The organism is Flavobacterium jumunjinense (assembly GCF_021650975.2).
GTDB lineage: Bacteria > Bacteroidota > Bacteroidia > Flavobacteriales > Flavobacteriaceae > Flavobacterium > Flavobacterium jumunjinense.
Window position 1 is genome coordinate 4150333 of sequence record NZ_CP091285.1, and the last position, 115343, is coordinate 4265675.

84 protein-coding genes, 7 tRNA genes, 3 rRNA genes and 1 CRISPR repeat array (2 of these 95 only partly in view) are annotated in these 115343 nt (G+C 31.2%); of the genes, 25 read left to right on the forward strand and 69 right to left on the reverse strand.

Annotated features, from left to right (window positions below; genetic code table 11):
• From L2Z92_RS21420 to L2Z92_RS18980, 28 genes are all read right to left on the reverse strand, one after another.
• Positions 1-2117, reverse strand: the 5' portion of a protein-coding gene (locus tag L2Z92_RS21420; protein WP_319800385.1) for an HYR domain-containing protein. 1588 nt of this gene lie to the left of the window's left edge; only the first 2117 of its 3705 coding nucleotides appear in the window; it begins with the start codon at positions 2115-2117; its stop codon lies off the left edge, out of view.
• 141 nt (positions 2118-2258) lie between these two features.
• A complete protein-coding gene (locus L2Z92_RS18850) occupies positions 2259-5375 on the reverse strand; it encodes an FG-GAP-like repeat-containing protein (RefSeq protein WP_236456243.1) in 3117 nt (1038 codons plus the stop codon).
• 201 nt (positions 5376-5576) lie between these two features.
• Positions 5577-6053, reverse strand: a complete 477-nt coding sequence (locus tag L2Z92_RS18855) for a hypothetical protein (RefSeq protein WP_236456244.1) — start codon at positions 6051-6053, stop codon at positions 5577-5579.
• A 348-nt stretch (positions 6054-6401) separates the two neighbouring features.
• A complete protein-coding gene (locus L2Z92_RS18860) occupies positions 6402-8084 on the reverse strand; it encodes an FG-GAP-like repeat-containing protein (protein WP_236456246.1) in 1683 nt (560 codons plus the stop codon).
• Positions 8085-8196: 112 nt separating this feature from the next.
• The gene (locus L2Z92_RS18865) at positions 8197-8844 is read right to left on the reverse strand and encodes a response regulator transcription factor (RefSeq protein ID WP_236456248.1); all 648 of its coding nucleotides are present in this window, start codon (positions 8842-8844) and stop codon (positions 8197-8199) included.
• A gap of 46 nt (positions 8845-8890) precedes the next feature.
• On the reverse strand, positions 8891-10906 hold the full coding sequence (locus tag L2Z92_RS18870) for a tetratricopeptide repeat-containing sensor histidine kinase (RefSeq protein ID WP_236456249.1): 2016 nt from the start codon (positions 10904-10906) through the stop codon (positions 8891-8893).
• A 557-nt stretch (positions 10907-11463) separates the two neighbouring features.
• The gene (locus L2Z92_RS18875; RefSeq protein ID WP_236456250.1) at positions 11464-12012 is read right to left on the reverse strand and encodes a 3'-5' exonuclease; all 549 of its coding nucleotides are present in this window, start codon (positions 12010-12012) and stop codon (positions 11464-11466) included.
• Positions 12009-12260, reverse strand: a complete 252-nt coding sequence (locus L2Z92_RS18880) for a hypothetical protein (RefSeq protein ID WP_236456251.1) — start codon at positions 12258-12260, stop codon at positions 12009-12011. Before L2Z92_RS18880 ends, L2Z92_RS18875 begins: the two co-directional genes overlap by 4 nt.
• Before the next feature lie 211 nt (positions 12261-12471).
• The gene (locus tag L2Z92_RS18885; RefSeq protein WP_236456252.1) at positions 12472-14715 is read right to left on the reverse strand and encodes a TerD family protein; all 2244 of its coding nucleotides are present in this window, start codon (positions 14713-14715) and stop codon (positions 12472-12474) included.
• A gap of 558 nt (positions 14716-15273) precedes the next feature.
• Positions 15274-16371, reverse strand: coding sequence for a slipin family protein (locus L2Z92_RS18890; RefSeq protein WP_236456253.1), 1098 nt, complete (start codon positions 16369-16371; stop codon positions 15274-15276).
• Positions 16372-17151: 780 nt separating this feature from the next.
• Positions 17152-17586: a hypothetical protein gene (locus tag L2Z92_RS18895; RefSeq protein ID WP_236456254.1), complete on the reverse strand. Its 435-nt coding sequence runs from the start codon at positions 17584-17586 to the stop codon at positions 17152-17154.
• A 379-nt stretch (positions 17587-17965) separates the two neighbouring features.
• Positions 17966-18361 carry a hypothetical protein gene (locus tag L2Z92_RS18900; RefSeq protein ID WP_236456255.1) on the reverse strand — a complete coding sequence of 132 codons (396 nt, stop codon included), beginning with the start codon at positions 18359-18361 and terminating at the stop codon, positions 17966-17968.
• Between the two features lie 292 nt (positions 18362-18653).
• Positions 18654-18971, reverse strand: a complete 318-nt coding sequence (locus L2Z92_RS18905; RefSeq protein ID WP_236456257.1) for a hypothetical protein — start codon at positions 18969-18971, stop codon at positions 18654-18656.
• A 152-nt stretch (positions 18972-19123) separates the two neighbouring features.
• Positions 19124-20134 (reverse strand): RNA ligase family protein, encoded by a 1011-nt coding sequence (locus L2Z92_RS18910; protein ID WP_236456259.1) that lies wholly within the window; start codon positions 20132-20134, stop codon positions 19124-19126.
• Positions 20135-20323: 189 nt separating this feature from the next.
• Positions 20324-20395 (reverse strand) — tRNA-Thr (locus L2Z92_RS18915).
• A 134-nt stretch (positions 20396-20529) separates the two neighbouring features.
• Positions 20530-20601, reverse strand: a tRNA-Pro gene (locus L2Z92_RS18920).
• A gap of 81 nt (positions 20602-20682) precedes the next feature.
• Positions 20683-20755, reverse strand: a tRNA-Gln gene (locus L2Z92_RS18925).
• 5 nt (positions 20756-20760) lie between these two features.
• Positions 20761-20832, reverse strand: a tRNA-Glu gene (locus L2Z92_RS18930).
• Between the two features lie 6 nt (positions 20833-20838).
• A tRNA-Leu gene (locus L2Z92_RS18935) sits at positions 20839-20912 on the reverse strand.
• Between the two features lie 1056 nt (positions 20913-21968).
• Positions 21969-22313: a hypothetical protein gene (locus L2Z92_RS18940; protein WP_236456260.1), complete on the reverse strand. Its 345-nt coding sequence runs from the start codon at positions 22311-22313 to the stop codon at positions 21969-21971.
• A gap of 37 nt (positions 22314-22350) precedes the next feature.
• Positions 22351-24859: a CRISPR direct-repeat array (repeat unit 36 nt; unit sequence ATCTACAATAGTAGAAATTTAGTTTGTCTTTAAAAC).
• Between the two features lie 30 nt (positions 24860-24889).
• Entirely contained in the window at positions 24890-28711 is a 3822-nt protein-coding gene (gene cas12a, locus L2Z92_RS18945; protein WP_236456262.1) for a type V CRISPR-associated protein Cas12a/Cpf1, read from the reverse strand.
• Positions 28712-29240: 529 nt separating this feature from the next.
• Positions 29241-29966: a hypothetical protein gene (locus L2Z92_RS18950; RefSeq protein ID WP_236456263.1), complete on the reverse strand. Its 726-nt coding sequence runs from the start codon at positions 29964-29966 to the stop codon at positions 29241-29243.
• Between the two features lie 1569 nt (positions 29967-31535).
• Positions 31536-36605 carry a DUF4132 domain-containing protein gene (locus L2Z92_RS18955; protein ID WP_236456264.1) on the reverse strand — a complete coding sequence of 1690 codons (5070 nt, stop codon included), beginning with the start codon at positions 36603-36605 and terminating at the stop codon, positions 31536-31538.
• A 48-nt stretch (positions 36606-36653) separates the two neighbouring features.
• Entirely contained in the window at positions 36654-37088 is a 435-nt protein-coding gene (locus L2Z92_RS18960) for a hypothetical protein (RefSeq protein WP_236456265.1), read from the reverse strand.
• 620 nt (positions 37089-37708) lie between these two features.
• The gene (locus L2Z92_RS18965) at positions 37709-38719 is read right to left on the reverse strand and encodes a hypothetical protein (protein ID WP_236456266.1); all 1011 of its coding nucleotides are present in this window, start codon (positions 38717-38719) and stop codon (positions 37709-37711) included.
• 318 nt (positions 38720-39037) lie between these two features.
• Positions 39038-41035 carry an MGH1-like glycoside hydrolase domain-containing protein gene (locus L2Z92_RS18970; RefSeq protein ID WP_236456267.1) on the reverse strand — a complete coding sequence of 666 codons (1998 nt, stop codon included), beginning with the start codon at positions 41033-41035 and terminating at the stop codon, positions 39038-39040.
• Between the two features lie 10 nt (positions 41036-41045).
• Entirely contained in the window at positions 41046-42008 is a 963-nt protein-coding gene (gene lhpI / locus L2Z92_RS18975) for a bifunctional Delta(1)-pyrroline-2-carboxylate/Delta(1)-piperideine-2-carboxylate reductase (protein ID WP_236456268.1), read from the reverse strand.
• Between the two features lie 129 nt (positions 42009-42137).
• Positions 42138-43196, reverse strand: a complete 1059-nt coding sequence (locus L2Z92_RS18980) for a nucleotidyltransferase domain-containing protein (RefSeq protein WP_236456269.1) — start codon at positions 43194-43196, stop codon at positions 42138-42140.
• A 251-nt stretch (positions 43197-43447) separates the two neighbouring features.
• Between L2Z92_RS18980 and L2Z92_RS18985 the strand changes: the two genes are divergently transcribed.
• A complete protein-coding gene (locus tag L2Z92_RS18985) occupies positions 43448-47218 on the forward strand; it encodes a PAS domain S-box protein (RefSeq protein ID WP_236456270.1) in 3771 nt (1256 codons plus the stop codon).
• Here the strand turns inward: L2Z92_RS18985 and L2Z92_RS18990 are convergent.
• From L2Z92_RS18990 to L2Z92_RS19005, 4 genes are all read right to left on the reverse strand, one after another.
• Positions 47215-47976, reverse strand: a complete 762-nt coding sequence (locus L2Z92_RS18990; protein ID WP_236456271.1) for a tRNA(His) guanylyltransferase Thg1 family protein — start codon at positions 47974-47976, stop codon at positions 47215-47217. The genes L2Z92_RS18985 and L2Z92_RS18990 overlap by 4 nt on opposite strands.
• Positions 47966-48400, reverse strand: coding sequence for an AAA family ATPase (locus L2Z92_RS18995; RefSeq protein ID WP_236456273.1), 435 nt, complete (start codon positions 48398-48400; stop codon positions 47966-47968). Before L2Z92_RS18995 ends, L2Z92_RS18990 begins: the two co-directional genes overlap by 11 nt.
• Before the next feature lie 12 nt (positions 48401-48412).
• A complete protein-coding gene (locus L2Z92_RS19000; protein WP_236456275.1) occupies positions 48413-49360 on the reverse strand; it encodes an MBL fold metallo-hydrolase in 948 nt (315 codons plus the stop codon).
• A 142-nt stretch (positions 49361-49502) separates the two neighbouring features.
• Entirely contained in the window at positions 49503-50432 is a 930-nt protein-coding gene (locus L2Z92_RS19005) for a hypothetical protein (RefSeq protein ID WP_236456277.1), read from the reverse strand.
• Positions 50433-50948: 516 nt separating this feature from the next.
• Between L2Z92_RS19005 and L2Z92_RS19010 the strand changes: the two genes are divergently transcribed.
• The 4 genes from L2Z92_RS19010 (at position 50949) to L2Z92_RS19025 (ending at position 59633) form a co-directional block, all read left to right on the forward strand.
• Positions 50949-52463, forward strand: coding sequence for a retron St85 family RNA-directed DNA polymerase (locus tag L2Z92_RS19010; RefSeq protein WP_236456278.1), 1515 nt, complete (start codon positions 50949-50951; stop codon positions 52461-52463).
• A gap of 19 nt (positions 52464-52482) precedes the next feature.
• A complete protein-coding gene (locus L2Z92_RS19015; protein WP_236456279.1) occupies positions 52483-55803 on the forward strand; it encodes a WGR domain-containing protein in 3321 nt (1106 codons plus the stop codon).
• 3 nt (positions 55804-55806) lie between these two features.
• Positions 55807-57444: an SWIM zinc finger family protein gene (locus tag L2Z92_RS19020; RefSeq protein WP_236456280.1), complete on the forward strand. Its 1638-nt coding sequence runs from the start codon at positions 55807-55809 to the stop codon at positions 57442-57444.
• A 311-nt stretch (positions 57445-57755) separates the two neighbouring features.
• Positions 57756-59633, forward strand: coding sequence for a peptidase U32 family protein (locus tag L2Z92_RS19025; protein WP_236456281.1), 1878 nt, complete (start codon positions 57756-57758; stop codon positions 59631-59633).
• A gap of 45 nt (positions 59634-59678) precedes the next feature.
• Here L2Z92_RS19025 and L2Z92_RS19030 read toward each other — a convergent pair whose 3' ends face one another.
• From L2Z92_RS19030 to L2Z92_RS19105, 17 genes are all read right to left on the reverse strand, one after another.
• The gene (locus tag L2Z92_RS19030; RefSeq protein ID WP_236456282.1) at positions 59679-60671 is read right to left on the reverse strand and encodes a glycosyltransferase family protein; all 993 of its coding nucleotides are present in this window, start codon (positions 60669-60671) and stop codon (positions 59679-59681) included.
• 289 nt (positions 60672-60960) lie between these two features.
• A complete protein-coding gene (locus tag L2Z92_RS19035; RefSeq protein WP_236456283.1) occupies positions 60961-61881 on the reverse strand; it encodes a hypothetical protein in 921 nt (306 codons plus the stop codon).
• Positions 61882-62135: 254 nt separating this feature from the next.
• Positions 62136-62540, reverse strand: coding sequence for a hypothetical protein (locus L2Z92_RS19040; protein ID WP_236456285.1), 405 nt, complete (start codon positions 62538-62540; stop codon positions 62136-62138).
• A 15-nt stretch (positions 62541-62555) separates the two neighbouring features.
• Positions 62556-63986, reverse strand: a complete 1431-nt coding sequence (locus tag L2Z92_RS19045) for a class I adenylate-forming enzyme family protein (protein WP_236456287.1) — start codon at positions 63984-63986, stop codon at positions 62556-62558.
• A gap of 17 nt (positions 63987-64003) precedes the next feature.
• Positions 64004-64837 carry an SDR family NAD(P)-dependent oxidoreductase gene (locus L2Z92_RS19050; RefSeq protein WP_236456289.1) on the reverse strand — a complete coding sequence of 278 codons (834 nt, stop codon included), beginning with the start codon at positions 64835-64837 and terminating at the stop codon, positions 64004-64006.
• Positions 64838-64912: 75 nt separating this feature from the next.
• Positions 64913-65245 (reverse strand): helix-turn-helix domain-containing protein, encoded by a 333-nt coding sequence (locus L2Z92_RS19055; protein WP_236456291.1) that lies wholly within the window; start codon positions 65243-65245, stop codon positions 64913-64915.
• Positions 65246-65593: 348 nt separating this feature from the next.
• Positions 65594-66742 (reverse strand): hypothetical protein, encoded by a 1149-nt coding sequence (locus tag L2Z92_RS19060; protein WP_236456293.1) that lies wholly within the window; start codon positions 66740-66742, stop codon positions 65594-65596.
• A gap of 182 nt (positions 66743-66924) precedes the next feature.
• Positions 66925-67023: a putative polyvalent protein kinase domain-containing protein gene (locus L2Z92_RS21550; protein WP_379678298.1), complete on the reverse strand. Its 99-nt coding sequence runs from the start codon at positions 67021-67023 to the stop codon at positions 66925-66927.
• 52 nt (positions 67024-67075) lie between these two features.
• Entirely contained in the window at positions 67076-67225 is a 150-nt protein-coding gene (locus L2Z92_RS19065; protein WP_236456294.1) for a hypothetical protein, read from the reverse strand.
• Positions 67226-67328: 103 nt separating this feature from the next.
• Entirely contained in the window at positions 67329-67490 is a 162-nt protein-coding gene (locus tag L2Z92_RS19070; RefSeq protein ID WP_236456295.1) for a hypothetical protein, read from the reverse strand.
• A gap of 6 nt (positions 67491-67496) precedes the next feature.
• Entirely contained in the window at positions 67497-68207 is a 711-nt protein-coding gene (locus tag L2Z92_RS19075; RefSeq protein ID WP_236456296.1) for a hypothetical protein, read from the reverse strand.
• Positions 68208-68228: 21 nt separating this feature from the next.
• Positions 68229-68693, reverse strand: coding sequence for a hypothetical protein (locus L2Z92_RS19080; protein WP_236456297.1), 465 nt, complete (start codon positions 68691-68693; stop codon positions 68229-68231).
• Between the two features lie 16 nt (positions 68694-68709).
• A complete protein-coding gene (locus tag L2Z92_RS19085) occupies positions 68710-70707 on the reverse strand; it encodes an ATP-dependent nuclease (protein WP_236456298.1) in 1998 nt (665 codons plus the stop codon).
• Positions 70708-70709: 2 nt separating this feature from the next.
• Positions 70710-71459: a nucleotidyltransferase domain-containing protein gene (locus tag L2Z92_RS19090; RefSeq protein WP_236456299.1), complete on the reverse strand. Its 750-nt coding sequence runs from the start codon at positions 71457-71459 to the stop codon at positions 70710-70712.
• Positions 71449-71874, reverse strand: a complete 426-nt coding sequence (locus L2Z92_RS19095; RefSeq protein WP_236456300.1) for a UPF0158 family protein — start codon at positions 71872-71874, stop codon at positions 71449-71451. The genes L2Z92_RS19090 and L2Z92_RS19095 overlap by 11 nt, the downstream gene beginning before the upstream one ends.
• Before the next feature lie 2 nt (positions 71875-71876).
• Positions 71877-72929 (reverse strand): helix-turn-helix transcriptional regulator, encoded by a 1053-nt coding sequence (locus tag L2Z92_RS19100; protein WP_236456302.1) that lies wholly within the window; start codon positions 72927-72929, stop codon positions 71877-71879.
• 22 nt (positions 72930-72951) lie between these two features.
• Positions 72952-73590: an HD domain-containing protein gene (locus L2Z92_RS19105; protein WP_236456304.1), complete on the reverse strand. Its 639-nt coding sequence runs from the start codon at positions 73588-73590 to the stop codon at positions 72952-72954.
• A gap of 201 nt (positions 73591-73791) precedes the next feature.
• Between L2Z92_RS19105 and L2Z92_RS19110 the strand changes: the two genes are divergently transcribed.
• Entirely contained in the window at positions 73792-74439 is a 648-nt protein-coding gene (locus tag L2Z92_RS19110; RefSeq protein WP_236456306.1) for a fascin domain-containing protein, read from the forward strand.
• 120 nt (positions 74440-74559) lie between these two features.
• Here L2Z92_RS19110 and dnaK read toward each other — a convergent pair whose 3' ends face one another.
• Entirely contained in the window at positions 74560-76452 is a 1893-nt protein-coding gene (gene dnaK / locus L2Z92_RS19115) for a molecular chaperone DnaK (protein ID WP_236456308.1), read from the reverse strand.
• Between the two features lie 189 nt (positions 76453-76641).
• Positions 76642-77535, reverse strand: coding sequence for a metalloprotease (locus tag L2Z92_RS19120; protein WP_236456310.1), 894 nt, complete (start codon positions 77533-77535; stop codon positions 76642-76644).
• Between the two features lie 268 nt (positions 77536-77803).
• Here L2Z92_RS19120 and L2Z92_RS19125 point away from each other — a divergent pair, with 268 nt between their 5' ends.
• Positions 77804-79225, forward strand: a complete 1422-nt coding sequence (locus L2Z92_RS19125; RefSeq protein WP_236456312.1) for an L-serine ammonia-lyase — start codon at positions 77804-77806, stop codon at positions 79223-79225.
• Between the two features lie 113 nt (positions 79226-79338).
• Here L2Z92_RS19125 and L2Z92_RS19130 read toward each other — a convergent pair whose 3' ends face one another.
• Positions 79339-79758, reverse strand: coding sequence for a hypothetical protein (locus L2Z92_RS19130; protein ID WP_236456314.1), 420 nt, complete (start codon positions 79756-79758; stop codon positions 79339-79341).
• 683 nt (positions 79759-80441) lie between these two features.
• On the opposite strand from L2Z92_RS19130, the gene L2Z92_RS21555 reads away from it, so the two are divergent.
• A protein-coding gene (locus L2Z92_RS21555; protein ID WP_407647538.1) for an IS3 family transposase occupies positions 80442-81799 on the forward strand; the annotation gives its coding sequence in 2 pieces (ribosomal slippage) (positions 80442-80922 and positions 80922-81799; 1359 coding nt in all).
• Between the two features lie 96 nt (positions 81800-81895).
• On the opposite strand, the gene L2Z92_RS19145 is transcribed toward L2Z92_RS21555, so the two are convergent.
• The 3 genes from L2Z92_RS19145 to L2Z92_RS19155 form a co-directional block, all read right to left on the reverse strand.
• On the reverse strand, positions 81896-82354 hold the full coding sequence (locus L2Z92_RS19145; RefSeq protein WP_236456315.1) for a nuclear transport factor 2 family protein: 459 nt from the start codon (positions 82352-82354) through the stop codon (positions 81896-81898).
• On the reverse strand, positions 82351-82992 hold the full coding sequence (locus L2Z92_RS19150; RefSeq protein WP_236456317.1) for an FAM151 family protein: 642 nt from the start codon (positions 82990-82992) through the stop codon (positions 82351-82353). The genes L2Z92_RS19145 and L2Z92_RS19150 overlap by 4 nt, the downstream gene beginning before the upstream one ends.
• Positions 82993-83089: 97 nt before the next feature.
• Complete coding sequence (locus L2Z92_RS19155; RefSeq protein ID WP_236456318.1) at positions 83090-84166, reverse strand: phosphoethanolamine transferase; 1077 nt, start codon at positions 84164-84166, stop codon at positions 83090-83092.
• A 634-nt stretch (positions 84167-84800) separates the two neighbouring features.
• Here L2Z92_RS19155 and panB point away from each other — a divergent pair.
• Both panB and L2Z92_RS19165 read left to right on the forward strand, forming a co-directional pair.
• Entirely contained in the window at positions 84801-85619 is an 819-nt protein-coding gene (gene panB, locus L2Z92_RS19160) for a 3-methyl-2-oxobutanoate hydroxymethyltransferase (protein WP_236456320.1), read from the forward strand.
• A 33-nt stretch (positions 85620-85652) separates the two neighbouring features.
• Entirely contained in the window at positions 85653-86351 is a 699-nt protein-coding gene (locus L2Z92_RS19165) for an RluA family pseudouridine synthase (protein WP_236456321.1), read from the forward strand.
• A gap of 87 nt (positions 86352-86438) precedes the next feature.
• On the opposite strand, the gene L2Z92_RS19170 is transcribed toward L2Z92_RS19165, so the two are convergent.
• Both L2Z92_RS19170 and L2Z92_RS19175 read right to left on the reverse strand, forming a co-directional pair.
• Positions 86439-88091, reverse strand: coding sequence for a hypothetical protein (locus L2Z92_RS19170; protein WP_236456322.1), 1653 nt, complete (start codon positions 88089-88091; stop codon positions 86439-86441).
• Positions 88092-88232: 141 nt separating this feature from the next.
• Complete coding sequence (locus L2Z92_RS19175; protein ID WP_236456323.1) at positions 88233-90209, reverse strand: alpha-ketoacid dehydrogenase subunit alpha/beta; 1977 nt, start codon at positions 90207-90209, stop codon at positions 88233-88235.
• 202 nt (positions 90210-90411) lie between these two features.
• On the opposite strand from L2Z92_RS19175, the gene L2Z92_RS19180 reads away from it, so the two are divergent.
• The 5 genes from L2Z92_RS19180 to L2Z92_RS19200 all read left to right on the forward strand — a co-directional run bounded on the left by L2Z92_RS19180 (position 90412) and on the right by L2Z92_RS19200 (position 93647).
• On the forward strand, positions 90412-91365 hold the full coding sequence (locus tag L2Z92_RS19180; RefSeq protein WP_236456324.1) for an isopenicillin N synthase family dioxygenase: 954 nt from the start codon (positions 90412-90414) through the stop codon (positions 91363-91365).
• Between the two features lie 148 nt (positions 91366-91513).
• The gene (locus L2Z92_RS19185) at positions 91514-91846 is read left to right on the forward strand and encodes a translation initiation factor (protein ID WP_236456325.1); all 333 of its coding nucleotides are present in this window, start codon (positions 91514-91516) and stop codon (positions 91844-91846) included.
• A gap of 80 nt (positions 91847-91926) precedes the next feature.
• A complete protein-coding gene (locus tag L2Z92_RS19190; protein ID WP_236456326.1) occupies positions 91927-92796 on the forward strand; it encodes a nucleoside phosphorylase in 870 nt (289 codons plus the stop codon).
• A gap of 9 nt (positions 92797-92805) precedes the next feature.
• Positions 92806-93192 carry a VOC family protein gene (locus tag L2Z92_RS19195; RefSeq protein WP_236456327.1) on the forward strand — a complete coding sequence of 129 codons (387 nt, stop codon included), beginning with the start codon at positions 92806-92808 and terminating at the stop codon, positions 93190-93192.
• 8 nt (positions 93193-93200) lie between these two features.
• On the forward strand, positions 93201-93647 hold the full coding sequence (locus L2Z92_RS19200) for a DinB family protein (protein ID WP_236456328.1): 447 nt from the start codon (positions 93201-93203) through the stop codon (positions 93645-93647).
• A gap of 221 nt (positions 93648-93868) precedes the next feature.
• Here L2Z92_RS19200 and rrf read toward each other — a convergent pair.
• The 5 genes from rrf to L2Z92_RS19225 all read right to left on the reverse strand — a co-directional run bounded on the left by rrf (position 93869) and on the right by L2Z92_RS19225 (position 98968).
• Positions 93869-93978, reverse strand: a 5S ribosomal RNA gene (gene rrf, locus L2Z92_RS19205).
• Between the two features lie 150 nt (positions 93979-94128).
• A 23S ribosomal RNA gene (locus L2Z92_RS19210) occupies positions 94129-97010 on the reverse strand.
• 111 nt (positions 97011-97121) lie between these two features.
• Positions 97122-97198 (reverse strand) — tRNA-Ala (locus L2Z92_RS19215).
• Positions 97199-97296: 98 nt separating this feature from the next.
• Positions 97297-97370 (reverse strand) — tRNA-Ile (locus L2Z92_RS19220).
• A gap of 82 nt (positions 97371-97452) precedes the next feature.
• A 16S ribosomal RNA gene (locus L2Z92_RS19225) occupies positions 97453-98968 on the reverse strand.
• Together the 16S, 23S and 5S rRNA genes with 2 tRNA genes alongside form the textbook arrangement of a ribosomal RNA operon.
• Before the next feature lie 765 nt (positions 98969-99733).
• On the opposite strand from L2Z92_RS19225, the gene L2Z92_RS19230 reads away from it, so the two are divergent.
• Entirely contained in the window at positions 99734-100837 is a 1104-nt protein-coding gene (locus L2Z92_RS19230) for an acyltransferase family protein (protein WP_236456330.1), read from the forward strand.
• Positions 100838-100910: 73 nt separating this feature from the next.
• Here the strand turns inward: L2Z92_RS19230 and L2Z92_RS19235 are convergent, their stop codons facing one another.
• Entirely contained in the window at positions 100911-102377 is a 1467-nt protein-coding gene (locus tag L2Z92_RS19235) for an aminoacyl-histidine dipeptidase (protein WP_236456332.1), read from the reverse strand.
• A gap of 92 nt (positions 102378-102469) precedes the next feature.
• On the opposite strand from L2Z92_RS19235, the gene L2Z92_RS19240 reads away from it, so the two are divergent.
• Positions 102470-103543 carry a DUF3810 domain-containing protein gene (locus L2Z92_RS19240; RefSeq protein WP_236456333.1) on the forward strand — a complete coding sequence of 358 codons (1074 nt, stop codon included), beginning with the start codon at positions 102470-102472 and terminating at the stop codon, positions 103541-103543.
• On the opposite strand, the gene L2Z92_RS19245 is transcribed toward L2Z92_RS19240, so the two are convergent.
• The 3 genes from L2Z92_RS19245 to L2Z92_RS19255 all read right to left on the reverse strand — a co-directional run bounded on the left by L2Z92_RS19245 (position 103544) and on the right by L2Z92_RS19255 (position 105860).
• Positions 103544-104125 (reverse strand): hypothetical protein, encoded by a 582-nt coding sequence (locus L2Z92_RS19245; RefSeq protein ID WP_236456334.1) that lies wholly within the window; start codon positions 104123-104125, stop codon positions 103544-103546. It abuts the gene before it with no gap.
• A complete protein-coding gene (locus L2Z92_RS19250) occupies positions 104126-104482 on the reverse strand; it encodes a hypothetical protein (RefSeq protein ID WP_236456335.1) in 357 nt (118 codons plus the stop codon).
• A gap of 73 nt (positions 104483-104555) precedes the next feature.
• Complete coding sequence (locus tag L2Z92_RS19255) at positions 104556-105860, reverse strand: NAD(P)/FAD-dependent oxidoreductase (protein ID WP_236456336.1); 1305 nt, start codon at positions 105858-105860, stop codon at positions 104556-104558.
• Between the two features lie 116 nt (positions 105861-105976).
• On the opposite strand from L2Z92_RS19255, the gene L2Z92_RS19260 reads away from it, so the two are divergent.
• From L2Z92_RS19260 to L2Z92_RS19270, 3 genes are read left to right on the forward strand one after another with little or no spacing between them, the layout of a single operon-like run.
• Complete coding sequence (locus tag L2Z92_RS19260) at positions 105977-106471, forward strand: RNA polymerase sigma factor (RefSeq protein ID WP_236456337.1); 495 nt, start codon at positions 105977-105979, stop codon at positions 106469-106471.
• A gap of 3 nt (positions 106472-106474) precedes the next feature.
• Positions 106475-107116: a hypothetical protein gene (locus L2Z92_RS19265; RefSeq protein WP_236456338.1), complete on the forward strand. Its 642-nt coding sequence runs from the start codon at positions 106475-106477 to the stop codon at positions 107114-107116.
• 12 nt (positions 107117-107128) lie between these two features.
• Positions 107129-108007: a TraB/GumN family protein gene (locus tag L2Z92_RS19270; RefSeq protein WP_236456339.1), complete on the forward strand. Its 879-nt coding sequence runs from the start codon at positions 107129-107131 to the stop codon at positions 108005-108007.
• Between the two features lie 44 nt (positions 108008-108051).
• Here L2Z92_RS19270 and L2Z92_RS19275 read toward each other — a convergent pair whose 3' ends face one another.
• Positions 108052-108855, reverse strand: coding sequence for a lysophospholipid acyltransferase family protein (locus tag L2Z92_RS19275; protein WP_236456340.1), 804 nt, complete (start codon positions 108853-108855; stop codon positions 108052-108054).
• Positions 108856-108950: 95 nt separating this feature from the next.
• Positions 108951-109595 carry an NUDIX hydrolase gene (locus L2Z92_RS19280; protein WP_236456341.1) on the reverse strand — a complete coding sequence of 215 codons (645 nt, stop codon included), beginning with the start codon at positions 109593-109595 and terminating at the stop codon, positions 108951-108953.
• Positions 109596-109662: 67 nt separating this feature from the next.
• Between L2Z92_RS19280 and L2Z92_RS19285 the strand changes: the two genes are divergently transcribed.
• The 5 genes from L2Z92_RS19285 (at position 109663) to L2Z92_RS19305 (ending at position 113128) form a co-directional block, all read left to right on the forward strand.
• The gene (locus tag L2Z92_RS19285) at positions 109663-110106 is read left to right on the forward strand and encodes a DUF4268 domain-containing protein (protein ID WP_236456342.1); all 444 of its coding nucleotides are present in this window, start codon (positions 109663-109665) and stop codon (positions 110104-110106) included.
• A gap of 196 nt (positions 110107-110302) precedes the next feature.
• Positions 110303-110791 carry a DinB family protein gene (locus L2Z92_RS19290; RefSeq protein WP_236456343.1) on the forward strand — a complete coding sequence of 163 codons (489 nt, stop codon included), beginning with the start codon at positions 110303-110305 and terminating at the stop codon, positions 110789-110791.
• Positions 110779-111453 (forward strand): NRDE family protein, encoded by a 675-nt coding sequence (locus L2Z92_RS19295; protein ID WP_236456344.1) that lies wholly within the window; start codon positions 110779-110781, stop codon positions 111451-111453. Before L2Z92_RS19290 ends, L2Z92_RS19295 begins: the two co-directional genes overlap by 13 nt.
• Entirely contained in the window at positions 111454-112497 is a 1044-nt protein-coding gene (locus L2Z92_RS19300; RefSeq protein WP_236456345.1) for a D-alanine--D-alanine ligase, read from the forward strand.
• A gap of 97 nt (positions 112498-112594) precedes the next feature.
• Entirely contained in the window at positions 112595-113128 is a 534-nt protein-coding gene (locus L2Z92_RS19305; RefSeq protein WP_236456346.1) for a GNAT family N-acetyltransferase, read from the forward strand.
• 76 nt (positions 113129-113204) lie between these two features.
• Here L2Z92_RS19305 and L2Z92_RS19310 read toward each other — a convergent pair whose 3' ends face one another.
• Positions 113205-115343: the 3' portion of a DUF6923 family protein gene (locus tag L2Z92_RS19310; protein WP_236456347.1), read on the reverse strand. It continues 456 nt past the right edge of the window; 2139 of the gene's 2595 nt are visible here — the last part of the coding sequence; its start codon lies off the right edge, out of view — the gene reads right to left on this strand; its stop codon occupies positions 113205-113207.

Consider the following 115343-nt stretch of genomic DNA (forward strand, 5'->3'; position numbering starts at 1 on the left):
GTGTCTCCAATTAGAAAAGCTGTTGGTGCATCATTACTTATTGTTGGTACTCCACAATTATCAGTGGCTGTAGCTAAACCTATGGAAGCCGTTGATGTACATTGTCCTAAATCTGTATTGATTGTAATTGATGTTGGACATGTTATCACTGGATTTTCTGCATCTACAACGGTGACTATTTGTGTACAACTTGCTGTATTTCCAGCACTATCTGTTGCTGTCCATGTTACTGTAGTGTCTCCAATTAGAAAAGCAGTTGGTGCATCATTACTTATTGTTGGTACTCCACAATTATCAGTGGCTGTAGCTACTCCTATTGAAGCCGTTGATGTACATTGTCCTAAATCTGTATTGAGTGTAATTGATGTTGGACATGTTATCACTGGGTTTTCTGCATCTACAACTGTTATTAATTGCGTACAAGTTGCTGTATTTCCTGCAGGATTAGTTGCAGTCCATGTTACTGTGGTATTTCCTATTGGATAAACTCCCGATGCATTATTCGTGTTTGTGAAATCGTTAGTCGCATATCCGTTACAAGAAACAGCTCCATAAGTCCAAGCTATACTTACATCACTATTGGTTAAAGTACCAGTATAACCGTTTCCAGTTGCATCATTTGCAGTAGTACTTCCAGAAGCTTCATCTAAACGATAGTAAGCAACTAAATTAGCATCAGTTTCTGAAACACAAGTGTTCATTGAAGCCACTATAGCTGCGTTATTTCTTTCTTGGTTCCAAATTCGTAATTCATCTATTTTACCATTAAAGAATTGAGCGCTATCGGTTCTAGAACCAATAGTCATACGATTATCATTTCCCCAACTACTTGTACCTCCACTAACTGTATTTTGCAGTTCGACCCCATTGATAAGAACAGTAATTGTTTTTGAAGTCGCATTCCATTTAAAAGCCAAATGTGTCCATTGATTCACAGGGATACTTGCTCGAGTATCTACACTATAAGTAATCGAATTATCTCTTATATATAAATAAGGCACCCCTGATAGGCTTACTAATATAGTTGCAAAATTATTTGAATCTAATTGTGCAAAAAATAATCTACTAGTAATAGTCGGAGACTCTCTAGTGACCCACATTTCAACGGTAAAACTGTTTGCACCAATATTATTGAATACGGTAGGAAGTGGCGCTGCAATATAGTCATTTGTTCCATCTAAATCTATAGCATTTCCATTAGTGAAGCCTTCAAAATCTGGAAGTAATACATTGGCTTCACATTGCCCAGCATCATTATTTACTGTAACACTTGCTGGGCAACCTAAAACCTTAATGTAAGCTGTTTTAGTAAGCGTTCTAGAGCAACCATCAAGATCTGATACCGTTAAACTCACTGTATAATCTCCTGAAGTGGTATAAGTATGAGTAGGGTTTTGGACACTAGAAGTATTACCATCTCCAAAATTCCAACTCCAACTGGTAATTGGAGCTCCGAAAGTGGTTAAATCTGTGAAAGTAACACTTGTATTGGGCTGTAATAATGTTTGATTGGCTTGAAAATTAGTATTAGGTCCAACGGCTTGTGCCGTATTCGTAAATACACCCGTATCGGTATTACCAAAACTATCCGTAACAGTTAAGGAAACAGTATAGCTACCTGGAGTATTGTAAATGTGTGAAGGGTTTTGGTCAGTAGAAGTAGTACCATCTCCAAAATTCCATAGCCAACTAACAATAGGTGCACCGTTAGCTACAGAAGCATCAATAAAATTGGCTGTTAAAGGCGCACAACCAAAATATCCAAATGTTGGTGCATCTATATCAGCTACTGGTTTAGATATTTTAATATAAGCCACTTTACTTTCAAAATCAGAAAGTCCAGTCATCGTATCTTCTATGGTTAACCTTACTGTATATTCACCATAAGAAGTATAACTGTGAATTGGATTTTGAGCTGTGGATGTACCACCATCTCCAAAATTCCATAGCCAAGTATCTGGAATAACAGATTGATCTGTAAAAAAAACAGTATGCGGTGTTGAATTTCCTACTACTGGGCTTGCAGTAAATGCGGCATCTAGTATAGTTTGTGCTTGCAACAGTACAATTCCCAAAAAGAAAAAGAACATTGTGGTTATAGTATTTTTTATACTCATAATTAACATTTTTAATTTCCCAAAACTACAACAATTACTTTAGTATGAAAATACGTAGGGTATGTAAATATTACGTAGAGTACGTAAAAAAAATAAGCATTGACTAGAATCAATGCTTATTTAAAAAAATTATTATTGGTATTATTTTTTACTTATTTTCTTCAGAATAGTTCCTTCAGTACTGTATAATTGAAGAAGATAAGTACCCGTATTTAAGGTACTCATATCTAAAACATAGGAAGTCATCGTATTATTTTCAAGAATATTCTTTTGTACCAAACGTCCAGAAAGATCATAAATTGCAATACTTTGTATACTGTTATCTGAATTTGATTGTATCGTTAGCTTATCTTTTACTGGATTAGGATAGATTGCAAAATGTTCTTCAAGAGAAAGATTAGCTGTACTTAAAGTCGAATCAAAAGCTTCATACCAAGAAATTCTATCGCTAAACTTCCCTACAACGATATCTAAATCACCATCATTGTCAATGTCTCCTCCAACAATACTTGAAACACTATTGGAATTGGATGTTATTAAAACCTTTGTGAATATTGGATCTGAAGCACCATCATTTTCATAATAATCGAAGGTATTTACATTGGCTACCAAAACATCAAGATCACCATCACCATCCACATCACCCACATTCACTGTTAGTAAATCACTTACAGTAGATGAAATTACTGTTTTTGTAAAAGTAGGATTCGTTGCGCCATCATTTTCGTACCAAGCAATAGTGTTATCTGCTGTAGAAGTAGACAAAACATCTAAATCGCCATCATTGTCAAGATCTCCTAAAGAAACTGCTTTTACTGTCATGGCATTTGTTGTAATGATATTATTAATAAAGGTCGGATTGGGCGCACCATTATTTTCATACCAAGATACTGTATTGCTATATCGTAAAGCAACTAACATATCTAGATCACCATCATTATCAAGATCTCCCACAGCAATATCATGTATACCACTAACAGTAGTACTAATGATATTCTGACTAAAACTAGGATCGGAAGCACCATCATTTTCAAACCAAGCCAAAGTTTGATCACTTTGAGAACCTGAAATAATGTCTAAATCACCATCATTATCTAAATCACCTACTGCTAAACGATAAGCCCAATCTGCTGTAGTTGTTATAATGATTTTTGTAAACATGGGGTCTGCATTACCATCATTTTCATACCAAGCTACTGTATCATCTTGAGAAGACGAAGAAACAACATCTAAGTCACCGTCATTATCTAAGTCAGCCACTACTACACTTGTTGCAGAATTAGCTGTTATCGTAATGGTGTTTTTTGTAAAAATAGGATTTACAGGATCTCCATTATTTTCAAACCAAGCAATAGTATCATCATTAACAGATGAAGACACAATATCTAAATCCCCATCATTGTCAATATCTGCTAGACTAATTTTTGTAACATAATCTAATGCTGTTGTTACCGTGTGATCCATGTATGAAAGTGGTGAAGGCATACTAGCTGTTTCTACTACAAAACTAAACATGGAGGGATTACGCAGAAAATAACCTTCTTCCGACGATAAGTTAGTAGTCAATACCACTGTAATAAGCTCTCCTGGTTTAAAATTATTTAAAGGGTTAAATACTAATGTGGAAGTACCCCCTCCAGTAAATGCACCTTCAATAATACCTGTTTGTGCACCTGTAATCAAAATAGAATTTAAATTAATTGTAGTAGCATCAAGAGTTGTAGTAAAATTTATTATAATAGGACTATCCACTGGAACACTAGTGGATTGAGCTACAGGAGAACTTGTTGTAATTTGAAGTTCTGTAGTGGCTTCATACCAAGCAACTGTATCATCATTAGTTGAGGCTACAAATATATCTAAATCACCATCTCCATCAACATCCCCCACACTGATACTATTAGCCCCATCAGCTGTTTTTGTAATTATTTGCTCCGTAAAACTGGGTGCTATTGCTCCGTCATTTTCAAACCAAGAAACGGTATCATCATAATTTGAAACTGCAAATATGTCTAAATCTCCATCTCCATCAATGTCATCAATAGAAACTCGTCTCGCTCCATCTGCTGCGTTGGTTAGTACAATTTTTGTAAATGTTGGATTAGAACCTCCATTATTTTCAAACCAAAAAATAGAGTCATCGTCTCTGGAAGAAGCTGCAATATCATAATCGCCATCACCATCTAAGTCACCAAATGAAATATCAGTAGCATTATTAACTGAAGTACTGATGATGCGTTCTGTAAACGTGGGATCTATTCCTCCATCATTTTCAAACCAAGAAATTGTATCATCATATCTAGAAGTAGAAAAGATATCTAAATCCCCATCACCTTCCATATCACCAATAGTCAATGTATAAGCTCCATTTGTGGCTGTGGTAATAACAATTCGAGTAAATGTTGGATCTGCTGCACCGTCATTTTCATACCAAGCTACAACATCATCAAATAAGGAAGCCGACAATATATCTAAATCGCCATCACCATCCATATCACCAACAGTAACACTTGTTGCAAAATCGGCAGTATTCGAAACGACTATCTTTGTAAAAGAGGGTGTAGTTGCCCCATCATTCTCATACCAAGCAATGGTATCATCTTCGGCTGAAGCGGATAAAATATCCAAATCACCATCATTATCTAAGTCGCCAACAAAAACAGCTGTAGCAAAATCTGCTGTGTTTGTTACTACATGTCTGGTAAAAGTAGGTTGGTCCGTTCCATCATTTTCATACCAAGCAATAGTATTAATAATTGAAGCAGCAGTTACTACATCTAAATCACCATCATTATCAATATCTGCAGTATAGAGATCTGTAGCATAATTTTCTAAAGTTGATATTTCTCTTTTTAAAAAGCCTAATGGAGCCGCAACAGCATTGGAAATAACTGTAAAATAAAAAACAGTAGGATTTGCTAAGGCTGTATTTCCTAAGGTAAGGTTACTAGTGACCACTATCGTAATCATTTCACCAGGTTTAAATGGAGTGTTTGGAGTAAAGGTTACAATTGCTGTTCCCTCACCAGAAAAAGATCCAGCAATCAAACCACTTTGTGAACCTGAAACAACAATAGTACTAGCATTTATTGTTGCTGCATCTGTAGTGCTGTCGAAAGTTAGTATAATATCCGTATTTGCTAAAATATGAGTAGCATTTCTCAAAGGAGCAGTGGCAATTAAATTTTGAGCAAAACCTTTTTGGTCATTCAAAAAAAGTATTGTCATTGCTACCAATAATAAGTAATATTTTTTCATCGCATTTGTGATTTAGTTTGTGCATACAATATTATAATAAACACAAACCAAAAACCATACGTACGAAGGGTAAATATTACGTAGCCTACGTACTTTACTAAATGATAAAAAAGACCTTAACTTCAATCATGAGTTAAGGTCTTTCTAAATAAAACCCTCTTTACAAGAAAATTTCATGTATAAGCATTAGAAAGAAATATACTATATTTTATTCCAACCACCATCACCTCCTGCTCCTGCAAATGCTAAAACACCTGTAGGAACTCCCCTAAAATCACCAATAGGCATTCCATCTTTTCTAAAAAAAACAGCTACTACAACACCTATTCCTATTTCTCCGCATGTTACTCCTACTGATGTTGTATTCTTCCATAGGTCATTCCAGTCTTTATAACCCGTACTAAGGTTTCCATCACATTTAATATCTGCTACTCCAAACCCATATACTCTATGATCCCAAACATAAGGATGGTCTTTAGAATCTTTTGGCGTACACATAAATCGTCCATCGATACCTAACATACTAAATTCAGTTTTTGCACCTATAGGATCTACTAACTTACCACTTTCAAGAATGTAATCCTCAATTTCACTATCTGACATTTTACTACTTAAAATCTTTTTAATTAAGCCATTAAAAGCTGTAGTCTGTTTTGGGTTTTGTTTTAAATCATTCATATCTATTTGTTTTAAATTACTTGTTTTCTTTACTAATTGTTTGTAAGAGATTAGGTAGTTAAATCAATTAATTGAGATAGAAATTGAATCTCAACTTGAACTCTTAAAATCACTTTAGTAATTTCCTTTATATATTCTAATTACATACTGCTGTAAAACAATGTTGTTCCGAAAAAAAATACTGCTTTAATCATAATGCAATATCAAATATTTATAAACACCATAAAATACGTAGACTAAGCAATTATATAGTAACCTACGTATACTAAGAAGTATAAAAAACAAAAAAGACCTTAAACACGATACGTGTTAAGGTCTTTTTAAGTAAGGAAACCAATTACTAATAACTTACATTTTAATCATTTTTTTAGTAAGCACTCCTTTATCTGTAATAACTTTAATAGTATAAGTAGCTGCACTTAATAGGGAACTATCAATACGAATAATTTCTAAATTATCTTTTATATTTTGTGCCTTTACCAATCTTCCCGTAAGATCATAGATGGCTATTTTTTGAATAACTAGTCCTTTTTTTACTTGAATATTTATTTGATTATTCGTAGGGTTGGGATAGAGAGACCATTCATTATTAAGTTCATTATCATGTAAGCTTAAGGTAGTACTCTCATTTTCATACCAAGCAATTTTATTGTCATTTCCAGAAGCAGATAAAACATCCGAATCTCCATCACCATCTAAATCGGCAGCATAAATATTTCTAACAGCATCAGCACTAGTCGTTATAACTTGTTGTGCACCAAAATTACCATTCCCATCATTTTCATACCAAGCCACTTTATCATCATTTGATGATGCCGATAGAACATCCATATCGCCATCCCCATCTAAATCTGTGGCATAAACATCATAAGCAAAAGGAGTAAGAGTAGCTGCGGTAATCAATTGTTTGGAACCAAAAGTTCCATTACCATTATTTTTATACCAAGCAACACCATCAAATCTTAAAGCGGCCAGCACATCCTGATATCCATCTCCATCTAAATCTGCAGCATATAAACCAGCTATAGCCAAATCACTAAGACTAATACTTTGAAAAGCTCCAAAGTTACCAAATCCATTATTTTTATACCATCCTACATAACCATTTGAAGAAGCAAGCACGTCAATTCCACCGTCATTATCTAAATCAGTAGTATGTATTGCTCCTGTACCTTGTAAACTTGTAAGAATTTCTTCTGTCCAAGAACTACCATTACTATTATTTTTATACCAATAAATGTGTCCTGTATTAATAGATGTTGAAACTACATCTAAATCACCATCACCATCCATATCTGAAACAGCTATTCTTCTTACTAAATTGGCATGAGTGGTTATGGTTTGTTGGGAACCAAAATTACCACTTCCGTCATTTTCATACCACGCAATGCGATCGTCTCCCGCTGAAGCCGAAATTACATCCATATCTCCATCATTATCTAAATCAGCAGCATAAACCTCCCAAGCTTCATCTACACTTGTGGTAATAATTTGTTGTGCCCCAAAGTTGCCTGAACCATCATTGGCATACCAAGCAATTTTATTATCGTCTATAGAAGCAGAAAGTACATCCAAATCTCCATCTCCGTCTAGATCGGCAGAAAATACAGTAAAAGCGTCTGAAGCATTAGTAGTAATTATATTTTGTCCATAATCAAAAGTTCCTGCACTATTGGTACTTACCGCAGTGGTAAAACTAGCTACTAACTTAGTGGTACTAGTACTCAAAGTGACGCTAATAAGCTCTCCTGGTTTGAAGTCGTCGTTTGGAATAAAGAGTATTGAAGTACTATATAATCCTATAAAATTCCCCAAAATTCTACCTGTTTGAGAACCCGAAACAACAATAGTTACAGCATTAAATTGTGCTGGGGTAATAATAGCATCAAAAGAAATAGATAGATTTGCATTTACAGGTACATTGATAGCATTCATAGTGGGATTGGTAGACACAATGTTTTGCGAATAAATACTAGTTGACAGTAACAGTATTAAAGCGAATGGAACGGATAAAAGGTAGTTTTTTTTCATTGTAATTTATTTTTTTTTTAAAATACAATGTTACTGTAAACCACAATAGTAAACCATACGTATTAGGCGCAAAAATTACGTAGTTTACTTAGTCTAATCTTTTTTCTTAAAATTATAAAGACATGATAATTTCTTTATAATCTGTTGTCCATTGCGTTAAAGTATCTAGAGAAGATTCTAATTCTAACTTAGCAATAATATTAGCACGATGTTTTTCTATGGTTCTTTTTGAGACTTTGAGTGTTTCACAAATTTCTGCTGAATTTTTACCTTGTGCTATCAAACGAATAATAGTTCTTTCCGATGGAGTTAACAATCCTACTTTTCTGAGTTCATTATCTACAGTATACTTGATATCTTCCTGAAAGGATTTGCTAAAATAAAATTCATCCAATAAAACAGCTTTTATACAGGCTTCAATTTCATCGAGATTATCTTCTTTCAACAAATACCCGTGCGTGCCTACTTTTTTCGCTTGTACTATAAATCCCTTTTCTTTATGATAAGTCATCACCACAAATTTGGTATCTAACTGTAGTCCTTGACAGTTCTTAATGACTTCAAAACCATTAAAAAAAGGCATTTCAATATCTAATAGCGCAATACTAGGTTTATGTAATGCTATTATTTCTACTGCTGCTGCACCATTATTAGCCGTAGCCACAATGTTATACCCTGCATTTTCAAGTTCTTCGGCTAGCCCTTTTAACATGATAGGGTGATCGTCTGCTATGATTAAAGAAATGTTCCTTTTATTCATTTTTTTCCTGTTGGATTTAAAAGTAAGGCAAAATACAACTTATCTATCAAATAGGAAAGGTTACTTGCATTATTGTTCCCTTTTTAAGTATCGAATTAATGGTTAGATTAGCCTTAAGTATTTTGCTTCTTTCTAATAAAGATTTCATACCTAAACTTTTAGAAAACTGCATTTGTTTTTCATAATCAAACCCTTTACCATTATCTTCTACAATAATCTCGATTGTTGATTTTCCCTTTCGAATGTCTATACTTACAGCAGTTGCTTCTGCATGTTTTACTATATTATTTAAAATTTCCTGTTGTATTCTATATAAATGTAAGGCTTCTTTATTGTCTAAGTAGGCATCAACATTTTCTATTTCAGTTGTAAAAAAAAGTTCGGTATTCGTATCAATTGTAGTGATTAAATCATTTATTCCTGCTGTAAAACCTAATCGTTCTAATACTACGGGATGCAATCCTTGTGAAATGGTTCTAACGTTTTGCAGCGTATCTTTGGCTAAAGCCTCCATACTAGCGTCATTGCTATTCTTTGATTTACGCGTTATGAGCATTAACTGCTGCCCCACACTATCGTGCAATTCCAAGGCTACTCTTGTACGCTCCTCTTCTTGTGCATTAATAATATCTTGGGTAAACTTTTCTTGAATTTTTTGTTTCTTTTTGGCAAAATTACGAGAACGAATTACGGTTACAAAGCCAAACAGCACAAGCAAACCAGAACCTCCAAAGAACATCCACTGATTCTTAATCTTATTTTTAGAATCTAATAAGGCAATATTCGCTTCTTGATTTTCAATGGTTAAATCTCTTTTCTCTGTTTCATATAAAGTTTGATAATATGCCAAAACTCTTGTCTTTTGAATGTTCCCTATAGAGTCTTTAATATGCGTATAATTTTTAAAATGATAAAGTGCTTTTTCTTTATCCCCTATTTGTTCATACACATCAAATAAGAATTTTTCAGCCAATTGTATTTCCTCAAATTGTTTGCCTTTCTGCTTTAATTTTAAATAGGTTTCGCCATAAGTAAGAGCTTGTTCATACTCTTTTTTAGCAAACAGAAGGCTTTTCTTAGCTTCTAAATAGGAAGCCTCATTATAGTTGGTTGTGTATTTTTCTGGGTTAGCTTCTAACTTCTTAACTATTTTTTCAGCTAATGCAATGCTGTCATTTTCTGCATAAGCAACGGCTAAAGCCGATGTAAAGATAGGATCAAAAAAAGTTTGATGTTGTGATGTTTCATTATTTTTAAGCGCTAATTTTAAATTGGCAATGCGTTCTTCTTGGAAACCCGCTTTATTATTATCGGCTGCCATATTGAAATAAATAACACCAATATTAGTATAGGGTTTAAATCTTTTGGCTAACTCAATTTGTTCTTCTCTTTCTTTTTTAGATTCTTTATAAAACCCGCTTTTACTGTATAAAATGGACACAGACCCTTTGGCATCAATCCATTTTAAAGTATCTTTTACTTTTTGAAAATAACTAATAGCATCTGCAAGTGATAAGGATGCTTTTCCAAATTCTCCATTATCCACATAAACAACTCCTTTTCTAAAGGCAATCAAACCTATAGTAGTAGCATTATATTGAGTAGCATAGAAATACGCTTTATCATACGCTTTAATAGAGGCTTCAAAATCTCCTGCATAATAATACATATTGGCTACATTAGTATAATAATTATCTAGTATTTTAGGGGATGATACTTTAGCCAATAAAGGCTTCATAGTAGCTATAATTTGTTTGCCTTCATCAAATTTCCCCGAGGAATGAGCTATATAATCAATCAGGTTAGAAGCTTGTCTTGTGGCTACATTTACCGAGTCTAGTTTTATGGCATACTTTATAGTAGTTCGTAATATAGAATCACACTCCAAATTGGTATCATAATAAATATACGTTGCTAAGCTATCTAATAGTTTAAGCCGTTTTGCTCCTTGCGCTTTTTGAATAGCGGTTTCTAATTGTTGCTTCTTTTGTAGGGCATTTTCTTCTTGAGCAAAAATACATATTGAAACTAGTAATAGCGATACTAAAAACTTTACTTTCATTTGTTTTGTTTTTGTAAAAATAAAAACTTTTTAAAAAGATGCTATCCTATTTGTAGCTTTTGTATTAAAATAATTTAAAAAGAGGGACTGAATGGTTGAAAGAGAATAGAGACAAACTATTTCAATAAATGACAATCTTAATAGCAATAATCTGTATTATTAATCCCCTCAACAAAGAACAATAAACAACTACTTCTTTATTTTATTTAGCAAATATTGATTAAAAAAGTTTTAGGAAATGATACCTATCTCCTATTTTGGTATTCTATGAGTCACTACATTACTAGGGTTTCACTTTGCCAATTTTCAAAAAACAGCAAAACCGTTTTGGCATAATCGGTTTTATAATGAACATCTATGGAAAAATCATATTGGATAAGGTTAAAAAACAAATATAAATATTTGATTCATTTATTAAACTATTCACTGCTAATACTACTACAATTAAAAAACCTTTACCAAAGAAAATCTAATAAAAGACAACTTCGGTAAAGGCACATCAAGAGTATTTTTATTATAGTAAAACTAATTACCAATCACTATTCACTAAGGACTAATTACTCATTCTCAAGACACCAATGCAATATCTTAGCAATATTCTTCGCATCGTCTACACCCCTGTGGTGTGTTCCTTCTAATGGAATATCTAAAATTTCCAACGCTCCGTTCATACCTACTTTTTTATTCAGTCCTTTCACTTCACTAAACAATTCTTTTACGTTAATGTGATGACTTCCCATAGGGTAACTAATTTTCCTGTAGGAGCATTGTTTTTTCAGCATGTTCAAATCGTACTGACCGTAACTTGCCCAAGTGTATTGATCGGGTTGGTATTCCTGTTCCAGCATTTCAATAGCATCTTCAAAAGACATTCCTTCCTTATCCAATAATTCTTGAGTAATTGTGGTCAGTTCGGTACAAAACGGACTTACCGTGGAATGTTCTGGTTTAATAAGGATTCCTTTATTTTTGGTAATCGCTCCAGAAAGAGTATCTAATTCGCAAATACCTATTTCTATTATTTCGTTGACTTGCCCCTTAGGCACTGGACCATTCCAGCAAGTCGCTTCTAAATCTATGATGATTATTTTTTCTGTTGTTTTCATTTTTTATTTTTCATTGCTATAAAGATGGAGTCAAACGCTATTGTATTTTTGTTCTTTCCATTCTTCACTTTCATTTCGTCTAATTTTACTTTAGCCATGTGTTTGTGTATGTCATCCAAAAAAGCATTTTTGGCTGGTTTACTCTTACTTTGGCTATTTAAACCTATTATAGTAAATACTAAACTTATTGCCTGTATTATATTTACTATTGCGTGTAACGTATTTTTATTTGTATTCTCTTTTTTCATTATTTCTAAGTTTTTGTTCTACCAGTTGTAATTTGAATTTACTATAAAAGAAAATGATGATTTTTTTCTTGATATGAAATATAAAATCAAAGCATAGCATCGCTACGTTTTTATTTTATATTGAAATAGCGAGGAAAAAAGGGCGTTTTATTCTAGTAAATTCAAATGATAAATGGTATAGAACCTCGAAATAAGAATTCCGAGGTTTTGTTTAATCTACTAACAACTGCGTTACAGCAGCTGCATTTATGGCCCATTTTGAGTCGTAAACTTCATCAGCATCTGGTGCCTCTACAATTTGCAAATTTTGAGCCTTTGCTTTTATAGTTAACAAACTACCAATATTCAATTTGCTCGATAATTTCGCTAATAGAGCTTGAACACCTTTGTAATCCAAACCTTGAACAACTTGACCTCCGAAAGTCATTTCTAACCAAACGATTTCTCTTTTAGCTACATCAAGTACACCAAATACTAAACCTTTAGCCACGTTTTGTGTCACTCGTACTTGGTGATCTACACAAGAAGGATCATAAGCCACACCAGATCGTTCTGAAATAGTCATCGGATATTTACTATTCATCCAACCTACAACTAAGTTGGGTGTAATACTTCCATTACTATAAGCATTACAAGTAAAGGTTACATATTTGGCTCCAGCATAAGCTAGTGCATTTATATCGATATTGATGTATTCGGCTGTACCAATTTGATTTGGAATATGAATTACATCACCACTATGTTTACAACCCGTTGCTTGCAATTGGCTATACGAACAAATCTCAGATTTATCTGCATAAGCAATATGACAACTCAAATCCATATCCAAATGCTGAGCAGGTAAACCTTGTCCCCATTGCATAAACAATCGCACAGTATTACCTTCTATTGGAAAACGAGTTCCCATTAAAGCTACTGGTAAATCCTGAATGGTTTCACTTCTATCGCCTATAGCTACTGGCATATTGAACAATTGCGGATCAATGTAAATTGTTTTGTTCTCATTCTTTTGAGCTGCAAATCGCTTCTCCATCGCTAACAAGCATAAATCTTCAATTTGATTTTGCATCGCTTTTAATTGGTCTTCGTTATACAACGATAACAATCTATTAGATCCAATTTTCTTATTTACACCACCTAAAGGTTTCACACTTCTTTGTATGTTGCTATCAAAGTAGTTTTGCGCATACATATTCAACGTAAACACCAATCTTGCAGGTACTTTATCAATAATAGCAGTAAAAGCAGCTATCGTTTCATCAGGTCCAAACCATAACATGTTAGAGAATAACGAACGAGCAAACAAACCGGGTCTTTCTTGTAATAAAGCAAAAGTTTTATTTGCATCAGAACGCAAACGATAATAATTTACTCTTCCTTGCCACACTTCATAGGTTTGGTTATAAAATACATCTAACAATGTTTTCAAAGCTTCAAATCCTTTTCGCTTACTATATTCTGGCAAACGCAAAGCTCTAATAAAACGCACCCACATTGCTCTTTTTGGATGCATCATTTCACATGCTTTTTCTGCTTCTAATGGCAAATCATTCAACCATCTTGCTACCATTAAACATTCCTTTCTTGAATATTTTAATTTCAAGTCTACTGTTGTGATTAATTTCGCTTTCGCACTATTATCAGCAGCAACAAAGAAATGTTGGTTATTACTAGCAATTCTATTGATGATTGTTTTTGGTTCAACAATCTGCAATAAATTGGTTTTCTTGTACCATAAGTAACGTAAAATATCCGTTGGAGAAGTAAAAAGAGCACTTGCCTTTTCTTCTTTATCCAAGTCGATCAACGTATCAATCACCAACATCATGGTTTCCTTAATTCCAATTTTCACTTCGCTTGGCAATGGCAAATGAGACAACAATGCTTTCAAACTATCCACTTGTGTAGCGTCTAAAGCCGTTTTAGAACTTAATAACGAATAATAAAAAGCATGTAACTCTTTCTCAGTCCAAAGCTCCAATACTTTCATTTTACTACCTTGTCCTTCTTGTTTAGCTGTATCAAACTCAAATGGAGTACCGCAATAAGGACAACCATTATAACGCTCTAATGGAAACGTATTCGCAGGAATAATATGTCCACATGCTAAAGTGGTTCCTTTATTAGTTTTAAAAACATTCGCAAAAAAAGTAGTAATATGATCATACAAAGACTCTCCTGTTGGAATCTCCCAGTTTTTTACCAATGGTGTCCAGTTTTTGTTAACACCTAGTACTTCTTTTATGATGTCTTGAATTTCTAACTTATATTTTGGATGTACTGCATTAATAGCTTGTAGAGCTTCTTCTGAAAAAGCAAATCCTAACTTGGCTACATTGGCTACTAAAACCGATGTTGGCCCTGTAATCGTTGTGGCATTTCCAGTGATAAACTCACTAGGAATATATAGTGCGTTTTGACGCAAGCTGATTTTTAATAATTCGTTTGTTTTCATTGTATTTATTTTTAAAAAATTAGATAATGGTGCTTCTAGTTCTTATCGTGAGTTTGAAGTAAGAAGCACTTGACCTTAATTCTAGAAGATAATGGACTAACTAGTTTGACAAATTTTAAGTTTGTGGTTGAAGTAAGTTAGTTTTGACCTTCTATAGTGGAGCAGATGGGATTCGAACCCATGACCTGGGCGTTATAAGTGCTGAAGTAAGTTTGAATTGACCAAAACGCTATTTGAAAATGTACCAACATTTTTGGACTCGAACCAAGACTTCCGAAGAAGTCTAACCTGTTTGAAGTATGTTGGTATTGTCCAACTAGTTCTGACGTTTTGATAATGTATAAACTAACCTGCTCTACCACTGAGCTACTGCCCCAAAAGATGAATCAACTGATAATCGCACAAGTGTGTTTCTTAGGAGGAAGTTTGAAGTAACTTATACTTGACCTTGTTGACTCATTTTTAGTATTTAAAAGAACGTTTTTATTTCTTTACAAAGATTTCATTATAAGTACGCAATTATTTTACGTAGTTTAAAAATCTTTTATTTTATTTTATTTACTTCACAAAAATCTCTTTCAATTGACCGATAATGTTGCCACTTCCAGAAATCGTAATTTCACCAATCTTATCAGCAATTTTCTCTACATATTCCATCTCTTTCAACTTCCAAAGCATTTCGTTTTCTTCCATCAATTTAGCCGTGTTCAACAAACTTCTTGTGGAAGCTGTTTCCTCACGTCTCATAATGCTATTGGCTTGTGCTTTCTTTTCAGCTACTAAAACCTGATTCATGATTTCTTTCATATCTCCTGGTAAAATAACATCACGAATTCCAACAGTAGCAACGTTTAAACCTAAAGTTGCTACTTTTGTTTTGGTTGCTTCCAAAATAACTTCGGCAATCGTATCTTTTTTACTCAACAACTCGTCTAAAGTAAAATCACCTACAAAAGCTCTCAAAGCCAACTGCATCGTTACATACAATTGTTTGTCATAGTCTTTATTGTTTACCAATGCTTTAATGGCATCAACCACCTGATACGTTACAAAGAAATTGATTCGCAAAGCCGCTTTGTCCTTGGTCAACAATTCTTGTCCAGAAATTTCCAATTGTTGTTGTCTCAAATCTATTTTCTTAATCTCAATGGGTGTAGTATTGTTCCAAAAGTAATACGTACCAGCTTCAACTGTTTTTTGATACTTCCCGTCAATAAACAACAATCCTTTTTCATTACTGTTCAATTGAAAACTTCTTATCATTCCTCTCACTCTCACCTCATCAAATAAATAGGTTGGTATTTCCCTATCAATTTCAACCGAAGTTAAATCAACAATTGTGTATTTGTAAGTATGCATACCTTTCCAAAAAGCATATTTTCCTTTTGTTAAAACATCTTTAAAATGAGTGTCTACATAGAAAAAAGCCACATGATAATCTGGAATTTCAATTACCTCAAGTAAACTTGCCAATGCTTCATTTTGCAAAAGTATATTCAAATCGATATTTGGTAAAAAAGGCAATGCTTTTTCATGTATTTCAACATTTTTAGCTCCCGTTATCCAATATTTCCCTTCTTCTAATACATTAATTAGTTTTCTGTTTTCAAATACTAATCCTACTTGATAAGCATCTATTGTAATTCTTTTTATCATATTTTCTATATTTTTAATCTGAATTTAATCGGATGTTATTTTCTCTTTTCTTTATTCTCTTCTCTCTTTTTAAATAAGAAAACGTTTTGCCTTTGTTCTCCAAAAAGGACGGAAAAAAGGAAGTTAAAAGAAGTACTAAAATGGTGTTGTATTATTTTTTACGAGCCATAAGAATAGTACGTAAGCAAATACAAAAGCAAATTAGTTGTTCCAATAACAAACTCAATCTTCAGGTCTTTTTGTGAGTGTTCCTCCTTCTTATTGCTAAAAAGGTTTTACTAACAAAGACAAGCTGTTTTCTTTGATTCATTCTTTTTAACGAGAGAATGTACTCAACCTATAATCGCATTGAATTGCGTGCGGGATTCGAACCCTTATTAATGTGCAAGAACCAAAATCTTGTGCGTCTACCATTTTCGCCATACTACATTGTAGCAACAGGATTCGAACCTGTAAAACATTTGGTGATTGTTTTTTTGGAAAACAACCGAAAACCTCCAAATCAAGTTGCATAGTAAACCATCATACGCAATTGCGAAACGAATACTACAATAGTGCTATACAGAAACACCCAACAGGACTTGTTTGATATTTTTAGTCTTTTAAAAAGAACGTTTTTATACCAGTTGTGATTTGTAATTTACCGTAAAAGAAAATGATGATTTTTTTCTTGATATGAAATAGAAAATCAAAGCATAGCATCGCTACGTTTTTATTTTATATTGAAATAGCGAGGAAAAAAGGGCATTTTATTCCAGTAAATTCAAGTGATAAATGGTATTATTCTAAATCATTTGGATCAATACTTGTTCCAATCGTGTCGCATTTTTGTTTTAATTCTTCTCTAGTTAGCAATCCAATTCTAAAGCATCGCAAAAGAAAAAAATAAGCAGCATCGACCAATTCTTTACGTAGACCTTTTTCCTGTTTATACACTGGCAAACTTGGTTTTCCATTACTAAACTCACATCTTCCATTACAAATAAAACAATATTTATGTATAACAGTTCCATGATCTTCTGTCCATTCTTTTTGAGCAGTATAGAGCTTATCAAATCGTTTTTTATGTTCGTCTATAGCTTTTAGCGATGTAACTACTTCATTAATCCAAAAATCAATGTTTGCATATTGTCCAACAACATGATGTGTATAGGCAGTTGTAAACTTTCTCAATTGTTTGGTTATCAAATCTGATTTTTCAAAAGTATAGATCATTTTAAGTCTAATTTTAAGTTTTAAATACTACCTAACATTTTATTTCTTTACAAAGATTTCATTACAAGTACGCAATTATTTTACGTAGCTTAAGAATCTTTTATTTTATTTAATTATCAACTACTTAAAACAAAATAGCCTTTACTTTTAAAGAACGGAAAAAGAGAAGTTAAAAGAAGTGTTGCAAGGGTTTTCTATTTCATTCACCCTATTGTACTGGCAAATAATACAAACAGAAAAGCAAAACAGCAGTTCCAGAAACGTACACCCTTTTCAGGTCTTTAGATAGTGTTTCTTTATTAAAAAGAAAGGTCTCTTTGCAAAGGCTAATTGTTTTTATAGTAATTTTAAAAGAACGTTTTATTACTAATTCTATAAACTAAATACCGTAAAGCATTTTTTTGTATTCATAATCAGTAATCTTTTCCTTAATAGTTACTTTAGCTAAATTCACTTTGATATAATGTGGTGTCCAACAATCAGATACTTCTGTAGCTATTTCATGTCCGTTAACACAGGTTTTATTCATTCCATCTAAACCAGAACTACCACAACAACCTGAGAAACGATTACAATCTTTATGATTTTTAAAAAAATAAGCATCAATTGCTATCACTATTTCTTTGCCACTGTTTTCATGATTAGTAATGGAGAACTTATTTTTCGCTATCATATCCACACCATCCTCAAATCGTAAAGCATTGGCATTCAATTCTGTTAAATCATCAGTCAATTTTGCATTACATGTTTTACAATAAAGTCGAATCGTTTTCATATCATTTTATTTTCTGATACAAAGATTTCAATAGTAGTACGCAACTATTCTACGTAGCTCAAAAAATGTATAAATTATTCTCAATACTGTACTATTGCAAACATTCCACAAGAAACTCACATAACACTTTATAGAACTACTAATGAGACCCTTTATAGGGTGACAAGATTGCGAATAAAAATCTGAGTAAATCAGCTAAATCTGCGTGCTTATTTAATAATAATAAAACTTTACACAATCTATAACCATTAACAATTAAATAATTAATCCACGTCTATAGCTTTGCATTTTTTTATTGTTTTAAGCGTTCTTGATGGGCTTTATCTCGTTGATCTATGGCTCCAAAGGGACTTCCTTTGAAATAGCCAATATTTACAAAACCATTCTCTTCTGTAATAAGGGACTCTTTCTTAGTAACAGCTCCTGTATATTTGGAACCATAATTTCCTTCTAATTGTCCCGTTGCAGGATTTAAGTCGCCCCATTTGGGTGTTTTTCCATTATAAATAGGTTCTACGAAATAAATAATTCCTGTTATCTTCGATTTCATTAAGAATCTTCCTGTTTCGTCGGTATTCGTTAAAAATCGTTTTAGTATATCTTGTCGCATTTTTTTATTTTTTAAATTGTTATTATTTTGTTGTTTTCTTAAACCACATAGACACATAAGATGCTTGATAAATTTTAATTCATCCAATTAAACAGAACTAGGAAACTTTTCCTAATACTATGTGCCTATGTGGTGCTTTCTTATAAAAATGTTCACACTTTAAACGTCATAAACTCTTCTTTAATTAAGCCTATCACTTGGTTATTGACTCTTTTATTAATTCTTTTTTGCTCTTCTTTTTCCAAAACCTCCAAAGCATTTGGGTGGTCTTTCTTAAAATCGGCAATCACATCTTGTGAAAACAATCCGACTAACTTCCCTATCATCTTTGGGTGAAACTCCCCCTCTTTACTCAACACATTATACAATCTATTCATTGTAATATAGTTTTGAATAGCCTCCCAAATGTTTTGTGCTTCTCCCGAAAAATAATCTTCTTTATGTTCTTTTTTAGGCTTGTTGTTCCTACCTACTTCTGCCCATTTATCGTTTTTATTCTTCAAAATCACACGTGATCCGTTTCCAAAATACTTAGGCACATTAGGTTTAATAATTACCCCTTCACAAATATTCATTTCCATTTTTGGCAAACCCAACCAATCTGGAATCAAGGAATTAAACTCATTTGGATAACGAAACGCTTCTTCTAAAGTCCCTTCAAACAAGGTCTTTGCATAAAAGAAACCTGTTTTTTCAAACACACTATTTGCCGAATCAACCGTTAAATAATGCGTACCATTTACTTTAATATCAAAAGCATAGAAATCGTTCTCCGGACAATAGTCTACTCCTTTTTGCACTTTAATAGCATTTTTTACTACAGGTACATCTTTGTGATTGTAATTCCCTCCAAACAATTCTCCAAAAATCACAATGAATTGGGTTTCTTGAAATTCCGATTGTACCGTTTTAAAAGCTTCCAATACGTTCTCTTTGTATCGTTTTGCTACTTCGTGAGCATTAAAAAAAGTTTCCTCTTCATCCACGAAATCAGTACGTTTTGCAATTTTAATCGTTACTCCATCTGTATAGAAAGAGAAGTTAGCACCGTGTACTTTTTCTTGTACGATATAGGTTTCTTTTTCAAAACCATGCATGATAATTTGTTCCAAAACTTGCTTTTGGTACGTATTTTCTATTGAATTATATTTTCTAAATTCCATTTTTTCTATTTTTTTACTTTTATTACCTTTTTTAATCACTTCAATAGTACTCCCAATCTACGTCACTTCGAGTGCGAAGCCTATCGAGAAGCATTTTCTAACAACAGTTCTCGATACTCTTTTTATAAAATTGCTATTTGCATTTCATAAAAACACTCGAACTAACGAACAGCTAAGTACTAATCACTTAAACACCAGAAGGAATCGAACCTCCATCTCCAGCATACATTGCTGTTGCTCTATCCTTTGAGCTATAGCATTTTGTTGATTCGTCAGGATTCGAACCCGAACAAAGAGAGTCAAAGTCTTACTATTCACTAATTACTATTTACTAAGCACTATTTACTAAGCACTATTTACTAATCACTATGCGCTAATCACTGGCTACTAAACAGTCTGGGAAGCAGGACTCGAACCTGCAACCTCTCGCATCCAAAGCGAGTAAACAACCATCGTTATCTTCCCAGCGGTTACTCAAAGTCAAGTCTTTTTGAGAGACAGTCAAAAAAACCATCCTTTGAGTGGGTGTTCCTTTCTAAGAACGTTTGTTGATTCGTCAGGATTCGAACCCGAACAAAGAGAGTCAAAGTCTCTTATGCTAACCATTTACATCACAAATCAGTTTGTACTCCGTACGAGAATCGAACTCGTATTTACTGCTCGAAAGGCAGTTGTCCTAACCGTTAGACGAACGGAGCATTTTGTACAGGAAGAGAGAATCGAACTCTCAAAATTCAGAGTCTAAGTCTAACGCGTTTACCCGTTTCGCCATTCCTGCATTTTCTTCCTAAGGACTTTTCACTAAGTACTAATCACTAAGTACTAACTACTAAACAACACAAAAAAAGCACCTCGTTAAAGGTGCTTCATGTATACAAATAAGATAGTAATATCCTATTGCCTATAGTGATGCACCTGCATGTTTCGTTTTACCGCGAAGTCAAAACTCGGGTTTAGTGAAAAGCTACGCTCTAGTGAAATTAAATTCATTTTTTGTTCTCCTTTATACTGTATATCTAGTGTTCTCATGTTTCTTAATTATAAATTGTTACTGATTAATTAATCAATTGTTTTTATTACTTCTTCAAAAATCAATCATTACTAATTAAACATAACTAATTGATTGTTCTCATTATTTCTGCTGCAAAGATAAAGTCAAAAAAAGTAAACTTCCAAATCTTTTTTAAAATTATTTTACTGATTATCAATTAGTTAAGCTCATTTTTAAACAAAGAAAAGCCTGTCCGTTTTACAACCGATATCCTTAAATCATCCAAATGACTGTCTCTCATTTGCTTAGCTTTCAAGTCTTATTTTGTTTTATTTTTATTAAGCATTAAACATTTTTTTCTTTTTTATTTTTTTAATTCTATTCTCTTCTCTCTTCTCTTTATTCTCTTCTCTTTATTCTCTATTCTCTTCTCTTTATTCTCTTCTCTTTATTCTCTTCTCTTTATTCTCTTCTCTTTATTCTCTTCTCTTTATTCTCTTCTCTTTATTCTCTTCTCTTTATTCTCTTCTCTTTATTCTCTTCTCTCTTCTCTTTATTCTCTATTCTCTATTCTCTATTCTCTATTCTCTATTCTCTATTCTCTTTCCTCTATTCTCTTCACTAAACAAAACAAAACAAAACAAAAAAAGCGCCCTCTTGTGAAGGACGCTTGTATCTATTGTGAAGTAAAAAGTACTTTTTCTGTATTCTAAAACTCATAAAACATTACAAACGACCTATTGCCCTTAGCAGGGAATCCCTCTACTAAACGGTAGTTACTATCCATAGATAGTATAGCAATATGTTGTCTTAATGTTTTCATTTCGAGGGCAAATATAGAAATTAAAATTGAAAAAAAGAAAAATTTGAAAACTCCAAATAATAATCTCCCTCCTCATTATAAATATTTAAGGCTGGTTGCAAACGATTTCCTTGCGCATTTTCGGTAGCAATCCAGTCATACACCTTTTGCATTTTCTTTTCAAAAGACTGCTGAATCGATACATTATTAGCCTGTGCATCTTCTAAAGATAGTATACCCTCTTTTGAAATTTTAAGCAACAATTTAATTTCTTCCTTTGTATCAAAAAAAGCCTTTAGCGCTAGTAACTCATGCACTTTATTACTAAAACCGATAAAAGAAGGAGCATAAAGAAAAAGGGAAATAAAAAATACTCTTTTAAACATGTTTGTTTTTTTGCCAAATTTATAAAAAGATACAGCAGTGCGTAAGAGTAGAAATTTAGTTTGTCTTTAAAACCTATGGCGCTCCTAGAGGTACTTATGCTCAATCTACAATAGTAGAAATTTAGTTTGTCTTTAAAACATTGAAGTTGCAATTTTTTCTGTTGCATCTACAATAGTAGAAATTTAGTTTGTCTTTAAAACACAGTTAAATAAGATCTACAATCATTACATATCTACAATAGTAGAAATTTAGTTTGTCTTTAAAACATGGATGAGCAAATCATTAAACAACCTATCTACAATAGTAGAAATTTAGTTTGTCTTTAAAACAAAACCAATGGTCGCAGATGTACACAATCTACAATAGTAGAAATTTAGTTTGTCTTTAAAACCATCAAATGAAAAGGTATTAGTTAATAATCTACAATAGTAGAAATTTAGTTTGTCTTTAAAACAAGTATCTGCTTGATAATAGCACTCTTATCTACAATAGTAGAAATTTAGTTTGTCTTTAAAACATTAATAACTGCATTTAAACTACTCTCAAATCTACAATAGTAGAAATTTAGTTTGTCTTTAAAACTTATCACTTAAAACACTTTCGGTTTCTTATCTACAATAGTAGAAATTTAGTTTGTCTTTAAAACCATCTGCTTTATATTGTATATGATTGTAATCTACAATAGTAGAAATTTAGTTTGTCTTTAAAACATTTGTTGTTTAGATATGTTTTTAAAGGAATCTACAATAGTAGAAATTTAGTTTGTCTTTAAAACTGCCTAAGTTTACCAGCATTGCACTTGATCTACAATAGTAGAAATTTAGTTTGTCTTTAAAACCAACAGGAAAAGAGAATTAAACATCTTTATCTACAATAGTAGAAATTTAGTTTGTCTTTAAAACAACAAAGTAGTGTTTATCAAGTTTTCTAGATCTACAATAGTAGAAATTTAGTTTGTCTTTAAAACGAAGAAGAGATACTACCAAATAAGGCATCTACAATAGTAGAAATTTAGTTTGTCTTTAAAACTCAAGGTGTTGAGAATTGTGTTTGGGAATCTACAATAGTAGAAATTTAGTTTGTCTTTAAAACATTACATTTATTATCCATCAGGTCCAATCTACAATAGTAGAAATTTAGTTTGTCTTTAAAACGAAAACTACAAAAAACACAGTATTAGATCTACAATAGTAGAAATTTAGTTTGTCTTTAAAACCAGCTGCATAAGAGCATATACCTAAGTATCTACAATAGTAGAAATTTAGTTTGTCTTTAAAACCTTTTAATTCTTTCAAGATTCTTTTTAAATCTACAATAGTAGAAATTTAGTTTGTCTTTAAAACAAAAAATAAGATTACACCCAGACTTTAAATCTACAATAGTAGAAATTTAGTTTGTCTTTAAAACTTTAAAACCCATCCGTTAAGGTACTGCTATCTACAATAGTAGAAATTTAGTTTGACTTTAAAACGCAAAGTGCAAGCTGGCTTAGGTTCTTATCTACAATAGTAGAAATTTAGTTTGTCTTTAAAACTTACATCGTCGTCAATATCTGCAATAATCTACAATAGTAGAAATTTAGTTTGTCTTTAAAACCAAAGTTACTATAAATGCGAGGTGTGTTATCTACAATAGTAGAAATTTAGTTTGTCTTTAAAACTTACCCATATAATCTCTTAAAACTTGATCTACAATAGTAGAAATTTAGTTTGTCTTTAAAACGAATACAAGCAAGAAGAGAGAGTAGTAAAAATCTACAATAGTAGAAATTTAGTTTGTCTTTAAAACCATTAATTGTAAGAATAACACCATTAATCTACAATAGTAGAAATTTAGTTTGTCTTTAAAACTTGCTATTAACCCTATGATTGCTGGTAATCTACAATAGTAGAAATTTAGTTTGTCTTTAAAACGTTATATGAAAACTGGTCCTGTCACTAATCTACAATAGTAGAAATTTAGTTTGTCTTTAAAACTCCAAAAACAAAGCATAAACTGGTTTGATCTACAATAGTAGAAATTTAGTTTGTCTTTAAAACAAAATGAACCTCACAGAGATGTCAATAAATCTACAATAGTAGAAATTTAGTTTGTCTTTAAAACCATACGTTGTTAATGATTCGGTTATGTATCTACAATAGTAGAAATTTAGTTTGTCTTTAAAACAAACAGTACTTTTTTATTAGTTGAAGAATCTACAATAGTAGAAATTTAGTTTGTCTTTAAAACGTAACTATAGATGGGGTGTCCTATGTATCTACAATAGTAGAAATTTAGTTTGTCTTTAAAACATAATCCAACACAAACACCAACGCCTACATCTACAATAGTAGAAATTTAGTTTGTCTTTAAAACAGTGCCTTTAATATTCAAAGCTTTTGCATCTACAATAGTAGAAATTTAGTTTGTCTTTAAAACAAGTGTGCCTTTATATATTATATTGTTATCTACAATAGTAGAAATTTAGTTTGTCTTTAAAACCTACTTATAATATTCCGAATGAAACAATATCTACAATAGTAGAAATTTAGTTTGTCTAGTTTCTTAATGATGCCAAGGAACGTTTATTTGTTCGCTATTTTTTTTGTACTTGTTGCACATACTGCAACCATTCTCTATTAGAAATAGCCAATTTCACTTTCTTTAAATCGTCTGCCGAGTTGGTTTTGTTAATTTGCTCCATAATCCACAATCCTTTTTTGGCAATATGATAGGCTCCGTTTGCATCGGCATCTATTGGTAAGCTTGCTGTTGCTTTTCTACTATCATAGAAGATTCCTTTTTCATTGGCTACTGGAGAAATGAGATAATCTATTTCGGTGTGGCTTTCACTGTTTCGCATTTGCAAGGTTAATTTTAACAAATGGTATAATTCTTCAAAAAAGGACTTTTCATTTTGCGCTATTAGCTGGGTTTTCAATTCTTTTGAAAGGTCTAAACCTACTTTTTCAAAAAAGGTTACAAACTGCTCTGTTAGCTGTATTGTTGTGCTTACAAAGTTGTTGTTTTGCTCTTTTTGTCGTTTGGTTTCAATTCTTTCTCCATGCGTACAAATTGTCCATTCTTGTCTTGTATCGGCTGCTTTTGGGTTAAAATCACTATAGTTTTTAACCACAAATTCAAAATACCCTTTGGTCTTATTATATAGAATACTTTCAAACTTACTAAAGAAAGTCTTTGCTTTTTCTACATTTTCATATTTGGTATAAAAGTAATTCACAAAACCAGTTGTAGGATCTATTTTACTGGTGTTCCAAGCAGGAACATAGAATAAAAATCCCGATTGTTTACCCATTTTCTGAAAACTTTCAAACTTATTGGTCAATTGCAAAGCGTTGTATAGTCCGCCTAGTTCATGCGGTTGTTTGTCTTTTAATACTAAATAATTCAGTTTATCAATCAACATTTTTTCTAGTTTTTGATAGATTTGTTTTTCCACTTTAAAACGCCCTCTTTTAAAACCGAAATTTAAATCTTCCATTACTACTATAGCATTATGCTCGATCATCATTTTTGTAATCTTGTGCACTACTTGACTAATATAGCCTTCTTTTAGTTCCTTAATGCTTTCTATACTGCCCCAATTTTTTCGAGCCTTGTCTCTCGCTATTTCTTTATTATCGAGCAAAGTATGATAGGGTGTGGCTTTTTTTTCGTCTTGTATTACATTTAAACTTTCTTGCAAAAGAATAGTCCCTTTTTGATCGATTAACGTTAAATAGACCAAATGACGTTCTCCACGATCCAGACCAATAATGTTAACCTCTGGATTGTCTTTTAAATAAGCTAAAACATCTTGGTTAATATAACTGTTTCCTGTGGCTTTAAAATTCATGGTTATAGGCACATGAAACTGAAACTTATCTACCGTGTAACGTTTGTCTTTTATTAAATCATAAGCAAAAGTATTTTTTGCCGTTGGAGTTAAAGGGTTCTTTGCAGCAATGGGTTGATGGGCTTTATGAGTAATAATATTTTTCTTTTTAATAGAGGCTTTTCTAAAAAATATTTCAGCCTGACCGTTCAATTTGTAAATCACATTTTCTAAATTTTGTGTTTCAAAAAGAGCTTTCCAATACAGCGTGTGCATATTCGGTTTTCCTTTAGCATAGGGAGAAAAATCTTTATTATAAATTTGAAATAGATACATTTTCCCCTCCTCTATTAGCGTATCTATTTGTGAAACACTCACCTTTTTAAAATTTATTTTATAGCCTTGATGTTCTACTTCTCTATAAAAACCACTTAAATCTTGATAGGTTTTGGTTTCCGAAAATTGAAAATCGAAATATTTCCAATCTTCATGTTTGTTTAACGAATCTTTAAAAAAATCTATTAATGCATGACAATCTTTAAGATTAAATGTTGCTCCTTTTTTATGTGTATTGTTTTTATAATTGTCTAAAATTTCTCTTGAAGGATTAAAGAAAGCTATATTCTTATTAGAAAAGAAAACTTTTGGCAACATTTTGTTTACGCCTGGTAATAGTTTATAAACCATTTTTTCATAGTTTTCATCATCTTCTGTAAGTTGCTGAAATGTTTTATTATGTTTTTTATCCATAATAGCTAAAAAATAGCTCCCATCCCTCTTAAGAATAGTTGTTAAATAATCTTTTTCTTTGTTCGCATCCCAACCATTTAGCAATTGTGCATTTTCAAAATTCAATTTAATTTTTTCTGTACTATACGGTTTTTGAGTCACATAATTACGCACCATATTATAAAGCGAAGTCACTACATTTAAAGCCTCATAATAGTTTTCAAAAACATCATAGAAAGCATTGTCTTTTTCGGTAATACTTTCCGATTTTAAGTGCAACGGTTTGACGAAGTGTACTACTTCTAAAATGGCATCTAAAAAGAATTTTATATTATCAATAAGTTTTTGGTCTTGTTTCAATTCGTCTTCGTAATCGTCTGCTTGTTCTAATATTCCTTGAATGCACTGGTATTTTGCTTTTATATTAGCAATAAAATTAAAAGTTTTGTCTGCCTCATTTTCTTTCTTTGCTATAAAATGGGTAGTAAAATAGTCGGCAATACAAGAAGGTGTATATTTTTGTTTCCAATCTAAATTTTCATCTAAGGTTTTAACATAATCGGCAACAACTTCTTGTAAAAAAGCAATAGAAAAATAGTCTTGTTTTACAAACTTGTTTTTCTCTTTGTCTAATTTTTCTTGTTTAGCTTCGTTTGCTTTTTGATATTCTGCTGTATATTTTGGGTTTACAACCGTTTCATAACGGTATTGCAAAGCAGCAGAAAAAACCGAAAAATCACCAAATAATTGTTGTGCAATCGTGGTTAAACTGGTATCGTTTTTAAGATAAATTTTGTTTACATCCTGATTACCCAAATTTTTTACAACTTGCTGTATCAATTCTAAAAGATTTTGACTCTCTTCTACTCCATCTTGTTTATAGCTCAACAAATTAATTTTATAAAACTCGAAAACGGCTTTTAAAACTTGTTTCCCTTCGGTAAAAGCATCTGGTAAAAAAGATAATGAAATGCGATCACTCAAAATTTGTTTGTATAGTTGTTTTAGTTTTGGTAATCGTTCATTTTTAGGTTTGGTTTGGTTATACAAATTAATAATTTCATTTAACCCTTGAATTTTCTGTTTGCCTTCTGTTGCTGTTCTACCCCCTATAATGTTGTTATATACAGTAATTCCTTTTTGAGTAAGCACTTCATTAAAATAATCTATTTCAAACAGTTCACTTATACTGTTCACATTCAAATAGGCTTCAAATTCTTTATATAACTTTTCAATTTTTGGTTGCAATTCTGCTATTTGACTACTCTTTTCAAATGCTTTACTGTTTTCTATAAATTTGGGTAAATTTTCATGTATTAAACGATAGGCAATAGCAGTAGAATTAGCCTCTGCCGAATACATATTTTTTCTATTTTGATGAAAACCAGTAAAATAGGTAGTAAATGATTTGAAACTTTCATCTAAATAAACTGCTAAGTTATTTTCGTTTTTCCATTTTTCTAATTCAATAGTAATAAGTTCTTTTTTATCTAAAACTGAAAAAATAGCTTTAGCTTCTCCTTCTGTAAAAGAAGAAACAATTTCTTTTCGCAAATTATCTTGAACTTTCTTAAATTCTGCTTTAAATTTATCTTCCTTTTTTGCTTCTGCACTTTGGGTATATAATGCTATATATTCGTTTAAATAACTTAACTTTTTGTTGTTTAAAGCCAAATCGATAAAATATTTATGAAACTCATCGATGGTCTCTTTCATTTTCTGATAACTTTCGGCTCTAATGCTATCATTTTTTAATAAACTTTTGTTTTCAATATTTTCTAAGGTACTACCAATTGGTTTTAACTCAAAACGTATTGTTTTACTTACTTGGTAAAGGTTGCTAAAGTTTTTCATAGTCATTCAATTCGTTTGCTATTTGTTTTTTTTATTGTCTGTCTAAATTAGATAATTTCAATGTTTCTATTAATTCCTAAAAATAATACATAGAAAGCATTTCACCACCAGTTTGCTAAACTAAAGTTTTTATTTTATAATAACTTACGGTTTTTCGCATTGAGGCTATTTTCCGTTTTTAGACCTAACATTTAAAAAAACACAAAACGTGCAAGTTCCAGAGGAACGATGCATTTTGTAGCAACGCGATTTTAATCCGTTGTTTTTTAATTAATGGAAAATTATTAATGGTTGATGATAGATGATTAATTATTAATGAAACTTGCTCTTACCCATAAACACAAAACGTGCAAGTTCCAGAGGAACGATGCATTTTGTAGCAACGCGATTTTAATCCGTTGTTTTTTAATTAATGGAAAATTATTAATGGTTGATGATAGATGATTAATTATTAATGAAACTTGCTCTTACCCATAAACACAAAACGTGCAAGTTCCAGAGGAACGAACCATTTTGTAGCAACGCGATTTTAATCCGTTGCTACATCCACAACCTTAACCACTTTACTACTATCGTCTGCTACAGGAACAAAAGCACCACCTGTATAGCTAAAAAAACCCAATTCAAGAATAGTAAATACAATCCCTGTACTTTTTGTAGCATGTGCTACTATGGGCAAATGCAAATAATCGGGCAAATGTTTTTTACCGTAAAAACAGATAGCACTACTCGTTAATTGTGCCTCTTGCGTAGTAAAATTAAAAGTAAAACAATGCACTTTAGCGCCTAAATAATTCGCTTTTTTAGGAAAGGTTAAAGAAGTTGCATTCACTTCTAAACAATCGCTAATAGAACAATGTAAATCTATAGCAGCATCAGGATTAAAATAATAACCTTCTAGCATTTTCTTAGCCTCAATAGTTTGTAGCGCTATTGCTAACGTGCGCTTACCCCTTTCAGACGTTGAATCGCAAGTCATTACAGTACGCATTTTCTTCGTTAAACTATTTACTACTGCCAGGTTATTTTGTTTTGGTAAAATGCCTTTTAAACACATTCTAATTACCTTACACAAAGAAGACACTTTTCCAAACTCGGTCGCATTTTCTCTACATCTTTCATATTTCTTTGCGCTTTTTAAGCCTTTAGTAGTAAAACCACTTATCGACCTAATAATCATTTGCCCTCTAGACTCATAAATAACATAGTTTCCTATTCTTTTTGGGTAGTTTCCCTCTACTTCTATTAATGCCATAACCTTATTTTTTAGTGTTTTTTTTCTTTCTTTTAGTCTTGTTCGGACTTTGTTCGGGTTTTGTTCGGGTTTTGCTCGGGGTTGTGGTACCCCTAATTTTATATCTTTTTGTTGTTTTTTTTCAAAAAAAGGGAGCTTTGCGAACGAAACCATAATCAATACAAAATCAAACCATAAAAACTATGCCATCTTTATAAAACAACGACTTGTTAAGGATTGATGGTTAATGATAAATAATTAATTCTTAATGGTTAATTATTAATCAACATTGAAAATCATTTTACAAACTCGTTAATACAATACAAACAAGTTTTAATTATCTATTTTATTGATATCAATAATGGATTATAATATACAAAACCCATGAAGGACATGTTTTTATACTGTATTACTGATGTTTGATAATGAATGACTAATTCTTGATTATTAATTAAAATTGAAACTTGTTTTACAAATATATCAACAAAATACAAACAAGTTTTTATTATCTATTTTCTAGGGGATAATGATTTTGTTTGTAATACGTCAGTGATTTTTAGGAAATGCGAAAAGCAATTTCATAAAAAAATTCTATTCCCCTCCTTTGGAGGGGTGTCCGAAGGACGGGGTGGTTAAAATTCCTCTCCGTCTCCTGTTTTGTTCTAATAACAAGGTTAAAACCCTGACCTACAATATATATCGAGCTCTGAAATTAATGGTGAATGATAGTGTTACAAATTAGTTTTTTGTTTGTATTACGTCAGTGATTTTTAGGAAATGAGAAAAGCAATTTCATAAAAAGCTTCTATTCCCCTCCTTTGGAGGGGTGTCCGAAGGACGGGGTGGTTAAAATCCCTCTCCGTCTCCTGTTTTGTTCTAATAACAAGGTTAAAACCCTGCCCTACATATATACCGAACTCTAAAATTAATGATGAATGATAGATGATAAATTATTAATAAAAATTGCTCTTACCCATAAAAACAAAACGTGTAAGTTCCAGAGGAACGACCCATTTTGTAGCAACGTGATTTTAATCCGTTGTTTTTAATCCGTTGTTTTTAATGATTGATAAATTATTAATGGTTCATTGTTAATAATTTTGTTTGTAAAATTCCAAATAGCATGCCTACAGCAAGACAAGTTTTGAGAATATTGGTTTACAATTAAATAAACACATAGATTTGCAATACAACCTTTAACCTACAACCATAAACTAAAAAACACACTTACCCCATACCTACTCCCTATTAACCCCATAGCAACCCCGTATATACCTTGTAGATGTGGTACCCCTAAGACAAAGCTCTTTTTGTAATTAAACCCAAATTACCTATTAGACTTTGTCATGAGAGAAATAGATCCAAAATAGTTGCGAAGTACGGAAGTTTTAACCCACAAATGTAGCATTAGCTACATTGAAGACGTAAAACGGAGTACTGAAGCAAATATAAAGCAGCTATTTTTCGTAATAGAATTCAAATGATAAATGGTATTTTTTATAACATGCATACTATTGAAAACGAAAATTAAGTAAACAAAAAAAGCCGACAAATAATCTTGTCGGCTTTAAGTAATAATTGACTTCTGAATTAGTTTACAGCTATCTTCTTATCTATTTGCGTAAGAATAGTTGGGTCTTGTATCTCATTGTCTTTGGCAAACAAGAGTACTTTCGACATTACTTCTGCCGATTTCGGATCATCATCGGCAAATGGAATGAATAGTCTACCTCTGTGTTGTGAATGAACAGGTAAAATGGATAAATATTTCCCTGGTGTTTGATGCACAACAGCACTACCCAAATGAACACTATAATTTGCCATAGTTCCAGTAATTAAAGCATGTGATTCTTTTACCTCAACATTATTAATTTTGAACAATCGTAGTGTTTCCCTTAATAAAACAGCACGCATTTCAATAGAAGAATGACTGGCTTCTGGATCTACTCCTCCAACATGGGCTACGCTCACTACAAGATCTATGTCGCGCATTACTTCTGAAAATATTCTTGGGTTAATGTCTTCAAAAGGAATGTTTTTATAATCTTTTAACGAATGAAACTCAATAGTTTCTAATGTTGGACTTTCTACTTCTGCTGGAGAAAACCAATCGGCCATAGCATATAGTTTTACTTGAAAACCTGCTGCATGAAATACTTTTTGCAAGCCTTCTTCATAATCTACTTTCCAGCCTTTGTTCTTTAAAAGAGCCAAAGTTTGTTTTGGATGTACTTGATGTCCTGCATAGCGACGAGAAATAGCTCTTTCAGCTAACTCATCGGGTGTTGGTACATATAACTCTCTAAAAACTTGTTTAAATGGCTGTACTAACTTGTTATCAAAACAATACGATTGGAAATCTGTCCAAACAGCATTGGCATGCAAATCATAACAATGTGCTATTCTAAATGTTGGGTTTTCTTCTAATGGAATAATTTCTCCTGTAGCAGCTACTAAATTACCCGAAGAAAAGAAACCTACTTGTGTATCATTGACTACAAATACTAGTTTTTCTAAATGTTTAGAAATTACTGGATGTTCAAATAGGTTTGTCATTTCGTCTAATGTAAAAGCATCACCCCTTACCATAGCTTCTTCGAGTCCTTTTCTTGAACGAGACCATTGCTCTCGCATGGTTTTTCTATAACTAGTTAGTTCTATTAGCTCTTTTTCTTTCTTTAATTTGGCAGGTATAGCTTTTAATTTTTTATCACCTTTGGTTACTTCTAAATCGGCTTTACCTTCTTGGTTAATAACTAAGCTAATGGTTACATCATCAAAAGAAATAGCAGTATCTTTTGATAATATTTGCTGTACTTGTTTGGTTTCCATTGCCCAAGTTAATCGCATTGGGTCCACATAGCCTGCATTTCGGGCTAAGTTTTCCATAGCAACGCTAAGAGCCAAAGCTTCACTAGTTTGTTTCATGGAACCAAACTCTTTACTCTCTTTTTTAAATTGTTGCAAGTATTCATAGCGCTGTAAAACGTCTTTTTCTGCATTGGTTTTACTAAGTGGAACTAATCCATAAACACGCAAATAATCTTGATCGCGTTTGTCTTTTACCTTTGCAGTTACTTCTCTAATTTTTAAACTTCCCGTTAAAGTATCAGAATATAAGCGCGCTCTACGATGTCCGTTTCCATCGGTTATAAACTTGGCTGCATCATATAATATTTCCCATTTGGCTTTTCCTAATTGTTTGTATGATGATACAAACCAGTCTTTATCAACAGCTCCGCTTTTAAAGTCTTGCAAGTCTATTGCAGAATATTTAGCTACTTCGCTTTCTAATTCAGAATTAACATCGCTATAACCCGATGTTTTAGTATGAGCATGTAACCACCAAATACCCTCATCTAACCCTTTCCAATCGAGATAACTGCTAATTAGTTTTTGCCATTGTGGTGCATAAATAGCTGCCTGAACTAATCGTTCTTCTGTAAGTTTACTTTTTTGTACTAAGGTGTTAAATGCTTCTTGAGTATCCGTTTGCAATGGGAAGCATCTTTTTAATAAAAAACTAAATAGTTTTTGCTTGCTCATTTCGGTATACCCCCATGAATAAATATAGCCTTTGTATAGATTGGCTTTCCCTACGTTTTCTAGCAGTTCTACAAAACGATTGGCTCCGTATATTTTTTCCAAACGTTGTACTAAATGAGTTACGGATGTATTAGCATCCCCTCGCTTCACTTCAATATCTAAAAATGTTTTTCTTATTTTATCTATCATTGGCGATAAGAAAGAAAAGTTTTTCATTAAATTAGCACTATCACGCTCTCTACGGTTGTTTTTATCTCCTGTTAGTAAAGACAACCTGTTACCATCTAAAATACCCTCATATAATTCTCCTTCAGTAATATATTTATTTTCATAAGCCACACAATACATGTACAAAGGAGGTTTGCTAAAAGCATAATTTTCTTTTAAGCCAGACAATTGATACCATCTATATAAGTTCCAAACTTTATGTTGTTGTGCTGTAGTTAATTCATTAAGCGAAATTGCTTCTAAGAACACACCAAAATAAGATTCGCTTTGAAAACCATTACCGCTGTCTGAATTTCTATAGTAATCGTTTTTTTCGGGCTTGTATTTATATTCTAAAACTGATTCAGGCAAATTACTAAACAGTTTTGAACAGGCATCTATAAGGTAATCTTGTTTTTCTTTGAAAGGGAATTTTAGTTTTAATGCATTTATAATTGTAAATAAAGGATTGGACCAATAGTATTTATCTTTCTTAGGATTAGGAATTTCTTTATGATAATAGAAAACATATTCTTCTAATGTATCCCTAAATACTTTTCTATCGCAAGACGTTGCAAAACTCAGTAAGAATAAATCTATAGGCTGTAAACCTTCAGTAACATACCAGTTTTCCCAAACTGCATGCAATGGATAATTCACAAAACGCTCTTCTGGAGTTACTTTGCCTTTTAATCTCTTTTGTTCACTAAAGTTATTTCCTAACAGTACTTTCTCTCTAGTAGTATCATAATATTCTATTTCATATTCATAATCTTTGTTGGCTTCAAAAAGATTATATAATCTATCTATTGCTTCTTTGATTGCCTCATACGGTTTTGAAAAACCATATTTATTATTTTGGGTTACTTGTGTGTAGAAAGAATCTTTTGCTATTTCGGGTAAAGCATAAGTAGAAATTGCATTCGGATCATAAAAACCATAGCCATTTTCTTGTGATAATACTTCTATATCATTAGATGGATTTATTTGTTCTAAAAACTTAGATTCCCTTTCAGAAAGGTTACTTTTTTCTGAAAATACTTTTAGCCATTCTTCTATTTTTACAGCTAATTTTTCTGCTTTTTGAAGTTGCAAAATAAGGTCTAAAGCACTCATTCGTTGCTCAATATTCCCTTTTTCAATAATTCCATCTATAAAAGAGATTAAAATGCTATCGTCTTGTTTTATTAGCATTTCAATAATGTTTTTCTTTAAAGTAGAATTTTTACGTTTTAATAAGTCTTCAAAAAGATCTAATTCTGTATTATTTAATTCTACAGCACTCAATGTACAAATAGCCGAAGCCATTATAGCTTCTCCTCTATCTTTTATTACTTTTAGAGCAAACGCTCTCTGAAATTCGGTAGGTGTTTCTTTATCTTTTAAAGCATTATCTTTTAAAGCATAAAAAGAATAACAGTAGTATTTCCCTAGTATTTCTCGGGTTATTTTTTCTCTTAAATGAATTGATAGGTTATCAAAATCGTCTAATATCAGTTGTAAATATTCTTGATTTTCTCCTACTAATGCCATTGCTGAAGCATACAGCGTATCGCGTTCAAATTTAACAGTAGACCAAGAGAATACTTTCCCTTCAAATGCTTTTTCTTTTACAGTGATAGACTGTGTTAAATCGTATACTTTTTGAAAAAAATTGGGGTAATCTGGGTTATTAATATAGTATTTCCCCTTTGTGTTTGCTTCTAACAAAGCTTTCATTCTATAAGATAAAAAAGCAAGTATTTGAAGGTTTTCAGTTTCTAATGCTTTGTAATAAATAGGCATTTCTATGTAAGGATCGTTGGTTTCACCAGCAAATCGTATGGCTAAACATTTTTTTTCTACAGATCCATTTTCTAATAAATCATGCAAATAAGGTACTGTTTTTTGAATATCTAAAACACCTTGTACCCATAATGCCATGTAAACCTCATTATTGTTTTTACTCTGAATACCAGCTGGTATACTATCTTGATTTGCAAAATAGTGCGATGCAAATTGAAGAATGTTACGCACTGTGGTTTCTTTTTCTGCTTCCCAACCTAGTCCTGTCCAAGTATCTATTGCTCTTACTACTGATGAAAAACGAGTTAATTTATTTTCAATAATAACGTTTATCATGTATTCTAGAGCTTCTATACTTGTTTCATCTAACGATTCTAAAACTGTTTGACGCAATCCTTCTTGTCGTTGTGCAGCAAGCAATAACTTTTCTACAAGTTCCCAAGAGCTTTTCTTGTCACTATTTAGTAAGGCCTTAATTATATTTTTTGATACTTTTCCTACTGTTTCTTTATTAAAAATAATAGCTTCAATTAATTGATATACTTTTTGATCTCCAGCATCTATTGCTGCAGACCAAATCATAAACTGGTTTTGAGGATTCGCTATTTCAGTATCATATTTTATTTGCTCTTCTATAGTTAAATTATAATAGATATTATTTCTATATTGATACAAATAAGATCCTAAAAGTAATGTTCTTAGAAAATTAACTTGGTTCACTAATAAAATTTTATCGTGATTTGGAGCTCTAAATGAACGTCTTGTATACCCTGTTTGATAGGCTTTATAAGGAAGTTTATTCCAAGTATCTTTTACATATTTGGCATTGGTTTCGCCAAAGAAATAAAGTAATAAATCATAATATTCTGGATTGTCCCACATATCATTAGTAACCCATTTCTCAAAAAGAGTTGACTCTTCTGATCCTAAAGAAATGTAATAACTGTTATTGTTTTTTATGGTTACTAATTGCCATCCAAATTCTGCAACCACTTTTTCTAGTTTATTATTTTCTATTTGCTTTAGTATAAAATCATTATTTATACATTCTTCTAATTCTCTTTTATACCGAGTAAGAGGATTCTCTATTACATTTTTTGCTAATGCAAGTTCAATTGACATAGTAGTATGATTTTTTTTATATAGTATTGTTTTTGTTTTTGTTGTTTGTTACCAATAACTTCCAGATAAGAAAGTAAGTCTTATAAAAGTAAGCGCTTTGTTTTCAGATAAATCTATGGTATCAGAAAGTGTTTGAAGCTCGTCATCGCCATAAAAAACAGCAAACAACCCATCTTCATAAGCTAAAAGAGCAGTTTCTTTTGCTTTCTGTAAATCGATTGTATTATGATTATAAAGTGCTCCAAAGCCTACTTTTCCTGTATCTGTTAAAATAGGTAAATAGTTTTCTTTAGGTAAATGAATGGTATCTTCATCGTCCCATTCAAAAGAAGATGTTTTAAATTTCTCAACCTGACTTTCTACAACAGCTTCAAGTAGGTCTTTTAAATTTACTATTGAGCTAGAAAGCGCTAAACTAATTGTATTATTTTGTAGTATAGGATGTTTTTTTCCTAATTGCTTTACTGAAATTGTGAGTTTCATTTTATCTATATGATTGTAAAATTAAGCTTACAATATAATTATTTTTTAAAGACTATTAAACCTTAATTTTGAAATTATTTATAATTAATAAAGATTGGTAGGTTTACAACTATTATTACAATTTCAATCTTTTCAATTAATAAAAGAACATTAGAACCGAAGCAAAAATAGTAAGGTGATCTATTTATAGAACATCAGTTATTCATAAAATCAATTAAGATATAGCAAGAATAAAGCTAATGATTGCATAAATTACTTATAATTAGTATAAAACCACATTACACCTTTTCTATATATTAAGTTAAAAATCAAACAAATAGCTTTAATTATTTCTTTTTTCATTAACTTTAATCTTAATTAAAAACAAATAAACATCCGTTATGTTAAACAGTATTTTAAATTTAGTAGGAGTTAGTAAATTAGAGAAAAAAGAGAAAAGAAGTATTCAAGGTGGAAGAGCGAAATGCAAAGATCAATATGGTAATTGTATTAAATATGGTCGTTTTTGCGCTGAGCTAGAATGCGTATGGGGCCCACTTGATTAATCTCTTTTTTAGAAGGAAGGTCGTCTAAACAAATTTTTAGACGACCTTTTGTTTGGGAAAAAACGGCTTATTCTTCTAGTTTATCCCTTTGTATTGATTCTTGGTGTAAGTACTACTAAAGTTTCCTAAATTTTTAAAATAGTCTTTTACTAACTTCACAGGATCGGTTGCCAATTCTCCCGCACTTGGGTTGTCGTTTTTATCGTCCCAATTCCAAGGTGTATTAGCGTTTCCAGAACCTTTTGTAGAATGAAACGATTTTGCATTGTTTAAAAAGCTAGCGTCATATCGTTTTGCCCAAAAGCCATTGGGTTCAAAAATATTAACCAGTTTGTATGTAACGTTTCTATCATTGTTGTTCAATGGTGCTTCGGCTGTGGTTAAACTTGGGTAGTATTTTATTCCGTCTCCAATAATTTTATAGGCGGGCCAAGCTTTTAAACCATGCCCTTTAGACTCTTGTGCGGTTACAGGATGTTGCTCATTATTATAATTCTCGTAGGAAACTGTTCCATCAATGTCTTCATTATTTGCTTGCAAAGAACTTCCTGTTGGTGTGAAAGAATAAAAATCGGTATGAGCCACAGTTACCATACCTAGAAATTCTCCATATCCATTATTAGTAGTTGCTTTTTTTATTATTGACAATTGTCCTTCTAAATCATTTTCATGGTAATCTATACCAAAAAAACAGACGTTTGCCCAATCTCTCGGATGAAAGAAAGCATACAGAATAAAATAGTGTGTACTGGTTTCTACTACCGAATAGTAACAATGTGCAAGAGGATTATAATTCTTGCTAGGCTCTATATTGTCCCAATTGTTGCGAGAATTCCAATCGTTATCGAAATTAATAGCAGTAATATAATCGCCTCTTCCATTCATTGCACCACAGCCTGAATTGTCTACATCTTGATGATGCACGGGCGCCCAGCGCAAAACTAAATCATCATAGAAGGCTGCTGTCTGCTTTGCTGCAAGTAGAGGATTGCTTTTTGCACTACTCTCATCATCTAAATCGGAGGTAGAACAACTATTGCATAAAAAGAATAATGCAATTAGCAGAAGTAAATAATTTTCTTTCATATCAGTTTGTTTTTTTATTTGTTTGTTTATTTGTTTGTTATACCAGTTATGATTTGAATTTACTGTAAAAGAAAATGACAAATGGTATTACCTACAAAGTAAGACAAATAGGGTTACTAAATGATTGGTTTGTAATCATCTAATCGTTATGATTCGAAAGCCTATGTTAAATTCTGATGAAGTGTATTCTAAAAAAGCTTCTCTTTCTATTGGAGAAAAAGAAGCTAAATGTCGCAGTATTTTCAATATAAAGTTTATCGTATCGAAACAGATATTGATTTACAGAAAATTAAAACCGAATGATAGTAATACTTGTTTTTATTCTTTAAGTAACAACAAGAAATAATGTGCAGCCGACCAGCTGAAATTGTAGGCTTCTAAACCTTTTCCTGAAAGGGGTTGATAGTTTTCTCTAATTGCTTCTCCCTCTTCAAGAACTCCTTCTGCATTATGAATAAGTTTTCTGGCTAAACTATTTGCTTCATCTATATATCCATATTTTTCTAGTCCTTTTATACCAAAATAACTTTGATCTAGCCAAATTGGTCCTCTCCAATAACCATTATCGGGTGCAAATTTTGGTTCATTTACAGCTAAAGTTGGTAAAGGTACATAGGTATTGAAAATGCTTTCGTTTAGCATATTTAATTGTATCGACTCAGCCTGTTCTTTTGATGCCACTTTTGCCCATAACGGTAAATATCCTTCACAACCCATTACTTTTATTTTATTCTTTCCGTCTAATGATGTATCAAAAAACCACCCTGAACTACTATCCCAAAATTGTTGTTGAATTTTTGCTTTAAGTGCTACACTTTCTGCTTTCCATTGTTTTGCTTCTGTTTCTAAATCTAGTAATAATGCTATTTTAGACAATTCGTTTTTTTCAACATATAAAAAAGAATTCAAATCGACACTTTCCTGATTGAGTGAAAAAGCGGTTTCATTATTTTTAAGCAACAGACTTTCATCAAAACGAACGGCATTGTCCATTCCGCTTTCCCATTTTGCTGCAATTAAAGTGCCATCGGTCGAACCAAATTCACAAATTCCATCTTTATCATGATCGCGATTACTATACCACCAATTATGATACTTTTTAAGCTTTGGATACATTTCTTTAAGGAAGTGTCTGTCTTTATCTTGCTTGTATATTTCCCAAACTGCCCAAGCCGCTAAAGGTGATTTTGTATTTCTATAATTGTTAGGTTCTATAATTGTGTCTCTATAAATACAATCTGGAATGAATCCGTTTTCATCTTGATAATCAAACATAGCTCTCACTTGGTTTTTTGCTAAAGCCGAATCATATCTTGCTAATGCTACAGCATGTTTCCAACTATCCCAAGCCCAAAAACCATTAAACCATTCATAATGATAACTAGGAAACAATCCATCATGTTGCAATCCTTCGGCAGCAATTCTGGTGTTGTTTTGTAATGTTAGCAGTGTTTTAGACACTAATTTCGAATAAATCGCATCGCTATAAATTACTTTCTTATTAGCAAGTACTTTTTCTAGTAGTGCCTTTTTCTCTAATTTAGTTTGTTCTAAATCTGCCATGAAAGAAGAAGCGGTTATTTTTTTCTTTTCCTCTTCCCATGAATATTGTGGAAAAATAAAGCTTATTGCTACTTTGATTTCCTTTGTTTCTTTAGGTTGTAATTCTATTTCTTTAATTTGAGCCTTATAATCATTGTTTGTGGTACTAATAGAATTCGCATTAAAAAATTGAATATACCCAACAGCATTACTCTTTTTTGAAACAATTTTTAGTGTTTCTTTCTCCTGTGTGAAACTCATTTCGTCCAAAAAACTAGTCCCTTGAAAAACAGGAGAGAGTTTAATCTTTTCTAAACTACTATTAGTAATTGTTATTTGTAATAATGCAGAATGTCCAGACGAGAAAAACAATTCTTCTTTAACATTAACCTTATCATTTTTAAATGTTTGTTCTAAATGGCTTAAAAAACTATTTTGAGCTACTCGATTTTCTTTCCAATCAATAACATTGTTTCCTTTTTCATCTAATAATTGTAGTGCAACAAAAGAGTTACTCAGCCAAACACCGTTTTGTTCCGTTAAGAGATAAGGTCCAGAAAAGCCTCCTTTTACACTTTCATTATCAAGAAAACCAAACCCAAACCAAGCTCCTTTATCAGAAAACACCAATGATGTTCTGTCTTTTGCTTCTTTAGGGTTTCCTTTATAATCTAAAACATTCTTACTCAATTTTAGACTTGTTTCGTTTTGTTGAGCAACAACAACACCTATAAAGAAAAAAGCAATTATTATCTTTCTAAAAATACAGTTCATGAGCTATTTTTTATTTCTGAGAAGTATATTTTTCATAAAAATAGGAAGCTGCAACTAAATCTTCAGAGGCATGCCCTACCGATTTAAAAAAAGTAATTTCTTCGTTAGTTGTTCTTCCTTTTTTAGAGTTACTACATAACTCAAATAAATCGGCTTTAATATCTTCCGTTTTTAAAACTCCGTTTTGCAAAGGGATAACAATATCGCCACTTTCTTTTAAACCACCTTGATAGGTATCTATAAATACCGACGATTTTGTTACTGCTTCATCATCTGCTTCACGAGTATTTTTTTTATAAGCTCCAACTAAGTCCAAGTGTTGTCCTGGCTGTAACCACTTTCCTAAAACTATCGGGTCTGGTGATAAAGTAGCACATGAAATTATATCTACTTCTGTAATTCTTTGTTCAATAGCTATAATGGCACTACAAGCATATTGTTCATTTTTTAACATATCGCAAATTGCTTGTGCTTTTTCGAGTGTTCTTCCTAAAACATAAACATTTTTAATTGGTCGAACACTTGCATGCGCTTGAATTAAATTAACAGACAAAGCACCTGTACCAATCATTAATAATGAGGAAGCATCTTTCTTCGAAAGGTAACTACTCGCTAAAGCTGAAGTAGCAGCTGTGCGCTTTGTTGTTAAAGATTTTGCTTCTAAAATGGCTTTGATATTTCCTTTATGTGCATCTAAATAAATATAGGTTCCTTGAATGGCTGGTAAGTTATATTTCCCATTGTTTGGACTTACAGTTACAATTTTGACACCTGCGTCTGTCCCTATATTAAAAGCAGGCATCAATAGCAAAGTTGAATCGTTATTTTCTAAAGGGTTTGAAAAATCATGATGATGACGCATTGGAACTTCTAAAGCAGAAGAAGCAAAAGCGGCTCTTAATTTTTCAATTAATTCATTAAAATTACATTCTTTTTCAATAAAAGCATCAGAAATAAGTTGAATGTCCATCATGTTATGTAGTATATTTTCAATAAAATTAATAGATAATTTTATATTTGATACCCTTTCAACTCAAAAAGGATAATATACAATCAACATCGGGTAATATAGTATCAGTTTCAACTTTTACTATCTCTAGAATCAGGAATAAAGACTTTCTCTAATTTGAATTAAAGTATTGATTGCTTTATCTGAATCAGGATAAGCTGGTAATGTACTTGAAAGATATTCTTTTTCTATTGTTGCAATTAAGTTTTCGGCTTTTTCTAATAATTCATCATACTCAATTTCTCCAGCTTTTATAGATAATAATTCTTCTCTATTAGTAACACGAATTGAAAGTTTCCCAGTAGTAATAATTTCTAAAGCTGTTTGCAACAACCTAATAGTATGCATCATGTTTTTAGAATCGTAATTCTTTCCATGTTTTTGGTTGGTATTGTATCGCTCTTCATTGCGTTTTTCTATCCAATCCCAATATTCTGTATACTCTTTACAATATTTAGAATAGCCTTCTAAATTGCAAGACATATAAGCTATCTCTTTTTCTCCTTTAGGAATAGAAGTTAAAGAAACTTCATTCGATAGTTCTTTCTTTATAATTCCTTTATAGTTTAGATTATTATTCACATCGTGAAACAAAGCATAAATTCCTTTTGCATTTGGTACATTAATCAATCCACAATTTTCTTGTTTAATTTCTTTATCATGCAACCATTTTAATAAAGGAATTGCGTCATGACCATTTAAAATAACACAAAAATGTAAAAGATTTTTACGTTCTTTAGGAATCGGATTAACAATTTTCTTTTTTAATCCTCTTGCCTTTTTTATTTGCGTCATCGCATAACCTGCAAAACTGTCTTTGCATAATTTTGATAGAAAATCTTCAATCTTCAAACTACTCATTATTGGATTTTTATACAAAACACAATCTTCTGGAGTTGCTAAAATTTCTAAAATATTAGGATTGTTTTTAATCAACAATTCAACAAAACGACCAATTTCATAATACACCTCATCATTAGTTTCATTACTAATTTGTGGAATATATTCTAAACCATAAAATTGTTCTTTAGGGAGATAATAAACACCTTTAATATCGGTGTCAGAGGTTGGTGTTTCTAATCCGAAAGAACGGCTTCCAGATATTACTTCAAAAAGAATTAGGTTTTGTTTTTTAAGGTCTTGTATTGTCATTTCTATTCAAAAAATTAAGATAGCAGTTTAATGCAATAAAACTACCTAAAAATATTAATGCTATAAAGTATTTTCTACTTTAAAAATAAAAAATACGCAATAATAAGCTTCAATCTATAATTTTTATTTTCAAATGATATTATCATAAATAAAAAAATAGTATTTTTAAGAATAATTACTACTAAAATATAAAATTATTAAATATTTGGATTTAACTGTTTAATATATAGTTTATTAACTACTTTACGGGTATGAAAGATATTGAAAAAGCGTATGAAGCCTTATTACTAAAAACAAAAGAACAAGAAGCAAGAATTCAAAAACTTCTTGAAGATAAAAATGCACAAAATAATTCAAACGATAAGGGTAATATTACATACAAACATATTTATCATGCTCTATTAGATAATAATGACAGTATTATTATTTTAATGGATAAAAATTTGAATACGCTATATCGTAGTAAGTCAACTGCTCATATTACTGGTTGGGTAGATGACATTCATACCGAAAATCCTATTGTTGATTATATTCATCCTGATTATTTGGAATATGTTAACGAAAAAACACAAAAATCATTACGTCAACCTAAAGTACCAATTCCAATTACACTACAAATTAAGCATAAAAGTGGTGGTTATATTTGGGTTGAAGGTATTATAAACAATAGAATCGACGATCCGAATATAAAAGGAATTATTGTTAAGCTTAGAGATGTTTCCGAAACCAAAAGGATTTTTGAAATTATAAAAGAAGAAAAAAACAAATTTGATAAAATTGCAGCAGCTTCTCCTGGAGTAATTTATTCGATGCGACAAAACAAAGACAATTCTTTAAGCTATCCTTATGCAAGTGAAGCTATTGGAGATGTTTACGGTTTTACATTTGAAGAAATAAAAGACGATCCAAGTAAAATTTTTAAGTTAATTCATCAAGACGATTTACAGTTTGTAATAGATAGCATAACTGCAACTAAAACAAAACTAATCCCTTTACATTGCACCTATCGTTATTTTCATCCGAAGAAAGGCTTACTTTGGCATGAAGTGAATTCGCTACCTGTAGTTGAAACTGAAGGAACAGTTATTTGTCATGGTATTGCAACCGACATTACTGCTAGAATAATTGCAGAACAAAAAGTTGTTAAAGCAAATCGACTGTATCTATATATTAGTCAAATCAATCAAATGATTGTTCGAACTACAGATGAGGACACATTATTTAGAGAGGCTTGTTCTATTGCTGTTAACGTAGGTAAGTTTAAAATGGTTTGGATTGGAATGATAGATGAAAAAACCAAAAGACTAAAACCTAAAATGATAGCTGGTGAAGATAATGGTTATGTTTCAATGATCAAGAATATGTCAATTGAAGATACACCAGAAGGAAGAGGTTTAAGCGGAGGAGCAACTAGAGAAGAAAAAAACATTGTAGTTAATGACATTTCTAATGACATAATGATGGAGCATTGGAAAGAAGAAGCTTTAAAAAGAGAATACCAATCCTTCATGTCTATTCCTATAAAAAAATTCGGAAATATTATTGGACTATTTTGTTTTTACGCTAGCGAAAAAAACTTTTTTGATGCAGAAGAAATTTCCCTATTAGAAGAAGCTACTTCAGATGTTGGGTTTGCTTTGGAAATTTTCGAAAAAGAACAACTTAGAAAAAAGGTATTAGAAGAAATGATAGAAAGTGAGAATAGATATCATATTCTTACTGAAATATCTCCTGTTGGAATATTCCGTACAGATGCAACAGGATATACAACTTATGTGAATCCACGATGGTCTGAAATATCTGGATTACCTTATGAGAAAGCCTTAGGAAATGGATGGTTAGATGCCGTTCATAAAGAAGATCGGATATCTTTATTAAATGGGTGGGAAAACGCAACCGATCAACAAGAAAATTCATTGTCTGAATATCGTTTTGTGCGTCCAGATGGAAAAATAATTTGGGTAATGGGACAAGCCATTCCTGAAAGAAATGTATTAAATCAAATTGTAGGTTATGTTGGAACAACAACAAATATTACCGAACGAAAACGAATTGAAGAAGAGTTTAAAAAGTCCTATCAAAAACTTGAATCAATTATAGATGCAATTCCAGATTTACTTATTGAAATAGACAAAGACGGATTGATCACTAATTATCATTCACATCGAGAAGATTTATTGTCTCACTCTTCTACTGCAATTATTGGCAAAACTTTTTCAGAAGTACTACCAAGTCAAGCTGTTGAATCATTTAAACTTGCAATGGAAGAAGTTACTTTAAGAGGTTTTTCAACAGGAAAACAATATGCATTACAACTTCCAAGTGGAGAACATTGGTTTGAACTTTCAATTGCTCCAATGGAAGAAAATCAAACTAACGAAAACAATTTCATATGCCTTTCAAGAGATATAACATTAGCAAAGCAATCGGAAAAAGAACTCCAAAAAAGTAAAGAAAGATACAGAGATATTCTGAATAATTTAGATGCAGGAATCATCGTTCAAGCAGTTGATGGTACTATTCTTTTAAATAATGTAAAGGCTTCTGAATTAATGGGATTGAGTGATTTGCATTCTAAAAACGACTATAATTTAGTTCCAAATTGGATATTTTTAAATGAAGATGATTCATTAATGTCTGAAGAAGAATACCCCATAAATCAAATATTAAATGGAAGTCAACCTATAAAAAACCTAATTCTTGGAGTTGAAAAAACAACCGAATCAGGATCAATAACTTGGTTGCTATACAATGCTTTCGCTGTAAAAGATACAAAAGGTAATATAACGGAAATTGTTTCCAGTTTTATAGATATTACAGAGAGAAAGCTCATGGAAAAAGAAATATTAAAAGGAAAAGAACAAGCAGAAGCCGCTAACAAAGCTAAAACAGACTTTTTAGCAAATATGAGCCATGAAATTAGAACTCCGCTTAATGGAATAATCGGTTTTACTCATTTATTAATGGAATCGAACTTGGAAAAAACACATTCTCAATACATGTCGACCATTAATGAATCTGCTACTTCGTTATTAAATATTGTAAATGATGTTTTAGATTTTTCAAAAATAGAATCTGGTAAATTCGAACTAAATATTGAAGAAGTAGATTTGTTCGAACTAACACAGCAAGTTGTAGATTTATTTAAATATCAAGCCAATCAAAAAAAGATAAACTTAATACTTCATAAGGATAAAAATGTTCCTCAATACATCTTAGCTGATGCTATTCGATTAAAACAAATATTAATGAACCTATTGGGCAATGCTTTAAAATTTACAGAATTTGGAGAAATTCAATTGAATATTAAAGAAGTTAATATACCTAATTCTAATGAATCTTCTATCTATTTTGCTGTAAATGATACAGGAATTGGAATAAAAACAGATAATAACGTAAAAATATTTGATTCGTTTGTTCAAGAAGACAATTCAACTAGTAGAAAGTTTGGAGGAACAGGTTTAGGTTTAGCCATAACGAATCAGCTTCTCGCTTTAATGGGTAGTAAACTCCAATTAAAAAGTAAACTAGGAGAAGGAAGTACATTCTTTTTTACAATAACATTTGTAAAAGTAATACAGCGAAAAAACAATGTCTTAGCAGAAAAAAGCAAAAACAATGATATAAAAAATCATGAAGCAAAAATTTTCAAAAGCCATAAAATTCTAATTGTTGAAGATAACAAAGTGAATATGCTTTTGGCAAAAACTTTAATCAATAAAATCAATCCAAACGCAATAATTCATGAAGCCTTTGATGGTGTTGAAGCAATAGCATCGTTTAAAGAAAAACCGGCAGATTTAATTTTAATGGATGTTCAAATGCCAAATAAAAACGGATATGAAGCTACTGCCGAAATTCGTGAAATGAAAACTGGTACAACCACTCCTATTATTGCAATAACAGCAGGAATATTAGCACACGAACGCGAAAAATGTTTTGAAGAAGGTATGAATGACTATTTATCTAAACCTGTAAACATTAAAGACTTAGAAGATATATTACTTAAATGGCTAATTTAACCTGATGTTATGATTTTTAATAAAAACTCCCTATATTCTTCTCTAATAAGTAATTCAGTATCTAAGAAAATCTCTTTTCGAGTGTATTCAATTTCTTCTTGATTTATAGGGTTTATTCCTTTTTTATCTATTCTTTTATAAAACATAGACACTCCTCTTTTTTGCCAAGAGGGTACATTATTATAATTAATTCCGTGTTGAAATAACAATTCATTTTTTGCTGCTGTAGATAATTTTTCAATTTTCTTTGTTGCATCTATATAAGAATCTCCTTTTTCTCTTAATGTCCAATAGCAATAGGCTGATAGTGAGTTTCTATGTGCATCCTCTTGTCTCCAACAAAAATAATCCAGAACCATTTCAATATTAGGAATACAAATTGTTCTGCAATCTAAAACAGATAATTTATTAAAAAACATACTAAAAAAGGCACTGGCTTCACCTGCTAAAACAGAATTAATTTTTCGCACTTTTCTATTAAAAGTCTTGTCGTCTTTATCTATCAATAATGAAATTTCATCACTCTGTGTATAGGCATATATAACTTTAAAACCTACTGTTAGTAAATGCTTAGTTGTTGCCACCATAGCATCATGAAAACGAATATCGAATGGTTTTTCCAAATCTAAGCTTTCTTTAGTTAACTTGGTAAACCCCTTTCCATCCAATCGAACAATTATATAATTATCGGGTAAAACATGTTGATCAAAAAGTGTTTCATTCTTTCTCATTTTAGCATCTATCGCTTCAAATTTCATATTCTTCTACTTTAAATTGATTATTTTCTATACTTACATTATAAACCTTATCAAAACCTTCCTCATAATTTGGCACCTCTAATTGCTTAAATTTTGACTTTACTCCTATATCTGGAATTGTATCTTTTCGGTTTTCATTTCTCTCTAAAGCATCTTGTAAATTGGTTTCAAAATAATAAGCAACAATTTCATATTTTTTCTCTTTTAATATCGAAATATAGTTTGCTCTTTCTTCAATTGTAACGTTTGTATTATCAATAATAAATCGAGATTGGGTTGCGAAACAATATTCCATTAACTTTTGTTGTTTATTCCTTGTATTCAATAAATCTAAGCTTACTCTAATATGACTATTAAAGAAGTTTTCTTTATAAAACGAACTTTTTCCACTTGCTGGAATACCTATAAAAATAATACACTGCATTTTTCTACTCTTTTAATAGCTTCCTTCAAAAGCTTTATAAAAATCTACCTTTATTGATTCAACATCTTCTTCTGTATATTTTCTAGAAAAATGAACTGGAATTGCTTTTTTCACATTCGATTCGAACATTATTTTTCCTGATTGAGAGGCATAACTATGATAATTTAAAATAGCTTTTTCTTTATCTTCCTCTTTATAAAACGTTTCAATTAGAACCGTATCACAATCATGAAATAATTGTTTAATTTTATTATGATTTTCTTCATGTGCTGCATGATCTAAGATTACTCCTAAACTATTTCCTTTTTCAACCTTTAAATAGTGAAACAATTCTTCTGCTATATGTTCTTCAGTTCCAACTTCAATAACTTTATTAACATCATCACTCATATAAGCTAATTTCAATTCATTAATCCACTTTCCTGGCTTATACGGAATTTTTGTTACATCAATATTTATACTATCATTATCTTTAAAATGGTAAGCAATAACATCTGTTTTGTGATCTAAAATCATGAAGTTCACTACTACTCTTTCGTCATTATATAAAGCCGTTCTATCTTCTAAAAATTCTAATTCCCATTCTGCTGGTTTCATTTCATATACTTTAATTAAGTCTTCTGAAATTATTTCCCTAATTTCATAGACAACAGCATCTTCTTCTACCAAATTCCAAGTAAAAGATTTCAATTTTGCTTGTACTTGCAATGCTATATTTTTTGGTCCACATATAATATAGCGTTCTTTTGACCCTACTTGGTGTCGCATAATTTGATCAAAATTAATAAAATGATCAATATGCGTGTGCGATATAAAAATAGCACGAGCATTCATACAGTCTTTTACAGTTAATAAACTTGCTTCTCCACAATCTACAATGTAATTCCATTTGCAATTATCGGGATAAATGGCAATAGATACATCTTCTCCAAATTTACTCTTCACTTCTGCTTGTAACATTTTTAATTATTTAAATGAAATTCATATATTTTATGTAACCATTTTAAGATTTTTCAAAAATAATACATTTCTTACTTATTCACAGTAATAAACAAAAAAGACTGCCAAAATTGACAGTCTTAAAGATAGGTAAATGTTTAAATTATGGTTTAAGCATGAAATCGTATATTGAATAATGAGGTTGACTTGTTGAAGTGGTATCTAGTAATAAAGTAGCGCTATTCGATGTACAAGCAATAATATCTGTATTATTTGAAATCATGTTAGAAGAACTTCCAACAACCCAATTTCTACCACAACAATCATCATAAAACAATCCTAATTCTTCGGTTGTAAATGCGGGAACTGCACTTTTATAGGAGTTTTTAGCTACATAGCCACTGCCCGTTCCTGGTAAAGCATATCTAAATACATCTCCTCTTCTTGATCCGCAAATATAACTTGTGTTTCCAGAAATGGTAAATAGAAAACCACCTTTAATAATTAATCCGTTATATTGAGGTGTAGGTCCAACAGGAGCAAATGCTGTACAAATTCCAGTTAGAATATCTACTTTCATAATTTGAGAAGAATTCTCTCTAATTGCATAAAAATCTCCTGTATTTCCATCATTTTCAATATCTTGAAGAGGAACAGAAGTAGAAAGCATTACTACTGCAAGTCCAGTTGCAATGTCAACATTTAAAAGTCTTTGCGGAAAATTAGAATTTATACCTGTTACGGCTATTGCTTTTCCAGAAATTCCAGGAAAATCACATAATCCTGTTACTCCCATAACAGGAACACCTCCAATATTAATGGAAGATTGAAATGTATAATCAATTGTTTCTGGACATAAGTCTACATTATAAATGTGGGAAGTTAATCCAGAGGCAACTGGTGATCCGCTACTTCCTGAAAGCACTAAAGCATAAACGTTTCCACATGCTAATGGAACATTTTCAGCTTTATTTTCTTGTTTGTTATTTTTCTCAGTTTGCATAACATCATTTTCATCTGGAGTTTGACATGACCAAAAAGTAAAAAAAGTACTACTTGCTAAAGCAAGAAAAATTAGGTTAAGATTTTTCATGATTTGTTCGTTTTAATTTAAATATTATTAATTTCTAATACTTAAATTTAGTCATAAATTCTATCTATCAAGACAAAAAAAGGCACATAAAACCATTAAATACAATGTTTTATGATTTTTTATATAAATACTATACTTCATTTTAACAAAAGATAAAAGTTAACTATAAAGCCCGTTAAATCAAAATCTCAATATTTTAACTTTTTTTATCTTAAAATATTTAAAAAAATTATTAAGTTTGTTACAAGTTTAAGAAAAACCTTGCTTTTCTTTTTTAAAGAAAAAGATGATGTTTCGTCATCGAAGTACAATTATTTGACATTCAGCACTACTTCTATCTATTGGATGAGAAAGGGTACTATACGTACAGTTTCGGTTCCGCCTCCACGAGATTAACTGTACGTATAGTACCCTTTCTCTGGAGTTGATAGACATAGTCCTTAGAAAATACGAAGGTTTAAACTTTAGCCCTATTGTAATGATAGGGCTTTTTAATGTAAAAAAAGATTCTTGAATATGTCTGAAAAGCTGAGTAAACAACAAATTTATGATAGAATAAAAGCTACTTCAAAAGATAGCTACATATTAGAAGAAATGCAACGCTTAGGTTTTTGGCAATCTGGTGCTGAACCAAGCCTTTCTGAAATTCTTATTCAACAAGAAACTACAATTCAGAAAGAGCTTAATGCGCTCTTAGCACAAGATAAAAAATTCCAAAACAAGGAAGCTATGCTTGTAGAAATGCGTAAAGCACGCATGAAAGCAGCAAAAGAAAGGCGTGTTGAAACACTACAAAAAAGAGAACAACTTAAAATTGAGAAAGCACAAAAATGGAAACTTACTCAAGAAAAAGAAATTATCTATTTAGGAGATCAAGTTTCAAAAGGCTTAAACATTCAAGAAACAAATGCTGCTCTTTTAGATAACTACAACTTACCCGTTTTTGAAGACGTACTTGCATTGGCTCAAAGTATGCAAATCGATTTAAAAGCTTTGCAATATTTAGCCTATCATAGAAGTGTTTCTAAAATTCATCATTATCATACTTTTGAAGTCTCTAAAAAATCAGGTGGAAAAAGAAAAATTTCAACTCCAAAACCTAAATTAAAGGAACTACAAAATTGGATTTTAGAAAACATACTTCATAAAATCCCACATACAGATGAAGCTCATGGTTTCATTAAAAAGCGTTCCATAGTTACAAATGCAAAACCTCATCTTGAAAAAGATATTGTAATTAATATCGATTTAAAAGATTTCTTCCCAACAATAACACATAAAAGAGTGAAAGGTTTATTCCATAAAATGGGGTATTCTGAACAGATTGCAACTATCTTGAGTCTTTTATGCACCTATTCAGAAGTGGATGAGATTGATTTAGATGGTGTTACCTATTATGTACAATCTGGTGAACGAAAACTTCCGCAAGGAGCTCCAACAAGTCCTGCAATAAGCAATATGATTGTTTATAAAATGGATAAAAAAATTAGTGGATTAGCAAAAAAGTTGAACTTTACCTATACACGCTATGCAGACGACATGACTTTTTCTACTTCTAATGAAAATGCATTGAATGTTTCTCGTTTGTTATACTTTATTAAAAAGATAATAACTTCAGAAGGCTTTATAATCCATCCCGATAAAATACATATCATGCGAAATGGTATGCAGAAAAAAGTAACCGGTGTTGTTGTTAATAAAAAATTGAATGTTGATCGTTTACAGTTAAGAAAATTCCGTGCCGTATTGCATAATATTAATCAAAATGGATGGAAAGATCAACAGTGGGGAAAAGCAATTCATCTAATAAATGCAGTTGAAGGTTATATCAATTATGTTGCAATGGTAAATCCCGAAAAAGGAGCACAATTCAAAAAAAGCCTTGTTGCAATTATTAGCAAACACGGTAAACCAGAAATTGAAAAACCAACTCCTATTGAAAAAGAAAAACTAATAGTACCTCCAGTTCTTGAAGAACCTAAAACAATAGTAGAAGATCAAAAACCAGGAAACTGGTGGAATATCTTTTAATAAATACGCCTTATATATTATGAAATTAATTAAACAAATTAAACTTTTCTATAAGGAAGGAAACTCAGACAAAGTCTATGAAATTGACCTATGTAGTATTGATGCTACACAATATGTTGTAAATTTTAGATATGGAAGAAGAGGAAGCGTACTTAAAGAAGGAACAAAAACACCTGAATATGTTACTTTAGAAAAAGCAGAAGTGCTTTTCAATAAATTAGAACACGAAAAAACAAGTAAAGGTTATGCGTCTGAAGTGGAGACATTAATTGACCTTCCTTCGTTAGAAAGTGTTGCTCCAGATACTATTCAAGGTGTTGTTTTGCAACGATTGGAAGATGCTGTCCTTAACAAACAATCATTCAACACACAATGGAAAACCAGCAGAGTTATTTGGAAAGCAGGTCTTTTAAATATGCAATCGGCTATTCCATATATTATAAAATTAACTTCTAAAGGAGATGATTTACAAGCTTATTCTTCACTTTGGGCTTTAATTCAACTAAAATCGACAACAGCAGAAGCTGTTTTCAAATCGTATGCTTCAAAAGGGAAACAAAAAGAGTATTTAAAAAATATTGCTAACGAAGGTTTGCTTACAATATTGAAAGATAAACCGCTAGAAGATCAGCTTTTAGAATTATTAAAAACGGTTCCGCAAGAAGTGCGTTATTATATCGATAAAAAAGATTATGATGGACTAATTGATTTCTTAAAAGAGGCTTTAGAAAAAAAATCCATTACCTATTTAACCACTTTATATCTGATTGGAAAATTCGACAAACAATTGAATGAAATTGTTCAGTTTTTATTAGAAGTTATCCCTTTCAGACCTCCATTTTTCAAACATGTAAGAGCTATATATAAATTGGCACATATTCGAAATGATGCCGAAACAATTGGTATACTTTCCTATCGTTTTGAAAATGAAAAACCAATGTTCAAGAGAACCGTTTCATTAGATGATGAATACTATAACAGTCAATATGTTGAAAGTATAGGAGAACACGTAAATATTGGAAAAGAACTAAAAGGACAACATAGTAAAATTGCTTTTTCAAACTTTACTAAAAACTATTTTCAAAAACATTCATTACGTTTTTTAAAACAATTACATCAAGAAGAAGATGCTAAAAGCTATTTAAAATTTGCTACAGCTATTCTTTTAAAATACGATGAAAATGATTACTCTAAAGCAAGAAAATCACCATTAAGTGATTATGGTCAATATGATTATAATAGCAAGCGCTATCTATTTACCCTTGTTGATTATCCAGAATGTTCAAACTTAGTTTTGCTTTCCACAATACTTTTTGGTAATGATACTTCACGTATTTTAACACCTAAACTACAATACATATTAGGACAAGAAATTGTTTCTTGCAAAGGTTATTTTTACAACGAAAACGATTCAAAAAAAGAAGGAAGTACTCCTAAAGAAAGCACAAGAAATACAGAAAGTTCAGATTCAATTTTTGATAGTGCTAAAAAAATATTTTCAACATTTTTCGGTAAAAAAGAAGTCGAAAAAGAAACAGTTTCTCCAATTATAGAAGAAACCAAGCCAACTGTAGTTGAAAAAAGTAATCGTCTAGAACTTTTTCCAGAACATTGGGATGCTTTTCCAGAAGCTTATATTTCCCTTTTAATGGAAGCAGAAATGAATATCATTCATCAATTTGCTTATAAAAACCTTTCCGAAAGAAGTGATTTTTCAACATTGATACGTCAATTTGAAGAACAAGATATCCTTCATCTTCTAAATCGTAATTATACATTACCGAATAAACTAGGCTATGACACCTTACATTTAAAGAAAGACGAACTAGCGAAACAAATTATTTTTGTAACTGATGTTCTAGACTCTAATACAGAAAATGCAAGAGAATGGGCAAAGCAAATAATTACAAGCAATACAAGTGCTTTTCAAAACGACATTGAATGCATTGTTAAACTTATTTTTAATACCGTTCCTGACTTAAACGATTGGATTTCGAAAACGCTAACTAATTTCTATTTTTCAGAAGATAAACTAAAAGCAGTTACAGGAAAAGTTATCGTTGCTTTATTAGGTCTTGAAGAGAATGTAGCAAATAATCAATTAGCTACAACAGTTATTAATAGGTTGAATCTAATTGCATCAAAACAATTAGAGCAATTAAGTTGGGATATTGTTGCGCATTTAATATCATCCGATTTAAAGACAAATAATTTACTAGCAAGTTCCATTTTGCTTTTAAAATCTAAAAAAGTAGATCCAAAAGAAATTCCATTTTCAATTACAACACTCTTCCTCGAAGATTCGAGTGAAGAAATTAGAAAAAACGGCATTCAACTTCTAAACAATTATCCAAAAGAATTCCTTGCCGAGCATATTGATTCATTATTTATATTACTTCAAAATCCATACAAAGAAGTTATTGATTGCGTTTTAAATCGTTTGACTATTTTTGATGGAACAAATGAAGAAAATGTTGTTATTAAGAAAATTGCCTATGGATTAATTCGTAAAGAAAGTATCGAAGGGGCTCACCTTCTTTTTAAACAATTCATTCTAAATAAAGATAATTCAAAATGGAATACTGCTTTTGAACCAAGAGACATCATCAAATTGGTTCATGCCAACTATAGAAATAGTCAATTGACGGGTTATGAAATTTTAACGAAATATTCTCGTAAAGAGGAATTTACCATTCGTCAGGTTATTTCATTAGGAAGCCATGAAATCTTAGCCATTAGGCAATGGTGTTGGAATTATTTTACAGCACAAAAAGAACGAATCCGAACCGAAAGGAATGCCGCTTTGAGTATTTTAGATACCACTTGGGACGATACTCGAACCTTTGCTTTCCATTTCTTTAAAACACAGTTTGAAGCCTCCGATTGGGATTTAGATTGTTTAATTGGCATTGTTGATTCTGTTTTACCAGAAGTGGAACAATTTGGAAAAGAAATGATAACACAACATTTCAATCCGAATGATGGTGTGGTTTATTTAACAAAACTAAGCCAGCATCCAAGTGCAAATATTCAGTTCTTTGTCACTAATTATTTAAAGACCTACGCTTCCGATAATGTTGCTAAATTGCAAGAATTAGATTTCTATTTCCGCTCTGTATTAACAAGAGTGCATAAAGGAAGAATTGCCAAACAACGTGTGTATCAATTTTTACAAGAAGAAGGAAAAAAATCAGAAACAGCAGCACTTTTTGTTTCAAATATTATCGATGACATTTCTGCTACAGTTTCCATTCAAGACAAAGCAAATTGTATCGCAATCTTAACCGATTTAAAACGTCTTTATTCAAATTTGAATACGCACCTAATCCTAAAAAACTAAGTTATGTTATTTGATTATAAATATAGCGGAAGCACAAGTGTTAAAAACACCACAAAGCAAACAGGGATTAGTTTTTCTCCTGACACATTAAGAGAACCTACCTTTTTTGTAGGTAAACTAAATAAGAAAATTGCCTTTAGAGAAGCCATCTCTGCATTGCATGATGTGGTTATTTCCGATTTGCGTTTTCAACCGAAAGATAAAGAAGAGTATAAAGCTTGGGCTGCGGAACAAGAAAAAATTTGGTTGAGCGAATACATGGCCGATTTTCAAATTGAAACGGTTCGAAATCGCATTCAAGAGTTAAAAGACCAATTGCATACGGTTTATAAAGAAAAAAGTCTCGTTATGGGGCCTTTTAATAAAGCAAAATCCGCCTATTTTGATTATTTATATAAGAATGACAAAGACGCTTGGTTTGTTCTTGATCCTGTGATTACTGTTCATCCTGATGAAGTTTTCTTTGAATGTTTCAGTAAAGATGAATCTTCCTATGGAAAGCTGAGTTGCAATTATAATGTTTTCTCTGAAATTAATGAATTCAAATGCGGAACAACTAATATTGATTATTCGCAAGGCTTATATAATGAGTTTCAAAAAATAAGAGAGTATAAAGATACCGAATTCAAGATTGACCCTTCTGGTTTTGAAGCTAAAACAACCAATGAAGAAGTCTATAAAGAAGTAAAGATTGATTTGCCCGATTCTTGGGTTAGAGGTTTTTTACAAGTAAGTTCTGCTATGACATTGCCTGCAACCGTTTTAGATTTGCATCCAATGGATATATATAGCTTGTGTCAATTTTTACGTCGTTTTAAAGAGAAAAAAGGACCAAGAGCTTTACGCTTCATTTTAGAACCAGACCAACCTATTAAAGCTGTTTTTGAACCTTGGCATGAAGAAATAATTTTTCATCGTTCTATTTTTCAAGGCAATACAGCCAAAACTATTCGAATTTGGGGAAGAAGACGCTTACTTATTTTAGAACGTTTAATTCCAATTGCTAAAAACTTTAAAGTCGTTTTATTGGGTTCTGGATTACCTTCTTTCTTCATTGCCGATTTAGGAGATATGTCCTATACTCTTGGACTTTCTGGATGGACCAACAATGATTGGAGTACGGCTGGAAATTTCGATTTAATGGCACCACGTAGTAACGTTGATTTGTTTACGCAAGAAAAAGTATTCGACGCATTAAAAACAAATTGGTTTGATACCTCAGCTAACTTAGCACAAAAATTAAACTTAGATCCTTCTGTGGTTTCAGCATCTTTAACTGCCTATACACAAGCAGGTCGTGTTATTTACGATTTGAATCTTGGTGTGTATCGCGTTCGTGAACTAACACAAGAACCTTTAGACATGAAAAGTCTGAGTTTTGCTAGTCCACAAGAAGAAGTTGCAAATCAATATATTACGGATAATCGTGTGAAAATTACAACAGATATTAAAGCTGATACGTTACATATTAAAGGAAAAGTAAAAGATAAAAATTATAATTTCAACACACTTGCCGTCTTAGACAAAGACAATCGTTTAATTGAAGGTTATTGTGAATGTTCTTTTTATAGTGCCAATAAATTACAAAAAGGCCCTTGTGAGCATATTTTAGCAACACGAATGGCATTGCATTCAAAATAAAGAATATAAGAGAAAATTAGTTTTTTACAATTTATCCATTTAAATTCTTTCAAAATTGAAATACTTTTCAATTTTGTAATGAAGTATTTTATACTTTTGCCGTTTTATACCAGTTGTGATTTGAATTTACTGTAAAAGAAAATGATGCTTTTTTTCTTGATATGAAATAGAAAATCTAAGCATAGTATCGCTAAGTTTTTATTATATATTGAAATAGCGAGGAAAAAAGGGGGTTTTATTCCAGTAAATTCAAGTGATAAATGGTTTTATATCTTTTTATTAAATAAATCATACTACAATCCTTTAATTGTATGAAAAAGAAAGTTGAGATTTTGGCTCCTGCCAAAAATTTGGTTCAAGGAATTGCGGCTATTAATGCTGGTGCAGATGCTGTATATATTGGTGCTCCCTTATTTGGTGCAAGAACAAATGCTACCAATTCTGTAGAAGATATTGCAGAAATGGTTACCTATGCGCATTTATTTAAAGCACAAGTTTTTGTAGTTTTAAATACTATCTTATATCCAAACGAATTAGAACCTTGCCGAAAATTAATTCATGAACTATATGATATTGGTGTCGATGCATTAATCATACAAGATATGTCTATTATGGAAATGGACATTCCTCCTATTGTTCTTCATGCCAGTACACAAGCCAACAATAGAGACCCAAAACATGTGAAGTTTCTAAAAGATGCTGGAATTCAACGTGTGGTTTTGGCTAGAGAATTAAATTTAGATCAAATTCGAGAAATTCATGAAGCATCTGATGTAGAGTTAGAATTTTTTGTTTCTGGTGCGCTTTGCGTTTCTTTTAGTGGTAATTGCTATATGAGTATTGCAGGTGGAGAACGTAGTGCCAACAGAGGATCTTGTGCGCAAAACTGTCGTCTTCCTTATAATTTAACCGATGGAACAGGTGCTACTTTACTTTCAAATAGTCATTTATTATCTATTAAAGATTTAGATTTAAGCGATCAATTGCCTAATTTGATTGAAGCAGGTATTACTTCTTTCAAAATTGAAGGTCGTTTGAAAGACGTGGTTTATGTAAAAAACAACACTTCGTTTTTAAGAAAGAAACTAGATGCTTTTCTAGAAAACAATGAACACTTTCAAAAAGCATCTTCAGGTAGAACTTTCTATAATTTTGAAGCCGAAATGGATCGTAGTTTTAACAGAGGTTACACCGATTATTTCGTAAACAAACGTAAGGAAAAAATAGGTAACTGGGAAAGTCCAAAATCGCAAGGACAAATTATTGGAAAGCTAATTGAAATTAAAGCCAATGGTTATGTTATTGAAAATTATGAAAAACTAAACAATGGTGATGGTCTTTACTTTATTAATGAAGCGGGTGAAGCCGACGGAACGCAAGTAAACATCATTATAAACAATATTGTTGTACCCAATACTTTCAAACCTTTACCAATTGGTACAAAGATTTATAGAAATTCAGATGCTGAGTTTAACAAATTAGTAGAAAAAGAAAATAGTGTGGTTCGAAAAATTGGCGTTTCTTTAAACTTCTTTGAAACACCAGACGGTTTCCAATTGGTTGCTGTAGATGAAGACGGACATACAAGTTCTGCTACTTTAGCTATTCTAAAAGAAGTAGCTAAAAATGATGCTTCTACTATTCCAAATATTAAAACGAATCTTTCTAAAACTGGAAATACCCCTTTCATTGTAGACGAAATTTCGATTGATTTTTCAAACAATTGGTTTTTACCTATTTCCAAAGTAAACGAAGTTAGAAGAGAAACTTTAGAACAGTTAATCGATATTCGTGTAAATGAATATCATAGAGAAGAATTTCAAATTACAAAAACAGATCATCCTTATCCTGTAGAGGTATTAGATTTCACCTACAATGTTTCCAATCATCTGGCGAGACAATTTTACAAACGTCATGGTGTAAAAGAAATTGAAAAGGCTTTCGAATTGCAATGGGATCCTGGAAAAGCAAGAGTTATGGTTACCAAATATTGCGTAAAATATGAATTGGGTAAATGTGCTCGTTTTCAACGTGATACTATGGGCGAAAAACTGGTAGAACCATTAACGTTAACACATGGTGAAAATGCATACAAATTGAAATTTAATTGCAAACCTTGTGAAATGGAAATCTGGGAAAAAGATGCCGAATTAGAATTTGTTGATGAAGATGAACAATTGTCGCGTTAAAAAATAAGTGATTAGTACTTAGTGGTTAGTGAATTCTACTAAGTACTACTTCACATTATAGGTATCAAACAAAAATTCTAGTGTTTCTGGAATATTATTCGCTTTTACTTTAGGATAGATAATGTCCATATTTAACCAATTTTCAATAATCTGATTAAAGTCGTCTTTAACATCATATACTACAGGAACACCCATTTTCTTTAGTGCTGCTGCATTACATTCTTGCTCGTAATGCTTTTTAATAGGTATAGAGAGTATTTTCTTTCCTAAAAATAATGCTTCCGATGGGGTTTCGAATCCACCACCCGTAATAATCCCTTCACAATTAATGAGACTTGTATTGAACTCTTTTTGGTTTACAGGAAAATAGGTTATGTTTCCAATGGTATGTGTTTCTTTCACTGTGTCTAAAAACCAATGAAAGACTACTGAAGGAATCAATTTAAATGCTTTTTCTAAACATTCTTTATCAAAAGAAGGCAAATAAACTGTAATATGTTGTAGGTTTTGAGGTGTTGCGTTTACTATTTCATCCTTAATAATTGGTGGATGAATGAACGAATCGTAGGCTTCGAAATGCAATCCTAAATTTTGTGGTGCAGGAGCATAATTTTTAAAAATAAACTCTCCCATTCTACTCTTTTTTTCGGGTCTTGGTGTGTTTTGGGAGGTAAAACTAGCTTGATGTCCAAACTGAACCGAATGCACATTTTGCAACTTACATGCTAATGCTGTTACCGAATCAAAATCGTTAATTATGACATCATAATTTTTTAATGGTAATTTATTAGCATCACTATAAATTTGATAGGGTTTTATATTCTTTGTAATGTTCCAATAATCTAAACCGCCACATTTACTATAAAACAAACTACATCCTTTACTTCTGTATTTTAAGGGCAATGCAAAATCTAAACTCGCATTATTACCACTTAGAAAAAAATCGACTTCACCATGCTTTTGCAAATAAGGATATAATTGTGTTGCTCTACTAATGTGCCCATTTCCTGTAGCTTGTACTGCATAAAATATTTTCATACTTTGGTCTTTTACATTGAACTAAAAACTTTTTTACTAGTAGTTTTTGTATGTTTTTAATTCAAAACTGATCAAAAGTAGTGATAACAAATCATTGAAAATTTAAGGTTACACAAACTTAATTATTATTTAAAATTAAGAAATTAAAAAAAATATGACTATGCGAAAAGTAATAAAATTATCATTGCTAATTTATTTTGGAATCTAATAAAAACTGAAACAAGTTCAGCTTGTTGCGATTCTTACTTTTCGGATAGTCACATCTATAATAGTGAATACAATTTTCTATTTAAGGTTCTACCATAAAATCATATATAGCATGATGCGGTTGACTTGTTGAAAAAGTATTTAACAAAAGTATAGGGCTTGGTGGTGTACAAGGAGTAACATCAAAGTTATTTGAAATAATACCAGACGAGCTTCCCACAACCCATTTTTTACAGCAACTATCAAAATGAAAGCCTAGTTCTTTCATTGTAAATATATTATTAACTGGCAGGTTCTTATACGAATATCGTCTTGTTAAATTACCTCCTAAATCATATTCTAAAATATCTCCCAAATTTGGAGAACAAATATAATTTGTTAAACCAGAAATTACATGAACTTTATTCCCTACAAATGTTAACCCATTATATTGTGCCACAGGTGAAATTGATGAAAATGGCACACATGCTCCTGAACTAACATTAACTTTCATTATGGTCGATGTTGCCTCTTCTATAGCTAAGAAAAGACCTGTATTTCCATAATTCTCAATATCTTGCAAAGGTACAGTTGTGTTAAAAGCTACAGCTGCATTACCTGTTGCTAATTCAAGTTTCAGTAATTTCTGAGGGAAATTTGAATTTGCACCCGTTACTGCCCAAGCATAACCCGAAGCTCCAGGCATATCACAAAGTCCAGTAACACTCGTAACTGGAGTTCCTCCTATTTTAATCGTTGAAAGATAATTGTACCCCACAGTACTTGAAGAACATAAATCTACTTTATACACATGAGAGGTGATTCCTCCAGGAATAGGCGTACTTGTTCCAAAAGATAAAACTAATGCATACATACTTCCACATGCAGGAGCACGTAAAGAATTTGAAGTCGTCTTATTGTTTTCATTTGATTCTAAATTGTCAGATTCATCAGGAGTTTGACAAGACCAAAGCAATGTAACTATACATGCTAAAACGAGCTTTACAACTATTTTTTTTTTCATGATTTGTGTTTATTTAAATTGTTTAATACCTAAATTTACGTACTATTTTTTTATTCAAAAACACTTTGACAATATTAAACAACTGAAATACAGTTATTTAATATTTATTATAGTTTTTCTATACTGCCTTTTAACAAATGATAAAGTTTATTTGTATAAGAATTAACATCTACCGCTTAGATGCAATTCGTTTTTAAAGATAGTTTTTCAACGGTAATTCTTATTCACATTTTTATTGTATTATTATTAGTTACTTAAATATAAAAACTTGTTTCATCATCTGTTCTAAAATCGAATTCATTAAGAAAAAACAAGGATTCAAATTTAGCTTGCTTTAAAATAGGTAGATAATCCAATTGAAACCAATGGCAAAGTGTTCTAACTATGGTATAAGTCACAATTATTTCTTTTGTATCAACAGGCATAATTATAATGTCTCTAATTTTGATGGTTAAATCACCTTGAAACTCGTTTTTATAACTTTCATAAAAAATATTTATCCCTTCAATCGTTGATGCTTTCCATTCTTGAATTGAATTTGGATGTATTACTATATTCTTACTACTATTTTCTTTTTTTTTAAAACTCACATCAATTTCAAAACCTGCATGATACCCAATTTGATTGTTTTGTTTTCGTATTTTATATCTTTTAAGCATATCCTTTATTATCAGTTACATTAATTTCAAATCGGGTTCATAATCTACAACCTTTATCGATTTTGGAATCATATATTTTGGCATTTCTTGTGTCATCCAGTTTTGAAACTCCATTTCATTAAAGCTAATCCTATCTTCGACTAACAAATCCAAATGAATACCAACCATTCCGTTTTCTCTGCTACCCCTTGCTTTTACCCATTTCACTTTTGAATTCCTGTAAATCATCGATTCTATTTCGTTAGGATAAATATTTTCTCCGCCAAGTACTATTAAATCATCTATTCTACCTCTGTAAAAGTAATAGCCTTCTTCATTTTTAGACACCAAATCTCCTGTAGTGTAAAAATCATCCTTTTTATCGTCTGATGCCCATTCGCATTTTACAACTAATTGTCCAATATCTTCATTATTTATTGATTTTCCTTTAGTATCCTTCACTTTCATTTTTACACCTAAAATACTTTTTCCTATTGTGTTTGGGTATTTCTTTAAATCGTCATTCGTTGCAATAATACACACTCCTGTTTCCGATGTACCATACATATTATATATTGCTATATTTGATGTTTCATGGATATTTTTAACAACCCTAACTGGCAAAATGTCGCCACCAGAAATAATACTTTTCAAAGCACTTGTTTGAAGGTTTCGAATAGCATATACTTTCTGAATCATTAACGGAACTACTATCCAACAGTTGATATTTTCTTGTTCTAAAATTTGAAGCGTTTCTTTAGCATCGAATTTTCTAGTCAAGCGGATTTTTTTCTTTAGAAAGAGTGATAAAAATAGAGCCGCTAAGCCATAACCATGAAAAACAGGAACCGAAATGAGTACAGTTTTAGTTGCTATTAAATTTAGCTTCTGAATGATATCGATTACTGGATTTATGTATTTCGCAACTGCTAATTTTCTTTTTTCCTTTTTAGGCTTGCCTTTTGTTCCACTTGAAAAAATGATAATAGAACCGCTTTTTCGTTTCGCTTTTCGTTTTAAAACTGAAGTCGCAATAATTTCATTCTCGTTAAAAAAAGGAAGGTTAACATCTTGCCACTCATTCTTGTTTTCTCCTATAATTAAAAGGAAGGTGCTCTTTTCAAAAATAGAGGTATAGTAGTCTTTTTTCTGATTTGGGTTTAGTAAAACAATATCGGCTCCTAAACTAGAAACAGCAAACAATGTTTTAACCATTGCCACAGAATTACTACTAATAATAGCTACTTTGCTTTTCGCTTTCAGATTATATTTTGTTTCTAAATAATGGGCTAAAACAACCGATTCTTCATACAATTCTTTATAGGATAATTTAACACTATCGTCTTCAATATAGGCATCGGTCAATGGTGAGTGCTTTACAAAATCTAACAAAGACAATAGGTTGAAACCGTGTTTATTGATGGATACCACTAAACGAAGTACGTTTTTAACTCCTACGATTTTCATGATTAACCGAAACTTCATTATTTATTTTTAGGGTGAATAAAAGCTACGTTTTCCCAAAGGTATCTTCCGAAAAAACTCCCCGTTCTTGGGAAAATACTCCACCAACTTGACGTATGATTTTTTGTTGAACAAATAAGGTTTGCTATTCGTATTGCTGCTTGTTGGGGTAGCATGGCGGGATAATTTGTATAGTTTTCATTTGGAAGAATCATTTTTGTTCTAACCAATGGTAAATATATTGTTTTCCCTTTAATCCCCATGTGTTTCCATTCTAAAAGATTGGTTCGAAACCATTGATCGAATGCTGTTTTAGAAGCTTGATATGCTGCCCATTTTGGAGCTGGTAAAAGCAAAACATTAATTGCCGATACGTTAATTATTTTTCCCTTGTTCTTCTCTAATACTGGTGTTATAGCCAATAATAATTGCACTGGAGCGAGGTAATTTAATGCATTCGTTCTTGTAAAATCATGATAACGATCTAGTGATTTTTCTAAAGAACGCGTTATTGATTTTCCTGCATTAGAGATAAAGATATCTATTCCGTTGGGTAATTCATTTAAAAATTGAATGGTTTTTTCGACCTCAGTTTCTTGGTACAAATCGGCAGTAATTATAGTGCATTGCGATCCGTTTTGGGTTACTTTTTTTGCAATTTCCTCTAATTTTTCTTTTGTTCTGGCTATCAATACTAAATGTACCTTGTAGTTAGAAAAAAGCAAACTCAACGCTTCTCCTATACCATAACTTGCTCCTGTAATTACAATGGTTTTAGTACTGATTTCCTTAGACAATCTTTTCGAGTTAATTGAAACAGTAGGAAAAAGTAGGTACTCTAGTATCTTCTTCAAAGTGTGTTTTCTTGTTTTAATGACCAAGTTTAGGTTTTAAATACCAAAATGCTGATGCCATAACTTATTGTTGCCTTATTTTTTATTCATGATTAACTCTTTGAGCAAATCATTTTCGAGTTTTAATTTATGCAATTCTTTCGCTTGTTCTGCTAATAATTTATCTTTATCTGAAGCCGAATGTTGGGTGTATTCTTTAGGAAGTGCATTGGCAATATCCATAAAAAAATTATGATTGAGTGTCTCACAAAGTCTAAAAAGCGTGTCGGTTTGAATCGAATTTCTTTTTTCGTAGGCATATATAGCGGTGTTCGGTATCCCCATACTGTAGGCTACGTCTGTTCTTCTGAGGTATTTTTTATCTATAAACTGCTTAATGAGACTTCCTATGTGTATGCTTTTTGTCATAATGGTTTTATTTTAAGATAGATACGCTATAACAAATATATTATTTTTATTTATACGTTATTTATTTTTTATGATAAAAAAATATAGTTTCCTATATGTATGTTCTTCTTTTATCTAAAAAATATACAGTTTTCTATATACCTATTCTTCTTTTACCTAAAAATATATAGTTTCCTATATGTCTATTTTTCTTTTGACTAAAAAATCTACAGTTTCCTATATGTCTGTTATTCTTTTGACTAAAAAATATATCGCTTTCTATATGCCTATTTTTCTTTTATCTAAAAATGTATCGCTTTCTATACTAATAATTTGAAAAACTACCTGTTTTTGTTTGATTTAGTCGTATTAAAAATCAAGATTTGGTGCTTCTCCATTTAAAATTCTTCCAGCTATAAAACGTTCTACATAATTAGTTCTCAAACTATGATAAAAAGTGTCTCTATCTCCTACAGACAATCCCATTTTTATATTGAATTGGTATTGCTCAAAAGCAAGTGGTAAATGTTCGGCTACTTTCTTACAGCGGTATTCATTATATGCCAAAACTAGAGCTTCTCTAAAATCGTAATGTGCTCTTATGGGTATATTTTCTTTAGCTTCTATTAGTTCTCTAACTAGGTCTTCATAATACATATTATCTCTAATATCATTATATTCATTATAATGATTGCGCTTGTTTTGAATGTCTTTACTTTCAAAAGTTTTCACAAAAAAAGTAACTGTTTCTTCATCATAACCAGAAAGTGATATTCTATTATCTTTGGGTTTACTTGGCGGTTGCTCTTGTTTTGCTTCTTGCTCCTCTTTGTTTTTGAAGTACAAATCAGAATACAACTTTTCTTTATCTCCTCTAGTATCTGGTAAAAGCAATAGTTTGGTGTTACCCGTTCTTAGGTTATGAAATTCATACCAATCTGGCATTTCAAGATAATCACCATCAGGATTTAAGTAGCCCGCTTTTCTTTCTTCATAATCTTGCCATTCTTCACCCGCGTAATACTCTATAAGCTCCATTTCTTCTTGTAATAAATACTGCTGATACATTTCAATGTCGTCTTGCGTAATAGGTTCTAAAAACGGACAGTTGAAAATATCGTTTTGCCAAATCACAAAATCAAAACAAATTTCGACACCTTTTAATTCAATTTGTTCGGCTCTCCATAAACATTGCAAATCAAATAGTTTTTTTTGCAAGATAATTTCTAAATGGTCGTGTGCTAGTTCTATCCACTGGGATTTATGGTCATCGGAAAGTTGTTTATACATATCTCCAAACCGAAACCAAAAGTATTTTTTATTTAAATATTCATCTATAAAAGTTTTTACAGAAGACGCTTGGTAGCCTTTAAAATAATTTTGAACAGCTTCGTTTTGTTCTAATTCTTTTCGCCATTGTATTTTTAGTTCTTTTTCATCCAATAGTTCTTGAATGCCTTGGTCTACTCTATTCTGTGTGATTTTATCAATATTTGAGTCGTCTTGTGGTGTTTCCATAGTTGTGTCAATTTAGATGAAAATTTATACTATAAAAATATATCTTTTTTTGAAATTTTTATGAATCTAAAAAAGATTAATTATAATGTAAAAGACATTCGCTATAAACTTTAAGATTATAATTTGTCACTCAGAACTATTAAATAATACATTTTAGATTTGGGATTTTGGGGCTTGGATGTTTACTTGTAAAACTGTTCTGTGAGATAAAAAACAGTGTCAATAAAAAATAGATTGTCCTTAAAAGTTAAAACATTTTCATCATGTAAATCTTCAAGAATAAAACCTAGTTTACACCAGACAGGTTTCGAAACCTGTCAGGTGTAAATTGCTTTATGATCGTTGCTTCTTCACTTTTGATTTGCTTACTAGACTCAATCGTTTTGCTTGAGCTCTTGCTTTTTCTAAGGTAACGGGAGATTGTTTGGATAGTATCTCCATGCCTAACTTGGCTCTTTCCTGAAATGATATTTTGCAGTTCATATCTCATAACTTTAGTTAAACAAATATATGAATTTATTTTTTTAAGAATTAAACCTGTCAGGTGTAAATCCCGAGATTACTTCGAAATAGATACGGTTTTGTATTAAACAATTTTCTCTTTCATATTCTCTGCTATATTTTTAGCCTCAAGTAAAGTACAATCCAATTCATCAAAAATTAGAGCTGTAGCTAATGGTAATTCATCTTGTTGCAACGCTAATAGTACTTCGTGAACGGTTGATTGTTTTAGGTTTTGTTCTTTCATTCTTGATTATTCTATAAAATAAGGGGAGAAATCTTTACCTTGAATACACCCAACGATAGGCAAAACATTGTCTCCATTCATGGTTACATCATAGGCTTCGCAGGATAGTTTTGCTACATTTTGATGCCAATTTTTCATATAATCTGAGTGAATGGCTTGCAATTTAATCAAACAATGCACTCCTCCATTGGTACGAATATAAGTAAGACAATCTGCATTTATGACTGCTGCAATGTCTTCTTTAAATTTGGCAATAGTAGCTTCAAAGTCGGTCGATTTAAAATCGATATCCAAATCGAAAAACACTTTTCTGGAAGTGGTTACTTGAATGGCATTTAAAGCAAGGCTTTGCGGATTAAAACGTGTGTCATTTTTCATTACTTTATCAGTAATGTCTTTGATGGTTTTTAAACCTGCTAGATATAAATCTCTTGGATTTGGAGTAATGTAAACCGCTAAATTTTCTTGACAAACTGCTACTCCATCTGAAAAATATGCTCCTTCTTCTATTTGAAATTGTCTTATTTTATCAATAATCCTTTCTTTTGTACTCGTAACACGTTTTAATTGACCTTTATCTGCTTTTAAACCCGATTCTGGATAGTATTTCTTACGCGCTAAAAGTGTAATATAATATTGTTCGTTGGGCAACAAATCAGGTAACCAATCGACAAATTGTTTTAGCTTTTCTTCGTTTATGATTATTTTGTAGTTCATTGTTCTCATTAAAATTAATATTTACAAAAGACTTAATTGAAATTGATAATGCTTTTCAATCCATTCCGATAATGCATTATAAAATTCAAAAAAGGACTTGTTTTTTTCAATTTTATCCTCATTATTCATAATAACACCAATATTGGACATAACCAATTTTTGTTCTGTATTAAAAAAGAAATGTCTTTTTTGCATATCTTCCCAAGCGTCCCCATAAAAATAATCTAATTTCGGATATCGTAAAATCGCTTTCAATTTTTGTTTGATTGTTATTGGTAACGGTCCTTTTACGAGACACTCAACATCTTTAGCTGTTGCTTTTGAAGTACTAAAATCTAAATACAATTCATAATCAAATTCTTTAGAAATAAATAAATCTACCGTTAACCTATGCTCAGAAAAACCATTCCTTTGATTGAACACAAAAATGTATTCGCTCTCTCGGATGGCAGTTTCATTTATTAAAATGGGCAATTTGTATTTCATATTACTTTAGCTATGATTATTTGTTTGTAATGAAGTTATAAATTTCAATAGTTAAGTTCTCAATCTCTTTATTCTTAGATAATACTTCCCATGAAAAATTTTGTTTAAATACTATTTCGCTAAGCTCTCTTTTATTAATAAAAGTTCCGTAAGAAGTTTCTGCTTTAGCATTTTTATTAACTTCGTAAATTGATTGATTTAAAACATATTTAGATGATATCTTACCTATTTTAGTTCTAACTTCTTCCAAAAATTCCCCTACATATTTTTTAATATATTTTTTAGAATTAACTACTGATAAAGCTACATTAATTTTCTCTTTAATAATTTCTTCATTTGATTTTACTAAAGTTTTATTACAAAAGTTAATTAAAACCTCTTCCCACATTTCATTAGTAATAAGATTTTCAATTTCTCTTATATTCCAACAAATTTTTGGAGTAAAATTATCTGACTTAGCTTTCTCAAGATTTTCTAATCTTTCAAATTTACTTTTATCTGTCTTAGTTGTTGCATCAGAATCAGCTAATAGAAAAATTCTATTACTTACTGCTAAAGCTTGAATATCTTTAATTACAATATTTTCATCCTCTTTTTCAAATTTTTCATCAAAAATATAATGGTCAATGTTGGAACCTGCATATTCAAAAAATGCAAAATCTATGTCTTCTTTTGGATAAGGTTTATCTTCATGATAATCGCAATACGATTTTAGAAAAGCCTTTATATAATTTCTATCCGAAATACCTTCTACCCAAATACTGCAATTTGCCATAAAAACAGAAGAATTATTTACTCCTAGGTTTCTTAATAATTCATTATCTCCTGCATTTACATTTTTTATTACAAATTGTTTTTCTCCATTTTCTGCAACTCTAGGAGAAAAGGAATAAATAGAAACATTATTTTGTTCAATAGTTAAATCTAAAAAATGATTAGAATGAGTCGAAATTACATAAGTCAAGTCTTTTTTCTTTAAATCTGGATTATTACATATTTGTTCTAAAAATAAACGTTGCATTCCTGGATGAAGATTTATTTCTGGTTCATCAATATATATAAAAGATTTTTCTTCAGCCATGAAAATTTTATACATCAAAATAATTATAGCCTGAATGCCATCACCTAGTTCATATAGCTTTCTAGTTTCCTTTTCATCTTCATCAATGTGTACACTAATTATTTCAGATTCATTATTATTACTTAAATTTTTATCTTTATCAAATTCAGCAACAATATCAACATGTTTACCATTAAAAAAGCATTTACTAATAAATGTTTCGAAACTTTCAAATTTCTTTCTAATCTCTCTCTTCGAATTTCTACTGTTTAATATATCTTTATATAAATGTATTCCAGTGAAAACTTCTACATCAATTTCTTTTAAGTTATAATATTTATCCAATGTATGCGAAAAAATATCATCTTCAATTTTCTTTGTACTATCGCTAAATAATGAATGTGCAGTTCTTAAAGTTGGGATATAATAACGCTTGATTCCATTAAATTCTTTGTAAAAATTATCTTTAATTTTATTGTAATTACTTAAAAAATTGTTTTTAATATCAATATCATTAATATTCAAAATATTCTTTTTGTTTTTATTAATTATATGTAAAACTTCACCAAAATTATTTATTGTTAGCAACCTGTTTACAGAAAATAAATTTAATTTTTCTTTGTCTGAATTCAAACCACTAACATAAAAAGTATTATCAGATTTAAATTTAAAATCTTTAATTTTCTCATCTATTTTTATGTTAATTTCATATACTTCATCATTATAGTCTTTAATTAATTTTCCAATATCATCTAAATTATTTACTCCTTTAAAGTTTTCATTAGACATCAAGTATCTCATAAATCTACTTTTTCCACTATTATTAGCTCCTACAATAATGTTTATTTTATTAAAATTTGGAAAATATAAAGAAGATTCACTTTCATTATCAAGAAAATAGGAATCAATAATTTCCGTTTTATCTTTATTATATATAAGATCATATACCATCATAATTATTTATTTATAAAAATTCTAAAAACCCTATCCAATTCCTCATTATTAGCATTTCCCGCTTTTAAACCCTTTGCATTTTCTTGGTTAAAAGCTATCGTTTCCTTCAAGAACTTGGTAATTACTTCCTCTTTTGGATGCAAATAGGTTTCGTTTTGGTTGGCTTTTATAGTCATTAATTCAATCACTTTTTCTTGTATGTGTTGCGGTGCAATAGGTAACAATTCCATGAAATCTACTGGTGGAAAACTATTGTTTTCTATAATCCATTTTCCGGCTAAAGCGGTTCGCAAGGCATAGAAATAGCTTTTTAACTTTACTTCTTCTTGTTCGCAAACATCCATGAAATTCTTTGTTGTTCCTAAATAATGGTGCAAACAAGCAATAGGCGAAAAACAGGCTTTCGCAATGGCTTTTATCTCCTTTGCAAAAACTTCGTTTTCATAATACACAATAGGTGAATGCAACCACTCCAGCAAAGATGCGTTAGATTTTGCTAACAATCGTACGGTTTTCCTCAAGTCCCAACCTGATCCATCTAAATCGTCAGCGGTCATGAATTCGATAACATCGGGCTTTTCGAATATAGAAAGGTAATAGTCCAAATCGTGTTTGTAGATAAAACGAATGTCATAATCGCTATCTGGAGAAGCAAAACCCCATGCTCTACTTCCCGATTCGACCGCAAATAATAGTTCTACATTTTTTTCTTTTGCTGTTTCTTGTAGTTTGGCTAGTATTTTATCTTTCATGGTTAATTTGATTGATTTGTTTTTGTACCCATTCTTTGAACCAATTGTTTTTAAATTGAAACCATTCTTCTCTTAGGTTTGAATTTTCTATTTGTTGTTTAAAATGACCAAAAGGCTTTTTTGAACTTAGAATGTTTTCTAATTCTTTTTTAAATATTGCATCACATACCTTTGTGGCTACAAAATCTTCCATAATTTCAAAACTATCTTTACTAGATGGCTTTTCTATTTCTTTAAAATCTTTTGCTTCTTTTTTTAATTGTGCTTTTTGTACTTCCCAATATTCCCAATCCATATGACTGTTTTCATCTTCAGGTATAAAAATCAAAGCATTTGTTTTTACATTCCAAAAGCATTTTAAACCACATTGTAGGTTTTCTGCTATTTCTTTTATTTCGCTTGCTGAGAGGTTCATTTCTATTCGTTTGTATTTGTTAATTCCTCATCAGAAAGTCGGTATTTTTCTGCCGTTTGTTCTACTATATTTCTAATTCTGTTGCGGAGAAATGCAGGTTTAATAATTTCAACTCCGTTTCCAAAACCTAATAATAAACGTTCTAATTCGTAATTTATAATTAAATACAAAGTAATAATTACGCTTCCGTCTTCAAATTCTTCTACTATCTTTTGCGAACTATGAAAGGGTTTTGTGACCACATAAGGAGCGTTGGCTGCATCTACATAGATTCTAATTTTTCGAGGATCTAAACCACTATTAACAGTCACTCCTACTACATTTTTATAATATTCATCGGCATCAAAATTACTATCATGATAGTCTAATGAAAAATCGAAATCAATAGAGACAATTCGGTCTAAAGCTAAATTTGTAATAATTCTGTCTCCTTCTTTATTCCCTTTTTTACCAACTAAAAACCATCTATTATTGAACTCTTTAAGTATAAATGCATGAAAAAAGAAATCGTTGGCTTCTTTGGATTTAAATGATTTGTAACTTATTTTTAAAACGATTTTCTTTATAATTGCTTGATACAATTCGTCTAAAAAATGCAAGCCCTTAAGTTTCTCATTTTTATCAAGATGAATAACGGGTTGTGTGTGTGACTTTTCGGCATAGATTTTATCTTCCAATCGTTGCAAAATATCGGACACATCGCTAAAGAGCGAGAAATCTTTAAATTGTTTCAACATAGAAACCGTTTCGGTTAACACATTGATATCGGTTTCCGTTAGCGGAATATCTGTAATTGAAAATTCTTCGTCTTCATATTTATAATACTTTTTGTCATAGACTACAATGGGCGCATTATACCCTAATTTTTCGCTACGCATCATTTGAATATCCAATTGAATGGTGCGTTTGCTAATATTATTTTCCTTGCCTTCATATTCAAACAAGGCATTGGAACAGGCTTCAATTAGATCATCTAATGTCCATTGACGGTAATTATTCTGTAAGCATTTATCGATGGTTTTATAGCGTATAAGTGCGTTTTTATTTTGTGCCATTGTTTAAAAATTAAATGGTGTTTTATAATTGAGCTATTTCTTTTCGGATGTTTTCTCTTGCTTTGGTTTCGTAAAGCGTTCTATAGGTTTCCGTTTGAAATAAATTTGTACTTTCTAAAAAATGTTGCAAGGCTTTTTTACGTCCTGGCTTATATAAAAAATCTGGATATATTTTATATTCTTTCCTAATTTGTTCGTAATATGCTTTATAATTATCCCAATCTTTGGCTAAAATTTCTAAATCAAAATCGATTAACCAATTAGTGTCTTTATTTTCATTCTGCTGATGTTGTTTTGTGGCTACAATCATATCAAAAACTAAGGTTCGATTAATTGTAACTTCTTTAGGCAAGATACTCAAAGCAAATTCGGCACTTTTTAATTCGTTATCTGTTTTCTTCGCATTATACACAATATCATGATAGAAAATTGCATAGCATACTTCATTTTTCATTTGAATTTCAGATTGATACTTATTAAAACTTAGCATCATGTTTTCTAAATGCGTCAAATTGTGATAGTATCTCTTTTTTTGAGAATAGGCTTTTTCCAATATTATCCAATGTTTTTCTATGTCATTTTGGTGAAAACCAATTGCTGATAAGAGGTCGAAGTATACTGTTTTCAAATTCATGTAAGTTCTTTCCTCAAAAATACGCATTTTTTAAAATGATTGAAGAAGAAAATGAATGCTTTTAAAATCAAAAAACTAGACTTCTAGAACTATAAATTTAAAAAACATAAAAATATCTTACAAAAATTGGGTAATGAAAATAAAATAATTGCACTAGCTAAAGATCGATCAAATGGTGAAACCTGAAAAGCCATAATAAAAAGAGTAAGGAAATTAACATCACAAATTATGAAATTAATCAAAAAAACAGCTTTATTACTTGTGTTTGTATCATTCTTCTCCTGTTCTAATGATGAAGAGGATTTTTCAACTAGCTCAATTGCAAAAGAAAATGCTTCTGAATTGGAAAAGTCTGGTAGTCGATATATGACTTACGGAGATGTAGTGACCATTTTTCATTTTAATTCAAGAAAATTTTTCACAGGTGAAGCGAATGGAGATGCTACAATAAACAAACAATGGAATTCTAGTACTCCTTGGGTAAATAATGTTTGGTTTCCGTATGCAAAATTCAAAATTGTAAACCCGAATAATCCTAGCTCTACTGCATTAGTAAAAACGGGTGATGAAATTGCGCTTAGATGTATTGCTAATAATTATTATATATGTGCAGAATCTTGGGACGATGACGTAAATGTTAATAGAACAGCTATTGGTCCTTGGGAAAAATGGAGAGTATATGCACCTAGCAATGTAACGGTTGGTAATTCTATCTTTTATAGCTCTGTAGGTTATTTATCTATGGTTTCTTTAAAATCTACTTGGAACAAATATTTAAGACCAGATGGATCGGGTTCTGCAAAAGCAGGAGCTCCGTTTGACCCTACAACCTCTGTCCTAAGCAATTTGAATTGCTTTCAAATGTCTAAGCAATAAAATATTGTGGTATAACAAGAAGTAAATTTAAACATCAAGTTTTTTCAATTTAAACGAAATGTAAAAAAACAAAACCCCGAATTTGGATAAATTCGGGGTTTTCTATTTATTTAAATTGTATTACTTCACTTCTTCAAAATCTACATCTTGAGTTTGATCTCCAGATGCATCTTCTTGTGGTTGTGCATCTTGTGGAGCTCCTTGTCCTTCAGCTTGCGCTTTGTACATTTCTTCTGATGCATTTTTCCATGCTTCATTGATTTTATCTAAAGCTGGTGCAATTGTTTCAACATCTTTAGTTTCGTATGCTTTTTTCAATTCTTCTAAAGCAGCTTCAATTGTTGTCTTGTTTCCTTCAGATAATTTATCTCCAAACTCAGTCAATTGTTTTTCTGTTTGGAAAATCATACTATCTGCTTCATTCAACTTTGAAACTTTTTCCATAGCTGCTTTATCTGCATCTGCATTCATTTCAGCTTCTTTACGCATTTTTTCAATTTCTTCTGGAGTTAATCCTGAAGAAGCTTCAATACGAATATCATGTGATTTTCCAGTTCCTTTATCAGTAGCTGATACTTTAATGATACCATTAGCATCAATATCGAAAGTTACTTCAATTTGTGGAACACCTCTTTGTGCAGGTGGAATTCCATCTAAATGGAAACGTCCGATAGTTTTATTATCTGTTGCCATTGGTCTTTCTCCTTGAATAACATGGATTTCAACTGATGGTTGATTATCTGCTGCTGTAGAGAAAACTTGCGATTTCTTCGTTGGAATAGTTGTGTTAGACTCAATTAATTTAGTCATTACACCACCCATAGTTTCAATACCTAATGAAAGTGGAGTTACATCTAATAATAAAACGTCTTTAACATCTCCAGTTAATACACCACCTTGAATAGCTGCTCCAATAGCAACCACTTCATCTGGGTTTACTCCTTTCGATGGTTTTTTACCAAAATATTTTTCTACTTGTTCTTGAATTACAGGAATACGAGTAGAACCACCAACTAAAATTACTTCATCAATATCTGATGTAGATAATCCAGCATCTTTTAATGCTTTTACAACTGGTTCCATTGAACGTTTTACTAAGCTATCTGCTAATTGCTCAAACTTCGCACGTGTTAATGTTTGTACTAAATGCTTAGGTCCTGATGCAGTTGCAGTAACATAAGGTAAGTTGATTTCTGTTTGAGTAGAAGAAGATAATTCAATTTTTGCTTTTTCAGCAGCTTCTTTTAAACGTTGTAAAGCCATTGGGTCTTTACGTAAATCTACTCCTTCAGCAGTATTGAATTCATTAGCTAACCAATCTATAATTACTTGGTCAAAATCATCACCTCCTAAATGTGTATCTCCATTTGTAGATAATACTTCAAAAACACCGTCACCTAATTCTAGGATAGAAATATCAAAAGTACCACCACCTAAGTCATATACTGCAATTTTCTGATCTTTACCTTGTTTATCTAAACCATAAGCTAAAGCTGCAGCAGTAGGCTCGTTAATAATACGCATAACTTCTAATCCTGCAATTTGTCCAGCCTCTTTTGTTGCTTGACGTTGTGCATCATTAAAATAGGCAGGAACTGTAATTACGGCTTTAGTAACTGTAGTTCCTAAATAATCTTCAGCCGTTTTCTTCATTTTCTGAAGTGTCATTGCTGATAATTCTTGTGGAGTATATAATCTTCCGTCAATATCAACTCTTGGTGTGTCGTTATCTCCTTTTACTACTTTATAGGCAACTGTAGAAGCTTCTTTAGAGCTTTCAGAATATTTATTTCCCATAAAACGCTTAACAGAAGCAATCGTTTTTGTAGGATTAGTTACAGCTTGTCTTTTAGCAGGATCTCCAACTTTAATCTCTCCTCCTTCTACAAAAGCAATTACTGAAGGTGTTGTTCTTTTTCCTTCTGCATTAGCAATTACGACTGGCTCTCCACCTTCCATAACTGCAACACAAGAATTTGTTGTTCCTAAATCAATTCCAATAATTTTACTCATAACTTTTAATCTTAATTTATTGTGTGTATTTATTTCATTTTAATAATCTGATATGTTTATTTCAATGATTATGCCAAGTACAAAAAGTGAACTTTTTTGTCAGAATCGGAATAAAAAAATGACATTTTGTCATTTTATAAAAAAAAAGCTACCCTTGAGGTAGCTTTTTAACTTATGAAATAAGATAAATTAATCTAAATTAAAATACTCTTCATCTGACATTTCACCAGATTGAATTCTTCTTAATTCTTCTGCATGTGCACGAATATATGCATCAATTTCAGGATTAAAGTATTCTGATTGCGCTTGTTTGTACTGTCCGTTTAAAACTCCTGAATAATAATAGAAGAAGTTATAATCAAAATTAGGCGCATTTAAATCATAAGCTCCTAATAAAAATCCTAAACGAACTGCAGAACGTCTTTGTGGTGCAGTACCATGGTGACCTGGACTATTTACATTATTATCTCCAATTGCAGCTGCAAATTCATAAGCTGGAGCAATTTGAGAGAAAGATGTTTTATTAAATCCGTTTGGTCTTCTTAAATAGTAACCAGCCATACCGTCAGCTTCTAATTCAGCAGCACGAGCTGTAGATTCATTTCTTGAAGGTAAACCATAAGTATACTGTAATTGGTGAGCAAACTCATGAGCAAGAATCATTGCATTTACGATATTGCTTCCACCTCTAGCTTTTGCAGCATTGTAAATTGCTTCTCCATAATAAATTTTACCACTACCATAAGATATAGCGTTAAAAGTTGAGTTAGGATTACTTGCATCTTTCACAAATCTTAATGGAACAGCTGGTCTTCCCCAAACTGAAGCAATTCTAGAATTTTGAGAATTCATGAAGCTTGTTTCTGATGAAGTTCCTATTGAACTACTTAAATAAGCAGTAGAACTCCAGTTTCCATCAACATATCCACATTCACTTTCTCTATGATTTGGTTGTTGATCTAATTCAGCAAGAACGGTTTCTTGAGTTTCTAAAACCACTTCTTCATCTTTGCTACAAGATACTGCTGTTGTTAATGCAATTGCTCCTAATAATAGAAATGCATTTTTGAAATTTGTTTTCATTAAAAAATATAGTTAAGATTATTAATAATGCAATATTAGATAAAAAAATAACATAAATTTTACATTAAACATATATATTATGTTAAAATTATATTACAATAAACTTTTAACCACAAAAAAAGCTTTTTACCGATATTCTGTTTATTGATTTATAATTTTTTAACAAAAAATAACAAAAACTTGTAAAAAATAACAAAACAGGTTTATTTCTTAATTTATAATCCTATGTAACTTATATTTGCAACACACAAAAGTTAATATTTTAGTTATGGAATGTATTTCAGTTTTTGATATGTTAAAAATAGGTGTCGGACCATCAAGTTCACACACACTTGGACCTTGGCGTGGTGCTGAACGTTTTTTAGCAGAATTACGTAATGAAAATTTAATTGATTCAATAAATAGAGTTAAAGTCGATTTATATGGTTCATTATCACTTACAGGAAAAGGACATGCAACTGACTTAGCTGTTATGCTTGGTTTGAGTGGTGCTGACCCGGAATACATCCCTGTTGAAAGTATTGACATTATTATTACTGCAATTAAGAATAAAAAAGAAATATTCTTAGGTAGTGAAATTATTATTCCTTTTGATTTCGAAAAGGATATTGTTTTTAATAGAGAATTTTTATCTTTTCATTCTAATGGGATAAAATTTACTGCTTATACAATTGATAAAGAAATAGAATCCGTTTATTACTCTATTGGTGGTGGTTTTGTTGTTAAAGAAGAACGAATAAATGCAGCAATAAACGAAGAAATTAAATGTTCTTTTCCATTTCCTATTGAAAAGGGAGTCGAATTATTAGCTTACTGTAAGTCTGAAAACAAAAAAGTTTCCGAAATAGTATATGAAAACGAAAAATCAATGCGAAGTGAAGAGGAAATTCACAATGAATTGATGCGCATTTGGGATACTATGCTTGAGTGTATGTATATAGGTTGTCACACAGAAGGAACTTTGCCTGGAGGTTTAAATGTTAGAAGAAGAGCTTATGATATGCATAAAAATTTAATTGGCGTACTTCCTTATGACAATCCTCATTCATGGATGCAAATTATTCGTCAAACTGAAGTTAAATTCAGACAAATTTTAAAATGGGTAAGTTGTTTTGCTCTTGCTGTAAATGAAGTTAATGCTGCCTTAGGAAGAGTTGTTACTGCCCCAACTAATGGTAGTGCTGGAGTTATTCCATCTGTTTTAATGTATTATTTAGTGATTGAAAATCATGAGGCTGATGAAGAACATATAAAACGCTTTTTAATGACTGCGGGTGAAATTGGTAGTATCTTTAAAAAAGGAGCTACAATCTCAGCTGCGATGGGTGGTTGTCAAGCAGAAATTGGCGTTTCAAGTGCCATGGCTGCTGCTGCTTTGTGCGAAGCTATGGGCGGAACACCTGAACAAGTACTTGTTGCCGCAGAAATAGCAATGGAACATCACTTAGGTTTAACCTGTGACCCAATTGGTGGCTTAGTTCAAGTTCCTTGTATAGAACGTAATACTATGGGCGCTATAAAAGCAATAAATGCTGCAGAACTTGCTTTAGAAACCGATGCTAAAAATACTAAAGTTCCTTTAGACAAGGTAGTAAACACAATGTGGGAAACTGCGAAAGACATGAATACAAAATATAAGGAAACTTCTGAAGGTGGTTTAGCAATTACTGTAAATCTAGCGGACTGTTAATTGTAATTTGAATTACTATTATAAGTAAAAACGGAAATAACTTTAAAAGTCATTTCCGTTTACTATTTAGCTTAATAAAAAGCAATTTTGAATTTAGAATAAAATGATACTAATTATCTAGTATAAACTTCTACATTACCATCTGCATCTTTCAATTTTAATTCAGTAAATGTAAGATTAACAATATCTTGAACTGTAGTAACATTATCAATTACTTTAGTAATGTTGTTATGTGATCTTGAATAAATTCCACTATCGGTAAATAATGCACAAGGATCTATTGATGAGTCAAAATCACCTTCGATAACGTTGTTATCTGTTTTAAGTTCCATGTAATCCCTATCACAACCTACTTCATTTTGAGGAGCATCAACTAAAGTCTCAGTTTCACCCACAATAACGCCTACTTTACTTATAGACCACTTTCCTGTTAAAGGCACAATAGTTTCTCCTTCATTATCATCATTATTACATGATGTAGTGAACAAACTCATTCCTAATGTTATTGCTACTAATAAAATTCTCTTTTTCATAATGTTTTGTTTTAATTGTTATAGTACAAATTTAAACACGTCTCATTTAGAAATGTTATATTATTGTATATTAATGTTGTATAATTAATGAAAAGAGATTCCTAAAAAACTATTTTAAGAATAGCATTATTAATGCATAAGATTGATTAATAGATAAGCTACAATTCCAGCAATACAACCCGCAATTGTTAGAGGAGTTATTGTTTTTAGATGCCACATAAAAATTATTTTTCCTTTTCCATAACTGCAATCCCAGAAACCGAACCTATAATTAACATGCTTCCTCCTGTATGAGCGCATAAAGCTATCATTTTCCAAAGTTTATTATCCATTAGAAATTCTTATAAACTAAACATTCTTTGTGTTGCGGCAACTAAACTTCCATTATCTACAATAGATATTAATTTTCCATCACTAAACTCAACTCTAATATTTTCTATTACAATTTGTTTATCTATAGGCAGTCTAGCTAAAATCTCTTCTAAATGTGATTAAGATTCTTCTAAATGATAATTATCAAATTCCTCTTTAAACTCTTTTCATTGTCATTCCCAACTTCAATTTTCCAAAACCATCTAATGTCTCCATTTTATTAGAGCAAGAAAAAATTAGTATTAAAATTATAAAATACATTGAAAATTGAACATGCCCCAAAAAGTTAGACACTATTTGGGGCATTTTTTATGGAAAGAAAAGTCAAGTATTCTTATGCATTTAAGTTAGAATGTGTTGAATTAGTATTAAAGAAACATTATTCAAATTTATATGTTTCAAAGTTAAAAGGTCCAGACGAATCTAATATTCGTAAGTGGATTAGATTTTATAAAAGCTATGGGAAAGAGGGTTTATTGCCCAGGAGAAATCAAAGTTATTCAGCTGATTTTAAGCTAAAAGTATTAAAAACTATAGAAAAGGAATCACTTTCATTAATAGATACTTGTTTAAAGTTTAATATTCCTGATTTAGCTATTATTGTAAAATGGAAAAAAGATTTTGTTAACTTTGGTTTTGAAGGACTACAACCAAAAATTAAAGGAAGACCAAGATCTATGAATTTTAAAAGCAAAAAAAGCAAATCAGCTAAGCCACTAACCAGAGAAGAAGAACTTCTTAAGGAAAATGAAGCATTACGTTGTGAGAATGATTATTTAAAAAAGTTACAAGCCTTAATTCAGGCGGAAGAAAGAGCCAACAAGCGCTAGTCATAATGGAATTAAGGCATAAATATGATTTAAAAGTACTTTTAAATTATACAAATATGGCAAGAAGTAGTTTTTATTATCATCAAAAACAAAGTAAATTAAGTGATAAATATAGAGTAGTTAAAGAACTAATTAAATCGATTTATCACAAACATAAAGGTCGTTATGGTTATCGAAGAGTAACTGATGAACTTCAAAATAAAGGAATAATTATTAATCATAAAACAGTTTTCAGGTTAATGAAATTATTAGGATTAAAAAGCGTCATTAGAGTTAAAAAGTATAGATCATATAAAGGAGAGCATGGTAAAATAGCTCCTAATATTTTAGAAAGAAATTTTAAAGCAACAGCACCAAATCAAAAATGGGCAACTGATGTTACCGAGTTTAATGTCTCTGGAAAGAAGCTATATTTATCACCGATAATTGACTTATTTAATCAAGAAATTATTAGTTATGAGTTAACAGAACGACCTGTATTTAATCAGGTAGTTATGATGCTTAAAAAAGCATTTAAGAAAATACCAAATAAGACTAATTTAATTTTACACTCTGACCAAGGTTGGCAATATCAAATGAAGCACTATCAATATTTATTGAAACAAAAAGGGATTACACAAAGTATGTCTAGAAAAGCAAATTGTTTAGACAATGCCATTATTGAAAACTTCTTTGGAATATTAAAATCAGAGCTGTTTTATCTAAAAAAATACAAGTCTATTGAAGAATTAAAAAAGGAGATAATAGAATATATAAGTTATTATAATAATGAAAGAATTAAATCAAATTTAAACAAAATGAGCCCGATAAAATATCGAGCTCATTATTATCAAAATTAATTATAAATTTGTCTAACCTTTTGGGTGCAGTCTAAATTTATTCGCTTTTTTAAGATAAACCATAACTTTATTTATATGTCTGATTCTCTCTCGCACCTACTTCTTCATCGTATCAATAATATGAACAATTTTCCAACTGTTCTCTTCTTTAACCAATGTAAAAGAATTAACACCCTTATGACTCAATTTTCCATTTACATAAAACTCATAAGGCGTCCAAACATGTGCTAAATGTGTATCAATTTTAATTTCATAGTTAACTATTTTTTCTAAAAAAACAACAGTATCTGGAATTGAAACTATAGTATTTAAAAAATCATCATAGTTTTCTAGTTTCATTTTTGATTTGTTTTCATTTGAAACAATAGTACTTAAAACTATTTTATCATGAGCCATTTTTCTCAATTGTAGCGTATCCTTAACATGAAAAGCATCGAAAAAATCTTCAACAACCTTCTTTACTGCCTTTTCTTGTGAAAACGTTTGAAAAAAAGTAATAAAGCTAAAGAGAATGAATAGATATTTCTTCTTGACTTCAAAAATAAAACACATCATCTATTTCCTGTTTTAGAATAGTAAGGTAAAAGTAAATAATCAATATTTTCATCAAGTAATATAGTATACAATTTCATTTTTGAAGGAATTTTTTTAATCGTAGAAGAATTCCCAGTATACCATGATATTTTCTTCAAATTTGGAAAATTCTTTTTAACAATTGAATAGTCATTAGAATTGAATGAAATATAATCTGTAGGATATTTATTGATGTTATCATTAATAGCTGAGATAAAAAATAAGATACTATCCTCTTTTTTTGTATGTAAATGGGGAGGTAGATAATATGATGTTAAGTACCCTTCATCCTTAATGTTTTTTATAAACTCAGGTGAAGTTGTTTCTACTATTATTCTATTTTTATCAATAGCTAATTTATCAACTATAGAGTTTAATTCTAATAAAGCGTTATCCTTATTAAATTTGGATAGATTTTTAAAATCCAACCAATAAACATTACTTTTCAATTCATTTGAATTAGCTAAATACTCTTTAAGATTTAATTTTATACTTACAGCTGGTGGATGGTTAATATCAAAATAAGAAGTAACTGAATCATAAACTACGTCAAGTTCAACTCCTATAAAGTTATTTTTTACTTCATTCAACTTTTCAATACTATTAACCCTATGGATCATTATTTTATCCTTGAATATAAATGAAATCATTGAATTCGAACATAAAACAAATAAAATAATTCCTAAAAAAAATATTACAAAAGTCACATATATATATTTATTCTTTAAAAAAATCATCATATGTCAAGTTATTAAATATAATACGTTTAGTAAATTTACTTTCTTTATTTAAAATACTTTTAGAAGTATCAAGCTTTTTAAATTTTAAAGTAGCTAAATCGGCTATTGTAAAAATAAGGTTTTCAGTAGAATAACTTCTATTAACATCAAAAATCAAACTATTCTCTTCTCTCTTTTTCTTTTCGGACAACCATAAAACAAAAGGTATATCATACATTGATTTCGTTCCTTTTGTTTCTGTATGACCTGAAAAATCTATATGCTCATAAACCTCTTCACCATGATCTGAAATACATAAAACTGCAGATTTATTATTTGCTTTTTTTACTAAATCAATAATACTAAACCAAATATAATCTTGATACAAAACTGCATTATCATAAGCATTAATAGCTTTTTTAGCAGTTTCAGATTCAAATTTTGTAATTGGATTATCTTTAAATTTATCAAATGATTTTGGATATCTATCTTCGTACATTAAATGAGTTCCCATTAAATGTAGTACTATTAATTTTTTCTTTTTTTTCTCTTCTAATACTTTCCTGAATGACTCTAGTAATACTTCATCATATGGTGATTTACCATTAGAGATATTAAAGAAAAATTTTTCTTCAGAGCTATTAGCGATTCCTGCTATAAAATTATTCCAAATTCCAGTTGGATTCTGATTAGATATCCAATATGTACTGAAGCCTGCTTGATTAAATAATTGCAAAAAATTACCTTGATATTTTAAATCTAAATTTTCTGTAGTTCCTAATGTTAATACTTTCTCTAATGATGTTAAAGTATGAGTATTAGGCGAAATAACATCTTTATACACAAACAACTCATTAGAAATAGATTTAAGCAAAGGTGTTGTTTGTCTATAATATCCATAAATCCCCATGTGATTTCTAGTCGTAGATTCTCCAATAACCAAAACGTAAACTTCATTAATTGTATCTTTTTTTTGTAACACATCATTAAAGCAATTACTTTTTTCTTTGAATTTCATTGCATCATATGCTGCGATTTCATGATTATAATCAATAAATGCACTTGCTACAACCATTGGAAAAAAGCTTTTATTTAACGGAGGAATAAAAAGAGCACAAAAAGAACTTAGAATTAAGAATTTGAAAACGCTATTATTCTTAAATTTTATTAAGAAAAAATTTAAAAAAACAATCTTCCTTTTTAATAAAAAAAACATAAAAAACAAATATATCATTAACAAACTTAAAGTAATAAAATAAAGCTTACTACTCCCATATTGTTTAGTAAACGAACTTATTTCAGATGCATTAGATTCAAAAAAAATAAAAATACTTGAACTTGTAAAATAACTTTTAAATAAAACCAAATAAATTGTTTCAATAAACGCAAATAAATACAAGAAAAAGAGCATTAATAATATATATATTCTTTTATTTAAATATAAAGTTGAAAAAATAAAAATTATACTAGAAAAAACAAAATTTTCAAATATATCTGTTTCAAAATGCAAACGATTAACAAAAAAAGGTAGTAAAAAAGTTAATGTTGCAGGGTAATAATACACAAAAAATATTAAAATAAAAGATTTTAAGTTAGTTCTTTCTTTTTCTATCATAATAACAAATATATAACTTTTAAAGAAATTTATACATCACAGAACATACTATTTCTATAGAATTTATTAGTTTTACAGTCTAATATAATTATCTATGTCTGTAGCTAAAAAAGATTACAAAAGAATTACTACTAAGAGCCTTGTTGAAATGAAAGAAAATGGAGAGAAAATTTCCATGCTAACAGCTTATGATTATACAATGGCTAAAATTGTAGATTCTTCTGGTGTTGACGTAATTCTTGTTGGTGATTCTGCAAGTAATGTAATGGCTGGGCACGAAACTACTTTACCAATCACATTGGATCAAATGATTTATCATGCTTCTGCTGTTGTTAGAGCAGCTCAAAGAGCCTTGATAGTAGTTGATTTACCTTTTGGTTCGTACCAATCTGATCCGAAAGAAGCTTTACGTTCTGCTATTCGTATTATGAAAGAAAGTGGTGGACATGCTGTGAAGTTAGAAGGTGGTAAAGAAATTAAAGAGAGTATTAAGCGTATTTTAAACGCTGGAATACCTGTTATGGGACACTTAGGTCTAACACCTCAATCAATATACAAATTCGGTACATATACTGTAAGAGCAAAAGAAGAAGAAGAAGCAGAAAAACTAATTGAAGATGCAAAAATGCTAGAAAGAGTGGGTTGTTTCGCATTAGTTTTAGAAAAAATACCTGCTGCATTAGCACAAAAAGTTGCTGAGAGTATTTCGATTCCAGTAATTGGTATTGGTGCAGGAAATGGTGTTGACGGTCAAGTTCTTGTGTTACATGATATGATTGGAATGACACACGAGTTTAGTCCGCGTTTCCTTAGAAGATACATGAATTTATACGAAGACATGACTATGGCAATTGGTCAATATGTCTCAGATGTTAAAACCGTTGATTTTCCTAACGAGAACGAACAATACTAATTTTTACTATTAGATAGTACTCTATTTTTAATAATGGCAGAGAAAATAATTTCTACTAAAGATAATCTTCAAGTTCTTCATGAAGACAATCATATTATTGTAATCAACAAACGAGTTGGAGATATTGTTCAAGGGGACAAAACCGGAGACAAACCTTTATCTGAGGTTGTAAAAGAATATATTAAAGAAAAATACAATAAACCAGGAGAAGTTTTCCTTGGCGTAATTCATCGTTTAGACCGACCAACCACTGGTATAATCGTTTTTGCTAAGACTTCTAAAGCTTTGACTCGTTTAAACGAAAGTTTTAAAAATAGAGAAACACAGAAAACATATTGGGCTGTTATAAAAAATAATCCTCCAAAAAATAATGATATCTTAATTCATTATTTAAAAAGGAATCCAAAAAACAATACTTCTAAAGCGCATACAAAAGAAGTACCTGAGAGTAAAAAGGCTAGTTTAGAATATGCAATAATTAAAAAGCTAGATAATTATTTAGTCTTAGAGATCCAATTGCACACAGGAAGGCATCATCAAATTAGAGCTCAATTATCTGCAATTGGTTGCCCTATAAAGGGTGATTTAAAATATGGTTTTGACAGAAGTAACCCTGATGGAGGAATCCATCTTCATGCAAGACAATTAATACTTAATCATCCTGTTACCAAAGAAGTTTTAAAAATTATTGCCCCAACACCTAAAGAGGTGATTTGGAATGCTATTTCTTAACTAAGAGAAGATAAAGAGTTAATGACAAAAACAAGCCTAGAATAATATTATTCTAGGCTTGTTTTTTATCATACTATATTAAAGTTTTTAATTTAAAGTGACTTTAATCATTACATCTTCTTTTTTCTTTTTATAAACTTCAAACATAAAAGAATTTTGACTCGTTTGAAAAACTCTACTCACAGCAAATTGATGCATTTGAAAATCTTCTATTTCTCGTCCGTTTAAAATTGAGGATTTACTAAGACTACCATCGCTATCTGAAACTTTAACTGCCGTTAAATACCCACCCATTCCATCTCTATGTCCTGCTGGTGTTTCATCTATTGGCAAATCAATATTTTTAACGTTATCTAAAAAAACTAGATAATGATAATCATTAGAATTACAATATTTAAATGACATCCCTCCTATACCCATACCTCCAGTTTGAGATTTTGGTATTTTTTTCATCCATTTTAAATCCTTATCAACTCCTATTTTTGTAATAAATATATCGTTATAATGAAAACTAGTAGATGTTCTAGTTGACCCATCTGCTCTCATTGATGTTCTAGTTACTATAAAATCTTGTTCACCAATAAGTACCAAACTTCCATCGTCATTAATTATTATATTTTTTAATTCTAAATTTGGAATCTTAGCTTCAATTCCTTTTTCTTCTTTCTTTTCATTTCTCTTCTTTGTTTTTTTACTTTCATATTGATTTATTAATTCAATAGGAATACTATGAAATGTTTCATCATAAATCTTTCCATTTCGGTCAATTTTAAAAGCTAAAACACCATCACTATCGCTTAACTCTTCTCCTTTACCATTACTAAAATAACCACCACAAACTAAAAAATCATTTGAAGAATCAAACATCCATAATTTGTTTACGAACTTATCTTTATTATCGAATTTAGAAATTTCAATATCACTTGACCCATTTTTAATATAAAATAATTCTAAATGATAGTTCGCAAATTCATCTTTGTTTCTTTTTTTATCATCGTTACTGTCGTCATGATATACTTTTACAAGAAGATACATATTTCCTTCATTATCTAATTGATAGTCTAGATTATCCATTCTTCTTTCCGTATATGGCATTTTTATCTCTCTTTCAGAAACTTTATTTAAATTTTCATCGAAAGCGACTAAACCAATAACGTTATAACTTTTTTTATCATTCTTAATCTCTGGTTTTTTTACATATTGCACCAACATTTTACTTTTATCATGAGACAACATAAAATCGAATTTATCTTGAGTCCCATTAATCATTCCTCTTAAACTTCCTCCAAAAAAATGAAAACTACTTCCTCCAGTAAGTTTACCATCAATAATGACAATTGGTTTATGAGTTGTAGAAAGTACACCTTTTTCAAAATCTAATGCTACCGAAAATAATTGTTCCTGATCATCTTTACCATTCCACGAAGAATAAAACACATAAACATTATCTCCAAATTCTAAAACACTTTCAATCCTATAGTTTTTAGGAAAAAAATCTTCCTGTAATGTACTTTTAATAAAAGAAGGTTTATCATTGTTAAATTTCTGAATAAAAATATCTCTCTTATAAAACTTCAAAGAAACTGATTCATTTCCTTTAGAAAAATAGTATTTACTCGGCGCATCAATAACTTTATACGGTGCACTAATGCCGTAAGAATAGTCAGGAGATAAAGATTTCTGACAGAAAGCAAGCGTAGAACTAATTAAGAACGTTGCCAATAAAATTGTTTTTTTCATTTTGAAAATTATAGATATAAATTGTTTTTTTTTTAATTTATTATAATTAATAAATTATTGTGTTAGGAATTTCACCTAATAATTAATTTCTAAAGGAATTAAATAAATATCATTTGTAGTAAAAATCCTTTTTTTACGTTTTTAATATTCTAGCAAAGATTTTAATTCTACCTCAAAACGAATTTTAGGCAAATATTGGTCTTCTAACGCTTTTACAAAAGGAATAGCACTTTCAATACTTGCCACTCTTTTTACAGGAGCATCTAAATATTCAAAACAATTTTCCATAATCATAGCCGAAATATCACTTCCAATACTTCCAAACAATGAATCTTCTTGCAATATAATCACACGATTAGTTTTCTTAACAGAAGTATAAATTGTATCCCAATCTAAAGGCTGTAAACTTCTTAAATCAATCAAATCTGCACTAATATCTGGATTATTTGTCAATGTTTCTAATGCCCAATGTACACCTGCTCCAAAAGAAATAATTGTTACTGCACTACCTTCTTTCAAAAGTGCAGCTTTCCCTAACGGAATTGTATAATAATCTTTTGGTACATCTTGATAAACACTTCTATATAGCTGTTTATGCTCAAAGAACATCACAGGATTTGGATCGTTAATTGCTGTATTCAACAACCCTTTTGCATCATAAGGAAACGCTGGATAAACCACTTTTAATCCTGGAGTTTTAGTAAACCATGCTTCATTAGTTTGCGAATGAAAAGGACCTGCTTGAGTTCCGCCACCACAAGGCATACGAACCACAACATCAGCTTTTTCATTCCAACGATAGTGTTGTTTCGCTAATAAATTTACAATTGGATTGAACCCAGTAGAAACAAAATCAGCAAATTGCATTTCTACAACTGCTTTATAACCATTAATAGAAAGACCGTTTGCAGCAGAAACTACAGCACTTTCACAAATTGGCGTGTTTCTAACTCTTTCTTTTCCAAATGCATCTACAAAACCATCTGTTATTTTAAATGCTCCACCATATTCTGCAATATCTTGCCCCATTATAACAAGATTTTCGTGTTTTTCCATAGATTGACGTAATCCATTTGAAATTGCATCTATAACACGAATATTTTCTTTTTCTTCTGAAGGCTCAAATACTTCATGTATATATGGCATATACATATCATCAAGTTCTTCTTGTAAGTCTGCCTCAACATCTGGTTCCGATTGTGTCAAAGCCCAATGTTCGTCAATTTCAGTTTTTATTTTTGACTTGATTAATTCATCATCTTCTTCATTAATAACATAAGTTCTTAATAAATAGTCTTTAAAATTAGAAATTGGATCTTTTTCTGCCCACATATCCATTAAGTCTTGTGGTACATATTTAGTTCCACTTGCCTCTTCATGACCACGCATTCTAAAAGTTTTAAACTCTAATAATACTGGTCTTGGGTTTTCAATCATTGAAGCTTTTAGTTGTGAAACCAAATTATATACTTCTAAAATATTATTTCCATCAACAATATGACTTTCCATTCCATAACCTACACCCTTATCTGCTATATTTTCACAACGATATTGCTCATTAGTAGGTGTGGAAAGACCATAGCCATTATTTTCAATTACAAATAAAACAGGTAAATCCCAAACGGATGCAATGTTTAAAGCTTCATGGAAATCACCTTCAGAAGTTGCTCCTTCACCAGTAAAAACAGCCGTTACTTTACCATTTTTTTTTAATTTATTAGCCAAGGCAATTCCGTCCGCTACTCCCATTTGAGGTCCCAAATGAGAAATCATTCCAATAATATTATATTCTTGAGTTCCAAAATGAAAACTTCTATCTCTTCCCTTTGTAAATCCAGTTTTTTTACCTTGCCATTGTGAAAACAAACGATGTAATGGAATCTCTCTAGTGGTAAAAACACCTAAGTTTCTATGCATAGGTAAAATGTATTCATCTTTATCTAGAACAGATGTTATACCTACAGAAATTGCTTCTTGACCAATTCCAGAAAACCATTTAGAAACTTTACCCTGACGAAGGAGAATTAACATTTTTTCTTCTATCATCCTAGGCTTTAAAAGTTTTTTATATAAATCTAAAAGGTCTCTGTTGCTTAAATCTTTTCTATCGAAATTCATACAAGTGTTGTCTTTAATTGAGTACCAAAAATAAGAAAAATAACATTTTATAAGTTGAATGTTACAAAAAAAAATTAATAAAATTTTACAACTTAAATTCTGATTGTTAATAACTTTCATAATTTCAATTAAAAATATTTATTTACTTTTGTTTTATGTAGGCGTTTAGCCTATTGTAAGTTATTAACAATAATGTAATATAATGCAAAAAATTCCAAGTGTTGACTTACGTGATTTCCTGTCGGATGATCCGACACGTAAACAAAAATTTGTAAATGAAATCGGAAAAGCCTACGAAGAAATCGGATTCGTAGCATTAAAAGGTCATTTCTTAGATGACAAATTAGTAGAGGATTTATATTCTGAAGTAAGAAACTTTTTCTCGTTACCTCTTGAAACCAAATCAAAATACGAAATTCCTGGTATTGGAGGACAAAGAGGTTATGTTTCTTTCGGAAAAGAACATGCAAAAGGTCGTTCAGCTGGTGATTTAAAAGAATTTTGGCATTTTGGTCAATATGTTTCTGAAGGTTCAAAATACGAAAATGAATATCCAGAAAATGTACAAGTTAGCGAGCTCCTTAAGTTCAATGCTGTAGGTAAAGAAGCATATCAATTAATAGAAAAAACAGGTATATATGTACTTAGAGCTTTAGCATTATATATAGGTCTTGATGAATTCTATTTTGATAAATATATAAAAGACGGAAATAGTATTTTAAGACCTATCCATTACCCTCCTATTACAGATGAGCCTAAAGATGGTGCTGTTCGTGCAGCTGCTCATGGTGATATTAATTTAATTACTTTATTAATGGGAGCTCAAGGAAAAGGACTTCAGGTTCAGAATCATAATGGAGATTGGATTGATGCCATGGCAGAACCAGATGAATTAATGATTAATGTTGGAGATATGTTATCTAGGCATACTAATAATAAATTAAAATCAACTATACATCAAGTAGTTAATCCTCCAAGAGAATTATGGGGATCTTCTCGATTCTCAATTCCTTTCTTTATGCATCCAGTTAGTGAAATGTCTCTAAACTGCTTACCTGAATGTGTTGATGAAAATAATCCAAAAGGATTTGAAGACATTACTGCAGGTGAATTTTTACATGAAAGATTAGTGGAATTAGGACTAATTAAAAAATAATTGTAAATTTATATTTTCAAATTTAAGGCATTGAGTTCATCTCGATGTCTTTTTTGATTTTAAAACCTTATGAAAATTAGAATATAAATAAAACTATTCCTCCAAAAGAATTGTTTTTTTTTTAGAATCAAGTAAAATATAAATTAGAATGAGTTTAGAAGATCAATTAAAAAAATTGTTTCCAGAACATGAAGTTTCCAACGAGCCAGAAGAAACTGAAGAAAAAGAACACGAGTTATTTGTTCAAAAAGAGCCAATGATTTGTAAATATGAAAAAAGAAAAGGAAAACCAACAACTATAATTGTCGGATACGAAGGAATAGATGAAGATTTTAAACTATTAGCTAAAGAAATTAAAAATAAATTTGCTGTTGGAGGAAGCTTTAAAGATGGTGAAATTATTATTCAAGGTGATTATAGAGACAAAATAATGAAATATTTACAAGAAAAAGGATTTAAAACGAAACGTGTTGGTGGATAAAAATAGATTCATTTATATGCTTAAACAATTTTAATACTTAAACTAAAAATGAGATTATATTGTAATCTCACAAAGATATTATGATAAAGAATTCAGAATTAATATTAAATCCAGATGGTAGTTTATACCATATCAATTTAAAACCAGAAAACATAGCTAACGATATCATTTTTGTAGGCGATCAAGAAAGAGTAGAAAAGATAACAAATCGTTTTGAATCTATTGAATTTACTACACAAAAGCGTGAATTTAAAACCCAAACAGGTATCTATAAAGGAAAGCGTTTGACAGTGATTTCTACAGGAATAGGTCCAGACAATATAGATATTGTTTTAAATGAGTTAGATGCATTAGTAAACATTGATTTAGATACGCGTAAGCCAAAAAATCAATTAACAGCATTAAATATAGTTAGAATTGGCACATCTGGGTCGCTACAAAAAGACATTCCAGTTGATAGCTTAGTAATGAGTGAATATGCAATTGGTTTAGACAATATGCTACGATCCTATTTGATAGATGAAGTCAGTGAAAAAGACATTGAAGATGCTTTTATTGAACAAACAAATTGGGATTTAAGAAAGGGACGGCCCTATGTAATTAAATGTAGTGATATATTAGCTAATAAAATATTTAGCACTGATAAAATGCATAAAGGATTTACTGGTACAGCTGGAGGATTTTACGGTCCACAAGGACGTGTTTTACGATTAGATATTCAAGACCAAAAACTGAATTCTAAAATGGATAATTTTAATTTTAATGGGACGCGAATGACAAACCTAGAGATGGAAACAGCTGCTATATATGGTTTAGGAAAACTGTTAGGTCATAATTGTTTGTCATTAAATGCAATCATTGCTAACAGAGCTACGGGTGATTTTAGTACAGATCCTTATCAAACTGTTGAAAATCTAATTGATTACACTTTAGAAAAATTGATATTATAACACCAACTAATGAAATTTAGATTTGCTAGACATACTAATAATTTAGAAAATATAAAATCCTTTTACATTAATGTATTGGGTTTTGAATTATTAGGAGAATTTAAAAATCATGCTGGATATAATGGCATTTTTATAGGTAAACCTAATTTAGATTGGCATTTAGAATTTACAGTATCTGATGATGAAATAATTCATTCATTTAATGAAGATGATATTCTTGTTTTCTATCCAGAAACAGCTGAAGATTATAAATTAAATATTGAAAACATTCAAAAGCAGAATATTTGTTTCATAAATGCTAAAAACCCTTATTGGGATGAGAATGGAAAAATGATATTAGATCCAGATGGTTATAGAATTGTAATCTCAAATTCGAAATTAAAAACAAGTTTTTAAAATAAATTATGATAGTAGAACTAAAAAAGTTTGAAATATTATTAGATAAATTAGAAAATTCTCATTCAATAGATTCAATTGAAGATTTTGGAGATAAATCATCCGAAGATAAATGGTCTAAAAAAGAAATATTAGGCCATTTAATTGATTCTGCAATCTATAATATTCAACGTTTTACGGAAATACAATATTCTGAATTACCATATATTATAAAAGCTTATAAACAAGATGAGTTAGTAATATTAAATGATTATCAAAATAAAAACAATCAAGAGTTATATTCTTTATGGCTACAACTTAACAAACATGTTTTACATATTGTAAAAAAACAAACATCTGAAACACTTGATTATCAAATCATTTTATCTAATGGAGGACTATCCAATTTACGCTTATTAATAGAAGACTATTTCGATCATCTTTATCATCATTTACATCAAATAAATTCAGAATGATTTTAATTAATAGTCTATTATTTTAAAATACAATTTAGCGTACTTAGATCTCACTATTTCACTGAATCTAGAGTCAGAGATCTTCCATTATAAATACGCTTATCACTTAACAGAGTGAATTTTTCCTACTCCACAAGTTTTCGGATTGATCCAATTATCTCACAATTCTAAAAAAAAGATACAATAAAAAACCCTAATCAGTATGATTAGGGTTTTTAAAAGAAAGGCGGCGACATACTCTCCCACAGGATTGCAGTACCATCTGCGCAGGTGGGCTTAACTTCTCTGTTCGGAATGGGAAGAGGTGAGCCCCACCGCAATAACCACCTTAAATGATCTAATTGCTTTGGGCAATTAATTGCAATAAACATTTGTTTTTCAAAATGAATATGTGCAATAATATCTTAACATATTGAGACAAGAAAATATATTTATTATTCTATAGAAAGTGCATCCCTGCTCCTTGCGGAGCAGGAAATTCGTACATAAGCTTACGGGTTATTAGTACTACTTGACTATGACATTACTGCCTTTACATCTATAGCCTATCAACGTGGTCATCTTCCACGACCCTTAAAAGAAATCTCATCTTATGGTGGGTTTCGCGCTTATATGCTTTCAGCGCTTATCCCTTCCAAACGTAGCTACTCTGCAGTGCTCCTGGCGGAACAACAGATACACCAGAGGTTTGTCCAATTCGGTCCTCTCGTACTAGAATCAGATCCATTCAAATTTCTAACGCCCACAGTAGATAGAGACCGAACTGTCTCACGACGTTCTGAACCCAGCTCGCGTGCCACTTTAATGGGCGAACAGCCCAACCCTTGGGACCTTCTCCAGCCCCAGGATGTGACGAGCCGACATCGAGGTGCCAAACCCCCCCGTCGATATGAGCTCTTGGGGGAGATCAGCCTGTTATCCCCGGCGTACCTTTTATCCTTTGAGCGATGGCCCTTCCATGCGGAACCACCGGATCACTATGCTCTACTTTCGTACCTGATCGACCTGTATGTCTCTCAGTCAAGCTCCCTTATACCATTGCACTCTACGCACGGTTACCAAGCGTGCTGAGGGAACCTTTAGAAGCCTCCGTTACTCTTTTGGAGGCGACCACCCCAGTCAAACTACCCACCAAACAATGTCCCCCACTTAAGCGGGGTTAGGCCTCAGACAAGCAAAGGGTGGTATTTCAACAATGACTCCACAACGCCTAGCGACGCCACTTCAAAGTCTCCCACCTATCCTACACATCACGTGTCCAAGGTCAATATTAAGCTATAGTAAAGGTGCACAGGGTCTTTTCGTCCCACTGCGGGTAAGCGGCATCTTCACCGCTACTACAATTTCACCGAGCTCATGGCTGAGACAGTGTCCAGATCGTTACACCATTCGTGCAGGTCGGAACTTACCCGACAAGGAATTTCGCTACCTTAGGACCGTTATAGTTACGGCCGCCGTTTACTGGGGCTTCAATTCAATGCTTCTCCGAAGATAACATCTCCTCTTAACCTTCCAGCACCGGGCAGGTGTCAGGCCCTATACTTCATCTTACGATTTTGCAGAGCCCTGTGTTTTTGATAAACAGTCGCCTGGACCTTTTCACTGCGGCCAGCATTGCTGCTGGCGACCTTTCTCCCGAAGTTACAGGTCTATTTTGCCTAATTCCTTAGCCATGAATCTCTCGAGCACCTTAGGATTCTCTCCTCAACTACCTGTGTCGGTTTACGGTACGGGTACTTATAATCTAAGTTTAGAAACTTTTCTTGGAAGCCCTTAGGCACACTATCCCTTTGTCCGAAGACTCCGAGTACTATCGTATTTCGCCATTCTCTACGGATTTGCCTATAGAGAATATAGCTAGGTACTTCAACGAACTATTCCGTCAGTTCGTGGTGCTTTCATCACTCCGTCATTCCATCACAATTATAAGTAGTACGGGAATATTAACCCGTTATCCATCGACTGTTCCTTTCGGATTCGCCTTAGGACCCGACTAACCCACAGCTGATTAGCATAGCTGTGGAAACCTTAGTTTTTCGGTGTGCGGGTTTCTCGCCCGCATTATCGTTACTTATGCCTACATTTTCTTTTCTAAACAGTCCAGCAATACTCACATATCACCTTCGACCCAGTTTAGAATGCTCCCCTACCACTTGTAATATTTTACAAATCCATAGCTTCGGTAGTATACTTATGCCCGATTATTATCCATGCTCGTCCGCTCGACTAGTGAGCTGTTACGCACTCTTTAAATGAATGGCTGCTTCCAAGCCAACATCCTAGCTGTCTATGCAGACAAACCGCGTTATTTCAACTTAGCATACATTTGGGGACCTTAGCTGATGGTCTGGGTTCTTTCCCTCTCGGACATGGACCTTAGCACCCATGCCCTCACTGATGAAAATCATTATATAGCATTCGGAGTTTGTCAGGAATTGGTAGGTGGTGAAACCCCCGCATCCAATCAGTAGCTCTACCTCTATATAACTATTTCAGCGCTGCACCTAAATGCATTTCGGGGAGTACGAGCTATTTCCGAGTTTGATTGGCCTTTCACCCCTACCCACAGGTCATCCCAAGACTTTTCAACGTCAACGGGTTCGGACCTCCACTTTGGGTTAACAAAGCTTCATCCTGCCCATGGGTAGATCACACGGTTTCGCGTCTACCATTACTGACTAAAGCGCCCTATTCAGACTCGCTTTCGCTACGGATCCGTGGCTTAACCACTTATCCTTGCCAGCAACGGTAACTCGTAGGCTCATTATGCAAAAGGCACGCCGTCACCCCACGAAAGGGCTCCGACCGCTTGTAAGCGTATGGTTTCAGGATCTATTTCACTCCGTTATTCACGGTTCTTTTCACCTTTCCCTCACGGTACTGGTTCACTATCGGTCTCTCAGGAGTATTTAGCCTTACCGGATGGTCCCGGCAGATTCACACAGGGTTTCACGTGCCCCGCGCTACTCAGGATACTGCTATCTATATCTTCTCTTACCTATACAGGACTATCACCTTCTTTGGTTAACCTTTCCAGGTTATTCTAATTCAATCCGCATAGAATATCGCAGTCCTACAACCCCAGTATTGCCGTAACAACACTGGTTTGGGCTAATCCGCGTTCGCTCGCCACTACTTACGGAATCACTTTTGTTTTCTTCTCCTCCGCCTACTTAGATGTTTCAGTTCAGCGGGTTTACTCTCCCGTAGGAGTACTATGTCTTCAACATAGTGGGTTGCCCCATTCGGATATCTACGGATCAATTCGTGTGTGCCAATCCCCGTAGCTTTTCGCAGCTTATCACGTCCTTCATCGCCTCTGAGAGCCTAGGCATTCCCCATACGCCCTTATTTTGCTTATTGTACTTTTATTTAAATGTTATACGAATATAACACCCAAAATTTGTGCTTTCTATTATATTTTTATATTTTTCTTTTCTCAATATGTCAATGAACTTGTGGCTTTTTAAGCCGTGGTGGAGAATATCGGAGTCGAACCGATGACCTCCTGCGTGCAAGGCAGGCGCTCTAGCCAGCTGAGCTAATCCCCCATTTTTAGCGCTAAGTTAACAGTTCTTCAGTTAACAGTACTTAAAACGGCTTCACTCAACCTCTAAAATTTCCTTTTAATAAAACTTTCCCAAAATAGTAGTCCCGGGCAGACTCGAACTGCCGACCCCTACATTATCAGTGTAGTACTCTAACCAGCTGAGCTACGAGACTCTGTTTCTTTAAGTTTTATTATATTATTTGAACTAACAGCGAGAATAAAAACAAATCTACAAATTCTAAAATCTTTCTCTAGAAAGGAGGTGTTCCAGCCGCACCTTCCGGTACGGCTACCTTGTTACGACTTAGCCCTAGTTACCAGTTTTACCCTAGGCAGCTCCTTGCGGTCACCGACTTCAGGTACCCCCAGCTTCCATGGCTTGACGGGCGGTGTGTACAAGGCCCGGGAACGTATTCACCGGATCATGGCTGATATCCGATTACTAGCGATTCCAGCTTCACGGAGTCGAGTTGCAGACTCCGATCCGAACTGAGACCGGTTTTGAAGATTCGCATCTAGTCGCCTAGTAGCTGCTCTCTGTACCGGCCATTGTAGCACGTGTGTGGCCCAGGACGTAAGGGCCGTGATGATTTGACGTCATCCCCACCTTCCTCGCGGTTTGCACCGGCAGTCTCGTTAGAGTTCCCGACATCACTCGCTGGCAACTAACGACAGGGGTTGCGCTCGTTATAGGACTTAACCTGACACCTCACGGCACGAGCTGACGACAACCATGCAGCACCTTGAAAGACGTCCGAAGAAAAAACTGTTTCCAGTCCTGTCGTCTCCCATTTAAGCCCTGGTAAGGTTCCTCGCGTATCATCGAATTAAACCACATGCTCCACCGCTTGTGCGGGCCCCCGTCAATTCCTTTGAGTTTCACACTTGCGTGCGTACTCCCCAGGTGGGATACTTATCACTTTCGCTTAGCCACTCAGTCCGAAAACCGAACAGCTAGTATCCATCGTTTACGGCGTGGACTACCAGGGTATCTAATCCTGTTCGCTACCCACGCTTTCGTCCATCAGCGTCAATCCATTAGTAGTAACCTGCCTTCGCAATTGGTATTCCATGTAATATCTAAGCATTTCACCGCTACACTACATATTCTAGTTACTTCCTAAAAATTCAAGCCCTACAGTATCAATGGCAGTTTCCTAGTTGAGCTAGGAGATTTCACCACTGACTTATAAGGCCGCCTACGGACCCTTTAAACCCAATGATTCCGGATAACGCTTGGATCCTCCGTATTACCGCGGCTGCTGGCACGGAGTTAGCCGATCCTTATTCCTACAGTACCGTCAAGCTGCTACACGTAGCAGTGTTTCTTCCTGTATAAAAGCAGTTTACAACCCATAGGGCAGTCATCCTGCACGCGGCATGGCTGGATCAGGCTTGCGCCCATTGTCCAATATTCCTCACTGCTGCCTCCCGTAGGAGTCTGGTCCGTGTCTCAGTACCAGTGTGGGGGATCTCCCTCTCAGGACCCCTACCCATCATTGTCTTGGTAAGCCGTTACCTTACCAACTAACTAATGGGACGCATGCTCATCTTGTACCGTTGGAACTTTAGTTATCAAATGATGCCATTCAATAACACTATGAGGTATTAATCCAAATTTCTCTGGGCTATCCCTCTGTACAAGGCAGATTGCATACGCGTTACGCACCCGTGCGCCGGTCTCTAGTTCCGAAGAACTATACCCCTCGACTTGCATGTGTTAGGCCTGCCGCTAGCGTTCATCCTGAGCCAGGATCAAACTCTTCATCGTATATTTTTTATATTGTACGATTCTAGCTTTTGTATTTAATTCGCCTTTACTCTCTTATTTTATAATTTAAATCACTTTAAATTATGCTGTCAATTCAATATGTCTATGAACGTGTCATTCTTGTTTTATAACCTTCACTTTCTTTAACCCCCTAAAACTCTATATCTCAAAAGCTTTTCAGTATCTCAGTTAGCGAGTGCAAAACTACAACCTTCTTTTTAATCTCGCAAGCTTTATTTGATAAAAAAATTATTTTTTTTTCTTAATAAATCTTACTCAATATATAAATGAACTTCGCTTGTTTCGCGGGGTGCAAAGATAATTAGTTTTTTATTTCTGACAAGCTTTTTTGAAAAAAAATCACTCTTTTTTTAAGCCTCAACTTTACGTTGTAATCATCAATATATATCTAAGAACTTCTGCGGTTATGCGGGTGCAAAAGTAGCCACTTTTTGCGAGTTTCCTAATCTTTTCTTAACTATTTTTTAATATATTTTTAGCTATTCTGAAAATCAATTACTTACATGACAAACTTTTTCCTTCTTATCAAATACTAATCTTCTTTTATAATAACAATAGCTACAACTACCCTGTAGTAAAACAAAACGTCTTTGACAACTTTTATTACTCTCTTATATATAAGGTGACGTTTTTTACTCTTTATATATAGGTGTGCTTTTTGCGGAATCTTGGTTTTCTAATTATATCTATTTCAAAAATGATTAGATAATTTTTTATATTTACAATAACATAACAAACATTGAAATGACAGATATTCCAAAACAGCGAATTTTATCGCTAGATACACTACGCGGATTCGATATGTTTTGGATTATTGGTGGAGACATCTTTTTCAAAACATTAGGAAAACAGACTTCCTGGTCTTGGGTTGATAGTATAGCCAAACAAATGGATCATGCTGCATGGGAAGGATTTTATGCGTATGATTTAATTTTTCCTCTTTTTATGTTTATTTCTGGAATAGCAATACCATTTGCAATGTTTGGCAAAATTGAAAAAGGAGGAGCTAAAAAAGAAATATACTATAAGATAATTAAAAGAGCTTCCATTCTTATTCTTCTCGGTCTAATTTATAACGGTCTTTTAACTTTTCAATTTAATACACTTAGAGCAGCTAGTGTTTTAGGACAGGTTGGTCTTGCTTATCTGATTGCATCAATAATTGCCATCAATTTTAGATCTTTTAAATCAATTTTCATTTGGGTGATTGGAATCCTTGTTTTCTATTCCATTTTACAATTAGCTATCCCAATTCCAAATTATCCAGCCGGAACACTTACTCCTGAAGGTGCTATAAATGGTTATATAGATCGTATTTTCCTCCCTGGCAAACTTTATGGAAAAGTATTTGACCCTGAAGGTTTACTTTGTATTTTTTCAGCTTCTGCAATAACATTAATGGGGACATTAGCTGGACTTATTTTGCGTTCTAATTCTTTGAGTCCTTATAAAAAAGTAATCCTCTATACTATTATTGGATTTTCTTTAATAGTTATAGCTTTATTACTTAGCAGTTGGTACCCAATAATTAAATCTATTTGGACTTCTACTTTTAATCTTTTAACAGGTGGAATTAGTTTTATTCTATTTGCTCTTTTTTATCTTATAATAGATGTTTGGAAGTTTCAAAAATGGACTTTTTTATTTCGCGTGATTGGCCTAAATTCTATTACAATCTACATGGCAACTTGCATGATTGACTTTAAAGCTACAGCTACTTTTGTTTTTGGAGGCTTTTCCACTTTTTTTGGTAATTTACAACCTGCAATACTTATTCTATGTATGATTATTGTTGAATGGGTGTTTCTTTATTTTTTATATAAAAAAAACATCTTCATAAAAGTTTAATTTAAGAATAGAAATCATTATTTTAAATAAAAAACCTCGTTTAATTTATTACTTAAACGAGGTTTTCATTATTCTATTTCCTATCTGGAATGTTCTCTAAAATTTCTAAGACAAATTTCCAATATTTTTGAGCAGAAGAAATGCTTGCTCTTTCATCTGGACTATGCGCTCCTTTTATTGTTGGTCCAAAAGAAATCATGTCCATATCTGGATAGTTTGTTCCTAATATTCCACACTCTAAACCTGCATGACAAGCTACTACATCTGCTTTTTTACCATTTTGTTTTTCATAAATAGAACTCAAAACATCTAAAATTTCAGATTTAGCATTTGGTGTCCAACCTGGATAGCTTCCTGAAAACTCAACTTCACAGCCCATTAATTCAAAAGCTGAACGTAATGAGTTCGCTAAATCGAATTTTGCAGTTTCTACAGAAGAACGTGTTAAACATTGAATAGTTAACTTTCCTTGACCAACAACAACTTTTGCAATATTATTTGATGTTTCAACTAAATTATCAAAATCTGCACTCATTCTATACACTCCATTATGAGCAGTATACAAACCGCGAACTAAAAAATATTGTGCCATAGGAGGCATAACTTTTTCTGGAGTTAATGCGGATTTTTCAATAACAATTTCTAATTTCGGTTCTGTTGTTTTTAATTCTGCTTTTATTTCATTGATTACTTCTTGCATATCAAAAACAAATGCTTCATCATAAACACTAGCAATTACAACTTCGGCAACGCTTTCTCTAGGAATTGCATTTCGAAGGCTACCTCCTTTTATTGTGGAAATTTGTAATCCGAAATCATCAAAACCATCAAAAAGAAGACGGTTCATAATTTTATTTGCATTTCCTAATCCTTTATGAATATCCATTCCTGAATGTCCACCACTCAATCCTTTTACAGTGATAGTATAACCTACAGCACCTTCCGTAGTATCTTCTTCATCATATTCTGCAACTGCGGTAACATCTACTCCTCCAGCACAACCTATATCTATTTCATCATCTTCTTCAGTGTCTAAATTTAATAGAATTTCACCTTCAAGCATTCCACCTTGCAAGCCCATAGCTCCAGTCATACCTGTTTCTTCATCGATTGTAAACAATGCTTCGATTGCAGGATGTGGAATATCTGTACTTTCTAGAACTGCCATTATTGTTGCCACTCCTAGTCCGTTATCTGCTCCAAGAGTTGTTCCTTTTGCACGAACCCAATCTCCTTCTACATACATCTCTATACCTTGAGTATCGAAATCGAAATCGGTGTCATTATTTTTTTGATGAACCATATCTAGATGCGATTGCATAACTATGGTTTTCCTATTTTCCATTCCAGCAGTTGCTGGTTTCTTTATGATTACGTTACCTACTTCATCATTAACAACATCTAAGCCTAATTTTTTAGCGAAATCATTCATAAATGCAATTACACGCTCTTCTTTTTTTGATGGACGTGGTACTTCATTTAAATCGGCAAATTTGTTCCAAAGGGCTTTTGGTTCAAGGTTTCTTACTTCTTGGCTCATTGTAGTTTATAGTTTCAAATTTATAAAGTACAAAGTTACAAAGTTTAAATTCTATACTAAATGATTTCTAATTATATTTACGTTTTTATATTATGAAATTACAGAAAACTCACATATTACCTATTCTATTAATTTTACAAATTACTATTGTAAAAGCATTAGCACAGTTTCCAGAATTCATTGAAGAATGGTATAGCAAGGGTTTATATCCCAAAATCGCATTTTTATCAAGAAATTTATTAGGTTGGATTCCTTTTTCAGTTGGCGACCTTATTTACTTTATTTTGATAGTCTCTATACTACGCTGGATTTTGAAAAATAGAAAGGGTTTTATGAAAAACTGGAAAATTAATGGATTAACAATTTTAAGTTGGCTTTCAATTCTATATTTTACTTTTCATTTTTTATGGGGAATGAATTATTATAGAGTTCCTTTAAATGAGAAATTAAACATTGAAAAAGAATATTCTGTAGAAAAATTAGAGGCTTTTACTTTAAAAATGATTACCAAAACGAATGCTTTACATTTATTAATTACGCAAAATGATACTTTAGCTGTTGAAATACCTTATTCTGATACTGAAATATTTGATTTAGCACTTAATGGTTATCAAAAATTACCAGAAAATCTAAAAGAATTTCAATATAAAAACAAAAGTATTAAAGGCTCTTTATTAAGTTATCCGTTAAGTTATATGGGTTTTGGTGGTTATTTAAATCCGTTTACGAATGAAGCACAGGTAAATATTTTAAAACCAAAATTCAATTCTCCAATGACTACCTGCCACGAAATGGCTCATCAAACAGGAATTGGTAGCGAAAGTGAATGCAATTTTATTGGCTTTATTGCTGCAATTAAAAACGAAGATATTTATTTTCAGTATTCGGCTTATAATTTTATTACACGTTATTGTTTGGGTAATTTAGAAAGAATAGAAGAAGGAAAAAGTAAATTGTTTTTTGAAAAAATAAATAAAGGAGTGGTTAAAAACTTTGAAGAAAACGAAGCTTTTTGGGAAAGCTACCACTCACCTATTGATACTTTTTTTGAATATTTTTACGATAATTTTCTAAAATTAAACCAACAAAAAGATGGGTTGGAAAGCTATAGTAAGTTTGTTGGGTTGATGATTGGGTATGAAGAGTTGATGATTAATGAAGATTGATTAGTCCAGGTAAATTGGTTCGTCATAAAAAGTAATTTTAAACCTTCTATCAGTAGGTTTGTATAATCTATTCTTTAAGTAATTAACATCTATCTGTTGATTAATTTGTTCCATAATCGAAGGATATTGTTCTTCATCATATTCTGTTTTATCACTTCTAATGATTCTATAAAAATATTGCTTTCTATAAATAGGTAAATACTCTTCATAGCTTGGACAATATTCAAAACTAATATTATAAATATTCATCTCTGGATAATTTTTTATAATGATAGAATCTTTTACACAATAGTTATTACACAAATCTGAAACTTCAAATTTATGTTTTCCATTTTTTAAAACAATATCAATAGCATCAAATTCTGAAATCTTATCAGATTTATAAACAATAGAATCATCAATAATAATTCTACATGAAGGATTTTCTTCAGTTATTGAATAATCATCAAAACTGATATGAAAATTTTTAGTATCTCCTTTTATAATTCTTAGTTGGAAATTAAAAAATAGTATCACTAAAACTACTATTAAGATCGAATAAGAAGCAAATAATATATTAAACTGAGTAGTACTTCTCATCATTTAATCAATTCTAAATTGTATTGGAAAGTAAAACTTTATACTTTCTTTATTAATTTTATCAATACAAAAACAAGATTCTAACTTTATTATTATTTTTTTAGAATTTTTAATGACTGATTTATTAAAAGACTCTAAAACACCTTCTTTTTCATTTTTAAAATCAGTTATCGAACAGCTATTTCTTAATATAAAAGAAACAAAAACTCTATCGCTTTTTATTCTTTTATTTAATGCTTCTTCATACATCTCATCGGAAATAATACTTGTAAAATTTATATGCGCATTATACGTTATTCGATTCTGAGAATGAGATTTTAAGAATATTAAAATTAATAATGGTATAAAATAAATTTTCATAAATAAACGTTTAATACTATTAATCAAATTTTATACCCTTTTATTTTATTCATTAAAAAAATTAAAAACTTTCCTAAATCTCATCACTTGTAAAACTCGTTATGTGCTTTTTTTTGTAGGGACGAATGATTAATCTTGCTTCTCTATCAAAACGTATGTAATTATAAACCCAATTTAAAAAAACTACAGCTTTATTTTTGAAACCTATTAATGAGAACAAATGCACAAACATCCAAACGAACCATGCAAAAACACCACTAAATTTATAATTTGGTAAATCTACAACTGCTTTATTACGACCGATTGTCGCCATAGAACCTTTGTCTTTGTATTTAAAAGCTTGCATTTCTTTTTTACAGATTAGCTTTACTAAATTTTCTGCTAAATGGTTTCCTTGTTGCATTGCTGGTTGTGCCATCATTGGGTGACCTAATGGATAATCTTCAAGTGCCATTACTGCAATATCTCCAATTGCAAATATATTTGTATAACCTTCCACTTGATTGTATTGGTTTACTTTAATTCTTTCAGCTCTAGCTACTAAAGAATCTGCATCAAGACCACCTACTAAAGCTCCTTGAACTCCTGCTGTCCAAATAACGGTTGCGCTATCGAAAGATAAATCGGAATTTGTTGTTACTGTCTTGCTATCATAGCCCGTAACACGAACATTTTTCCAAACACTTACACCTAACTTGATTAAAAACTCTTCTGCTTTTTCAGAAGCATTTTCACTCATTGTATTTAGGATTCTATCACTACTTTGAATAAGATTGATTTCCATTTTTCGAACATCTAAATCTGGATAATCCTTAGGAAGAATTGCCTTCTTCATTTCTGCAAGTGCTCCTGCCAATTCTACACCTGTTGGTCCACCACCAACTAAAACAAAATTCATTAAACTATGTCTTTCTTCAATATCATTAGTTAATAATGCTTGTTCAAAATTTTCAAGAATTAGACTTCGAATATTTAGTGATTGCGGAATGGTTTTCATCGCCATACAGTTTCTTTCCATTTCTTTGTTTCCAAAAAAATTAGTTTTAGATCCTGTTGCTAAAATTAAATAATCGTATTTTAACTCACCTATATCGGCTATAATTTTATTATTATCAGTATCAATTTCTTTCACTTCTGCTAACCTGAAATAGAAATCATTATACTCTTGTACTACTTTTCTAATTGGATAAGCTATCGAATCGGGTTCTAATCCTCCAGTTGCAACCTGATACATTAATGGTTGAAAATTATGATAATTGTGTTTATCTAATAGAACAACTTGTACATTTTTATTTCTTAATTTCTTGGTTAAAGCAATTCCTGCAAATCCTCCTCCAACAATAACAATCCTTGGAAAACTACTTCGTGGTATATTCATTTTTTGATTACTCTTTATATGTTTCAAAGATACGAAGAATTTGTTTTTTTTATATTAAGTTTCTTTTTTTTCGTTTTTCTTTGTAACAACATTTACAAAATGACTACTTATAACATATGAATGAAGCGTCAGAAGAAATTTTTGTAAAGCAATTACAGGAGAATCAGAATATAATCCACAAGATTTGTAGGTTATATACTAATGATGAAGACGCTCATAAAGACTTGTTTCAAGAAATCACAATTCAGCTCTGGAAAGCTTTTCCAAAATTTAGAGGCGATTCTAAATTTACAACTTGGGCATACCGCGTTGGGTTAAATACTGCTATTACTCTCTATAGAAAAAAGAAAAAAACGCTAAATACCATAGAATTTGATTCTACTTTTCACAAGGTAAAACAAGAAGATTATAATTATGAAGAAGAAGAGCAGTTAAAACTTCTATATAGCGCTATTAGCGAATTGAACGACATTGAAAAAGCATTAGTTTTCTTATATCTAGAGGACAAAGATTATACCGAAATTTCCGAAACACTTGGAATTAGTGAGGTAAATGCAAGAGTGAAAATGAACAGAGTTAAAGGAAAATTAAAAAAAATATTAAATCCGTAACCAATGGATGAATTAGATTTATTAAAAAAAGATTGGAAAAAAAGAGAAAACTCCTTCAATCAAGTAAGTGAAAACGATATATATAAAATGCTTCATAAAAGATCTTCTTCTATTGTAAAGTGGATTTTAATTATAAGTATTTGTGAGTTTATTTTTTGGATTGGACTTTCACTATTAATGAAACAAAACGATCAATTAACTAATATTTACAAAACAGATCGCTACAATATGATTACCATTTCTGAAATAGTGAATTATATTATTCTGTTATGCTTTATTTTTATTTTTTATAAAAATTACATCAAAATAAACGCAAACCAATCTGTTAAAGAATTAATTAAAAACATCTTAAAAACAAAAAAAACCGTACAAGTATACATTAAAGTAATCTTGTTTTATTCTGCTATTTTAGTAATTGTGGCAAGTGTTTTTCAATTTAATTACAATCCAGAATTATTAAAGATGTATCATGAAATTGAAGAAAGTGGTTATAAAAATTTATTTATTGTAATTTCTTTGCTTTTTGTACTTATATACATCGGTTTACTTTCATTATTTCTTTGGGGATTTTACAAATTAATTTATGGAATTCTATTAAAGAAACTCTACAAAAATTATGAAGAATTAAAAAAATTAGAACTTTAAAAAAATCAAGTTATGGTACGATTCATTATAGAAGTAGCAAAATTTGCAATTGTAACTACAATGTTAATTATTGGTTTAGTTGCAAATGCCCAAAAATTAGACAATAGTTTATTGTGGAAAATTTCAGGAAATGGACTTGAAAAACCTTCTTATCTATATGGAACAATGCATGCAGTATGTGAAACTAATATTGATGATAAGGTAATGAAAGCATTTGATGAAACAAATCAGCTTTATCTAGAAGTAGATATGGACGACCCAAATTTACAAGCTTCGATGATGGGTGGTTTAATGATGAAAGATGGTGTTACTATTACTTCATTAATTACCGAAGAAGAAGCAAAAAAACTAGATGCTTTTCTACAAAAAAACATTGGCTTTTCGTTAAAAATGATAAATACTTTTAAGCCTTTTTCAATTAGTTCAATGTATATTCCCAAATTATTAGATTGTCCGATGAAAGCGGTTGATACTGAGTTAATGAATATTTCTGTAGCACAAAATGAAGAAGTTTTTGGTTTAGAAACAATTGAAGATCAAATGGCTGTTTTTGATAAAATCCCATACGATGTACAAATAGAAGAGTTATTGAAATCTGCAGAAACTGACTTGAAAAAGGATAAAGAAGAGATGAAGAAGATGCTAACTATTTATAAGAGTGAAGATATTGAAGCCATGTTGGCCTTTACTAAAGAGTCAGAAAATAAATTAGCTTCAGATTTTGAAGAGGAGTTACTTATTAATAGAAACCAAAACTGGATTCCTATCATTTCTAAAGTAGCTAAAGAAAAACCAACCTTTTTTGGAGTTGGAGTTGGACATTTAGCTGGTGATAAAGGGGTAATTAAACTACTTAGAAAAAAAGGCTTTAAAGTTGAAGCTGTTAAATAATCAAAAAAATCCTGTTTGAAACAGGATTTTTTTTTGATTATTTCTTAATATTTCCACATTCTATCTTTATCTAATCTTGCTTGCTCTTCAAGCTCATCTGCAGGAATTACCTTTAAAAATGATGGATGTTGCTCAATTGCATATTCGATTTTTTCTACAATACTATCTACTGAATCGTTTTCATAATCAATCTCTAAAGGAGGTTTAATAACAAAGGATTGTAGAATTCCTTTCTTTTTAATTCGAAGTCCTTTTCTATCAAAAGAGCGTCTAAAACCATCAATTACAATTGGAACTACAATTGGTTTGTGTTGCAAAATAATATGTGCTGTCCCTTTTCTTACAGGTTTAAACGAACGTGTTGTACCTTGAGGAAAGGTTACAACCCAACCATCTTCTAATGCTATTTTAATATTTTCTGTATCGTTAGGGTTTACTTCCCTCTTTACATCTTTACCTTCTGCTCTCCAAGTTCTTTCAACAGTAATAGCTCCAGCGTAAGCCAATATTTTTGGCAATAAACCCGATTGCATAGTTTCCTTTGCTGCAACATAATACATGTTCATTTTTGGATTCCATAAATAGCCCACATTTTTAATGTTATTTTCTCTTCCTTTCAATGAAGCATTAAAAACATGAAACATAGAAACTACATCTGCAAAATAGGTTTGATGGTTTGAAATAAATAACACATTAGTCTCGGGTAATGCTCTAATAATTTCAGAACCTTCAATATGCATTTGATTAAACCCTCTATATCGCTTATGTGTAAAACTACCAGCGATTCGAATTAACCACTTCTTCAAAAATAATATATGTCCGAAAGGATTTCTTTTTAATAATCCCATAGTTTTTGTGTGTTTAAAAATAGAAATTGGGCTACAAAAATAGCAAAACCAACCATCTTTATGTTAAAAATCTAAAAAAAAACTATCTTTTCGTCTCAAAATTGAATACTGTTTTTAATAGATTCTTTTAACTCACTCATCATCATAGCAGTAGCTCCCCAAACAACATATTTTTCAACCATAAAAGCAGGAACTTCAATATCCGTTGCATACGATGTTGTCATTTTTACCTTTGTTATCGTTTTCTCGTCTAAAAACAATGCTAAAGGAAACTCTAGCACACTCTTAACTTCATCTAAATCAGGAACAAAACTCAGCTCTTCATGAGAAATTCCCATAAAAGGAGAAACCAAAAAGTTACTTGGTGGAATGTATACCTTACTAAAGGGTTTAATAATTTGAATCTTATTTGGAGGGATTCCAACTTCTTCATGAGTTTCACGCAAGGCAGTTTCTGCTAAATCTCTATCTTCAACCTCTACCTTTCCTCCAGGAAAACCAATCTGAGAGGAATGCACACCAGGATAAGTATTTCTAACAATTAAAGCCAAATGAGTTTGTGAGGCTTTAGGATAGAGTAACATTAACACAGCAGCTTCTCTAGGCTCTTTTTCAAGATAATCCATCTCTTTTAAAAAAGAAATTCGTTCCAAAGGAGCCATTTTTGCATGAGCTTCTGTCTCTAACAACTTTTCTTTTTCTATTTTTGGAACATATTTAATAAAATCTTGAAATAACATACTTGATAGGGTTTATGTATATAAAGTTAATTCAATTTTTTTAACCTTAGTTAATTTTTTAAAAATAATGTATAGCAAAGAAGACGCAAAAAGAATAAAAAGAGAGTTTTGGATACAATTTGCAGAAGAATATCCTAGAAAATGGATTTTATATAACACTCAAATTAAAGATTTTTCTTTTAAATTCTATATAGACAATAAAAAAGCACAAGTTTTATTAGAAATAGAACATAAAGAATTAGAAAAACGTACAATATATTATGAAAAAATTGAGTCTTTAAAAAATATTCTTTTTGAAGATTACATAAATGATGTTATATTTGAGAGGGACTTTCATTTAGAATCTGGAAAAACGGTTAGTAGAATTTGGGTTGAAAAAAGCGGAATTAGTATAAACAACAAGGATACATGGAATACTGTTTTTGATTTTTTCTTTGAAAAGATGGATGCATTTGAACGTTTTTTCTTTGATTATGAGGAATATATAAATGATTTAGAAACGAATACATAAACTATTACGTTTTGTTAGCTACAGAACACGTTATAATTGCCTAAAAATTTACTTTTGAACAATGATTTTATGAAATATAATTACGAGTTGTTTTAAATGTCTTTGATCCTACTATTACAAATTCAAATAAACTATCGTTAATCAATATATAAATTAGAATTCATCATTAAAACAAAACACTTTTATAAAAAAATAAATGCTAATAGCCTCAATTAAAGAGAATTTTAAAGAAATAATACAGTTACTAGATCAACTAAGCGATCTAGATTTCACATATTGTCATCCAGAATTAAGTAATGCTACTATTGGTGAGCATACGCGACATATTATCGAACTTTATCAGGTGTTAATAAAAAATTACTCCCATGGTTTAGTAAACTATGATAAGCGAGAGCGAAACTTAGCTATTCAAACTTCAATCGTTGAAGCAAAAAAAGCTATTGAAAATATCCTTTCAAATATAAATCAACCCAATAAAGATTTATTATTAGAGCAAGGAGCTATTCAACCTTTGTTCACTATTAGTACTAATTATTTTAGAGAATTACTTTATAATTTAGAACATAGTATTCATCATCAAGCATTAATAAAAGTAGCCATACTAAAGAATCCAAAAATTAATATTTCGCAAGATTTTGGTGTTGCAAAATCGACAATAGAATTTAAAACGCAATGTGTACAGTAACCTATGTTCCTTTAAAGAATGGTTCTTGCTTAACTTCAAACAGAGATGAAAAAGTAGCAAGAGAAAAAGCAATTCCGCCAACAGAATATTTTATTAATAATAAAAAAGTAATTTTCCCTAAAGATCCAAAAGCAGGTGGAACTTGGTTCGCCTATGATGAAAAAAATATCATCATTTTACTAAATGGAGCTAAAGAGAAACACATCACAAAAAATCAATATCGAAAAAGTAGAGGTTTAATTGTAATTGACTTGATTACTAGTGAGACTATTTTAGATGTTTGGAAAACAATAAATTTAGATGGAATTGAACCTTTTACAATTGTCTATTTTAATGGAGAAGAATTATATCAATTAGAATGGAATGAATTAGAAAAATCGACAATCTCATTAAATCCAAAAAAAAATCATATTTGGTCTTCTTCAACACTTTATGAGAAAGAAACTAGAGATAAAAGAGAAATTTGGTTTCACGAATATATTTTAAAAAACCAAGAAAACATTAATCCTGAATCACTATTAAATTTTCATCAATTTACTGAAAGCGACAATAAAGAATTTGGGTTACAAATAAATAGAAACAACACACTAAAGACAATCAGTATTACTCAATGTGTTTTAGTACAAAATAAAATTTCATCAAAATATATTGATTTAATGTAAATGAAAAAGACAAAATTATTATTTCATAAAATTAAACATTGGGAATATTGGCCTTATCAAATTGTTTACCTTCCTGTTTATTTTCAATATTTATATTACGCAGTAAAAGCAAAGTCATTTTTCTTTTTCAATGCTTCCAACCCTAGCATCAAAAATGGTGGATTTTTCATGGAATCTAAAAAAGAAATTTATGATTTAATTCCTCAAGAATACTATCCAAAAACATTCCTTTTTAAAGTAAACACACCTTTTAAAGAGATTAGAGAAATTCTCAAAAAAAATGAATTAAAATACCCATTAATCGGAAAACCTGATATTGGATTAAGAGGAACTGCTGTAAAAAAAATAAATTCGGAAATTGAACTTCTAGATTATAGTACTAGAGCTAATTTTGATTTTTTAATTCAAGGATTAATTCCGTTTCATAATGAGATTGGTTTGTTCTATGTAAGATTACCAAATGAGGAAAAAGGAATAATTACAGGAATTGTACAAAAAGAATTCATGATTATTAATGGTGATGGAAAAAAAACTATAAAAGAACATCTTGAAAAAGATCCACGATATCTATTTCAAATTGAAGCACTAGAAAAAGAATATAAAGAAAAATTAAACACTGTCTTAAATGCAGAGGAATCAATAAACTTGGTTCCTTATGGAAATCATTGTAGAGGAACAAAATTCATAGATGCCAGTCATCAAATTACACCTAAGTTAGTTGACCGTTTCAATCTTATTTGTGAAAAAATTGAAGGTTTTCATTTTGGGAGAATGGACATTATGTTTAATACCTATGAAGAGCTTGAAAATGGAGAGAACTTTAAAATAGTAGAAATTAATGGTGCTATTAGTGAGCCAACACATATATATGATCCGCAACATTCATTATTGTATGGCTGGAAAGAATTAACACGTCACTTCAAATATATGTACGAAATTAGTATCCATAATAAGAAAAAAGGAGCAAAATATTTAACTTTTAAAGAGGGTGTTAAAGAGTTTAAAAAGCATCACGAATATTATGATACAATTTTAAAGTTCTAAATACAGTAATTCAAATGTTAAGAATTGCAAAATATTTTTTTGTAATTTTATCTCTGGAAAACAAGAGAATAATATCTCTTAGAATTTTACAAATAATATGAACCTTACTTTAGAAACAAAACGACTTCTTCTTAGACCTTTAGAACTTTCTGATGATGAAGATATGTTTCAACTTGACAACAACCCAAATGTTCATGAATATTTAGGAAAAAACCCAGTCCAGTCAATTGAAGAAAGCCGAGTTTATATTAAAAACATCAATGAACAATATTTAAAAAATAACATTGGTCGCTTTGCAGTAGTATTAAAAGAAACTGGTGATTTTTTAGGTTGGTGTGGATTAAAATTCATTACAGAAGAAGAAAACAATCATATTAATTTTTATGAAATTGGTTACCGTTTTAAAGAAGAGTTTTGGGGTCAAGGTTTTGCATACGAATCGGCAAATGCATGGTTAGAATATGCTTTTAATACATTAAAAGTATCTACTCTTTATGCTTCTGCACATATCAACAATAAAGGTTCTCGAAAAGTTTTAGAAAAAATAGGGCTTCAATTACAAAATGAATACTTATGGAATAATGAAATTCCATGTGTCTGGTATGAATTAAAAAAAGAAGTAGAGAAATAAAACAACCTCATTCAAAACTATAGAATGAGGTTATTAAAAAAAATAATCAAATTATAAAAAAAACATTATATCAATTTTATTTCACTAAAAGCTTAATTGCTTTATAGTCATGATTTGGACTCACTATTTTACAGAAATACAATCCTGTACTTAGTTTTCCTCTATTCATCATTATTTCATTTCTACCATTCACAGCATCAAAATTTATTTGTTCAACAATTTCTCCCAATTGGTTATAAACATATAATACAACCGACTCTTCTTGTAATGTTATAAAATGTAAACTTGTATTTGTTAACATAGGGTTTGGTTGTACTGAAATAGTTTCTAAATCTGAGCTATCAAACGTTTCTATAAAATCTTTCGAAAAACGAATTGCTTCAAGTGTCATTTCTTTAGTTACTACTGTTCCATTTTCAGATTTCATAGTAAATACAATTGTTTTAACATCATCTAAAATTAATTCTGAACCATCTGTCGTTGTAAAAGCAGAAAAAGGAATGGCATAGTCTTTAAGAGTACTTGTTAAAACAATTGATGTTTCATACTGTTCTTCCCAATTAGTAATACTTTCTTTCACAAATCTAATTTCCAAAGTTCCAGTTCCCTTAGCTTTTAATTTAAAACTTTGATATTCTGATAAATCTACTGCTTTAAATCTAGGTGTAAGTGCTCTATAAACAGCTATATAATCTGAAGTGTTTGCGCTTAAAACAACATTTCTTTCAATTGGAAATTCATCAATATCAAAAAGAGTTGAATTTGGTAAAATAGCATAATTCATAACTGTTGTGTTTGTTCCTGCATCATCTACGCCCCAAGGCCCATCAGACATAAACAAATCGTCTGGAATTGCAACACCATCACCAAGTCTAAATCCTACATCAAAAAGATTTCCTGTAGCTAATTGCAAATTCGTTATATAATTTCCTGCAAGGTTAATTTGAGAGGTTAATGTACTACTTGCACTTGTTTCAGTTACTCTTAACCCTGCGTCAAAAGTTACATTTTGTGTACGATTCGTATTAACAACTTGCAAATCTAAACTACCATTATTATACTTTCCTTTTCTAACATATACAGTTGGAGGCAATGAATTATTAAAATCTGAAATTGTTTTCTGTGTATTAACTAAATTTAAAACCTCTCCTCCTAATCCATATAAATCATCTAGAGAGTTTGTCCATATTTGGAAATTATAAAAAGTAACATTATCTTCATAAGAATCTAAATTCCAATGACTTTCTATTGCGAAATTAGTTTCATTATTAACTACTTTTGCAGAAAAGCTTAATACAAACTCCATTGAACCGTCTGTATTTTTAATTATCGATTTAATAAACGTTTGTCCATTAATTTCGATTGTTGAAACCGATAATAATTGTGCTCCTAATAATCTATCGCAAATGTATTTTGTATGTTCATAAACTCCTTCATCCGTTTTTAGTGCTAAAATTGAAGCTATCGACTTATTATTTTTTATATAATCTACAGAATAAACAGCTGTTGCATTCGTAATAGCTAATAAATCTGTAGGAGTAGATTCAATTACTTCATCTTCAAATATTGTTCCTAACGGAATGAAATCTGCTAATTGAAAATTATTTGGATTTTTATTGCCGTAACTAGCTGTTCTAGTTACTTTTCTTGCTTTCTCACTATTGAATTTATAATTATTTCTTGTTCTATTAAAATTACGTTTATTAATTTGTTCAGCCAATCTATTATTACTTTCTAAACCACCGTTATTACCTCCAGAAACAGGAGCTTGAATTACAGGACATGAAGCATAACCAGAACAAGAAGGGTCATCACAATCTACTAATCCATCACCATCATCATCAATACCATTTACACAATCTTCCTGAGGAACTGGAGCAGTTGGACAACGCGCTCCATCATTACTTGAACTAGAAGGACCAAAAGCAAAAAGATTTGAAGTCATTCCATTAGAACCAGTCAAATTTTGAACATTTTTAATCATATATATAGTTCCCGTTTGATTAGCTGATACATAAAAATTTCCTGATGCATCAAAATAAACCGCTCCATAAGTATAACTTAAACCACTCAAAATTGGCACTTCCCCTAACGGAATTACACTCCCATTAGACGAGTCAATTCTGTATAAAATGTTAGAATTTTGTTCAACAGTGTACAAATAACCATCGTTAGCATTAAATGCCCAATCATGAACAGAAATACCTTGGGATAA

Excerpts from the sequence above, each read along its gene's own strand:
- L2Z92_RS18850 (WP_236456243.1), bottom strand. The coding sequence starts at position 5,375 with ATGAAAAAATATTACTTATTATTGGTAGCAATGACAATACTTTTTTTG.
- L2Z92_RS18855 (WP_236456244.1), bottom strand. The coding sequence starts at position 6,053 with ATGAATGATTTAAAACAAAACCCAAAACAGACTACAGCTTTTAATGGC.
- L2Z92_RS18860 (WP_236456246.1), bottom strand. The coding sequence starts at position 8,084 with ATGAAAAAAAACTACCTTTTATCCGTTCCATTCGCTTTAATACTGTTA.
- L2Z92_RS18865 (WP_236456248.1), bottom strand. The coding sequence starts at position 8,844 with ATGAATAAAAGGAACATTTCTTTAATCATAGCAGACGATCACCCTATC.
- L2Z92_RS18870 (WP_236456249.1), bottom strand. The coding sequence starts at position 10,906 with ATGAAAGTAAAGTTTTTAGTATCGCTATTACTAGTTTCAATATGTATT.
- L2Z92_RS18875 (WP_236456250.1), bottom strand. The coding sequence starts at position 12,012 with ATGAAAACAACAGAAAAAATAATCATCATAGATTTAGAAGCGACTTGC.
- L2Z92_RS18880 (WP_236456251.1), bottom strand. The coding sequence starts at position 12,260 with ATGAAAAAAGAGAATACAAATAAAAATACGTTACACGCAATAGTAAAT.
- L2Z92_RS18885 (WP_236456252.1), bottom strand. The coding sequence starts at position 14,715 with ATGAAAACAAACGAATTATTAAAAATCAGCTTGCGTCAAAACGCACTA.
- L2Z92_RS18890 (WP_236456253.1), bottom strand. The coding sequence starts at position 16,371 with ATGATAAAAAGAATTACAATAGATGCTTATCAAGTAGGATTAGTATTT.
- L2Z92_RS18895 (WP_236456254.1), bottom strand. The coding sequence starts at position 17,586 with ATGATCTATACTTTTGAAAAATCAGATTTGATAACCAAACAATTGAGA.
- L2Z92_RS18900 (WP_236456255.1), bottom strand. The coding sequence starts at position 18,361 with ATGAAAACGATTCGACTTTATTGTAAAACATGTAATGCAAAATTGACT.
- L2Z92_RS18905 (WP_236456257.1), bottom strand. The coding sequence starts at position 18,971 with ATGCGACAAGATATACTAAAACGATTTTTAACGAATACCGACGAAACA.
- L2Z92_RS18910 (WP_236456259.1), bottom strand. The coding sequence starts at position 20,134 with ATGGAATTTAGAAAATATAATTCAATAGAAAATACGTACCAAAAGCAA.
- L2Z92_RS18940 (WP_236456260.1), bottom strand. The coding sequence starts at position 22,313 with ATGTTTAAAAGAGTATTTTTTATTTCCCTTTTTCTTTATGCTCCTTCT.
- cas12a (WP_236456262.1), bottom strand. The coding sequence starts at position 28,711 with ATGAAAAACTTTAGCAACCTTTACCAAGTAAGTAAAACAATACGTTTT.
- L2Z92_RS18950 (WP_236456263.1), bottom strand. The coding sequence starts at position 29,966 with ATGGCATTAATAGAAGTAGAGGGAAACTACCCAAAAAGAATAGGAAAC.
- L2Z92_RS18955 (WP_236456264.1), bottom strand. The coding sequence starts at position 36,605 with ATGTCAATTGAACTTGCATTAGCAAAAAATGTAATAGAGAATCCTCTT.
- L2Z92_RS18960 (WP_236456265.1), bottom strand. The coding sequence starts at position 37,088 with ATGAAACTCACAATTTCAGTAAAGCAATTAGGAAAAAAACATCCTATA.
- L2Z92_RS18965 (WP_236456266.1), bottom strand. The coding sequence starts at position 38,719 with ATGAAAGAAAATTATTTACTTCTGCTAATTGCATTATTCTTTTTATGC.
- L2Z92_RS18970 (WP_236456267.1), bottom strand. The coding sequence starts at position 41,035 with ATGAACTGTATTTTTAGAAAGATAATAATTGCTTTTTTCTTTATAGGT.
- lhpI (WP_236456268.1), bottom strand. The coding sequence starts at position 42,008 with ATGATGGACATTCAACTTATTTCTGATGCTTTTATTGAAAAAGAATGT.
- L2Z92_RS18980 (WP_236456269.1), bottom strand. The coding sequence starts at position 43,196 with ATGACAATACAAGACCTTAAAAAACAAAACCTAATTCTTTTTGAAGTA.
- L2Z92_RS18985 (WP_236456270.1), top strand. The coding sequence starts at position 43,448 with ATGAAAGATATTGAAAAAGCGTATGAAGCCTTATTACTAAAAACAAAA.
- L2Z92_RS18990 (WP_236456271.1), bottom strand. The coding sequence starts at position 47,976 with ATGAAATTTGAAGCGATAGATGCTAAAATGAGAAAGAATGAAACACTT.
- L2Z92_RS18995 (WP_236456273.1), bottom strand. The coding sequence starts at position 48,400 with ATGCAGTGTATTATTTTTATAGGTATTCCAGCAAGTGGAAAAAGTTCG.
- L2Z92_RS19000 (WP_236456275.1), bottom strand. The coding sequence starts at position 49,360 with ATGTTACAAGCAGAAGTGAAGAGTAAATTTGGAGAAGATGTATCTATT.
- L2Z92_RS19005 (WP_236456277.1), bottom strand. The coding sequence starts at position 50,432 with ATGAAAAATCTTAACCTAATTTTTCTTGCTTTAGCAAGTAGTACTTTT.
- L2Z92_RS19010 (WP_236456278.1), top strand. The coding sequence starts at position 50,949 with ATGTCTGAAAAGCTGAGTAAACAACAAATTTATGATAGAATAAAAGCT.
- L2Z92_RS19015 (WP_236456279.1), top strand. The coding sequence starts at position 52,483 with ATGAAATTAATTAAACAAATTAAACTTTTCTATAAGGAAGGAAACTCA.
- L2Z92_RS19020 (WP_236456280.1), top strand. The coding sequence starts at position 55,807 with ATGTTATTTGATTATAAATATAGCGGAAGCACAAGTGTTAAAAACACC.
- L2Z92_RS19025 (WP_236456281.1), top strand. The coding sequence starts at position 57,756 with ATGAAAAAGAAAGTTGAGATTTTGGCTCCTGCCAAAAATTTGGTTCAA.
- L2Z92_RS19030 (WP_236456282.1), bottom strand. The coding sequence starts at position 60,671 with ATGAAAATATTTTATGCAGTACAAGCTACAGGAAATGGGCACATTAGT.
- L2Z92_RS19035 (WP_236456283.1), bottom strand. The coding sequence starts at position 61,881 with ATGAAAAAAAAAATAGTTGTAAAGCTCGTTTTAGCATGTATAGTTACA.
- L2Z92_RS19040 (WP_236456285.1), bottom strand. The coding sequence starts at position 62,540 with ATGCTTAAAAGATATAAAATACGAAAACAAAACAATCAAATTGGGTAT.
- L2Z92_RS19045 (WP_236456287.1), bottom strand. The coding sequence starts at position 63,986 with ATGAAAATCGTAGGAGTTAAAAACGTACTTCGTTTAGTGGTATCCATC.
- L2Z92_RS19055 (WP_236456291.1), bottom strand. The coding sequence starts at position 65,245 with ATGACAAAAAGCATACACATAGGAAGTCTCATTAAGCAGTTTATAGAT.
- L2Z92_RS19060 (WP_236456293.1), bottom strand. The coding sequence starts at position 66,742 with ATGGAAACACCACAAGACGACTCAAATATTGATAAAATCACACAGAAT.
- L2Z92_RS19065 (WP_236456294.1), bottom strand. The coding sequence starts at position 67,225 with ATGAACTGCAAAATATCATTTCAGGAAAGAGCCAAGTTAGGCATGGAG.
- L2Z92_RS19070 (WP_236456295.1), bottom strand. The coding sequence starts at position 67,490 with ATGAAAGAACAAAACCTAAAACAATCAACCGTTCACGAAGTACTATTA.
- L2Z92_RS19075 (WP_236456296.1), bottom strand. The coding sequence starts at position 68,207 with ATGAACTACAAAATAATCATAAACGAAGAAAAGCTAAAACAATTTGTC.
- L2Z92_RS19080 (WP_236456297.1), bottom strand. The coding sequence starts at position 68,693 with ATGAAATACAAATTGCCCATTTTAATAAATGAAACTGCCATCCGAGAG.
- L2Z92_RS19085 (WP_236456298.1), bottom strand. The coding sequence starts at position 70,707 with ATGATGGTATATGATCTTATATATAATAAAGATAAAACGGAAATTATT.
- L2Z92_RS19090 (WP_236456299.1), bottom strand. The coding sequence starts at position 71,459 with ATGAAAGATAAAATACTAGCCAAACTACAAGAAACAGCAAAAGAAAAA.
- L2Z92_RS19095 (WP_236456300.1), bottom strand. The coding sequence starts at position 71,874 with ATGAACCTCTCAGCAAGCGAAATAAAAGAAATAGCAGAAAACCTACAA.
- L2Z92_RS19100 (WP_236456302.1), bottom strand. The coding sequence starts at position 72,929 with ATGGCACAAAATAAAAACGCACTTATACGCTATAAAACCATCGATAAA.
- L2Z92_RS19105 (WP_236456304.1), bottom strand. The coding sequence starts at position 73,590 with ATGCGTATTTTTGAGGAAAGAACTTACATGAATTTGAAAACAGTATAC.
- L2Z92_RS19110 (WP_236456306.1), top strand. The coding sequence starts at position 73,792 with ATGAAATTAATCAAAAAAACAGCTTTATTACTTGTGTTTGTATCATTC.
- dnaK (WP_236456308.1), bottom strand. The coding sequence starts at position 76,452 with ATGAGTAAAATTATTGGAATTGATTTAGGAACAACAAATTCTTGTGTT.
- L2Z92_RS19120 (WP_236456310.1), bottom strand. The coding sequence starts at position 77,535 with ATGAAAACAAATTTCAAAAATGCATTTCTATTATTAGGAGCAATTGCA.
- L2Z92_RS19125 (WP_236456312.1), top strand. The coding sequence starts at position 77,804 with ATGGAATGTATTTCAGTTTTTGATATGTTAAAAATAGGTGTCGGACCA.
- L2Z92_RS19130 (WP_236456314.1), bottom strand. The coding sequence starts at position 79,758 with ATGAAAAAGAGAATTTTATTAGTAGCAATAACATTAGGAATGAGTTTG.
- L2Z92_RS19145 (WP_236456315.1), bottom strand. The coding sequence starts at position 82,354 with ATGATGTGTTTTATTTTTGAAGTCAAGAAGAAATATCTATTCATTCTC.
- L2Z92_RS19150 (WP_236456317.1), bottom strand. The coding sequence starts at position 82,992 with ATGATCCATAGGGTTAATAGTATTGAAAAGTTGAATGAAGTAAAAAAT.
- L2Z92_RS19155 (WP_236456318.1), bottom strand. The coding sequence starts at position 84,166 with ATGGTTGTAGCAAGTGCATTTATTGATTATAATCATGAAATCGCAGCA.
- panB (WP_236456320.1), top strand. The coding sequence starts at position 84,801 with ATGTCTGTAGCTAAAAAAGATTACAAAAGAATTACTACTAAGAGCCTT.
- L2Z92_RS19165 (WP_236456321.1), top strand. The coding sequence starts at position 85,653 with ATGGCAGAGAAAATAATTTCTACTAAAGATAATCTTCAAGTTCTTCAT.
- L2Z92_RS19170 (WP_236456322.1), bottom strand. The coding sequence starts at position 88,091 with ATGAAAAAAACAATTTTATTGGCAACGTTCTTAATTAGTTCTACGCTT.
- L2Z92_RS19175 (WP_236456323.1), bottom strand. The coding sequence starts at position 90,209 with ATGAATTTCGATAGAAAAGATTTAAGCAACAGAGACCTTTTAGATTTA.
- L2Z92_RS19180 (WP_236456324.1), top strand. The coding sequence starts at position 90,412 with ATGCAAAAAATTCCAAGTGTTGACTTACGTGATTTCCTGTCGGATGAT.
- L2Z92_RS19185 (WP_236456325.1), top strand. The coding sequence starts at position 91,514 with ATGAGTTTAGAAGATCAATTAAAAAAATTGTTTCCAGAACATGAAGTT.
- L2Z92_RS19190 (WP_236456326.1), top strand. The coding sequence starts at position 91,927 with ATGATAAAGAATTCAGAATTAATATTAAATCCAGATGGTAGTTTATAC.
- L2Z92_RS19195 (WP_236456327.1), top strand. The coding sequence starts at position 92,806 with ATGAAATTTAGATTTGCTAGACATACTAATAATTTAGAAAATATAAAA.
- L2Z92_RS19200 (WP_236456328.1), top strand. The coding sequence starts at position 93,201 with ATGATAGTAGAACTAAAAAAGTTTGAAATATTATTAGATAAATTAGAA.
- L2Z92_RS19230 (WP_236456330.1), top strand. The coding sequence starts at position 99,734 with ATGACAGATATTCCAAAACAGCGAATTTTATCGCTAGATACACTACGC.
- L2Z92_RS19235 (WP_236456332.1), bottom strand. The coding sequence starts at position 102,377 with ATGAGCCAAGAAGTAAGAAACCTTGAACCAAAAGCCCTTTGGAACAAA.
- L2Z92_RS19240 (WP_236456333.1), top strand. The coding sequence starts at position 102,470 with ATGAAATTACAGAAAACTCACATATTACCTATTCTATTAATTTTACAA.
- L2Z92_RS19245 (WP_236456334.1), bottom strand. The coding sequence starts at position 104,125 with ATGATGAGAAGTACTACTCAGTTTAATATATTATTTGCTTCTTATTCG.
- L2Z92_RS19250 (WP_236456335.1), bottom strand. The coding sequence starts at position 104,482 with ATGAAAATTTATTTTATACCATTATTAATTTTAATATTCTTAAAATCT.
- L2Z92_RS19255 (WP_236456336.1), bottom strand. The coding sequence starts at position 105,860 with ATGAATATACCACGAAGTAGTTTTCCAAGGATTGTTATTGTTGGAGGA.
- L2Z92_RS19260 (WP_236456337.1), top strand. The coding sequence starts at position 105,977 with ATGAATGAAGCGTCAGAAGAAATTTTTGTAAAGCAATTACAGGAGAAT.
- L2Z92_RS19265 (WP_236456338.1), top strand. The coding sequence starts at position 106,475 with ATGGATGAATTAGATTTATTAAAAAAAGATTGGAAAAAAAGAGAAAAC.
- L2Z92_RS19270 (WP_236456339.1), top strand. The coding sequence starts at position 107,129 with ATGGTACGATTCATTATAGAAGTAGCAAAATTTGCAATTGTAACTACA.
- L2Z92_RS19275 (WP_236456340.1), bottom strand. The coding sequence starts at position 108,855 with ATGGGATTATTAAAAAGAAATCCTTTCGGACATATATTATTTTTGAAG.
- L2Z92_RS19280 (WP_236456341.1), bottom strand. The coding sequence starts at position 109,595 with ATGTTATTTCAAGATTTTATTAAATATGTTCCAAAAATAGAAAAAGAA.
- L2Z92_RS19285 (WP_236456342.1), top strand. The coding sequence starts at position 109,663 with ATGTATAGCAAAGAAGACGCAAAAAGAATAAAAAGAGAGTTTTGGATA.
- L2Z92_RS19290 (WP_236456343.1), top strand. The coding sequence starts at position 110,303 with ATGCTAATAGCCTCAATTAAAGAGAATTTTAAAGAAATAATACAGTTA.
- L2Z92_RS19295 (WP_236456344.1), top strand. The coding sequence starts at position 110,779 with ATGTGTACAGTAACCTATGTTCCTTTAAAGAATGGTTCTTGCTTAACT.
- L2Z92_RS19300 (WP_236456345.1), top strand. The coding sequence starts at position 111,454 with ATGAAAAAGACAAAATTATTATTTCATAAAATTAAACATTGGGAATAT.
- L2Z92_RS19305 (WP_236456346.1), top strand. The coding sequence starts at position 112,595 with ATGAACCTTACTTTAGAAACAAAACGACTTCTTCTTAGACCTTTAGAA.